Raw genomic sequence first — 113156 nt, forward strand, 5'->3', positions numbered from 1 at the left:
CGTACTGCACGACGAAGGCGCGTACCCGCTCGATCGGTGAGTCGAGGATGCGGGAGTAGGCCGCACTCGCGGCGGTCAGCAGAGCGGCGCGCTGCTCGGTGGACGCGCTGCCGACGGGGATGTGGAAGTGTGCAACCGGCATGTTGGCTCCGTTCGGGAAGTGCCCGCGTCCGTTTCGGACCGGGCTACTGGATGCCGTGGCGAGTTCCGCCGTCGGCGTTGAGGACGCTGCCGTGCAGCACGGCGGCCTGGGGCTCGAGCAACATCTCGACGAGCCAGGCGATCTCGTCCAGTGTGGGCAGGCGACCCAGCGAGGTCTTGGCCGTGTACCTGTCCCAGATCTCCTGCGGCGCGGCCCCGGTCTCACGCGATTCGGTGTCGACGAAGGCGCGGAGCCGAGGGGTGTCGATGGGCCCGGGCGCGATGGTGTGCACGGTGACACCCCGGGGTCCGTAGAGTGCCGAGATCTGTCGCATCAGATTGAACAACGCGGCATTGGCGGTACCCGGTCCCGCGTCGAGGGGCCCCGGTTCGAGTCCGAGTGAACCCGCGACCGCTACGAACCGCGAGCCGTCGGCGAGATGGTCGCGGACTGCTCGCAGCAACCGGACGGTGCCGGCCACCTTGATGTTGGCCGCGGTGGCCAGCAGCGATGGCTCGATCGCGTCCGCGGAGCCGCGCACCGGGAGACCGGCCGCGAACACCGCGAGTCGTACGGGCCCGTCGAGGCAGGATCGGATCGCGTCCACGGACCAGTCCTCGGCGATGTCGGCCGCGCACGGGATGATCAGTTCGTCTGTTGCCGCGAGCTGTTCGAGTTCCTCGGCACGGCGCCCCACCGCGAGAACCCGCATCCCGCGTGCCACCAGGCGTCGTGTGAACACGGTCCCCATCGCGCCGGTCGCGCCGACGACCACACATGTCTCGGTTGTGGACACGGGTCCTACTTCCGGATGCGCAGGGTCACCGCACGGGGTTCGGTGAAGAACTCGCGTGAGTACTGGCCACCCTCACGGCCCAGGCCGCTGATGCCCTCACCGCCGAAGGGCAGCCGGAGATCGCGTTCGAAGAAGGTGTTGATCCAGACCGTGCCGGCCTTCCAGCGCGCGGCCATCCGATGAGCCCGATCGAGGTTCTGCGTGAACAGGATTCCGGCGAGACCGTAGGGGGAGTCATTGGTGATGCGCAGCGCCTCCTCTTCGGTGTCGAAGCCCAGAACCGTCTCGACGGGACCGAAGATCTCCTCACGTGCCGTGCGGGAGTCATTGGTCAGGCCGGTGATGACGGTCGGCGGATAGTAGAAGCCGCCCGCCCGATCGGGGTCGGTGAGTCGTTCGCCGCCGGTGATGATCTTGCCGCCTTCATCCTGCGCGAGTTCGACGTAGCTGTGCACCTTGTCGAGGTGACGCTGCTCGATGAGCGGCCCCATGAACGTCGTCGGGTCCTTCGGGTCCCCGACCACGAGCTTCCGCGCCTCCTCGACGAAGCGCTCGACGAACTGCTCGCGGATCGAGTTCTGCACCAGCAGTCGCGAACCCGACAGGCAGACCTGCCCGTTGCCGCCGAAGATGGCCCGAAGGGACATCGGCACGGCCACATCGAGATCGGCGTCGGCGAACACGATGTTGGCCGACTTGCCACCCATCTCGGCCGAGACAGGCGTGTGGTTCGCGGCGGCCGCCTGCAGGATCTTCACGCCCGTGGCACTCGATCCGGTGAAGGTGATGCGGTCGACGCGCGGATCGGAGGTCAGCGGTCCGGCGACGGCCTCACCACCGAAGCCGTGGACGACGTTGAGCACCCCGGGCGGCAGACCCGCCTCGAGCGCGATCTGCGCGAAACGGTTGGCGGTCAACGGTGTCTGCGGTGCCGGTTTGAGTACCACGGTGTTGCCGAAGGCAAGTGCGGGCGCGATCTTCCATGTCGCCAGCATCAGCGGCGCGTTCCACGGACTGATCGCGGACACGACCCCGGCGGGCGGGTAGAGGACGTAGGAGAGCAGATCGCCGTCCGGGTAGGCCTCGTTCGCGGCCATCGAGACGTAATCGGCGAAGAAGCGCAGGTTGTGGGCCACCCGCGGGATCTCGGCGTGCAGCGACTGCGTGATCGTCTTGCCGCCGTCACGGGTTTCGAGCTGTGCCAGCTCCTCTCGGTGCTCGTCGACGGCGTCGGCGACCGCATGCAGGATCGCCGCGCGTTCCTTGGGTGACATCTGCGGCCACGGCCCGTCGTCGAAAGCTGCTCGGGCAGAGTCGATCGCAGCGAGACCGTCGTCGGCGGTGCCGCGCGCCACCCGCGCGAGCAACGTGCCGTCATGCGGGTCGCGCGACTCGAACGTCGCACCGTCCGAGGCCGTCCGCCACTCGTTCCCGATGAGGTGGCGAACCTCGGCAGTACCGCTCTGATCGGTGTTTTTCAGATGGCTGGAAAGAGTCATTTCCTCACACCTCCGCCGCGACCGGCGTCTCGTAGGTGCGGCCCGCCAATTCGGAGGCCACATCGATGATCATGTCTTCCTGGCCGCCGATGACGCCGCGACGGCCGAGTTCGAGCAGGATGTCCCGGGCGGGGACGCCGAACTTCTTCGCGGCGCGCTTGGTGGGGTGGAAGAACGTGGAATACACACCCGCGTAGCCGAGCACGAGCGCGGTCTCGTCGACGATCTGCGGCTCGGTCATCAGTGGGGCCACGACGTTCTCGGCGGTGTCGATGAGCGGGAACAGCTCGACGCCGGTGTCCCAGCCCGCGCGTTCGAATGCGGCGGCGAGGACTTCGGTCTGGGCATTGCCGGCACTGGCGCCGAGCCCCCGTAGCGAGCCGTCGATGTAGGTGGCACCGTTCTCGGCGGCGGTGAGCGCGTTGGCGATCCCGACACCGAGGTTGTTGTGGGCGTGGAAACCGATGTCCGCCGAGATTGCCCCACGCAGTGCCGCGACCCGCTCGCCGACTTGCTGCGGGACGAGCGCACCCGCGGAGTCGACCACGTACACCACGTCGGCGCCGTAGGAGTCGAACTTCGCGGCCTGCTCGGCGAGTGCATCGGGTTCGAGTTTGTGGCTCATCATCAGGAAGGTCATCACGGTGAGCCCGTTCTCCTTCGCCCACTCGACGGGCTGCTGCCCGCAGTCCGCCTCGGTGCAGTGGACGGCGACGCGGACGGTCGAGATGCCGGCGTCCACCGCCGCCCGCAGTTCGTTCAGCGTCGCGATACCCGGCACGTAGAGGGCCGCGATGTCGGCGTTGTCGACCGCGTCGACGGCGGCGCGCACGTACTCGGGGTCGGTGGCCGCGGCGAAGCCGTACTGGACCGACGACGCACCGAGACCGATGCCGTGTGCCACTTCGATTGTCGGGACGCCGGCCCGGTCGAGGCCGGCCGCGATGGCGGCGACGTCGCGTGTGGTGAACCGGTGCGAGACACTCGACATCCCGTCACGCAGCGTCGTGTCGACGAGGGTGACCGATCGTGGCCCGCGGGCCGGGGACTGGCTGGTCATCGCAGTGCTCCTGTCTGAAGTGTCGCTGTCGCGGCCCTCTCCTGCGCCATCACCTCGGCGACCTGCACGGCGGCCGCGGTGATGATGTCGAGATTGCCTGCGTACGTGGGTAAGAAGTCGCCGGCGCCGACGACCTCGAGCATCACGGTCACCAGATCGCCATCGGTGTCGACGAGCTTGAGGGTGTAACCGGGGACGTAGCGCTGGACCTCGGCGACCATGTCGACCACGGCGCGTTCGATGGCCACGGGATCAGGGTTGCGCACTTTCGCATACACCGTGTCGCGCATGTTCATCGGCGGTTCGGCCGGGTTGATCACCGAGATCGCCTTGGCCCGGTCCGCTCCCGCGACCTGCGCCAGGGCGCGCCCCGTCTTCTCGCTGAACTCGCTCAGATTCTGCCGCGTTCCCGGACCCGCACTCGCCGACGCGATGGCCGCGACGATCTCTCCGTAGGCGGCGTCGGCGGCCTGGTTGATCGCGTGGAGGATCGGGATGGTGGCTTGCCCGGCGCAGCTCACCATGTTCACGTTGGGCGCGTTCACGTGTTCGCGGAGGTTGACCGCGGGGACGACGTAAGGGCCGACCGAGGCGGGCGTCAGATCGATCGCGGTGATCCCCGCGTCGGCGTAGCGGGGCGCGACGGCGGCGTGGACCTTGGCGGAGGTGGCCTCGAAGACGAGGTCGGGGGGCGAGGACTGCCGTAGCAACCAGTCCACGCCCTCGGCCGACGCCTCGAGTCCTTCCTCGCGCGCCCGGCGCAAACCCTCACTGGCGGAATCGATCCCGACCATGTGGACCGGTTCTACGTACTCGGACCGCAGCAGTTTGTACATCAGGTCCGTCCCGATGTTGCCCGATCCCACAATGGCGGCGGTCAACCGGCTCATCGCATGTCTCCTCTGCTCGTGCGCACGTTCGGTCTCGGTCGCCGTCGGCGTGCTCGACACCGAACCTAAGGAGCGGTTGCCGTCTCCGGGGCCAAGGCACGGGCAGTCCGAACGCGGAGCGCATCGGCGGCACCGTTGTTCGGATATCCCGAATGGCGGTGACGGCAGTCACAACTCGTCGCCATGCTGAAGGTCATCAGCCAGCAGCCACCGAGATCCGGTGGCATCCGATCCACAGGAGAACCGATGACCGAGAACGCCGCACGCTTCGATGTCGCGCACCTCGCCCGTGCCGAACTGTTGACCCCGAAGCCGCAGGAGACCCTCGACTTCTTCACCCGATTCCTGGGCATGTACGTCACCCGGCGCGAGGGCCAGTCCGTCTACCTCCGGGCCTACGAGGACCCCTACCCCTGGAGCCTGAAGATCACCGAGGCCGCCGAGCCCGGGATGGGTCATGCCGGCCTGCGGACCAGCTCGCCGGAGGCGCTCGAACGGCGCGCCGCCTCACTGCAGGGTGCGAACATCGAGACCTCCTGGCACGAAGACGAATTCGGCTACGGCAAGACCCTGGCGTACAAGACCGCCGACGGTCACGACTTCTCGCTGCTCTGGGAAGCCGAGAAGTACGTCGCACCACCCGAACTGCAGAGCAAGATCCTCACCCGGCCGTCGAAGAAGCCGTTACAGGGCATCCCGGTGAAGCGGATCGACCACCTGAACCTGATGGCCTCCGACGTCACTGCCGTCAAGACCGAGTTCGAGCGACATCTCGGGTTCCGCACCACCGAGCGCGTCGTCGACGGGGATGTCGAGATCGGCGCCTGGATGAGCTCGAACATCCTCGGCCACGAGGTCGCCTGCATGCGCGACATGACCGGCGGGCGCGGCAAACTGCATCACCTCGCCTTCTACTACGGCACGGGTCAGCACAACATCGACGCCGTGGAGATGTTCCGCGAGTACGACATCCGCATCGAGGCCGGCCCGGACCGGCACGGGATCACCCAGGGCCAGTTCCTGTACGTGTTCGAACCCGGTGGCAACCGCATCGAGTTGTTCGGCGAGTCCGGATACCTGCATCTCGACCCGTCCGCCGAGACGAAGACCTGGCAGATGTCCGACATCGACACCGGTCTGGCCGTCGGCGGTGCGAAGCTGCCGTGGGAGACCTACTTCACCTACGGCACGCCCAATCCGCTCCCGCTCGACGAGCACATCACGGCCTTCGCCGACTTCGGACCGGGCGGGCCCGCGCCAGAGGCCGAGGCGGTCGTCGAACTCGTGCCCGACGAGATCGAGCAGTCCCGGGCCGTGGCGAATGCGCCGGTCTGAGCCGACTCGCGAATTCCGACGCGATCAGGAGAACCCTTGACTGTCATCGACATCGCCGCGGTGTCGTCGTCCGGCGGCACGCCCGACCAGCCGCCGCGGATCGCCGACACCCTCTACCACGACCTGGTGTCGCCCGACGAGGTCGCCGAGGTCCGCCGCCGGGTTCGCGAGGTCGTGCTCCGCGACGTCGCCCCGGTGGCCGATCGGATCGCGCGCGGCGACGAACGGCTCGACGGCTTCCCGCGCGACGTGTTCGACCGGTTGGCCTCGGCAGGGGTCTACCGCATCCCCTTCGCGACCGATGTCGGCGGCGACGGACTGGCCCACCCGGCGACCGCCACGGCCACCGCTGTGGAGGAGCTGGCGTACTTCTCGAACAGCGTCGCCGCGATCTTCGACGTCCACTGCATCCTCGCGGGCAACGCGGTCAATCAGGGCACGCCCGAGCAGCGCCGCCGGTGGCTGGCTCCGGTCGTCGCCGGCGAGATCGTGGGCGCGTTCGCCACCAGCGAGCCGGCCGCGTCGAGTGATCTGTCTCCCGAGGCGGTTCGGACCGTGGCGCACCGCCGCGGCGACGGGTGGGTGCTGAACGGACGCAAGCGATGGATCACCAATTCCATCGTCGCCGCGTTCGTGGTGGTCCTCGCCCGCACCGGTGATCGGCTCTCGACGTTCATCGTCCCGACCGACACTCCGGGCGTCCGGGTGGGCACGCCCGACCGCAAGCTCGGTAACAAGGGGCAGATCACCGCCGACGTTCACCTCGACGACGTGGAGCTGGGACCGGAGACCCTGCTCGGGACCGAGGGCGGTGGGCTGAAGGTCGCCCTGCAGACGCTGACCTACGGGCGCATCGGGATCGCGGCCGCGGGTGTCGGGATGGCGCAGGCCGCCTTCGACCGCACCGCGGCACACCTACGCACCCGGGTTGCGTTCGGCGCACCTCTCGCGGCCCGACAGCACTGGCAGTTCCTCATGGCCGACCGCGCGACCGAGATCGCGGTCTCACGTGACCTGTACATCAAGGCCGCGATGCGGCTCGACGCCGGAACGCGCTTCCCCGAACCGGAGGCGGCGATGGCCAAGCTGCGCGGCACCGAGGTCGCGGTCCAGATGGCCCGCGACGCGGTCCAGGCGTTCGGCGGCTTCGGATTCACGCAGGAGCTCGGCGACGACGACTCGTCGGGTCCGGTCGAGGCCCTGTACCGGGACAGCAAGATCGGGGAGATCTACGAGGGCGCCAGCGAGGTACAGCGGTGGGTGCTCGCGCGGCAGATCTTCGGTCGCGACGTCGTGGGCTGAGCAGCGCGCTGACGACCCTCCGGGCCGTCGTCCACCCCGGTGGGCGGCGGCCCTTGGAGTCGCGGGACCAAATCGGGGCATGGTGGTGTTGTGCACGGTGACGCCTTCCGAGCGCCGTCGCTCGACGGAGCCGGGGGAGCGTCAGCAGGAGGAAACGTGAGCAACACCTACCGCAAGACCCCCGAGGCGTTGAGCCGCCTCACCGACATCCAATACCGCGTCACCCAGGGTGACGGCACCGAGCGTGCCTTCGACAACGAGTACTGGGACAACCACGAACCCGGCCTCTACGTCGACGTCGTGTCCGGGCAGCCGCTGTTCTCGTCGACCGACAAGTACGACAGCGGCACCGGCTGGCCGAGCTTCACCCGGCCCGTCGAGCCCGACGCGGTGGCCACCAAGTCCGACCGGACGCTGTGGATGCGACGCACCGAGGTGCGGTCGTCCGGCGCCGACAGTCACCTCGGGCACCTCTTCGACGACGGTCCGCGCGACGCGGGCGGGCAGCGCTACTGCATGAACTCGGCGTCGCTGCGGTTCATCCCGGCAGGCGAGCTCGAGGCCGAAGGGTACGGCGAGTACGCACACCTGTTCAGCGGCACCGATGCCGCCGATTCCGACACCCAGGAGGAGAACGCATGACGACCGACACCGGCCAGATCACCGTCCGCCCCGGCACCGAGACCGCGGTCCTCGCGGGCGGCTGCTTCTGGGGCATGGAAGACCTGATCCGCAAGCAACCCGGCGTCCTGGACACCCGGGTCGGCTACACGGGCGGACAGAACGACCACGCCACCTACCGCAACCACCCCGGGCACGCGGAGGCGGTGGAAATCATCTTCGACCCGAGCCAGACGTCGTATCGCGACATTCTGGCCTTCTTCTTCCAGATCCACGACCCGTCCACGCGTGACCGGCAGGGGAACGACGTCGGCCCGAGCTACCGCTCGGCGATCTTCCCGGTGACACCTGAGCAGGAGCTCATCGCCCGGGACACCATCGCCGATGTCGATGCGTCCGGACTGTGGCCCGGCAAGGCGGTCACGACGATCGAGGAGCTGGGTCCGTTCTGGCAGGCCGAGCCCGAGCATCAGGACTACCTGCTCAACTTCCCGAACGGCTACACCTGCCACTTCCCGCGACCGGGATGGGTGCTGCCGAAGCGGGACGCGGCGTCCACGCGGTGACGCGCGAGGCCGGCTGACAGTGCCGACGCCCGTCGACGGTCATGCGACAACGACCGTCGACGGGTTCGTCGGCGTATGCTGGGGCGATGTAGCACTCTGCTACACACGCGCGGGAGGTGTGCGATGAGCACCGGTACGGACAAGGTGACCCGGCTGTCTGCTGCATTGGTGACCGATGCGGCCCGGGAGGGCGCGCGAGAGCAGCGGTCGGCGCGGCAGCAACTCGAACACTGGGCGCGTCTGGGGCGCAGCGTCTCGCAGCGCACCACCGCGTCGCGTCAGCGGGTCGAGGCCGCGCTGGCGGGCGATCTGCCGGGAGAAGTGCTGACCGCAGAGGAAGCCGTCGTCTACGACGCCGAGATCGACGCTCATCTCGAAGCGCGGCTCGCGACCGACGACCACGTGGATCGTCGTGCCGCGGCAGGGTTGTCCTCGGTGGTCGTCGATGACGCCGGACGGCTCGTCGAATACCGCCCCGACGGGACGAGCGTCATCCTCGAGCAGTGACTCCGCGGCTCGATCTGGTCGTCGGATGCAACGGCGCGGGTAAGTCGACGCTGGTCGAGCGCCATCTGCAACCCCTGCTGCATGTGCCCTTCGTCAACGCCGACCTGATCGCCCGGCAGCGGTGGCCCGACTCCGCGGAAGCCCATTCCTACGACGCCGCCCGGTTGGCGGCGGCGACCCGCGACACTCTCATCGAGCGCGGCACCTCATTCATCGCCGAGACGGTCTTCTCGCACCCCTCGAAACTGGAGCTCATCGAACGTGCGCACACCGCCGGATACCGAGTCGCGCTGCACGTCGTGATGATCCCCGAGGCTCTCGCGGTCCATCGCGTCCGATTGCGCGTGGACAGTGGCGGGCACGCGGTCCCCGAGGTCAAGATCCGCGAGCGGTTCCGACGCCTGTGGCCGCTCGTCCGGACGGCCATCGCGCGGAGTGACCTGGCAACCGTGTACGCCAACGAGCGACCGACCACGCGCATCGTCGCGCGGTACGTCGACGGTCTGGTCGCCGGCGTACCCGACTGGCCGGACTGGACGCCGGGTGCGCTGACGGATACGAAGGCACGATGACATCCCTCGATCGAGCCGGCCGGCTTCTCGTCGTCGGCGCTGTCAACGTCGATCTCGTGGTGGCGACCGACCGTCTGCCGGGGCCCGGTGAGACGGTCGTCGGTCCGACCGTGACACGTCACGGCGGCGGCAAGGGAGCGAACGCCGCCGTCGCCGCGGCGCGTGCGGGTGCCGAGGTGCGTTACTGCGGCGCTGTGGGTTCCGACGACATGGGCGCGAGTGCACTCGCCGAACTGCGGGACTCCGGTGTCGACGTGACGGACGTGGACGTGCTCGACGGCGTCGCCACCGGGATGGCGCTGATCGTCGTCGATCCGCACGGGGAGAACCAGATCGCCGTCGGGGCAGGCGCGAATGCCGTCCTCGGCACCGACGAGGTCCGTGCCGCCGTTGACCGTGCGGCGGGCTGGGCCGGCTGTGTCCTCGTCAGCACCGAGATCCCGGCCGACGCCGTCGCCGCGGCGGTCACGACGGCCGCCGCCCGGGATATCCGCTGCGTCGTCAACCCCGCCCCGGTGTTGCCGTCGACCGTCGACCTGATGGCGTCGGCGCCGGTACTGACGCCCAACTCCTCTGAACTGCGGGACCTGTACGGACTCGTCTCCGAGGGTGTGGCCGCGCCGGAGATATCGGCGGCCGAACAGGCGACGGCGGTCGCATCCCGAACGGGCGCACCGGTTCTCGTGACCCTCGGTGCCGATGGCGTCCTGATCGCCGACCCCGCGTCCGAGGTGATCTCGCTCCCCGCCGGACGGGTCGCGCGGGTCGTCGACACGACCGGTGCGGGTGACACCTTCAACGGCGTGTTCGTGGCCGCGCTCGCCGCCGGCTCGACGGTCGTCGAGGCGGCGAGACGTGGTGTCGCGGCGGCGTCGCTGTCCGTCGCGGCGGTCGGTGCCCGGGCGGGGATGCCGAGCGACGACGAGATCCGCCGCGCGATGTGAGCGGAACCGGCCGGGAGGGAACCGCTAGCGGGTAGCCGGTTTCGGCCGTTTCATGAACCGGTGATGGTCGTCGCTGGGCAGGAAGTAGTCGCCCTGCCCGCCCGCGCGCAGCAGCGGTCGAGCGCCGGCCGTGTCGTACGTCTGGTCGTCGCGCAACAGATGGGTGGCGATGTGGATCTTGACCACCTCGCCCAGCACCATCCAGGTGTCGACGAGGTCGCCTGCGGCCGTGCGTAATTAGAACGACTGGGTGGTTCGGCACTCGAAACTCACCGGACTCTCGCCGACCCGTGGCGGGGCCACGAGATCAGAGGCGAGGCGCGTCAGGCCGGCGACGTCGAACTCGTCCTCGCCGGCGGGCACCGCAGCCGAGGTGGCGTTCATCTGCTCGCCGAGGCCGTCGGTCGCGAGATTCCAGACGAACTCGCCGGACCCGATCGAGTTGGCGACGGTGTCCTTGTAACCGACGCTGGCGAAACCGACGATTGGCGGCGTGTAGTTGAAGAGGTTGAAGAAGCTGTAGGGCGCGAGGTTGCCGACGCCGTCGTCGGACACCGTCGAGATCCAGCCGATCGGCCGCGGCGCGACGATGGCATTCACCGGGTCGTGGGAGAGTCGGTGGCCCTGCGACGGCTCGTAGGAGTGGTAGGTCGTCACCATCGCCACGGTACGTCAGCCCGCCAACCGTTCCATCGCCTGCGTAAGGTGAGGTGCGACCGACCACCGCGCACATCGACGATCGGGACCGCCGTGACCCTCTCCTCCGCCTCTGACCTGCGGACCTTCGCCAACATCCGGGACCTGGGCGGTATGCGGGTCGCCGGCGGCGGCGTCACCGCCGCCAACGTGCTGATCCGCAGCGATGCCCCGTATCCCGACGACGAGGACCCCGTCGGCCTGCCCTGGCCGCCGGCGACCGTCGTCGATCTGCGCGACCCCACCGAGCTGGGCCGGATGGCCGTCACCTGGCCGCCGAACGTTCGCGTCGTGCACCGTCCGGTGTCCTCGGGTGCCCGCGTCGACCGCCTCGCCGACACCGCGCTCGTCGAGATCTACACCGCGATGATGCGCACGGGCGGGCATCGGCTCACCGGCGCGCTGAACGAGTTCGACTCCGAGGGCGCGACGCTAGTGCATTGTGCTGCCGGCAAGGACCGGACCGGGGTGATCATCGCGATCGCCCTGCTGTTGGCGGGCGTCGACGAGGAAGCGGTCGTCACCGATTACCACCGCACCGAGGACGGCATCGCCGGGGTGTTCGCGCGTCTGCGGTCTCGCAAGCGGATTCCGGCGGGCACCACGCTGGACGCCCCGATCCTGCGCACCCCGCGCGAGGCCATCGAGCTCGTCGTCGAGGACGTGACCGGTGCGCGCGGTGGTGCGTGGGGATGGTTCGAGGAGCACGGCGGCGACGTCGACCACTTCCGGGGCTGGGTCTCGGGGTTCGTGCGTCCCGAGGCCGAGGAGGCCGGGCGTGACTGACGAGAACACTTCGGAGTCAGCGCAATTCAGCCCGGATGTCGTGGCAGCCGTGCTCGCGCACATGATCGACGATCGTGCCGACGACTCGCTGCTGATCTGCCGTGCGCTGGGCGGGCGGCCCGATGCGGTCGCGGCGCGGATGACCGGATTCGACCACGAGGCAGCGACGTTCGACGCCACGGTTCCCGAGGGGGTCGTCGGGGTGCGGCTCGCCTGGGATCGCCCGGTCCGCGATCGTGGCGACGTCCGCACCGCGGTCGTCGCGATGTTCCGTGCGGCGCAAGAACGTTCGGGTACCTCTGCATCCTGAGGGTCACGTGCTCCCGCGAACCATCAGTTCGACCGGGAGGCGGCGGGATTCGACGTCCCGCCCGGCGGCGAGGTCGAGGAGGCCGCGCACCGCGGTCTCGCCGATCTCCCGAGCGGGGGAGCGGACCGTCGTGAGCGGCACGGGGAGCTGGGCGGCCACCGGGATGTCGTTGTAGCCGATCAGGGCGAGGTCGTCGGGGATGCGGAGTCCGAGGTCGCGGGCGACACCGAGGACTCCGATGGCGATGGTGTCCGACACCGCGAAGATCGCCCGGGGACGGTCCGGACGATCGAGCAGTGCACGCCCGGCCGCCGTCCCGCCGTGAACCTCGAAGTCGGAAGCGACGATGCGGTCGTCGGACAGCGTGATCCCGGCATGAGCCAGCTCGGCGCGGAACCCGCGGAGCCGGTCGGTGGCCGTCGTGGCGTGGCCGGGCCCGCCGATGACGGCGAGGTCGGTGTGACCGCGCTCCAGGAGATGCCGGGCGGCGATGCGTCCGCCGCGCACGTCGTCGCCGCCGACGAAGGGGAGTCCGGCCTCGGCGTGCCGGGTGAGGGTGAGCATCGGGAGGTCGCCGACCCGCAGGGACTCCACGAAGTCCCGGCCCGGCAGGTGTAATCCGCTCAGCAGCAGACCGTCGACCTGCCGGCCGACGAGGAGTTCGATGGCCCGTCGCTGAGCGGCCCCCTCGTCGGGCGGGGACGACAGCAGGACCGAGTACCCGGCCCGGGTGGCCGCCTGTTCGATGCCCTGGTAGGTCGTGGCCACGACGCCGTCGGTGAGGCGGGTCATCACGACCCCGATCGTGGTGGTTCGGCGGGTCCGCAGGCTGGCCGCCCACACATTGCGCTGGTAACCGAGCTGGTCGGCGACCTCCCGCACCCGCAGGGCCGACGCCGACCACCCGTCGGCGGGCTCGGACTGTCGCAGCACCCGGGAGGCGGTGGACACGTGTACGCCGGCACGCCGGGCGATCTCCTTCAGCGTGGGGGCGCGCTGACCACTGACCACGCTGATCCTCTCTCTTCCCGATTGACCCGATGGGCATCGAACACCTACCTTAGGCGATGCAAACGTTCGTGCAAACGTTCTCGTCGACGGCCCCCGCCCGCCGCGAGTCCCATTCTCGACGGAGGTCCGCCATGTCCCGCACCAGCACGTTGCCCCAGCTCTTCGCCCTGGACTCGTTGCTGGACGCCGACGAGATCGCGATCCGTGACAGCGTGCGGGACTTCGCGGCCTCGAAGTTGCGTCCGCACATCGCCGACTGGTTCGAGGAGGCCCGCCTGCCGGCCCGCGACATCGCCCGCGAGCTGGGCGGGCTCGGAGCGCTCGGCATGCACCTCGAGGGCTACGGCTGCCCCGGGATGAGCGCGATGTCCTACGGATTGACGTGCCTGGAACTCGAGGCCGTCGACTCCGGTATCCGCAGCCTGGTCTCGGTGCAGGGCTCGCTGGCGATGTTCTCCATTCACCACTGGGGTTCGGAGGAGCAGAAGAACGAATGGCTGCCGCGGATGGCGGCGGGCGAGGCGATCGGCTGTTTCGGTCTGACCGAGCCCGACTTCGGGTCCAACCCGTCCGGTATGCGCACCCACGCGAAGCGGGACGGCGACGACTGGGTGCTCAACGGGACGAAGATGTGGATCACCAACGGTTCGATCGCCGACGTCGCGGTGGTGTGGGCGCAGACCGACCTCGCCGACAGTCCCGGCGGCATCCGCGGGTTCGTCGTCCCGACCGACACACCGGGGTTCTCGGCGCCGGAGATCACCAAGAAGATGTCGCTGCGCGCCTCGGTCACCTCCGAGCTCGTGTTCGACGACGTGCGCCTTCCCGCCTCGGCGATGCTGCCGAAGGCGGAGGGGCTGCGCGGACCGCTGACCGCTCTCGGCGAGGCCCGCTTCGGGATCATCTTTGGAGCGATGGGTGCCGCCCGCGACTGCCTCGAGGCGGCCATCGAGTACGCGCAGTCCCGCCAGGTGTTCGACAAGCCGCTGGCCGGCTACCAGATCACCCAGACCAAGATCGCCGACATGGCGCTCGAGGTGGGCAAGGGTCACCTGCTGGCCTACCACCTCGGCCGTCTGAAGGACCGCGGCGAACTCACGCCCGAGCAGGTCAGCACCGGCAAGCTGAACAGCACGCGCGAGGCGATCGCGATCGCCCGCGAATGCCGAACCATCCTGGGCGCGAACGGCATCACTCTGGAGTATCCGGTGATCCGGCACGCCAACAACCTGGAGTCGGTGCTCACCTACGAGGGGACCTCGGAGGTCCACCAGCTCACGATCGGGCGCGCACTCACCGGGTCGGCGGCGTTTCGCTGAGGCAGTCAGGCGCCTGGCGGTAACCACCGGCGCCCACGGAACGTGGCGCAGTGGGTTACGTTGGACGAGCACGCCGAACAATGCGCGTCCGTGGTCGTTCGCTCACGTCGGGCGTCGAAAGGGGTTCGACCATGACCGATCCGGCTGACGATGACGTTCACCGCAAGATCGCGGATCTGGCGCGTGAACTCCACGGCGACGACTCCGACGAGCAGGTTGCGAAGACGATCGTCGAGAACGCGCTGGTCGACATCCCCGGAGTCGCGTACGCCGGCCTCACCGTCGCAATCGACCGAAAATCGATCGCGTCGTTCGGGTCCACGCACGACGTTGCCGACGTACACGACCGTATTCAAGCGGAACTCGGTGAGGGACCGTGCATCTCGGCAGCGCTCGCCGATCGCATCGTCCGAGTCGACGACCTCGAGAAAGAGCAGCGCTGGCCCGAATACCGCCGCCGCGCGCTCGTCGAGACGCCGATTCGTTCCGTCCTGTCGTTCCAGCTCTTCGCCGACACCACGGCGATCGGGGCGTTGAACCTCTACGCCGACGAGCCGTTCGCCTTCGACCTTCACGCCGAGGACATCGGGGTGGTCTTCGCGACGCATGCCGCCCTCGCGTGGAACAAGGTGAAGAAGGACAAGCAGTTCCACAGCGCCCTGGCCAACCGGGACGTCATCGGTCAGGCCAAGGGCATGCTGATGGAACGGTTCGACATCGACGCGGTGGCCGCCTTCGACCTGCTGAAGCGCCTGTCGCAGGACTCGAACACCAAGCTGGTCGACATCGCGCGGCAGATCACCGTCACACGGTGACCTGACGCGACCCTTCGAGGCTCGTCGCTTGCGCTCCTCGCACCTTAGGGGGCAGGAGACCCGCTCCCTGCATCTCACGGGGCAAGGTTGGTCACTCGGTGACGGTGAACTCCATCGTGCTCGGCCCGACCTGATCCTGGGTCAGAGCGCGTCCCGCGTCCTCGATGGACTCGAAAGTCTTGACATACGGCGCCATTCCGCAGAGTTCGAGGGGGCGGGTCACCGCGCGGCCACCCACGACCACCACTGGGACGAATCGGCGACCGGCGTCGTCGATGAACGAACGCAGTAGCACCAACCCGACGGTCCCGAAGAAGTTCAGGCCCGAGAAGTCGAGGACGATGCCGTCGACGGGGCCGCTGATCACGCGGTCGAGAGCGGCGGCGAAGTCGGCCGCCGAGTCGCGGTCGACGCTGCCGGAGAAGCCTTGCACGCAATACGATTTCGGGGAGACCAACTGGTGGGAATGGGCCTTCGGCGCGGACTCCGCAGTGGGATCGAACGCCGAACGGAAGATGGTCGAAGAGGTGAGAGCCATGATGTTCTCAATTCAGTCAAGTGCGTCTGGCCACGACCGTCACTTCTGGATCGGAAGCCTTGGTGCTGCGCCGAATCGGCGTCAGTACCCCAAGTTCACGATCACCCGGTCAGAGGGATTGAGCGTGATGGTGGAAAGCGAGAAGGCCCTGGGCGCCCAACGCTCTAGAACGCAGCTTCTACCTGAACCGCATCTCTTACCCTACGTTGCAGAAGAGTGACCTACAAGGTTGTGCCCAGTTCGGCAGCTTCTATGCGGTCTGTTCCTGCCACGCAACGCCCTGACCAGCCGACGACCGGTGTGGCTGGACGTCGTCGGGCGACCGTGGTTGGCTGGAGGCGGATATGCGTCGAACCCGTGCGCACATCAGTCCTGTTCTGGATGCGGCACGAGGTCTGCGCATCGATCTCGAGCTGTCTTCGAAGTCTGGTGGTGAGAATGGCGTCGGGTGACCGGGGCGATCACGACGATTACAGTGATGTCCTTCCGGCTCTTCGGACCATGCACGAGGAGAAGGACGACGATCGTCGTGCCCGGCTGCGGGAGGACGTCATCGCGAGGTGCCTGCCCCTGGCAGACCATGTTGCCAGGCGCTTCTCGGAACGCGGCGAACCCATCGACGATCTGCGTCAGGTGGCGAGGATCGGCCTCATGCACGCCGTCGACCGTTTCGATGTCGAACGCGGCAACAACTTCCTGGCCTTCGCGGTCCCGACCGTCATGGGCGAGGTCAAGCGTTACTTCCGCGACAGCACCTGGTCCATCCGCGTGCCACGCCGGGCCCAGGAGGCGTCGCTCAACATCGCCAAAGCCAGCGAGGAACTGCTGCAGTCCCTCGGACGGTCGCCGCGCCCGAGTGAGATCGCCCAGCACCTCGGGCTGCCCGTCAGCGAGGTGATCGAGGGCATGGTCGCCCGGTCGGCCTACACGGCGAGCTCGATCGATGCCGAAGCCGGGTCTTCGACCGACGGCTGGACGCTGGCCGACACCCTCGGCGACGAGGACGCGCGACTGGAACTCGTCGAAGAATTCGTCACGCTGCAGCCGGCACTGGAGCGGCTGACCGAACGCGAGCGCACCATCCTCACGTTGCGGTTCTTCAAATCCATGTCGCAGAGCGAGATCGCGCGTCAGGTGGGTATCTCGCAGATGCACGTGTCGCGCTTGCTGACACGGATCCTCGAGACCCTGCGTTCTGAGGTCGTCGTCGACGAGGACGACGACGGGCACGAGAGCACCGGCGGTGGATCGCAGGCCGACGGCGAGCGTGCCGCGACGAAGGGCCGCGGCACGCCACGCGGGTTCACGGCTTGAGGATCACCTTGACCATCCCGTCGTCCTTCTTCTGGAACGTCTCGTAGGCCTGCGGGGCCTCGCTGAGCGGTAGCTCGTGAGTCGCGAAGGTGTCGACGCCCAACGGGTCGTCGTCGGTCAGCAGCGGCATGATGTCGTCGACCCAGCGCTTCACGTTCGCCTGACCCATGTGCAGCCGGATCTGCTTGTCGAACATGGTCAGCATCGGCAGCGGGTCGGCCGCGCCGCCGTACACCCCGGAGAGTGAGATCGTGCCGCCGCGTTTGACGATGTCGATCGCCGAGTAGAGCGCGCCCAGCCGATCGGTACCCACCTCCGACATCGCCTTGCGGGCGACGGCGTCCGGTAGCAGGCCGACGACGCTCTGCAGCGCCTTGTTGATCGGCGACCCATGGGCCTCCATGCCGACAGCGTCGATGACCGAATCGGTACCCAGTCCTCCGGTCAGGTCGCGGATGGCGTCGCCGACGTTGTCGACGGCGTCGAAGTTCACGGTCTCCATGCCGCGGGCCTCGGCCCGGGCGAGTCGCTCGGGCACGCGGTCGACGCCGATGACCCGCGCCCCCTGGTGCGCGGCGATGCGGGCAGCCATGTCGCCGATGGGGCCGAGGCCCAGCACCGTGACGGTTCCGCCCTGGGGGATCTCGGCGTAGGCGACGGCCTGCCAAGCCGTCGGCAACACATCGGAGAGATAGACGTACCGCGAGTCGGGCTTCTCCAGCGGCACCTTGATGTGGGTGAACTGGGCCTGCGGCACGCGCAGGTACTCGGCCTGCCCGCCGGGGACGGAGCCGTAGAGCTGGGAGTAGCCGAACAGTGCGGCGCCCGTCCCCTGTTCGGTGACGCGGGTCGTCGCACACTGGGTCATGAGTCCGTCGTGGCAGAAAAGGCATGTGCCGCAGGCGATCTGGAAGGGGATGACCACCCGGTCGCCGACCCGCAGGTCCCCGGTGTCGCTGCCCACCTCCTCGACGATCCCCATCGGCTCGTGCCCGAGGATGTCACCGGCCTGCATGAACGGGCCGAGAACCTCGTAGAGGTGGAGGTCCGACCCGCAGATGTTGGTCGAGGTGACCTTGATGATGGCGTCGGTGGGCTCGATGATCTTGGGTTCGGGCACGGTCTCGACCGACACGTTCCGCTTGCCCTGCCAGGTGACTGCACGCATTCTCTAGGCCTTTCCGTTGTCGGCTCGACGCTCTTCGCGAATCTCCTCGAGGCGGTCGTCTCGTCCTCGTTCACTCTTTCCGGCGTGTTCCACCGGGAAGTCGTGGAACCGCTCCTCATAGCGTTCGGCTTCCTCGGCGGTGGTCTCGGGCTGGATCGGGTCCTGATGGGCCCGATCGCCGTCGCGGGCTGCGCGACGTCGCAGCAGGACACGGCTGCCGATCAGCAGTCCGACCGCGAGCAGACCCATGACGACGGCGCCGACCGCCAGCCACACCGTCCCATCGCGGTCGCTCGCACCGGCGGCGATGGCGATGCCGGCGAGCACCAGCATTAGTCCGAGGCAGACGAAGCCGAGTAGGCCGACGGCCTTCAGACCTCGCGACTTTCGTGCCGGGCGCCGGGCGATGGCCTCACGCGACGCGACTTCTCGTTCGGGTGTCAGATCTGGCATGGTGCACTCCCTGCGCTGTCTGGTCGGGGCTCGGTGGCCGGCGTGCTCGACACCGGCCTCGGTGCGGAGGGTTTACCGCGAGCGGCCGACGATGAAACGTCGCCTCGCCGCGACCGCGGTCGTTCATGGGACGGATGGAGACGCGAATCTCATCGAGTCATGATCTGGGTAAACGCTCTGCTAACGTGTCGACACGTGTTCGGGGGGACGTTCAGCGCGGCAAGGTCCTCCGGCCGCGGTTTGGAACACGGAATCACGGGGCACTCATGACCAGACCAGCCGAGATCGGCACCACCAATCAACGGGCGAAGAAGACTCATTTGATGACCGATTCCGACGCGACGTCCCAGCTATCGATCGACGGCGGTACGCCGACGGTTCTGCGGGTTCCGGCCGCCACCGATCGTCTCGCGCTGGTGCGCGCTCTGGTCGAGACCGCGCTGTACATCGACGACTGGGCGCTCGACGACGTCATCGACGCCAAGGTGGCGGTGGACGAGATCTGCTCACAGATCATCTCCGCCGCCGCGGAGGAGTCGTCCATCGAACTGACCCTGCACATGTCGTCGCAGGGCGTGATCGGTGAGATCCGAGGCGAGCTCGTCCCGGACGTGACCCTGAAGCAGTCGACTTTCGGATGGCGGATCGTGCAGACCGTCACCGACACCCACACGATCTCCTACGACGAACCGCTCCCGGGTGCCGCCTCCCGCGGCGTCGTCATCGGGTTCTCGAAGTTCCGTCGCTGACACGGAGCCACTCGTCGCCTGCGGCGTCGTAGGAGACCAGGCCGCGGTCGGCGAACGCGCGCAGCCACCCCTCCATGGGCCAGGTGCCCCATCGCCGGTGGAACACCCGTGCGTTGCGGAGGATGTCCGCGAGGTGTTCGACCGGCGGGTTCGAAACCGGATGGTGCTGGTGGTAGGCGTGTGCGCCGCCAACCCAGGCGATCCGAAACCCGTTGTCGCGTGCTGACATCGCGAAGTCCGTGTCCTCGCCGCCGTAACCGCGGTAGCCGGGGTGGAAGCCGCCCAGGGCGAGCCAATCGGTCGCCCGGACGGCGAACGACAGCGACCAGAACAACATCAGCTCCGACGACAGCTGTGTCTGCCCGGGTCCCGGTGACGGACGCGCCGGGTGCGGATCGGTGAACCGGGCGAGCTCGCGCGCATCGAAGGTCGGCTGGTCGCAGGGGAGGTAGGTGACCGGGCCGCAGTAGAGGACTTTCAGGTCCGGTGTCGCCGTGCATGAGCGGAGGTAGCGCTCGAGCATGTCCGGGCCGGGGATGCAGTCGACGTCGAGGAATACCAAGAGCGAGGCCCCCGCGGTCATGGCGGCCGTGGCGCCGGCGTTCCGGGCATCGGCGAGTTGCAGGGTGTCCGGGTCGTCGTTGGCGAACCGGATGACATCCACCGGGTGACCGTCGGTGACGGATGTGATGTCGGGGTCGTCCATGGCCACCACGAAGTGCAGGTCGGGCCGCCGGGTCGAATGGGCGAACGCCTCTAGTTGTCGTCGAAGGTGGCGGTGCCGCCCCGACACGGTCGTGATGACGGCGACCACCTCGGGGACGCCGGTCATCGGTGCGCGACCGCCTCGATCGCCCGCGCCGCACGTTCGGCGGCGCCGGCGGTGTGCCACCGCGACCACTCCGGCGACGAACTCCCGGCGGTGTCGAGGATCGAGCGCCAGCGTTCGGTGGACGGCCATGACGACGTGACGAGAGCGAGTTCGGAGCGTGCGAGGGTGGTGCCGGTTGCCCGTTGTTCGGCGAAGGGTCGGTCCTCGGGGATGACCACCGCCGGGCGCCCGGCCGCGGCGGCGTCGGCCACGCTTCCCTGACCCGCGCCGATGACGGTCACCCGCGCACTGCACAGGAAGGGCCACGGGTCGTCGACCCAGGTGCCGAAGGCGGGTCCGAGCCCGACGACGGTGTGCTCCGGGAGCTCCTCGCCGAGTGTGGTCGCCGGATGCGGGGCACCCGGTACCCCGCCCGCGCCGGTGACGACGAGGATGTCGGCGGCGAAGGTGGGGTGGGACACGGGGAGTCGTCCGTCGAACCGCGAGATACCGCCGGTGAAGACTGTTTTCGGCAGATGCTCCCGGAGCCAGTCCGGTTGATACAGCTCGGCGGGCCAGGGCGCGATGATCGCATCGGCCGCCCGGTAGGCGAGCTGATGCGGCAGATCGTCGCGAACGCCGGGCTGCGCCGTCACGATCACCGGCACGCCCATCAGCCGGAGGAAGAGGGTGACCTCCACCGATACGTCGACGACGACGGCGGCCGGTCGGCGCGTCTCGACGAACTCGGCCAGCTGCGCCATGCGTGTGCGTAGTCCGCCGTCGTGCCGTGGGGCCCAGTGCAGCAGGCCGCCGGCGTCGACGTCCCGCGGCTGCGGGTCGGAGTCGTCGCGCTCGAGGGTGATCACCTCGCTGAACACCGGGGCGGTCAGCGACGCGCTGGTCAGCGCGACGACGTCGGTGCCGATGTGGCCGGCGACGGCGGTGGCCCGGGAACAGTGTCCGCGGCCCTGATGGTGCACGTAGTAACCGATCACACCCCGACCTCCCGGGGGAGCGAGGAGTCGGCCAACGGCCGCCCGGCGACCAGATCGGCGTAGATGTCGAGGTACCGATCGATCATCGCGATGTCCGTGCAGTGGTCCTCCGCGCGCCGACGCACAAGGCCCCGGTCGAGGGTGAGCGCATCGTCCACCGCGAGGGCCAGCGCGTCGATGTCGCCCGGCGGCACGAGGACGCCGGCGTGCTCGCCGACTATCTCGGGAATGCCGCCACGGGCGAAGCACGCCACCGGGGTGCCGCAGGCGAGGGATTCGGCCACCACGAGGCCGTATGGCTCGTCCCACACCGGGGTCACCAGTGTCACGCCGGAGGAGCCGACCAATCGCGCCAGGTCGTGCTGGTGGAGGTGTCCCTCGTAGTGGACGAGACCGCCCAGCGACGGGGCGATCTGTTGCTCGAAATACCTTGTGTCGCTGATGGGTCCGGCCAACCGGAGCCGACGGCCGGCGCGCTGGGCAGCCTCGATCGCGAGGTGGGCGCCCTTCTCCGGTACGAACCGGCCGAACCACACCAGGTCGTCTCCGCCGGGGCCGGCGGGCCAGCGGTCCAACTGAACCCCGTTGTGCACCACCGGGATCTCGCCGAGCACATGCGACCAGGACTGTGCCGTGTGCCGACTGACGGCGACACAACGCGTACCGGGCGCAAGGGTCAGGGCCGACTCGAGCCACGGCGTCGGCGGGGTGTGGAGCGTGGTGACCATCGGGGTCTCGACGGCCGGACCCATGGCGACCGGGAGGTAGTGCAGGCTGTGATTGTGGATCACGTCGTAGTCGCCGGGGTTGTTCGTGAACGACAGCATGAGCGACAGGTACGCGTGATGATCCTGCAGTGCTTCGAGTTGGGGCATCGACACATCCGAGCGTGCGGCCGCGGAGGGCTCGAACAATTCGCCGCGCAGGCGATCCGAGTCGACCGGGAGATCGCTGCCCGCGCCCGCGAACAGTGTGACCTCGTGACCGGCGAGGGTGAGGGCGCGAGTGAGATGCCAGACGTGGGCCTCGAGTCCGCCCGCGAACGGCTGGGCGATCGGGTAGCGGCTCGATGCGACGATGGCGATCCTCAACGTGTCACGCATCCAGAGCCCTGGTGTAGAGGGCGGCGTGCTGTTCGGCGAGCGACTCGCGCTGCGCGCGCCGGTCGGGCCATGAGGCAGCCGCGGGACGAGCCGAATAGGCCTGTGCGAGGGCAGAAACGAGTGAGTCCGGATCGAAGGTGTCCTCGGTGAACCCGAAGGACAGGCAGTCCTGCTGCTCGCGGTAGAAGCCGCAGCTCGGCGCGATCACGGTGGTACCGAGATCGTGGCAGGCCTCGAGCCACCCGGAGTGGGTTCCGAATCGGTACGGCAGTACCGACACGGACACGCTCCGCAGATAGTCCCACAACTGATCATCGGTGAAGTACTCATGCACGAGCACGCGGGCATAGGGGTGCCGGGAGAGTGCCAGCGCAGTGGTGCCGAAGTCCGGGTTGTACGCGTGCTTTCCGGGGACGAACACCTCGTCGTGCAGGTTGATCTGAACCGTCATGTCCGGGTAGTCCGCGGCCGCCTCGAGCAGGGTCATGATCACCGGCAGCGGATCCATGTTGGCGCGAATGCTTTTGGCGTGCACCCCCACCACGAAGTCGTCGGCGTGCGGCGCGCGCGGACCGAATCGGCCGGGCGGCACGACATGCGGGTGAGGCAGCACGGTCGCCTCGCGCTGCCAGCGGCGCGCGATCTCCCGGGAGACGCCGGGGGTCAGGGTGATGACCTCATCCGCCGCCGGTACGAGGATGTCCAGGACCTCCTCGTGACGTCCCGGTTCGGGGTGATGCGGATTGCGCAGATCGTGGAGCGTGTACACGAGTGGTTTGCCGTGGGTGCGCAGCTCGTCGATCACCTTCGACATCACCGCCGGCTCGACGGCGTCGAACCCGAAGTGGAGGTGGAAGACGTCGAACTCGTTGTGGTTGCGGGCGATCCACGCGGGGTCGAGCATCAGCGGGGGCCACCAGCCGCCCGGCACCTTGGCGCCGTCGGCCGGAACCGGGTCGGGCAGGCGGACGACCGAGACCGGGCCGGAGTCGAGCCCGCTGACCGTCCCGTTCAGCGGCGACAGGTGGCGGACGTATACATGGGAGTGCGGCACCGACGCGACGCGCACGCGGGTCGCACCGCCCCTCCGTGAACCGAGGCCTGCCGACATCGTCGACAGACCTCGTGTCGTGTTCGACCCCGTTGTCTCGAGGGTTGCTGTTCCGCCTGGCTGCGCACTGCTCACTGCCACATCCGTTCACTAGGGTCGCGACGGCTGTGTACTCAACCGGGCCTGCACGATCGCGGCTTCGGCGAGCCGCAGATGACTGCCGGTTTCCGGCACCTATCTCGCGCCGGTGCGGATACCCCGGAATGTCGGCGGTGAAACCGCCCGTGAAAGCGATGAACGGTGGTGCGTCGGTGCTACTTCGAGGACGAGGCGTTCTCGTTGTCGGAGCGGTGTGCGTTGAGCAGCAGATGGTCGAACGACTGCCGGACCGGGTCCGGTAGCACCACGTATCGGTGGACGCCGGTGACGATCGACCGCGCGAGCTCGTTCACCTTGACGTTGGCCGTCTGCGAACGCCAGCGCATGACCTCGAACGCGCGATCGGCGCTCACGCCGTAGGCCAGCGAGATCATGCCCTTGGCCTGCTCGATGACGCCCTGGTGCTCGCGGAATCGCGCGACGTGCTCGTCGACGCGGTCCTTGACGGCCTTCTCCTCGATTGCCGTCAGATCGAGATAGAACCCCTCGGCGCCGATCACGGCGCCGGATTCGTCGGTGAGTTGCTGCGACACCACCGCGACGTGGCGGACCTCACCTTTGGTGTCGACGATGCGATGACGGCTCGAGAACGGGATCCGGCGGTCGAGCATCGTCGCGAGCAGCTCTTCGAACGACTGCCGGTCGTCCGGGTGCTTGTGCCCCGCGATCAGCTCGGTCGTCGGAGTGACCTCACCGGGCCGGTAACCATGCATCTCGGCGACCTCGTCGGACCACTCCCATTCCTGGGTGTCGAACAAGAACCGGAAGCTGCCGACGTGACTGATACGGGACTCGCCGGCGGTGTGATCGTTGGCGTCTGTCACCCTCACCCCTACAAACCACAAATCAACAGGAATGCCAGCGGTCTCGGGCGAAAGATGAGCTTACCTGGCTGACGCATTTGGCGGGAATCGACCCGGTGCGTGTCCCGGGGCAGGACTCGCGGAGATCGTTTCGGTGCCGTGTCTCGCGGGTATCCGCCGTACTCGCAGGGCCGACGGCGAGACCCGGCCCGACCGACACCGATTTCGGCTACGGCCAGGAGGACGAGAATGAGTACCGACAACGTGGGCGACAGTGCGACAGCGGCATCCGAGGGCATCAACCCCGATCTGACGTCGACAGCCGGTTTCGAGGATCTCGACGAGGACCGGCTCGGTCAGGACCCGCTCGAGGAGGGGATGGACCCGCCCGAGGACTGGTCGGCCAGTGATCGGACCGGCACGACCGCCCGGGAACAGCGGGAAGGCGAGTCCCTCGACGAGAAACTCGACCAGGAGATCCCCGACCCGAACCCCTGACGACGTCCGCTCCTCAGTCTGCGCCGATGTTTCCGCACGCTTCTCAGCGGGCACCATCTCGATCATGAGCGACCAGAACCCCGAGCACGAACCGAAGACGATCTCCTACCCCGGTGAGACCGATGAGATGGGCGAACGCCCCCGGGACGAGATGCGCGACTATCGCGGCCGCGATCTGCTGGCCGGCAAGACCGCCCTCATCACGGGCGGCGACTCGGGTATCGGTCGCGCGGTCGCGGTCGCCTTCGCCAAGGAGGGCGCCGATGTCGCCATCGCCTACCTGGAGGAGGACAACGACGCCCGCCACACGGTCGAGCTCATCGAGGCCGAAGGACGGCAGGCCCGCGCGTACCGCGGCGACCTCGCCGACCCGGCACACTGCGCCGACATCGTGAAGCGGACCGTCGACGAGCTCGGCGCATTGGACATCCTGGTGAACAACGTCGCCTATCAGGAGATCGTGGACGACTTCCTGGAGCTGACGCCGGAGCAGTGGCGGCGCACCTTCGACGTCAACATCGACAGCTTCTTCCACACCACGCGAGCGGCGGTGCCGCATCTGACCGGCGGCGGCGCCATCATCAACACGTCGTCGATCAACGGTCTGCGTGGCAACGACAGCCTCATCGACTATTCGGCGACCAAGGGCGCGGTGCTGGCCCTGACCTACTCGCTGGCGCAGGCGCTGATGGAACGGAAGATCCGCGTGAACTGCGTGGCGCCGGGCCCGGTCTGGACGCCGCTGATCCCGGCGACGATGCCGGCCGAGGCGGTCAAGGACTTCGGCACCCAGGCGCCGATGGGACGGGCGGCCCAGCCGGACGAGATTGCACCTTCGTACGTGTTCTTCGCGGCCGAGCAGCTCTCGTCCTACTACACCGGCGAGGTGCTGGCCCCGATCGGCGGCGAGACGCTGCCGGGGTAGGCCGCCGGTCAGGGCACCGGCAGCGGCGCCAGGCTGTTCCCGCGCGGCAGCGAACCGCAATTGCTCTGTGTCGGGGCGCCCGCGAAACGCTCGGTGAGGTACTGCAGCGCCAACGGTTCGAACGGGAGGAACGCCTCCTGATGGGTCAGGCCGTTGAGCTGCCGGTAGGTGATGTCCACGCCGCGTGAGCAGTACTCGTTCGCGAGGCCGATCACGTCACCGGTGATCATCAGGGTGTCCCCGGTCGCGTTGTAGTGACCCACCGCGAGAAGCATCTTCGTCGCCGGGGTGCCCGACCGTCCCATGATGTTGTCGTTGATCGCCCGCACCACCTGCGGGACGTCGAGCAGGCCGGTGTACGGCGGCTTGACCATGTCGGCGCTGGTGAGTCCCGGATACTTCGACGCGAACTCCGAGATGCACTCGTCGCTGACGTCCTGGGCGACCTGCCGGCCGCGGGCCGAGAGGAACGTCGAGGTGTCGAGCCGGTAGGTCCGCTGGTAGGCGACCACGAGCGCCGGGATGACACCCGCCCACTTCGCACTGCCGTTGATGTAGGGCAGGTTGTGCGCGAGATCCACCGGCAGCCCGCCCGCGGCGGCGCCGACGATGTTCAGTTCGGGCGCGTAGCGCGGCGCGACCTCGGCGCCGAACTGCGTGGGGATGGACCCGCCGGAATATCCGACGAGGCCGACCGGGGTCGACCGCGGCAGCCGCAGGAACGACTGTGCGGCGCGGACGCCGTCGAGTGCGGCGTAGCCCGACTGCCGGCCGATGGTCCACTGCAGCTTCTCGCCCTCGTAGTCGGGGACCACGACGGTGTACCCAGCGGCGAGATAGCCTGCGATGACGCCTTGTTCGGCGGTTGCGGTGCCGTTGGTGTAGCCGCCGCTGAGCGTGTACGACGGATCGCACTGAGACCCGAGCGCGTCGTAGGCCATGTGGTACGAGACCAGGCGCGTCGGCCCCGGGGTCAGGGGTCGGAGGACCGTCGCGACCGTCACCACGCTCTCGCCGAACTGGTCGGTGGTGCGATAGAGCACCTGGGAGCCGGTGATCGGGGTGGACATCGTGGGCGTCTGGAACCGCATGGGGCGGCTGCGGAGCACCGCTCCGGGTGCCACGCCCGACAGTGAGGCGTTGTAACGGTAGAACGGGTCGGCCGACGGCAGTGGCGAGCCCGGCCCGGGTGCGGCCTGGGCGGGGGGCGTGCCCGCGAACACGCCGAGCAGCACGCCGACGACCACACCGATGACACCCACGCGCAGCAAACTCGTGCGCACCCCGAACGACATGGCTCATCTAAGCACCGAACGGGCCGTCCCGTCCGGGAAAGGCATGCTGCCGGTCGGGTCGCTCAAACATGGGATGTTAGGTTGTTTGGCATGTCCGGACCCATCAACCCGCCCCAGCGAACGAGCGAACTCGTAGTGCAGCGCATGCAGGAGTTGATCGCAGCCGGTACCTGGCCCCTGGGCGAGCGGATTCCTACTGAGCCCGAGCTCGTGGCGCAGTTCGGCGTCGGGCGCAACACGATCCGGGAGGCCGCGCGCGCCCTGGAACACGCCGGCATGCTCGAGCCCCGACGGGGCGACGGCACGTATGTGCGCGGCCGGAGCCCACTCGCCGGTGCGATCGCGCGGACCTCCGCGCCGTCGGAGCTCCGCGATCTGCTCGAAGTGCGACGTGCACTGGAGAGCGAGGCCTCGGCCGGTGCGGCCGCCCGGGGCGACGCCGCCGACGTCGAACGTCTCCGCCTGTTGCTGGCGTGCACCGAGGACGCTATGGCCGACGGTGATCTGGATCGATACACCGAGGCGGACATCGCATTCCACGCCGAGCTCGTCGTCGCGTCCCGCAACGCGCTGCTCATCGCGATGTACGACGGAATCGCCGAGGCGATCGCCCGGACTCATCCGTCGGTCTTGCGACGTCCGCTGGCCGAGCAGTCGCACCCGCGCGGTCATCGGGACGTCGTCGACGCGATCGAGCGCGGCGACGCCGACGCGGCGCGCGCGGCGGTGTATGCCTACGTCGACTTCACCGAGGTGTCGGGATGAGTGCGCAGGCGCTGTCCACGCGCGAGAAGTCCGGCGTCGGGGTCATCGTCACCGCGGTCGGAGTGATGCTGGTCGCCGCGAACCTGCGACCGGCCGTGGTGTCCGTCGGACCGCTCATCGGCGTGATCTCCGACGACGCCGGCTTCAGCAGCGCCGTCGCCGGTCTGCTGACCGCGCTGCCGGTGCTGTTCTTCGGGATCTCGGCGCCGGTGGCTCCCCGTCTGGCCAACCGGTTCGGCATCGAACGGGTCATCTTCGGGGCCCTGCTCGTCTTGATCGTCGGCATCCTCGTCCGGCTCATCCCGTCGCCGGCCGCCCTGTTCGGGGGTTCGGCGGTCATCGGCGCCGCCATCGGCACCTGCAACGTCGTACTCCCGGCGCTGATCAAACGCGACTTCGCGCACCGCTCCGGGCTCATGACCGGCCTCTATTCGATGACTCTCTCCGGCGGGGCGGCGGTCGCGTCCGGGGTGAGCGTGCCCATCAACGACGCACTCGGCGGGGACTGGCGGCTGGCGTTGGCCGCGTGGTCGCTGCTCGCGGTGGTCGCCGTGGTCGTCTGGATTCCGCAGCTGCCCCTGGTTCACCGGGTGACCTCGGCGGCGCCGACATCGTCGTTGCTGACGAACCCGATCGCGTGGGCGATCACGGTCTTCATGGGAACGCAGTCGCTGATCTTCTACACGTTCGTGGCCTGGCTGCCGCAGTACCTCGTCGACGACGGCATGTCGCCGTTGCGGGCGGGTGCGGTCCTGGCGTCGGCGCAGGTGGTCGCCCTGATCATGTCGCTGGTCGCGCCGATCGTCGCCGGCCGCTTCGCCGGTCAGCGGGTGGTGACCCTGTCGGTGATCGCGGTCTGCGCCGTCGGCTTCGTGGGTCTGCTGAGTACTGATGTCTGGCCGGGATTCTGGGCGGCCTGTGTGATGGTCGGGCCCGGTTCGTCGATCAGTCTGGCCCTTCTCTTCATGGTGCTGCGCAGCTCGGGATCCGAACAGACGGGCCAGGTGTCCGGGATGGCGCAGTGCGTCGGCTACCTGGCGGCGGCGGCCGGCCCGATCATCATCGGCGCCATCCATGACGTCACCGGCTCGTGGACCCTGGCCATGGCGGTGCTCGGTCTCGTGCTGGTGCCCCAGGCCCTCTCCGTCCTCGGCGCCGCCAAGGACGTCAAGATGACCGGTTGACGAGGTCTGCGCCGGGACCCGGACGATTCGTCGCACAGTCGGTATCGGTCAGCCCTGACCGCTAATCTGTCGCCATGCATTGTGTGGTCGTGGGTGGGGGACTGGCCGGACTGGCGTCGGCGGTCTGGCTGTCGGAGGCGGGGCAACGCGTCACCCTGCTCGAACGTCGGGGTTCGCTCGGTGGGCGCACCATCTCGATGCCGCTGCACGCCGTCGACGACGTGCCCGACAACGGGCAGCACGTCTTCGCCAGCGGGTACGAGCACCTCATGCGCTATCTGGACAGCGTCGGTACGCGGGAGCACGTGGCCTTCCCGGGTCACATGACGGTCCGGATGCCCGGTGGGTCGACGCGCCGATCGGCGTTCACCGGCCTGCCCGGACTGCGGGCCGCACTCGGCGACCTTCCCGGGGTGACCGGCCTCGACCGGTTGCGCACGGCGCGTGCGCAGATCAGGTTGATACGGCAGGCATTTCGGCAACCCGACTGGCTCGACGACGTGACCGCCGACGAATGGTTCCGTCGCATCGGACTGCCGCAGTCGGCACGGGATGCGTTGTGGGACGGCATCGTCATCGGCCTCACCGGCGACAAGCCCGACATCTCCTCGGCCAAGGTCCCGGCCGATCTGCTCGTCACGGGAGCCCGCCGGGCGCGGGAGACGCGCACGCCGATCTCGATCGGGTATCCCACCGTCGATCTCGACACGTTGTTCATCGACGGCGCCGAGAAGCGCTTCGCCGACGCCGGTGTGGAGGTCCGACACCGTGCGGTGGTCTCGTCGATCGACGTCACCGACGGGACGGTGAGCGGGGTGACGCTGGCCGACGGCGAGAAGATCACGGCCGACGCCGTCATCTGCGCGGTACCGGTGTGGAGCGTGAAGGGTCTGCTCGACCAGGTGCCCGGGCACGAGCGGATCTATCGCGCCGTCGAGAACCTGACCCCCGTGCCCATCGTCAGTGTGAACCTCTATCTCGACCGCTCGATCGGGATGACCGACTGGGGCGAGATCCTCTACGGCGGTGAGGGAGTGCTCGAACAGGTCTGGGACCGCCAGCGCATGCACGGGCGCGAACCACGCGACAACTACTTCTACTCGACGACGGTGTCGGCGTCCTACGATCTGATCTCGAAGACGAACGCCGAGATCACCGAGATCCAGATGGACATGCTGCGCCGCTACTTCCCGCAGGCGGCGAACGCGCAGGTGGTCCACAGCCACGTGGTCCGGATGCCGAAATCGACCTTCGCGCAACGACCCGGGACCGCCGGCCTCCGCCCAGACCAGCGCACCGAGGTCGACGGCCTCGCCCTCGCCGGTGACTGGACCCGCACCGACTGGACCACGACGATGGAGGGCGCGTGTCAGAGCGCGGCGCGGGCCGTCGACATCATCCTGGAGTTCGCCCGGCTCGGTTGAGTCGAGGACTTTCTCCGCGGCGCATACCAGCATGGTTGCGGGGGTTTGTCGTCCCTGGCAGGGTGCACATATACGGCCGTTTCCCGAAGGGCGTGCAGAACTCCGCGCCGCGGACGCCGTACCTCGCGACGCGTCGTCGTGCGACGGTCGCGCACAACACAATCACCTTGCCTGCCGCCGGGGCAGAACTGCTCCGCGAGCGGCCCGCCGGATGAGGGAAAGGATCGTTGCGATCGTGGTAACTCACACAGCAGCCAGAACTCCAGAAGCCGCCGATGTCTCGCCCGGCGCGCAGTCGACGAGCACACCCGTCGACGTCTACCGCACCCGGCTCGCGCAGCGCAGCCAGATCGAACCGCGCCCACACAACACCGTGTGGGGGAGCATGGGAAACCCGGGCCCGCTGTCCGCGCCCGAACTCCGGCACTATGCCGATCGCGGATACCACACGGAGACAAACATTCTCTCGGACGCCGACATCGCCGACTGCCTACGCGAGGTGGAGTCCATCACCGAGCGGCTCGGCGACGACGATCGGGTGATCCGCGAATCATCGAGCGGGCAGGTGCGATCGCTGTTCGCGGTGCATCAGCTCAGTGACGTCATCGCCGAGATATGTTCGCGTGAAACGATTGCCGGGGTGGCCCGGCAGATCCTCGACGACGACGTCACGATCCACCAGAGCCGCATCAACCTGAAACCCGGGTTCGCGGGCGGTCCGTTCTACTGGCACTCGGACTTCGAGACGTGGCACGCCGAGGACGGCATGCCCGCCCCACGTGCGCTGAGCGTCTCGCTGGCCTTGACGCCGAACCACACCACCAACGGTCCGCTGATGATCATCCCGGGATCACACCGCCGGTTCGTCAGCTGCGTGGGCGAGACACCTGATGACTACCACCGGGAATCGCTGACGTCGTATCGGCCGCCATTCGGGACACCGGAGGAGGAGGATGTCGCGAGCCTCGCCGACGAACTGGGCATCGACACGATCACCGGCCCCGCCGGGTCCGCACTGTATTTCGACTCGAACTGCATGCACGCGTCCGGCGGGAACATCACGCCCTTCCCGCGCAGCAATCTGTTCGTCGTCTTCAACGCGAAATCGAACGCCCTCCAGGCGCCGTTCGGCGGGACCGAGCCACGCCCGGATCATCTGGCGCACAGGTGAGTTCGTCGTCCCCTGCTCCCTGAGGTGCGAGCGGCACGGCCCTGCTCCTTAACCCGAGAGAACGACCTGCCCCCTGCTCCCTGAGGAGCGCCCGGAGCTTGCGGAGGGCGCGTCACGAAGGGTCCCGTAACGTGTCTCGCCAGACCCTTCGTGACGCTCGCAAGCTCGCTCCTCAGCTCAGGGAGCGGAGGGGTCACAGGTGAACGACCTTCAGAACCCCGTCGACGAGCCCAGGTCCGGGGCCGGCCCGGCGAAGTAGTGCTCACCGTCGAAAATGGCCGGCAGGCCGGCGGCCAGGTAGGTGCCGATGCCGGGCTGCTCCAGCTCGGTGAAGAGCGGATTGCGCTGCAGAACACCTGATTCGACGACCTCGTCAAAAGTCCGGTAACGCTCCCAGAGCACGGAGGTCTGCGCCAGCGCGGCCTCGACCTCGACAGACGTGTGTCGCGCGAACCACGCCGCGAACAGCGGTGTGAGGACACCGCGGTGAATGTACCGGTCGTCCTCCCTGACGAAGTCCGCTCCCAGCGCCCGTTCGACGGCCGCGACCGCCTCGCCGGTCCCGGTCATCTCGACCAGCCCGCGGAAATGCCGCGGGGTCAGGGCGACGAGCATGAAGCGAGAGTCATCCGCGGTGACGAAATCGGTTCCGTAGGTGCCGTATACGTCGTTCCCGGTGGCCGGTCGGGTGTCGCCACTCAGCTGCGGTTCGGTGAGATAGCCGAGCGTCCCGGCGATGGCGAGAGCGGTGTCCTCCAGGGGCAGGGTGATCTGCGCCCCCATCCCGTTCTGGTCGCGGCGCCGGACGGCGGCCGTGATCGCCAGTGCGGCATAGAGGCCGCACGCGACATCCCACGCCGGCAGTACGTGATTGACGACGCCGGCGTAGTCGGTGGGGCCGGTGATCGACGGGAATCCGAGTGCCGCGTTGACTGTGTAGTCGACTCCGGGAGTGCCGTCGGTCCGGCCGAGCAGTTCCAGGGTGATGACGTCGGAGCGCCGCGCCGACAGCGTCTCGTGACTCATCCACGACCGTCCGCCCGCGTTGGTGACCAGGATTCCGCCGCCCGGCCCGCTGTCGATGACAAGATCCTGGATCATTCGCTGTCCCTGGGGGTCACGGAAGTCGACGGTGACGGACTTCTTGCCGCGGTTGAGCCCGGTCCAGTAGATCGAGTTGCCGTCATCGGTGACCGGCCAGCGGTTGATGTCGGCGGCCCCGCCGATTGGGTCGACCCGGATCACCTCGGCGCCGAGCTGCGACAGGGTCAGGCCGCACAGGGGTGAGGCGACGAAGCTCGACACCTCCACGACGCGGAGGCCTTCGAGCGGACGGGGATGCGAGCTCATGCGCGGAAACTCCTGGAGTGGAATGGGGGATTCGGCAGACGATCAGGCCATCAGGACGCGGAAACGCCAGTCGAGGACCTCGCGATCGGAGTCGTCGCCGTGTGCGACGACGGTGGAGCGCAGGCGCAGGACGCCGCCGGCGGCGAGCGGCGTCGCCTCCTCGACGAGGATCGTCGAACTGAGGGTGTCGCCCTCGTGCACCGGTCCGGTGTGGTCGCACGAATCCCAGCCGGTCACCGTCACCAGGTTCGGCAGCGCCCGGTTCGCCTGCGCGAGGGCCAGTCCGATGGTGTGCCCGCCGTAGACCAGCCGACCGCCGGCGGCCGCACCGGCCACCCGCTCGTCGTGGTGGGTGGCTGCGATGTTCAGCGAGAGCCGGGCGAGTTCGGGTGCGCTGGACACCACGTCGGCGCTGGAGGAGAAGGCGCGTCCGGCAAACTCGGATGAGAAATGTTGTCCGCGTGCGGATTCGCGATAGGTGTCGAGGTCCCATTCGGGGATGAACGGTTGCGCATCGTCTCCCGGTCCGATGGTGCTCAGGTCGTCAGCGTGCACGGTCCGCCCGGGATCGGCGTCGGGTGACAACGGCAGCATCGCGCACCGGTAGAAGTCGAGGACGGTGACGCCGGTCTGATCGGTGGTGACCATGTGGAGCGCGGCGAGCCCGGTCGGCGCACGTCCTGGCTTCGGTGTGTTCTCGCGCAGCCCGACCACTTCGGTGACGGTCGTCAACGTGTCGCCGATCCGGGGGTGGCTCAGGAACCGCAGGCCGCGGTAGAAGAGGTTCGCCTTCACGTGGTGGGTGGCCAGCGTGGATTGACCGATCGCGACGTCGGTGACCAGGCCGGGATGGGCGAGGACGCCACCCACCACGCGATCCGAGAGATGGGCGTCGAGCGAGAGTCGAAGGCGGTCACCGAGAATCGCTTGGTGCGTCGCGGCGAGACCGGATGTCAACGTGAGCGACGGCGCGTCGTCGAACAACTGTCCATGGGACAGTTCGTCGAAGAACGGGCCGCCCACGGCGACCGGCTCGGACGCGCTCATTCGGACGCAGCCTTGGCGAGGACGCGCCGCGCGGAGACGGCGAGCGCCTCGTCGAGCATTCGGCCGTCGAGCTCGGCCGCACCGGCACCCGCGGCGGCTGCCTGCTCGAGTGCGTCGAGCACCCGTCGTGCGTCCTCCACGGCGGCGGCGTCCGGGGTGAAGATGTCGATGGCGGACTGCAGTTGAGCCGGATGGATCACCCAGGTGCCGTCGAAGCCGAGGTCGCGGACCCAGCGCTTGGCGTCGCGGAAGGTGTCGTCGTCGGCGATCGTCAGATGCGGTCCGTCGATGACGTCCACGCCGGCCGCGCGCGCGGCGAGCAACACCGAGTCCTGGACGACGTGCCACGTCCGCATCGGCAGGTCGGGGCTGCGTCCCAATGATGCGGCGAGATCGGCGTAACCGATGAGGACGGCATCGAGCCGGTTTGTGGCCGCGCAGATGGCGCCGGCGTCACGGATGCCGCGCGGTGATTCGAGCAACGCCTGCAGGCGGACCGACGCTCGGCCGAGCTGCTCGTCGGCCGACCGGAGGTCGGCGGGCGAGTCGGCCTTCGGCAGCACCACCGACGTCAGGTTCGGCATCTGGGCGCAGGCGGCGAGATCGGCGCCGGCCCAAGGCGTGTCGATCGCGTTGATGCGCAACGAGATCGCGCGGTCGGCGCCGAACTCGGCGACCAGGTCGGCGGCCGCTGCGCGTGCGGAGTCCTTGTTCGCCGGGGTCACCGCGTCCTCGAGGTCGAGCACGACCTCATCGGCGATCGAAGCCAGCGCCTTGCGGGCCTTGCGGTCGTCGGAGGCGGGCGCGACCAGGACGGCTCGTCTTCTCTGCACGGTTGCTCCAGGGGTCGAGATCAAATGTGCGGCCATATGTGATGCGGTTCCGGTTGTATCAGACCGCGCCGAGCTTTGGGAAGTGTTGACAGGTCCGACGGGGATCGACAAAATGGCCGTACAAATCCGCCGTAGATCGTAGGGGCACCGTCATGAGCTCACTTTCCGCCGAAGAGGCATTCCTGGTCGACACTGTGCGGTCCTTCGTCGACCGCGAGGTGAAGCCGTCGGTCCAGGAGGTCGAGCATGCCAACGAATATCCCGAGAAGTGGATCGAGCAGATGAAGCAGATCGGCATCTACGGGCTGGCGGTGCCCGAGGAGTTCGGCGGTTCGCCGGTGTCGATGCCGTGCTATGCGCAGGTCACCCAGGAACTCGCGCGCGGCTGGATGAGTCTGGCCGGCGCGATGGGTGGGCACACGGTTGTCGCGAAGTTGTTGACGCTGTTCGGCACCGACGAGCAGAAGCTCGAGTACCTGCCGCGGATGGCGACCGGTGAACTGCGCGCCACCATGGCGCTCACCGAACCGGGCGGCGGGTCGGATCTGCAGGCGATGTCGACCGTGGCGAAGACCGATGGCGACGAGCTGGTCATCAACGGTGCGAAGACCTGGATCAGCAACGCCCGGCGTTCCGGGCTGATCGCGCTGATGTGCAAGACCGATCCCGGCGCGCAGCCGCGCCACAAGGGCATCTCGATCGTGCTCGTCGAACACGGACCCGGGCTGACCGTGTCACGCGACCTGCCCAAGCTCGGCTACAAGGGTGTCGAGAGCTGCGAGCTGTCCTTCGACGGTTACCGCATCCCGCAGACGGCGATCCTGGGCGAGGTGCCCGGCAAGGGATTCGGTCAGATGATGAAGGGCTTGGAGACCGGTCGAATCCAGGTCGCCTGCCGAGCGCTGGGCGTCGCGACCGCGGCACTCGAGGACTCGCTCGCCTACGCGCAGCAGCGGGAATCCTTCGGACAGCCGATCTGGAAGCATCAGTCGATCGGCAACTATCTCGCCGACATGGCGACCAAGCTCACCGCAGCGCGCCAGCTGACCTGGCACGCGGCCGAACAGTACGACCGGGGTGAGCGCTGCGACATGGAGGCGGGGATGGCCAAGCTCTACGCCTCCGAGGTGGCGATGGAAATCGCCCTGAACGCCGTCCGCATCCACGGTGGTTACGGGTACTCCACCGAGTTCGACGTCGAGCGATACTTCCGGGACGCGCCCCTGATGATCGTCGGCGAGGGCACCAACGAGATCCAACGCAATGTCATTGCGGCACAACTCGTGTCGCGCGGCGGGATCTGAGCGGCACGCCGTCGTCCGGCGGGAGAGTGGGTTTCATGCGCGAGTCCGAGCAGTCCGCACCTGCGTACAAGACGTTGGCCGCGGAACTGCGCGAGCACATCGTCGCGGGCAGATACGCCGGCGGTGTGCGGCTGCCGACCGAATCCGAGCTCTCCCAGGAGTACGGGCTCAGCCGGCAGACCGTCCGCCGCGCGTTCCTCGAATTGGTGAGCGAGGGCTCGGTGTACCGCGTGCCCGGCCGGGGAACGTTCGCGACCGAGACCGCGGGTCAGTACCTGCGCCAGCTGGGTTCGATCGAGGACCTCATGAACCTGTCGACGGACACCGAGATGCAGGTGCTCGAATCACCCTCGCGCCGCGTGGATCTCGAGGCAGCGGGTCGCCTGCGACTGGACACCGACGTGGTGTACCGCATCGTCTTCCAGCGATTCCACGACGGTGTCCCTTTCGTCGTGACCACCGTGTGGTGGCCGGAGTCGGTCGCACGCCTGGTGATCGACGCCCCCGAGGTCGAGGCCGGAGCGCGCAGTGACCACACGATGATCGGCCTGCTCGAACCGCATCTGGCGCACCCGATCGAGGAGTGCGCGCAATCGATCACCGCCACCGTCGCCGACGCCGAGACCGCTGCCCGCCTCGGCTGCCCCGTGGGGCACACGGTGCTGCGCGTCGACCGGTTGTACACCGATTCACGCGGCCGCGCAGTCGAACTCGCGGTCAGTTACTTCCTCCCCGAGCACTACACCTATCGGGTGACGCTCCGCCGCAGCGGGCTCTGACCGGGTGCGCATCTCCGACCGCGTTCGGTCTAGGATTCTGCCGTGACACATGTCCTGACGATCTTGGATCTCACCGATGCGGATGTTCCGACTGAGCACTGGCGGCTTTCCGGACCCACCGTCGGCGTGTGCAGAAGCGGCGTCATCGGCTCCGACCGCGCAGACAGGGTGGTGGACCGGGCGACCTTCACCCTCACCGACACACCGTCCGACGATCGACGGCTGGTGTACACCGCCGACATCGAGGGCACCATCGCCGTGCTCACCGACAGGATCTCGGCGCATCCGGTGGCGGCGTCTGTGGGCGACGACGTGTTACGTGCAGTGTCGGATGCCGGCAGTACCGTCAGCGGGTTGATCACCGAGTCGCTGGCCTATTCGGCGCTGCAGGCCGGGACCGAATTCACGGATTGGCTGGCGTCTCAGGGCAGCCGTCGGCGTCACCAGCAGGACGACGCCGTGGTCCTCACGCGCGAGGACTCGCACCTCGACATCGTCTTCAATCGGGGGGACCGGCACAACGCGTTCAGCGACGTGTTGCGGGCGGGCCTGATCGACGGCTTGACCGTGGCGCTCGCGGACACCTCGATCGAGTCCGTGAGGTTGAGCGGCCGGGGCCGGTCGTTCTGCAGCGGCGGTGACCTCGCCGAGTTCGGGTTGTTCGCGGATCCGGCCAATTCGCACCTGGCGCGTACTCGGCACAGTCCCGCGCTTCTCCTCGACGCACTGACCAGCCGGCTGGGCACCGCCTGCCGAGCCGATGTTCATGGTGCCGTGCTCGGCAGCGGGTTGGAGATGGCAGCGTACTGCGGGTTCATCACGGCTCGACCGGACGCGCGGTTTGGACTACCGGAACTCGAGCTCGGCCTGGTTCCCGGTGCCGGGGGAACGCTGAGCGTTCAACGCCGTATCGGCCGATGGCGGACGGCCTACCTGCTCATGACCGGACGTCGTATCGACGCGACGACCGCTCTCCAATGGGGATTGGTCGACCACGTGGACGAACTGCCGGCCCCGTCGCCGGCTTCATGAGGCCGCGTACCGAAGGTGTCCGTCGACGACGGTGGCTGCGACCAGATCTGCCGACAGTTCGGCGAGCACGTCGTCGGGTCCGGCGGACATGAGGCACAGGTCTGCCCGATCCCCCGTACGAAGATCCCGCGTATTCGCCGGCGTGTGCAGGTCGCCGAGGAACATCGCCAGGGCGGCAGCTGCACCGACACGTTCATCTGGGCACAGGAGTTTTCCCGATCTGGTCCGCCGATCTCTGGCAGCACGCATGGCGGCCCACGGGTCGAGGTCCCCGAAGGGCGCATCCGTGCTACCGGCGATCGGCACCCCCGACCGACGAAGGCCGGCCACCCTCCACAACTCGTGATGCTCCGCCGGGGGTACCTCGCGGAGGTACTCATCTCCGCGTTCGGCCACGAAATTCGGCTGCGTCACCACGGTCACCCCGAGATCCGCGAGGTCGTCGATCACATCGTCGGGCACCATCGCCGCGTGTTCGATTCGGTCGCCCGCGCGCACACCCGCGCTCCGGAATGCCGACAGCGTGACGACGAGTTGCACGACAGTCACGCAGTGCAGGGCCACCGCGTAACCGTGCTCATGTCGCTCCGCGACCCAGGACGTCAACTCGTCGAGATCGAGTGTGCTGTCGTCGAGAATCCGTTTGACCGGACCGAACTCCAACCGTGAGTAGTGTCGTCCACCGTGCTGCGACATGACCATCACCCGCTGGGGGAGTCGTTCCTCACGTACGGCGGTGTCGAGTGCGTCGAGGTCGGCGGCACCGAGATCCGGGGTCGCTTCGGTGATCCCGGTGACGCCGAACCTGGCGAGCCGGACTCCCAGTGGTGTGAAATCCGTCGGACCGTCTGCGGTCACGGCAGCAAAGGTGTTGTCCTGGCGAAAGAATCGGCCGGTGGGATGATCCGGCCACCCGAGGGCGATGAGGCCTGGCGTGTTGACGATCCACATCGCACCGCTGCGATGCTGGATTCGGACCGGTGCGCGGGCGAACAGTTCGTCGAGGCGATGACGGTCCAATTCCCCTGCAACGCTGTCGTGATAACCAACAGCGCGGATCCAGCCGTCGTCGCGGGGTCGAGAACGGCCGAGAGCCTCGGCGAGTTGTTGCGGTGTGGCCACCTGTTGTGGGCCGACGGACACCGACTGCAGCGCAGCCACCGCCGCCCGGAGGTGTAGATGGTGATCATGTAATCCGGGAAGCAGAGTGCCGCCCCGGAGATCGAGGACCGGCTCGTCGTCCCCCGGCTCGAGGTGGACCGCGACGTCGGTCAGGCGTCGGTCGGTGATGCGTACCGCGACCGGCTCACCCGAGAGTCGCTGCGCCCCGGTGATCAGCATCTGGGACCTCGACGTTCATCGACGAGACGCAGAACCTCGTTGTCGCCGATCGTCTCGAAACCGGAACCGATTCGGGGAGCGGTGGGCGGCGTCACGGCGACGGTCACCCGCTCGGTGTCCTCGAGTACGGGGCACCCGGCGTACTTGGCGGCGACGCCGGCCATCGACACGTCGATTATCTCCCCGCCACCGCGGGCGAGCGACTGCACCACCGCAGTCGCTGCTTCCAGTCCGGTCAAGGGGTCGGCGATCGCGTCCCCGCAGAACACCGGCCCACGAGTGCCCCGGCCGACGAGTCCGCCGGCAACTGCGGCATCGTCGCCGAACGCGACGCGGTTCACCATCCCGGTAGCGCGACCGTAACCGGTGATCCGCACCCATACCCGCCCGGCGCGCGGCGACCTGGTGGACGCGTCCAGCCCGGCGTGTTCGAGAGCGCGCGGGCGGGAGGCCTCGATGACCACGTCCGCGACATCGAGCAACCCCGCGAGCCCAACCGCCCGGTGGCTCAATTGTGTGGTGTAGAACTGCTTTCCGCTGTTCATCCAGGCGAAGAAGTCGGGGTTTCCGGCTCGCGACCCATCGGGACGTTCGGGGCTCTCCACCTTGATCACGGTCGCACCGAGCTGTTGCAGAAGGTGACCGCACAACGGTCCCGCCCACATCGCGGACAGGTCCACCACCAGCAGCGACGGCGGGCGGGTGGCCTGCTGAGCGGGCCATGCCCTGACGATGTCGACGGGGGACGAACTCACCGATCCCAATGCGGCGGCGGGTATCTCGAGCAACTGCGCACGATCGACGACGTCGTCGACGTGAAGATGCGGCAACGCCTCGGCCAGTGCCTGCCACGGACTGTCGATCGGATCGTCCCGCGCGAAAAGCGCTTGCAGTGAGTCGATGTCGCTCGCCCGCGAGAGCGTCATCGCGATCCATCCATCGCGACACCGCATGAGACGGGAGCTGCCGCCCGCGGACTGTTGTCCGGCGCGGGAGCTGCCCATCAAGGCCGCCCGGCCGGTCAGCAGTTCGCCGACATCAGCGCCGAACACGTCGGCGAGCATGTCGGCCCGCGCCATGATCGGCGCGCGGGAGTAGTCAGGAGCTTCCGGTTCGCCGGTCAGGTAGGCCATACCGCTGCTGGCCCATCGCTGCGCGTGTGTCCCCATGTCGGCGCTTTTTCCCTCCGCTGCCCGCGGTCCGCCGGGACCGGCTGTGGTCAGTTCGACGAGGGGGTCGGCGTCTGTGGGTCAGCCCCTGTCGCCTGCGGTGGCCGGTGGAACACCGCGAGTTGCGCTGCCGCTGCCGCGAGCCCGACGCCCGCCGCGAGAGCGGCAGCTCGTCCCGAGCTGAGTCTCGAGTCCAGGCCTATGGCCCGGTCCACGCTGTAGTGGCCAGGCCCCAAGGCGGCCAACGCAATTGCTGCGACCGACAGATTGGCGACGTACTCCCAGCCCTCGGATGTGATGAAGAAGCCGTTGGGCAGGTGGACCGAACGTGCGGCGACGGCCATGGTCCCGACGACCGCGGCGGCCGCTACCGGGGTGGCCGCGCCGGCGACGATGGCGGCTCCCGCACCGACCTCCACCACCGCAGAGGCCTTCGCCTGGAGCGTGGGTTGCCGGAAACCGATCGACCGGAACCAGCCCGCGGTGCCTTCGATGCTGCGGCCGTGTTTGGTTCCGTGAGCGATCATCGTACCCCCGATGGCACCTCGGAGAAGGAGTTGGACCGGAGTGAGGTCCGAGGCCGGCTTGGTGAACAGACGTGACATGACTTGCTCCATTCGGGTTCTTGTGGCAGCGAGCATAGCTGCTCGCTGCGTCGCGCAATTCGCCCCGCGTGACCCGCCCCGCAATGTGAGATGCGTCAATTCGGGCAGAGGGGGTGACGTACATCGCAGTTTGATCTAACATCACTGTCACCTTTGACCGCACAGCCGTGAGGATTGGCGTCTCTATGCAACATCTGGTGTTCTTGTTACTGGGGTTAGGTAACGGAGCGGTTTTCGGCGCACTGGCGCTGGCGGTCGTCCTCACCTACCGCAGTTCCGGCGTCGTCAACTTCGCGACGGGCGCCATCGCGTTGTACACCGCGTACACATACGCGTTCCTGCGCGAGGGTGAGTTGCTCATCCTGATCCCGGGGCTCCCCAACACGATCGACCTCGGCGGGCCGATCGGGATGTGGCCCGCGATCGCGATCTCGCTCGTGATCGCAGCTGCCCTGGGGCTCGTCCTGTACCTGCTCGTCTTCCGGCCATTGCGGACCTCACCCCTGGTGGCCCGCGCAGTCGCCGCTCTTGGTATCTCCCTCTTGATCGCGGGACTGGTGGCGCAGAAGCTGGGTACCGATCCGGTTTCGGTGGAACCGATCTTCCCGACTGACGTCTGGCAGTCCGGCGAGCTCCAGCTGTCTGCTGATCGGTTCTTCTTCGCGCTGACGATCGTGGTGCTGGCGATCGTGCTGGCTCTGGCCTTCCGCTACACGAAGTTCGGCCTGGCCACTCGTGCGTCGGCCGAGACCGAGCGAGGTGCTTATGTCAGCGGCATCTCGCCCGACCGGATCGCTGCCTACAACTGGATGCTTAGTTCGGCGGTGGCGGGTCTGGCCGGAATCCTGATTGCACCCATCGTCCCGTTGGTGCCGGTTGCTTACACGCTGTTCATCGTCCCGGCTCTGGCCGCCGCGATCCTGGCTCGCTTCGATCTCGTCGTGGTCGCGGTACTGGCTGGTCTGGCCGTGGGTATGCTTCAGTCCGAAGCGCAGTATCTGGCAACCCAATTCGACTGGCTGCCGTCCGTGGGCCTGCCGGATCTTGTGCCGCTGATCCTGATCCTGGCCGTCCTTCTGATCCGTGCGAAGCCGCTGCCGACCCGCGGTGCGATCATCCTGCAGACCCTCGGCAGGGCGCCGAGACCGAACCATGTGGCGTCCACCGCGGTGGTGATGACGATCATCGGGGTCCTGGCGCTCGTGTTGCTCGACGAACGGCTGCGCACGGGGCTGATAGTCAGCTTAGTCATGGCCATCATCGCGTTGTCCTCGGTGGTCGTCACCGGCTACGCGGGTCAGGTCTCCCTCGCCCAGCTGACTATCGCCGGTGTCGCGGGCTTCCTACTCGGGCCGATCGCCAACACGTTCCATCTACCGTTCCCGATCGCCCCTGTCGTGGCCGCGTTGTGTGCGGCTGCGCTCGGCGTACTGATCGGGTTGCCCGCGCTACGGATTCGAGGACTCACCGTGGCCGTGGTGACCCTTGCGATGGCGTTCGCAGTCGAAGCGATCTGGTTCCGTAACGTCGACATCGTCGGAGCCTCGGGGGTCAGGGCGCCCGAACCCAGCCTGTTCGGTTGGGATCTGGGTATCGGACAAGGTCTGGACTACCCGCGGGTCACATTCGGCGTCCTGGTGCTGCTCGTGCTCGTGGGGGTCGCCGTATTCGTCGCCCTGCTCCGGCGGAGTCGGCTCGGCGCCGAGATGCTGGCGGTCCGTGCGAATGAGAGATCCGCTGCGGCTGCCGGTGTCAGTGTCGTCCGCGTGAAGATCCTGGCCTTCGCGATCGGTGCGTTCATCGCCGGCATCGGCGGGTCGCTCCTGGCTTACCAGCAGCAGACCGTGACGTTCAACTCCTATGCCGCGATGGGTGGTGTCGCCCTGTTCGCGACTGTCTATCTGACCGGAATCACCTCGGTGTCCGGCGGTGTGCTGGCCGGCCTCACGGCCGCCAACGGTCTGCTGTTCATCGTCGTCGACGAGCTGTGGTCGGTCAGCGGCTGGTATGTGGTGATCTCCAGTGTGTTGCTGATCTTCACCGTGATCCTGAATCCCGAGGGAATCGTCGGACCGGCCCACACCTTGTTGGCCACGCGCCGCGCAGCGGCTATCCCGGATACGAGCGAGCCGGCAGCGGACGCGGACGCAGGGTCCGATGCCCGGGCAGTGGGGCCGTCGACACGAGCGCGGGTCGTCGATCGGTCGGCGGAGCCTGAACTCGTCCTGGCCGACGTCTCGGTGAAATACGGTGGTGCGGTGGCTCTGTCAGAGGTCTCGCTCGCGATCCCGAAGGGCGCTCTGGTGGGCCTGATCGGTCCGAACGGTGCCGGCAAGACCACGCTGATGGACGCGATCACCGGATTCGCCGAGTACACCGGCGACGTGACACTGGCGGGCGCGTCGTTGAGTGAACTCGCGCCGCACAACCGGATTCGCGCCGGCCTCGGCCGTACCTTCCAGGCCATCGAGCTGTACGACGACCTGAGCGTGACCGAGAACGTCAAGGTCGGTCGCACCGCCGCGGTCCACCGTCCCGACGCCAAGGCCGAACACGGCGACCTCGGTCATCTGTCGGAGGTCTTCGACCTCCTCGGCATCAGCGACATCGCCGAGCGGCCGGCAGGCGAACTGTCGCAGGGACAGCGGCAGCTGGTCTCAATCGCTCGCGCGCTGGCGGGCTCACCCAACCTGCTGCTGCTCGACGAGCCGGCGGGTGGTCTCGACAGTACCGAGAGTCGTTGGCTCGGAGAGCGACTCCGCAAGATACAGGACAGCGGGATCACCATCCTGATGGTCGACCACGACATGGATCTCGTGTTGAACGTCTGCGACGAAGTGCATGTCCTCAACTTCGGCGAACTCATCGCCTCCGGTACTCCGGCGGAGATTCGGGCGAATCGAACCGTTGCCACCGCATACCTAGGAAAAGAGGCTCAGGTCCATGGCTGACGTGAATACGGTCGACACCGTCAACGACTCCGACGCCGCCGTGCCCACGGGAGTCCCGATCCTGGAGTGCCGGGAGGTGACGGCCGGCTACGGCTCGGTCCGGGTGGTGCGCGATGTCGGCTTCTCGCTCCAGGAGGGTTCGGTGCTCGCGATCCTCGGCCCGAACGGGGCGGGGAAATCCACTCTGATGAACACGCTGGCCGGCCTGTTGCCACGCAAGGGAGGGGAGGTCATCGTGGAGGGCAAAGAGCTGCGCAGTGGTCGTCCCGCGGAGGCCAATCGGCATGGCCTGGTGCTGGTTCCGGACGACCGGGCTCTGTTCACCTCGCTGACCGTGCGCGAGAACCTGGCGATCGCCAAACGGTCCGGTGGATTCGGTGTGGACGAGGCCATAGAGCTGTTCCCGGCCCTGGGCAAACGCATCAAGGTCAGCGCGGGGTCTCTGTCGGGTGGCGAGCAGCAGATGCTCGCTGTGGCCCGTGCGCTGACCCAGAATCCGCGGGCGCTGCTGATCGATGAGATGAGCATGGGTCTGGCCCCGGTCATCGTCGAAGAGCTGCTCCCGGTCGTCCGTCGTATCGCCGATGAGACGAATGCTGTCGTGGTGCTGGTGGAGCAGCATGTGCAGCTGGCTCTCGAGGTGGCCGACGAGGCGCTCGTGATCGTGCATGGCGGTGTCCGTCTGCGCGGCCGGGCAAGTGAGATGGCCAAGAATCCGGCACTTCTCGAGCAGGCGTACCTGGGCGAGGCCGTCTGATCTGACCCCGCTCTGCCGGTCACTTCCGCCGTGTGGGGGGTGACTGGCATCGTCGTGTCCGCGGCTGGTGCGGTGAGCGAGTCCGGGCCGGTGAACCGTCCTGGGGCTGGTGGAGGCCGTGATCCCATCGGGAGAATGCCGGTATGGTGCACCGAGGAACTGTGATCCAGAGACGCGTGAGCGGGCTGGCAGGATGTATCACGACCGCCTCACCGAGCACGGTGTGCAGACCGTCGGAGTCACCCGCGAAAACATCGCACGATCACGACCCGGCGCGATGATCGCGCGCCGCGGCACCCCGATCTGGTAGAGCGGGAGCGGCCATCGCCGGCCAGGCCGGATCAGTGGGGGGTGGCTGACCTCACCTGCTGGTGGACCCTGGCAACCACGCGACTCCGGCTTGGCTGGATCGATCGGCACCGGGTAGATCACGGTGGCCTACCGGCGCAGCCCGGACGACGGGAGACGAATGGTGAAATGCGTCGGCCGCCATCCCTTGCGAGGATGACGGCCGACGCCGGGTCGTACTGGTCGGTCAGGGCTCAGGCGCCGGGTGTGTCGTAGAGCGAGGGATCGACGGTCACCTTCTGATAATCGGTGAGTTCGCCGTTCTTGGTCGCCTTGGCGAGGAGGCCGTCGGCGCTGCAGATGTTGGGGGAGATGGGGAGCTGTTCTCCGTTGCACTGGAACATGAGTCCGTTGGTCAGCGGATACTCGGTCGGCGGTGCCGTCTTCATGGCTGCCATGACGGTCTCCGCCGTCGGGTCGGTGACCTTTGCCGCGTTGAGTGCCTTGATCATGCCGAGCATCGGAGCGTAACCGACCGACGAGAGATTCCCGAACTTCGCGCCGTCACCGTACTTGGCGAGAACTGCTGAATAGAGTTGCGAGTCGGGGGCATCCGGGCTCAGATCGAGTGTGGTGGCGACGTTGATGCCCTCGTAGCCGTTGGGGATCGAGCTCCCCCCACCGATCGTCAGGCACCGATCGATCGCGAAGATCGGAGCATTCGGCTTGGTTGTCTTGATCGCCTTGAAGGCGCTGGTGCAGAAGCTGTCGTTACCGATCACGAAGAAGTTGTCGGCGTCACCGCCGGCCGCGCTGATCTGCGGTGTCATGTCTGCGGTGCCCGGCGGGATGCCGACCACACTGAAGTCGAGGCCGGCGTTGCCCCAGATCAGCGATCCGATCTGGCGGGTGGGTCCCTCGGCGCCGGGGACGCCGATGGCGATGCCGACGGTGTTCTTCAGCCCCTCGTCCTTTGCCGCCGTCGCCGAGCTCGCGAAGTAGGCGGTGCCGTTCGTCAGCAAGTACACGCCCGGCGCGCTGAGGCCCTTCTGGGTGGTGCCACTGTGAACCACCAGCGGGATCTTGGCTGGCGACAGGACGTCGATGAGGTGGTCCAGTTCACCTGGAGTGGGACCGACCACGGCGGCGGCACCGGCCTGCACCATCTGGTTGGCGCAGTCGGCGGCGGCGGCGGGTTGAGCCAACGCTTCGCACGACTTGACCTCGATGGGATGACCACCGATTCCGCCGAGGTACTCGTTGGCGTAATCGGCCGCGGCGACGGCGCCACGGATCTCGTCGCTGACGTCGATGGCCTGCGACTTCCCGTCGCTGATGAACCCGATGGTGATCGGTGTACCGGTGGCCTTGTTCGGGGTGCCCAGCACCGACTCATTGGCTGAGGGCTCCGCGGCGGAGTCGCCACCGTCATCCGAGCCGCCACAGGCGACCATGCCCGCGGTGAGGATGACCGACAGGAGGGTCGTGGTGATGAACCGCCGGCCGGTCCTTGATTTCGTCATGCTGTGCTCCTGAGTTCGGGACGAGGGATTCCGCCCGCAGATGGGTTTCTCGACTGAGCGTCGTACCGGACTCCGCGTCGATGGAGGGTGAGTCATAAAAAGTACGGACTGTCAGATGAGACACCTTGATACTGGACTATGGCGCGGGTCACTCCCAGCATTCCCGCCGTATGTTACCTAATCGTTACCGTAGAGTCTGGAATAAAGCGAGCTAGAACCCAGAAAAGCCATTGTCAAGCGAGGATGGTGAGCCCGCTTGAGCATGGTCGGCGTCTGACGGAGTAATGATCACTTCGTCAGAAATATGTGACGATCGTGAGTAGCGATGCGTCGGAGCTACGACAGGCGTGTCGCGAGGTACCTCAGTCCCCGCGGACCACCGCCCTCATCGAATCGACGTCGACGAACTTCACCCGCGGTCGCTTACGCGGCTTGCCCGCGGCCTTCTCCGCCTTGTCGATCAGGGTCCAGCCGGCGAAGTCGACGACTTCGGGTGCTCTCTCGGCCAGGAGTTCCGCGAACGAGTCCGCGTCCTGCGGCGGATCGGCAAGAGCTTCGGCGACGTAATCCTGGAGGAGGAGATCCACGGTGTCGGCTGCACATTTCTTGTTGGTTCCGATGACACCGGACGGACCACGCTTCACCCAGCCGGTGGCGTAGACGCCCTGAACGGGCTCGCCGCCGTGCAGAGTGACGACCCGGCCCTCGACGTTGGAGATGACCCCGCGAGCGTCGTCGAACGGCACTCCGGGGACCGGAACGCCGCGGTAGCCGACCGCGCGCAGCACCAGGGTCGTCTCGATGGCGTCGGTGACGTCGGTGGGAACGGCGACGACTCCGCCGGACTCGGTCAGTTGCAGTTCGTTGCGTGTGATGCTGATCGACTCGACGTGGTCTGTCCCGGAGATCTCGGTGGGGGAGGAGAGGTATCGCAGGACCAGACGTTTCGCCGCGCCTGTGTCGCCGTCCGCGGCAACCCTGCGGGCCAGGGAGATCTTCGCCTTCACCGACGACTCGGTGTCGGCGGCGTCGAGGATGCCCTGCGTGACCGGGTCGATCTCGACGTCATCCGGGTCTATCACGAGGTCGACGCCCGGAAGATGGCGCAGTGCCATCATCTCGGGGTTGGTGTAGCCGGCTTGTGCGACACCGCGGCGGCCGAGGACCACGACCTCGCGGATGTTGCTCGTGCGCAGCACCTCGAGTGCGTGATCGGCTATGTCGGTGCGGTCGAGGTCATCAGGATCGGTGAGCAGAATCCGAGCGACGTCGAGGGCGACGTTGCCGTTGCCCACGATGACGGCGCGCTCGCCGCTCAGGTCATAGGTCCGGTCCGCGTAGTCGGGGTGGCCGTTGTACCAGCCGACGAACTCGGTGGCGGTATGACTGCCCGGGAGGTCCTCGCCGGGGATGCCCAGGCGACGGTCCGACGACGCTCCCACCGCGTAGATGACCGCGTGGTTGTGGGCGAGCAGCTCCTCGTGCGTCAGATCGACGCCGATCTCGACTCCGAGGTGCAGCCTGAAGTTCTTGCGGCGCTCCAGTGTCCGGAAGATGTCGGTGACCGCCTTCGTGCCGGGATGGTCGGGGGCGACCCCTGAGCGCACCAGTCCGTACGGCGTGAGCAGGCGCTCGAACATGTCGACCTGAACGCCCTTCAGCGAGATCAGCTCGGCGGCCGCGTAGAACGCGGCCGGTCCCGAACCGACGATGGCCACGCGCATATCCGAGAAATCCGCTTTGCGCCACAACGGTTTCGGGACGTCGAGTTGTCCGGACTGCAGGGGGTGCTGTTCGAAGTAATCGGCATTGAGCTCGATGAACGGGAGCTCCGGGTCGTCCAGTTCGTCCTCGGCCTTGATCGCGTCGACGGGGCAGGCCTCCACACATGCGCCGCAGTCGATGCATGTCTGCGGGTCGATGTGCAGCATCTCGGTCCGCATGAAGTCCGGTTCGTCAGGCGTTGGGTGGATGCAGTTGACCGGGCAGACATCGACGCACGATGCGTCGTTGCAACAAGCTTGCAGGATCACAAAAGCCACGTGAGTCAACCTCCAATATCTGACAGTTACGTCTAGTTTGATCGTGAGTGTGTGCCTCTGTCAAGGGATGACCGAGCCGCTCTCGACTGGGTTCGGTATTTGATCTAACGTCTGTGTCACTATTGATCGGTGGGCGGCGCGCGGGCGGGCCACCCACCGCGTACGGACGAGGAGTGACATGACCGAACAGAACCGCTTGGTGGTGTGCGCGAGCCACAGCCCCGGCATGGAGCGCGACACCGATCTGGTCTTCGGAACGGAGTTCCGGGCGGGTCTGGCCGAGGCACGCGCCGTGGTAACCGAGTTCGACCCCGACTTCGTGGTGTTGTTCGGTGGCGACCACCGGCGGGCTTTCCGCCACATCGTCCCGACCTTTGCCGTCGCGCTGTCGGCCTCGATACTTCCCGAAGGCGGCCACGCGGAGGGTCGCCTGGACGTTCCGGCTGACATCGCCGCCGAGCTCGGCGCCCATCTGCTCGACTCGGAGTTCGACATCTCGATCTGTCGGGAGGTCGGCCTCGACCACGCGTTCGCGCAACCGCTACGAGATCTGACCGGAGACCTGAATGCGTACCCGGTCATCCCGCTACCCATCAACTGTGCGACCGGGCCGCTGCCGTCGGCTGCGCGGGTCCTGTCGTTCGGCGACGCGGTCGGACGGTTTCTCGACACGATCGACGCGCGCGTGCTCGTCGTCGGGACCGGCGGACTGTCGCACTCGCCGCCGAGCCTGGAACTCGATGCCTTCGACATCAGCGACGAGGAGCGGCGGCGCGTGATCACCGAGGGCGCCGCGGCCGCGCGGAAGAAGATCAAGCCCGAGTGGGACAGGGCCTTCCTGGATGCGCTGGCCGAGTGGGATGGTGCCGAACTCGCCGCACTCACCGACGACGCGCGTGCGCAGGCCGGCGTCGGCGCCAACGAGGTGCGAACCTGGCTCGCAGCGGGCGCCGCCGGCGGCGGGAAGCCGCTGCACACCGTCGCCTACCAGCCGGTCGAAGAATGGATCACCGGCATGGGTCTCGTCGTATCGCGTTGACCTGCGCCCGGCGACCGACACGATGAGGGGGTGGAGCCCCTGGCGCATCGCTACCAGGGGTCTCTCGCGACAGCCTCAGTTCGGCCGTCCGGACAGGTGGTCCGTCCGCCCGGAGGACGCGACCGGTCAGCGGCCCTGCCAGACCGGGGCGCGCCTCTCCGCGAATGCGCGCGGGCCCTCCTTGGCATCCTCGGAGCCGGCGACTGCGGGCAGTGCCGCGTTCGTCATCTCCCAGCCGACTGCTTCCTGAGGACGATCGCCACTCTCGTTCTGCGCCAGGGCGATTCGCTTGGTGGCGGCAACCGCGAGCGGCGCGTTGCCGGCGATCGTCGCAGCGAGCGCCAGCGCGGTGTCGAGAACGTCGGCCGCGGGCACCACCCGGTTGACCAGATGCAGGTCGAGTGCCTGGGCCGCGGTGATCGACTCGCCCGTCAACAGTAGTTCCATGGCGACCGCCGGCGGGAGTTTCGCGGCGAGACGGAACGCGCCGCCTGCTCCGGCGATCAGCCCGCGGGTCACCTCCGGCAACCCGAACACCGCGGTGTCGGCCGCAACGACCAGATCGCTGGCGAGTACCAGTTCGGTGCCGCCGCCGAGCGCCGGTCCGTTGACAGCCGCGATCGTGGGCTTGCTGATCGCCTGTCCGACGTATCCGGCCAGACCCCACTTCTCGCGTCCGGGCGGGATCACAGCTTCCCCGCGCATGATCGCCTTCAAGTCGGCGCCGGCACAGAACGCCTTGTCGCCGGCTCCGGTGAGCACGACTGCGCGAACGTCGGGATCCTTGTCTGCTTCTGCCAGGGCATCCCCCACCAGAATGCACATCTCGGCGTTCACGGCGTTACGCGCCTGCGGGCGGTTCAGCGTGATGAGCAAGACGTGGCCGCGGCGCTCGATCAGCGCGGGGGCTTCGGCAGTCACGGTCATGATCAATTCCTCCAGGATCGGTAGTACGGACAACGGTTGACGATCAGGCCCAGACGTCCGCGGTCTCGGCCGGACGGCGAGGCGGTGGCGTCGGTAGTGCAGGCGACGTCCGTGAGAACGCCGGTGCCGGTGCGGGTTGGGTGACCCCGCCGATCGCGGTGAACACACCGCGACCGACCATGTGCGCATCGGTCTCGGCTTCGGCGAACGTCAGCACCGGGGTGACACACGCGTCGGTCCCGGCGAACATCGCGGCCCACTCGTCCCGTGTCCGCGAACCGAAGCGTTCGGTGAAAATCGTGCGCATCCGCGGGAAACCGGCCGGGTCTCGCTGCTCGCCCACCTCGAGCGGATCGATACCGAGTACGGCGAGGAGCTCCGAGAAGAACTGCGGCTCCAAGGCGGCGACCGCGACGTACTTCCCGTCAGCACACTCGTAGGTGTCGTAGAACGGCGCGGACCCGTCGAAGACGTTGACGCCGCGATCGTCTGACCACCGACCCGCGCCACGCATGGCCCACAAGAGGTGCCCGAGCATGGGGGCGCCGTTCACGATCGCGGCATCGACGACCTGGCCTCGACCCGACGACTGTCGCTCGACCAGGGCCGCGACCAGCCCGATCACCAGAAACATCGAGCCGCCGCCGAAATCGCCGAACAGGTTCAGCGGCGGCACCGGGCGTTCACCCGGCCGGCCCACGGCGTGGAGCAGCCCGGTCATGGCGATGTAATTCAGGTCGTGCCCGGCTTCGGCGGCACGCGGACCAGTCTGTCCCCATCCGGTCATCCGGCCGTAGATCAGTCGCGGATTGAGCTCGGCGACGTCGTCGGGTCCGAGGCCCATCCGCTCCGCCACGCCCGGACGGAACCCCTCGATCAGGATGTCGGCTCGCTGAACGAGCCCCCGGATGTCACGCAGGTCCGCCGCGTCCTTCAGGTCGGCCTCGACGATCGTCCGACCTCGAAGTCCGGCCGCGGCGGGGCGATCCGGGGCCAGCGAGCCACGACGCTGGACGCGGACGACGTCCGCGCCCAGATCGCCGAGCAACATCGCGGCGTGCGGCGCCGGTCCGACACCTGCTAGTTCGAGTACGCGAATCCCGCCGAGCGGTCCGCGCGCCGAAGTTGCGCCGTCAGTCACTCGAGGGGAGTGGCTTGGCGCTCTTGACGTCCAGCAGCTTCCCGTCCAGCGACAGGCTTCCGGTGCCGGGCTTGGTCACCAGGATCTCGACGGTGTCGTCGGCGTCGACGTAGCGTTTGCCGATCTGGGTGCCGCCGTCGAGGCCCGCGGCGGGGCTGAGCCCGGCCACCGGTGACTGCGTCACATCGATCATCGGCTGACCCCCGCAATCGAGTGCTGCCTCGCCTGCCGGCGCCTTGATGATGATGACCTGGGTGCCACAAACCTGGCTTTGTAGACGACTTCCGGTCTTGAACACGGTGTCTCCGTTCTCTTGCTGATCGGATCAGGTGGTGTGCACGCGCTACGCGTGTGCGGTCGCAGGACGATCGACGATGTCCTCGACGACTTTCTTGCGCAGTATCTTTCCGGTCGCGGTTGCCGGGAGGTCGTCGAGGAAGACCACCCTGTCCGGTGTCCGGGAACCACGGAGGCGCTCGCGTACGTAGGTGCGCAGTTCGTCGTGGTCGGGCGAGGAGCCCGCCTCGACGACCACGGCGGCCACGATGGCCTCACCCCAATGAGCATCGGGCACACCGACAACCACCACCGAATGGACCGCGGGATGCTGTACGAGTACGTCTTCGATCTCGGCGGGTGCAATGTTCTCGCCGCCACGGATGATGGTGTCGTCGTTGCGCCCCACGATGAACAGATACCCGGCGGAATCGGTGTATGCGAGGTCCTTTGTGGGAAACCAACCTTCGGCGTCGAGGACCGACCCGGCCCCCATGTACTCACCGGAGACCTGCGGTCCACGTACCCACAGCTCGCCTTGCTCGCCGTCGGCCACCGGGAGGCCGTCGGGGCCACGCAACTGGATCTCGATCCCGGGCACCGGCCGGCCGACGGAGCCCAGGCGTGCCTGGACGTCGCGATCGTCGCTCTCCATGGCCGCGCGATGGTCGTCGGGACCGAGAAGGGCAATGGTCGAACTCGTCTCGGTCAGTCCGTACGCATTGACGAAGCCCGCCTGGGGGAACGCGCGTAGCGCTGCTTCGAGGGTGGGGCGCGGCATCCGTGCCCCACCGTAGGACAACGATGCGAGAGCGGGAAGGTCGGCCGGCGCACCCGCGAGGGCATCGACGATACGGTCCAGCATCGTCGGCACGACCATCGCCGAGGTGGCGCCCTCGCGGCGGGCGAGTTCCACCCACCCGTGTGCGTCGAACTGGGGAAGATAGATCATCCGCCGGCCCGCGTAGACGTTCGTCAGGATCGTGCCCATCCCGGCGATGTGATAAGGCGGAACGCTGATCAGCGCGCCCTCGTTGTCCGCTGCGGAGCCGTATTCCACTGTGCTCATGACGTAGCTCAGCAGATGGCTGTGTCGCAGGATCACACCTTTGGGGGCGGAGGTGGTCCCGCTGGTGAACAGGACGATGGCCGGATCGTCGGGGTCGACGTTCGCGGCCGGCAGGGGGTCGGCGGCAGCGGCCCGCGCGGCCGTCGCGAACTCCTCGGTGGTCGTCACGTTGTGATCCGACGACAGTTCGGACACGTATCTCGGGTCTGCCACGACCAATGGAGAGCGGGTGCGCGCGATCAATTGCTCGAGTTGCGCGGCGGCCAGGCGGTAGTTCACCGGGACGAACGGGACATCGGCATGGGCCGCGGCGAACAGCAGCACCGGGAGTTCGAGTCCGGATTCCCCGAGGAAGACGACGTTCTCGGCGCCTGCCTGCGTGATGACGGTCGCTGCGCCGGTGACCAGTTCACCGAATTCGGCGTAGGTCAGGGAGGCTCCGTCGACGGTGATGGCCGTCTTGTCGGGGTTGCCCGACAAGGCCATGTCCAAGATCAGCGAGATGCTCATTCAAGACTTCCAAATCTCTCGTGTGAATGACGTGGGTCACTCCTGCACGGAACCATAGTAGATCATCTGACACCCTGTCCATGCAATGGCCGAGCCGAGTCCCTGACGCGGATGCGGCGAATATTTGCCCAGTTCAGAATCCATCATCGCAAGATGGGGGTGCCGAAGCCTGCTCGGTCCGGCCGCGATCGAGCGAGTCTTGAATATCGGTGATCTGACATCTAGGGTCAGTTTCGAACGTCGACAGGCCCGACGAGTTCGCAATCGAAAGGTGGCCGAGATGGCGCTTGCCATATCCTCCGAACACATTGACCTGGCCGACGCCGCCGTCGGCCATCTCGCGCGGCACGGTGTGCGTGCGGCTGCGCGGGCCTCTCTGGACGGGGCTGTCGAACTCGAGACCTTCTGGTCGAGCACTGCAGACCTCGGTTGGCTCGGCTTGCACCTACCGGAAGAGTACGGGGGCTCAGGCTACGGCATCGCCGAATTGGCCGTTGTCCTCGAGGCGATGGGGCACGAGTTGGCTCCCGGCCCGTTCCTGTCGACCGTGGTCGCGTCGGCCGTGATCGCTCACGCGGGCGACGAGGATCTCCGCGCCGAACTCCTCCCGGGTCTCGCCGACGGTTCCACGACAGGCGCTGTGGGGCTCGCCAATGGATTGTCCCGCGACGCCGACGGTCTGATCAGCGGCCAGGTGCGCGCGGTGTTGTCGGCACCTGAGGCAGACCTCCTCGTGCTTTCCCTCGGCGACGACCTCGTCGTGCTCGACAAGGCCACAGCCGGCGTCGAGGTCGCGGCGGCCGAGGCCCTCGACACCACTCGCGGTATCGGCACGGTGTCGCTGACCGCAGTCGCGGTCCCGACCAACCGTGTTCTGCGCAGCGCGAGTCGGGCGGGCCGCAGTGTCCTTCGCGTCCTGGCCGCCGCAGAGGCGATCGGCGGCGCGCTCGCGTGCCTCGAGATGGCCACCGATTATGCGAAGGTCCGCGAACAGTTCGGACGGTCCATCGGGTCATTCCAAGCGGTCAAACACCACTGCGCCAACATGCTCATCGCCACCGAGGCGTCGATCGCGGCCACCTGGGACGCGGCGCGTGCGAGTGACATCGACGGCATCTGGTTCGCCTCGGCGGTCGCTGCCGCGTACGCGGGCCCGGCCCAACTGGGCAATGCCCGGATGAACATCCAGCTGCACGGGGGCATCGGGTTCACCTGGGAACACGACGCCCACTTGTACTTACGCAGGGCGACCACCGTGGCCGCGATTCTGACCGACGGCGTCGATCCGCTCGCCGACATCGTCGATGCGTATCGTGCGGGGCAGGCGCAGGGCGCGTCGTTCGACCTGCCACCAGAGGCCGAGGAGTTCCGCGCGGCTGCACGCGCCGAGGCGCAGGCCGTACGATCCCTGCCCGAGGGGCAGCGCCGTGACCACCTGGTCGACAGCGGATACCTCGTGCCGCACTGGCGTAGGCCCTGGGGACGCGAGGCCGGAGCGATCGAACAACTGGTCATCGAGGAAGAGTTCGAGGGTATCGACCTGCCCGATCTCGGGATCACGGGTTGGGTCAATCTCACCATCGCGCAGGTGGGTTCGGATGATCAGCGAGAGCGGTGGATCGAACCGGTACTTCGCGGTCGCGACCAGTGGTGCCAGCTGTTCAGCGAGCCCGGCGCGGGTTCGGATGCTGCTGCTGTCCGGACCGTCGGCAAGAAGGTCGACGGCGGTTGGCGCGTGACCGGCCAAAAGGTCTGGACCAGTGTCGCTCTCGAATGTCAGTGGGGCCTCGCGACCGTCCGCACCGATCCGGACGCCTCGAAACATGCGGGTGTGTCGATGATGGCGATCGACCTCTCGTCCGAGGGAGTCCAGATTCGTCCGCTCCGCGAGATCACCGGTGAGGCGCTGTTCAACGAGGTCTTCTTCGACGACGTGTTCGTTCCCGATTCCGATGTGGTCGGGGAGGTGGGCGAAGGATGGAAGGTCGCCCGGGCCACTTTGGGCAACGAGCGGGTTTCCATCGGCGGCGGCAGCGGTTCCATCGACTTCGGCGTCGCGGAACTGGTCAAGTTGCTGGACGGGACCGGCGCCCGTGACGCGGAGCATCGGGTCGGCGAGATGATCGCCGAAGCCCACACACTGCGTCTCCTCAATCTCCGCCAGGCCGCCCGAGCGGTCATCGGTGCCGGACCAGGACCCGAGGCGAACGTCACCAAGCTGATCAAAGCCGAACACTCGCAACGAATCACCGAGCTGGGCATCGACCTGGCCGGTACCGCCGCGGTCACCGGAAACACTCCCGGCCTCACGTACGCCTACCTGTTCGCGCGTTGCCTGACCATTGCCGGCGGCACGTCTGAGATCATGCGCAACACCATCGCCGAACGTCTGCTGGGCCTGCCGCGCGAACCATCGGTTCGATGACCCCCTCCTTGCCGCTCGTCGGTATCACGGTCATCAGTCTCGAGCAGGCGGTGGCTGCGCCGTATGCCACTCGTCAGCTGGCCGACCTCGGCGCGCGGGTCATCAAGATCGAGCGCCCCGGGGTCGGGGACTTCGCCCGGGGTTACGACGAGACGGTGCACGGGGATTCGAGCTACTTCGTCTGGCTCAACCGGTCCAAGGAATCGTTGACGCTCGACCTCAAGAGCGAGGTCGGGCAGCGGATTCTGCGCGAACTGCTCGCAGATGCGGACGTGTTCATCCAGAATCTCGGTCCGGGGGCAGTGCGCCGGATGGGTTTGGGTGCCGACGACCTCGAAGCCTCGCATCCCGGTCTGATCGTCTGTGAGATCACCGGTTACGGAGAGGGGCCGTGGCAGTCGCGGAAGGCCTACGATCTGCTCGTCCAGGCCGAGGCCGGTCTGATCGCGGTGAGCGGGACCGAGGACGAGGCCGCCAAGGCGGGGATCTCCGTGGCCGACATCGCGGCCGGGACCTTTGCCTATTCGGGTATCCTCGCCTCGCTGTACACGAGGGCGACGACGGGCCGCGCGCCCGCCGTTTCGGTGTCGCTCTTCGAGGCCCTCGCGGAGTGGATGGGTTCCCCGATGTACTACTCCCGGTATGGAGGCACCGCTCCGCGTCGGACCGGAGCCAGGCATGCGACGATCGCGCCGTATGGTCCGTTCACCGCCGGTGATGGCGGTATCGTCCTGCTCGCCGTCCAGAATCAGCCCGAGTGGCAACGACTTTGTGCGGAGGTCCTCGGCCTGCCGGAGTTGGCGGATGATCCCAGGTTCACCAAGAACCCCCTGCGCGTGCTCAACCGGGAGGAACTGGAGGCGATCATCACCGCCGCGATCCAATCCCTCACGGCGGACGAGCTGGAAGACAAGCTCGAGGCCGCGGGTATCGCCAACGCCCGGACGAACACCATGGTGCAAGTGTGGGACCATCCGGTGCTGGCCGAACGCAAGCGGTGGCGCACCGTGCGCACACCCGGCGGACAGATCGGTGCGTTGTTACCGCCGGCTGATCTGAGGGGGGTCGATCCCCGGATGGATCCTGTTCCGGCACTGGGCGAACACAGCGAGAAGATCTTGGGGGAACTGGGCGTGGACGCGGCGACGATCGATCAGTGGCGGCACGCGAACATCGTGTGAGGCAGCGGTGAGCTGTGGCGGTTGCCTCCCGGCGCGCCCTACCCCATCGCAGACAACAACGGATCGAGTCGCTCGCCGGTGAGCGACTCGATCCGTTTGTTGTGTGGTCGTCAGGGTCCTATTTGGGCTGGAACCGCAGCGCTCCGTCGATGCGAATGACCTCGCCGTTGAGGTAGTCGTTCTTCGCGATGTGCTCCACCAGGGCGGCGTACTCTGACGGGCTACCCATCCGAGATGGGTAAGGAACCGTTGAACCCCAGTACTTTTCGGCCTCCTCCCGTTCCATCTTGAAGGCCGGTGTGAAGAAGGTGCCCGGTGCGATGGCCATCACGCGGATGCCCTGCTTGGTGAGGTCGCGCGCGGCAGGCAGCGTCAGACCGACGACGCCGCCCTTGGCCGCGGAGTAGGCGGTCTGTCCGATCTGACCTTCGAACGCGGCGATGCTCGCGGTGTTGACGATGACACCACGGTTGCCGACCTCGTCGGGCTCGTTCTTGGCCATCGAGGCGGCGCCGAGTCGCAGGACGTTGAAGGTCCCGTTGAGGAACAGATTGACGTACCACTGGAACTGTTCGAACGAGGCCGGCTCACCGTCGCGACCGACCACGCGTGACGCGCCAGCGGACCCGCCGTGCGCGTTGACGACTATCCGAAGGGGCGCAAGCTCGTTGGCGACCGCGAGGGCCGCGTTGACACTGCTCTCGTCGAGCACGTCGGTGCTGACGTAGCGCACGTGGTCACCGAGTTCGACTTCGAGGGCCTTGCCTTTCTCATCGTTCAGGTCGGCGATGACCACGGACGTACCCGCGGCGGCCAGGGTGCGAACCGTGGCCTCTCCGAGACCGCCGGCGCCACCGGTGACGAGCGCGGATGCGCGACTGATATCCATCTGAAGCTTCCTCTCCTGCTGCGGCATTCGGTCGAATGCCGATCAGACCACCCGTAATGAGTTCCCTCAAAGATGACATAGTCGTCAGAAGTAGTCAATGACGGACGGGTCCCAGGCTTCAGATGTCGTGTAAAGCAACGCTTCTGGCGAAGCAACTTTCCGACCATGGGTCAGAAGAGCACTGACGAGTCCGGTCTCAGGGGTCAGGCCAGATGGCTGAAGAATCCGCGCCGGATGCACGCGATCAGGAGATCGGCGGTCTCGTCCTCCGACAGCGGAGGTGACTGTTCCCGCGCGGCCTGCGGAATTCTGGCGACCAGTGAGCGGAAGATGATGGCCGCGACCACGGGGTCGAACGGATAGTCACGTCGCGTCGCGACGAGGTCGGCCACCATCGCCGCATCCATGGCCGCCTGCCCGCAGACGCCGAGTTGACCCACGATGTCGTTGTCCGTGGTCTGCTCGTTCCACGCCCCGATCGAACCCGAGTAGCGCCTCATGAAATCGTCCAGGCTGCGGATCCAGGCACGGAGCTCTGTGGTGTCCGGGTCGGTGAGATTGATCTTGCTCAGGCGCTCGGCGTGATCTATCGCCAGATCGGCGGCTTCGATGCTGATGGCGACCAGGAGGTCCTGCTTCTCGCTGAAGTACTTGTAGAACGTCCCGCGGGCGAGTCCGGCCTCTTCTACGATGTCGTCGACGCTCGTACGGTGATATCCCTTGAGCTGGAACTGCTTCGCGCCGGCATCCACCAGAGTGCGCACGGTGTTGATCGCACGCTTGCTCAGATTCGCGGTCCGGTCCTCGACGGACAGGCCGACGGTCGAAGGCAGCGGAGGCACCTCGATGACCACGTCCTCGGGCGGCGTCTCCAGAGGAATGCTGTTGAGGACGGACGACGGGGTCTCGGGGAACAGCAACAACTGCAGGTAGACAGACAGCGAGTCGACCACCGCCTGGGTGTCTCGACCGTAGGTGCGATCAGTGGCGAGGAACAGGTTGATGCGGTGCACGATCGCGATCATCGCCATCGCGGCCACCCGCGGTTCGATTCCCTGCAGGTCCGAACGCTCGAGCCTGTCGGTGACCAGCTTTGTGTAGGCCGACATGAAAGTGTCGATCTGCGGCCGGACGGAGGTGTCGGACATGGCCACACTCGTCCACTGCACGAACATCGTGGAGTATCGGTCGAAGACCCAGCTCCACTCGCCGAGCCACCAGTTGAGGTTGTCGAATCCGACCTTGGTCGGGCCCAGCGGGCCGATACGCCGCGCGACCCGGAACAGAGCCCGCCCGCACACATCCAGGAGTTCGAGGAAAATCTCGTCCTTGCCGGGAAAGTACTGGTAGAGCGTGGCCCTCGAGATGTCGGCCTCTTTGGCGATGGCGTCCACGGAGGTGTTGAAGAAGCCCAGCCGGCCGAACAGATCCAGGGAGACCTCGACGATCTTGGTGCGTGTGTTCGCGCCCCGGCTGCCCACCTCGGGGCTCGACGGGCCATAGCTGGCCCTGCGCGTTATCGGCGTTGCATCTGACATGGGAGTTCAGCCTAACCGCTGATCGCCACAGCGGACGACCGACCGTCCCGAAACGGCACGATCGTCTTCGTCACGCTGCCACATGTGGTACGACGAAATCGGCCGATCCGGCGATGGCGACCGCGCCATTCTGCCGGGTGCACGTCAACTCGACGGCGGCAATGGTCTCGCCGCGGGCGTTCTCGGTGATCGCGGTGACCGCGCCGGTGCAGGTCAGGACATCGTCCGGCCATACCTGTTCACGGAACCGCACACCGTAACGGCGTACGTTCTCGGCCCCGAGCCAGTCGGTCGCAAAGGTCGCGAGCAACGCGGACTGGTGCATTCCCTGCGAGAACACGGACGGGTTCCCGGCGCTGCGTGCCATGGTGTCGTCGTAGTGCATCGGGTTCAGGTCCCCAGAGGCTCCCGAGTACCGGACGAACATCTGACGGGTCAGCGGTCCGAACTGTCGAGGCGTGGCGGTGCTTCCGACGGTGAGGGCGGTCATCGGGTTGCTCCTCGGGCAGCGCGTTCGATGAAAGTTGCGGTGGCCTGGGCGACCAGATCACCGGTTCGGTCCCGGAACTCGGTTCTCACGACGGCGAATCGCATCTGACCTCCCCGCTTGCCGGGCTTCTCGTATCGGTCGACGATGCGCTCCTGCGCGATCAGGACGTCGCCGACCCTGGGGGGAGGGCCGACGAACGTGTACTCCTGCTCGCCGTGTAGCAGTCGTCTGCGGTCGAAACCGACGTTGATCCGTACTCCCGCCGGTGCCCACTGCGCGGCGTTGACGAGAAATGTCGGTGGGATGATCGCGTCGGGTCCCTGATAAGCGGGGTTGTCCGACTGCATCGCGGCGGCGAACTCGCGGATCTTGCCCTGTTCGATCACCATCTCCCAGGGTTGGCCGGTGGTGCCGACCGGCGACGGTTCAGGCGGTTCGCTGTTGGTCATCTGGTTCTCCAGTGCTCAGTTCGGTGAGATATCGGTCCACGAGTCCGACGACGGTGGTGGGATACCTGCGGGCGATCTCCATGTCGAGACCGTCTCTGGCCAGCAGGATGGCGAGACGGTTGTTGATGAGCGACAGCACAAACGCTGCCAGCAGTTTGTAGTAGCCGATGTCGCCGTCGACTCGTCCGCCGAGTTCGACGTATCGACGGAGAGTCGCTTCGCTGTCGAGGATACCGGCGGGGCGGATGAAACCGAGTGCTTCACAGAGGAATTCCTCGAACATCAGCCACCAACCCAGATCGATCTCGGGGGGTCCGGTGGTTGCGGTCTCCCAGTCGAACAATGCGGCGACCGACATGTCGTCGGCGAAACACATGTTCCCGACACGAGCATCACCCCACACCACGCCTTCGCGGTCGGTGGTCGGCGCCCCGGTCATGATGGCATCGAACGCGCGCGCCAGGGTCTCCGCGCCGACGGCGAGATCGGGGCGAGCCCACTCGTACCAACGTCGGAGGTTGTCGAGATAGCGGGCGAGCCCGGTCGACCCGGTCGCGGAAGCTTCGCGCAGGAAGTCCAGCACGTCCGGGTCGTCCACCTGATGGACGGCCACCAACGACTCGATCGCGTTGTCGTAGAGGAGTTCTCGCTCGGGAGTCGAGAGCTCGGTGGTCCAACCACGCTTGTGCCAGCTCGGCACGTCCGAAGGCGTGCGGCCACGGACACGTCGCATCAGATAGAAGGGGGCGCCGAGGATCGAGGAATCGCGTTCGATGCACACGATCTCCGGAACCGCGACGCGCGCCGTCCGGCCCAGCCGTTTCATGATCTCGGCCTGGCGGGGTGCGTCCGGAGTGGTGAACAACTGGTGGTCCGATGCCTGCATCCGCAGTACGAGGTCCGCGCGTCGCCGGTTTCCGGCCGGGTCCGTCCACGTCGCGGTCAGGAATACCGTCTTGCCCGAATAGCCCGCATCCGGCGCCGAGAGATCCGAGATCTCGAAGTCGGTGCCGTCGGGTGCGATGCGCGGGGGAAGCCAGGAGTCGAGAACCTCGCGTGCATCGCCGCCGAGGTCACCCCGGGTCGGTGTGTAGACCATACGAATTCCATTCCTCCGGCCCGGGCGCCGCCGCGAAACTCGGACTGCCACGCCCTTTCATAAAGTGACCAACACTGTCAGAATAGGCCCATGACCGACGAAAAAGCCAACTTTTCGGGGATCGCGTTCGATCCTGCGCTCGGGACCGGGCGACCGCCTCGGCCGGCGGTGGGTGCGTACACGCTTCCAGGGCGCGTACCGGATCCCCGGCCGGTGATCGGCCAGGCGGTCGAGGCCGAGCGCCTGGGCTTGAGCACACTGTGGCTCAGCGAGCGGTGGGGCACGAAGGATTTCGGTGTCATCGCCGGGTCGATCGGCCAGGTCACGGACACGATCGAGATCGCCTCGGGGATCACTCATTTCCAGTCCAGGCATCCGGCGATGCTCGCTTCGATGGCGATGACGGCCCAGGCGATGTCGAATGGACGGATCGTCATCGGGATCGGCCGCTCGGTCGACGCGATGTGGCGTGCGGTCGGGCTACCCCCATCCACGAATGCCTCGATCGTCGACTCGGCCGAACTGTTCCGACGGCTGTGTCGCGGCGAGAAGGTCACATACGACGGACCGGCCGGCAGATATCCCTCGCTACGCCTGGCCGATGTTCCGGACCAGCCGGTTCCGCCGTTGGTGTTCGCCGCGATCGGCCCCCGGGGGCTCGGCATCGCGGGCCGGTACTTCGACGGGGTGCTGTTGCACCCGTTCCTGACACCGGAGGCCGTCGCCCGATCGGTCCGGGTCGTCCGTCAGGCGGAGAAGGATGCGAAACGCGCCTCCGGCAGCGTGCGGATCTACGCCACCGTGGTCGTGGCCTCCGGCCTCGACCCCGCCGAGGAACTGGCCGTGATCGGTGGCCGTGCGGTGACGTACTACCAGATCCCGGGGTTCGGCGAGCAGCTGGCGAAGGTCAACGGATGGTCGGTCGAGGATCTGGACGCGCTCCGTGCGCATCCGCACCTGCGCGGTGTCCGGGGGGCGGCGGATTCGGTTCGGACACGCGAACAGCTCACCGAGGTGGCGTCCTCGCTACCCGAGGAATGGATCCGGTCGGCGTCCGCGGTGGGTTCGGGGACCGAATGCTGGCGGACATTCGATCGGTACCGCGATGCCGGCGCCGACGAACTGGTTCTGCACGGTAGTACGCCCGATCAGCTCGGACCGCTGTTCGGCAGCGCCGAGGGCGCGGTACCGTCGTTGGTCTAGGGTGACATTACTGCCAGAAATACGGACGGGCCGATGGGTGATCACGACATCGTGGCTGCCACGCTCGCAGAGCACAGTGAGAGGTTGTACGTGTACGAATTCGAAGGCATGTACGTATCGGGAAAATGGAGTCCGACATCGGGGCCGCCGATCGAGGTCCGTTCGCCCGCCGACGGCGAATTGCTCGGACGGGTCGGCGAGGCGACCGCGGCCGACGTCGCCGTCGCGGTCGAGGCCGCCCGGACGGCGCTCGAGCATGGCCCGTGGCAGTCCAGCACCGCCGCCATCCGCGCACAGGCGATCACCGCCCTGGCCGATGCGATCGGAGCACGGACGAAAGAGTTGGCCGACGTCGTCTCCGCCGAGGTCGGGTCACCACGGAAGTGGACGACCTTCGGGCAACTGGCCACCGCCCTCGGGGTCTACCGGGCCTGTGCGGCGATCGTCGAGGACTACGAGTTCGAGGAGAGACGCCCGTCGGCGACGGGTGGCGAGGTTCTGGTGCGTCGACTCCCGGTCGGTGTGGTGGGAGCGATCGTGCCCTGGAACGCACCGTTGTTCACCGCCGCGTTGAAGATGGCTCCGGCGCTGGCCGCCGGGTGCACGATCGTCCTCAAGCCGTCACCGGAGGCACCGCTCGCCCTCTCGATGCTGGCGGAGTGCATCGAGGAAGCCGGTATCCCGGCGGGGGTGATCAACATCGTCTCCGGTGGTGTGGCCACGGGAGCGGCGCTCGTCGCCCACCCTGGTGTGGACAAGATCAGCTTCACCGGATCGACCGCTGCCGGAAAACAGATCGGCGCCGCGTGTGCGCAGGACGTCCGTCGAGTGACCCTCGAATTGGGAGGCAAGTCGGCCGCTGTCGTGCTGGACGATGTCGTGGTCGACGCCACCCTCATCAACGGACTGGTCACCGGCGTGATGGCCAACAACGGGCAGATCTGTGCCGCGCAGACGCGGATCCTGCTGCCGCGCAGTTGCTACGACGAGATCCTCGAGCCGTTTGCGGCAGCAGTCTCGGCGATGCGCATCGGTGATCCAGCAGAACGTGACACCGAGGTGGGACCGGTCATCAACGCGGCGTCCCGCGACAGAATCGAGAACGCGGTGGCGGGCGCGGTCGACGCCGGTGCTCGCCTGGTCGCCGGCGGTACCCGCCCTGACGGTTTCGACAGCGGTTCGTATGTCAGCCCGACTGTGCTGGCGGACGTCGACAACGACATGGCGATCGCCCGTGACGAGTTGTTCGGGCCGGTTGCGGTGGTCATCGCCTACGACGACGAGAACGACGCGGTCGCCGTGGCCAACGACTCGGAGTACGGACTCGCGGGTGCGGTCTGGTCGGCGGATCCGGTGCGGGCAAGCCGGGTGGCGGCGCGTATCCGAACCGGTTCGGTGTCGATCAACTCAGCGGCGCCACTGGACTTCGGGAGTCCCTTCGGTGGTTTCAAGAAATCAGGTATCGGACGCGAGGGTGGCCCGGAAGGCATTGCGGCATACCTCGAATCGCAATCGATCATCCTCTGACGTCTCGTCGGAACGTAGTGTGGAAGGACAATAAATGGAGACCAAGGCCGCGGTTCTGTGGGAGCGCAACACAGCTTGGCAGATCGAGACCATCGAACTCGATGCCCCGAAAGAACAAGAGGTGCTCGTCGAGCTGCATGCCTCGGGGATGTGTCACTCCGACGAGCACATCGTGACCGGCGACATGCCGTTCCGGTTGCCCTGTATCGGCGGGCATGAGGGTGCGGGTGTGGTGAAACAGGTCGGCTCCCACGTGTCGTGGCTACAGCCGGGCGACCACGTCGTGTTCGGATTCATCCCGTCCTGTGGACGGTGCCCGTCGTGTTCCAACGGGCATCAGAACCTGTGCGATCTGGGTGCCAAGATCTACAGCGGGAACCAGATCCAGGACGATACGGCGCGCCATCACACCAAGGGGGAGGACCTCGCGCTCGCCTGTGGCGTGGGTTCTTTCGCCCACCACACGGTGGTCAACGAGGCGAGCTGCATCAAGATCGAACCGCACCACCCCCTGGACCGCGCATGCCTACTCGGTTGCGGATTCATCACCGGATGGGGATCGGCGGTCTACACCGCCGACGTCCAGCCCGGCGAGAACGTCGTCGTCGCCGGGGTCGGGGGCATCGGAGCCGCGGCGGTCCAGGGGGCGAAGCTCTCCGGGGCGCGGACGGTCACCGTCATCGATCCGTCGGAGTACAAGCGGGAGATCGCACTTCGGATGGGTGCCACACACGTGGCCGAATCGTGGGAGGACGCCCGGGGTGTGGTCGCGGAGGCGACGTGGCACCGGGGAGCCGACAAGTTCATCTGCGCCATGGGCGTGGGCGAGGGACGTCTGGTGGCAAAGGCCCTGGCGATGACGGCCAAGCGCGGGCGGCTCATCGTCACCAACATCCACCCGATGCTCGAGCGCGAGATCTCGGTGAACCTGATGGACCTCACCCTGCAGGAGAAGCAGATCGTCGGCAGCCTGTACGGTTCGGCCAATCCGCGCGCCGACATCCCGAAGGTTCTGGAATTGTGGAGCGGTGGGTTCGTCGACCTCGACGCGATGGTCACACGCAGCTACCCGCTCGAGGGCGTCAACGACGGCTACGACGACATGCGCGCGGGTAACAACGTGCGTGGCATCCTGCGTTACCCGGCTGCCGACGCGCCAGAGGATCAGTCGTTGGAAAAGGCTGCTGCCGGCGTGTGATCCGCTGTTCCTTCCACGCTCGAACAGCCGGTGTCAGACGAACAGAAGGGGAGGACGCCGTTCGGCGTCCTCCCCTTCGTCGGCTCGGACTAGAGGATCGCGCCGCTCACCTTGTAGTCGATGATCTCCTCCATGGGCAGTCCCAGCTCCTCGAGCACCGCGTCGGTGTGCTCACCGTGGGCCGGCGCACGGGTCAGCTCGCTGGGCGTCTCGTTGAACTGGATCGGGGTGCTCACCAACTTGTAGTCCACGCCGTTCACGTCGGTGAGGTCCGTGATGTAGCCGTTCGCCAGCACCTGCGGATCGGTGACGACCTCACGTGGTGTCTGGACCACCGACCAGGACCCGTCGATCTTGGCCAGTTCGGGCTTCCACTCCTCGAGCGTCCGTTTGCCGAATGCGTTGCTCAGGACCTCGATGACCTCGAGCCGATTCTCACCGCGCTTCGCGTGGTTCTCGAACCGGGGGTCGGTGATCATCTCGGGGATTCCGAGAACGGTGACGAGTTCGGGCCAGTAGCGGTCCGACTCGAGCATGACCAGCGAGATGAACCGACCATCGGCGGTCTTATAGGTGTTGACCAGCGGGTTCGCGGCCGTCGCGGGAGTGTGCTTGGGGTACCGCTCCATGTTGAACGCGTGCGCGCCCGCGATGGTCGCGCCCATCGACCATGCACCCATCGCCAGCAGGGAACTGTCCACGGTGAGGGCTTCGCCGGTGCGTTCGCGATGCAGGAGTGCGGTGGAGACGGCGCCGGCCAGGGTCAGGCCGCCGAGAACGTCGCCGAACGCCGGACCCGGCATGGTGAGGCGGTAGTCCAGTTCGTCCGGGCTGATGTTGTCGGCAGCGCCGCCGCGACTCCAGAACGAGGTCATGTCGTACCCGCCGCGGTTCGCTTCCTCGCCGCGCTGGCCGCTCGAGGAACCGCGAACGTACACGATCTTGTCGTTGACCGCCCGAACGTCCTCGACGTCGAGGCCCAGCTTCTTGCGGGCGTCGGGACGGAAATTGGTCAGGAATACGTCGGCGGTGGCGATCAGCCGCATCAGCAGGGCGCGTCCCTGTTCTGACTTGAGATCGATTGCAACGCTGCGTTTTCCGCGGTTCGGGAGTTCGAACATGTGATTGACCCCGCCGGCCGGGATCAATCCCGACGTCACGAGCCCGCGCTGGGGATCACCCGACTCGGGATGCTCGATCTTCAGTACGTCCGCGCCCCACTCGGCGAGGATCGCGCCCGCCACCGGCACATACGTCCAGGCCGCCACCTCGACAACACGAATTCCGTTCAGCACACCGACCACGTCAATTGTTCCTCTCGGTCCTGACTCGATGGGCCGCGACTGATCGTCGCCGTGCCCCATCGGGCTATATCTGACTAAGTGTACACGAAAATACCCGCGTTTTGTGTCGCGTGTCACTACGAAGTTGGACTCTAGATTGGCAGGTGGATGCGAGATCCACCCCTGCGACCCGATCCTTGAGCCAAGTTGGCAAATCAATATCTGACACAGTGGTGATGAATGCTAACCTGAGACCGGGGTGACCGCCGTCACGCGCGTCGCGCAGCTGCCGGCCGCCCGGACAACAGTGATTTTCGGAAGGACGAGCAGATGTCTAACGAGGCAGGTCGGATTCTGCCGGAGGTGACCCCGGAATCGGAGGCCTTCTGGACCGGAGGATTCGACGGTGAACTCCGCATATACCGATGTCGAGACTGTCGAGGCTGGATTCACCCGCCGGTCGGGGCATGCTGGCGATGCCGGAGTCGCAACGTCGGACCAGAGGCCGCGTCCGGGCGTGCACGAATCGCGTCCTTCACGGTCAATCACCACCCCTGGCTTCCCGCTTTCCCTCCTCCCTACGTCATCGCGGTGGTCGAACTCGACGATCAGCCCGATGTCCGCCTGACCACGTGCATCGTCGGCGTCGATGTGAATGCGGTCGAGATCGGACAGCCGGTCGAGGTCGTGTTCGAGTCACACGACGATGTGTCCCTGCCCTTCTTCAGGCCGTTGGCAGCATGAGTTTCGTGGACGACAAGGCGGTCATCAGCGGGATAGGTCAGTCCGAGATCGGCCGGCGGATCGGGCGTTCGGGTATCGACCTGGCGCTCGAGGCCGCCGAGCGCGCTGTGGCCCACGCGGGCCTGACGTTCGATGACATCGACGGTGTCGCAAGCTATCCGGGCCCGGTACAGGCGGAGGGCGGGTTCGTCGGTGCGACCACGCACGATGTCCGCGATGCCTTCGGGTTGAGGACCAGGTGGCACGTCAGCGGTGTGGAGACGTCGGGCCAGATAGGCACGCTGCTCGACGCGGCTGCGGCAATCTCTTCGGGCCGCGCCACACACGTGCTGTGCTTTCGGTCGGTCTGGGAGGCCACTGCCCAGGCATCTGGTCGCGCCGCCGCGCTGACGGGCAAGGCGATGCGTGCGTCGGGCCATGCGGAGTTCCGGATGCCATTCGGAGCCGCCTCCCCGGCCAGCTGGATCGGCATGTACGCACAGCGTTACATGTATGAGTTCGGCTTGACCAGAGAGCATCTCGGAAAGTTGGTCATCAACGCACGCACCAACGCGGCCCGGAATCCGAACGCCATCTACCGCAAGCCGATGTCGATGGTCGACTACTTGAACGCGCGGATGATCTCGACTCCCATGGGATTGTTCGACTGTGACGTCCCGTGTGACGGAGCGACCGCGATCATCCTGTCGCGGCGAGAAGAGACGGTTGGCCTGAAACAGACACCGATCACCATCGAAGCGGCAGGCTCGGCGCTCTACGAGCGACACTCCTGGGACCAGCGAACCGACCTCACGACGATGGCCTCACACGACGCCGCCGCGTCGATGTGGGAAGGGACCGACCTGACCCCGGCCGATGTCGACTTCGCAACGCTCTACGACGGATTCAGCTACCTGTGTTCGCAGTGGATCGAAGCGCTCGGCTTCGCCGAGCACGGCAAGGTCGGGCAGTTCCTCGACGACGAGGGGTACTACGCGATCGACGGCACGTTGCCGATCAACCCCCACGGTGGGCAGTTGTCGGCGGGCCGTCTGCATGGTTACGGGTTCCTGCACGAGGCCTGTACCCAATTGTGGCGGCAGGCCGGAGATCGCCAGATCAAGAAGGACCTGTCGGTGGCCGCCGTGGGGATCGGCGGGGGTCCGGAGGCGGGTTCCATGCTGCTGAAACTCGGTACCTGATCGGGACGGTTCATCCGACGTCGTTGGTGTCCACCCGCAATCCGGGTGGACACCGACGACGTCAGTTGCTGTGCGCGGGAGACGAACTCAGACACCGTCGACCGACGTAGGAGTACCCGACTGCGAACCCGGGGAAGTCCGGTCATGATGCCTGATCCGCCGGGGCAGAGCGAAGGGGTTGGACGCAATCAGCCGCTGCTCCCTCTCAGTGGGACCCCGCCGGCGGCATCGACGTCCGGATCGCTCCCCGGCACCAACCGCTTGGGGTGACATCAATGTCAGTTCTGAGCTGCGTTCGACCACCTCGACGTTCCAGATTCTTTGCGCGAATGCCGGATTTCTCCGAGAATAACTTGACTCTTGTGACGCCTGTCACTAAAGTGACATAGTGTCAGATATGGGAACGATGCCCAGGTTCACAGTGGCCTGTTCCCCCCCTTGTAGCCCGTCATACGTAGCAGGAGGCGTTGTGCCGCTCCAGGATTACATGCACTTGATCTCGGTCGACGATCACTTGATCGAACCGCCAGACGTCTGGTCGACCAGGTTGCCGAAGAAGTTCCTCGATGAGGGTCCGCGGATCATCGAGATGGACATGAGTCAGCAGCAGGGGGACGAAGGTCTCTCGGCGGCCCTGCTCAATGCCGCACGCGGCGAGGGCGGTCGGGCCGCGAAGAAGAAGATCGCGGAGGTGTGGTCTTACGAGGGCCGCATCTACCCGAACATCGGACTGAACGCGGTGGCCGGCAAGAAGCCGCAGGAGTACGGCATGGACCCGACGCGCTACTCGGACATGTTGCCCGGCTGTTACGACGCCAAGGCCCGCGTGGCCGACATGGACATCGATGGTGTGCAGGCTGCCCTGTGCTTTCCCTCGTTCCCGCGATTCGCCGGCACGGTCTTCCTGGAGGGCGAGGACAAAGAACTCGCCCTGCTGTCGGTGAAGGCATGGAACGATTTCCACCTCGACGAGTGGGCGGCGGCGGCTCCCGACCGGATCATCCCGCTGATCATTCTCCCGCTGTGGGACCCGCAGGCCGCCGCGGAGGAGATCTACCGCTGTGCCGCCAAGGGGGCCAAGGCGATCACTTTCCCGGAAAACACTGTCACGCTGGGTCTTCCGTCGTTCTACACCGACCATTGGGACCCAGTGTTCCGCGCGGCCGAAGAAACCAACATGCCGTTGTGCATGCACTTCGGTTCATCGGGTCGGGCCCCGATCACGTCGCCTGAGGCGCCGATGGCGGTCATGATCGCGCTATTCGGCACGAACTCGATGTATGCGACCGCAGACCTCCTGTTCTCGCCGGTCTTCTACAAATTCCCCAACCTGAAGATCGCTCTGTCCGAGGGCGGGATCGGCTGGATGCCGTACCTGCTCGAGCGAATCGACCTGACCTGGGAGAAGCATCGCTGGTATCAGAACGTGAACAAAGAGGTCCGTCCCTCGGATCTGTTCCGGTCGAACATCTACGGCTGCTTCATCGACGACCACGAAGGTGTTGCCCGTCGCCACCAGGTCGGTATCGACAACATCACCTGGGAATGTGATTACCCCCATTCGGATTCCAACTGGCCCAACAGCCGGCGGTACACCGAGAAGCTCCTCGCCGAGGTTCCCGATGAGGAGGCCCACAAGATCGTCGAACTCAACGCGCGGAAGTTGTACAACTTCCCGCGCACCGAGGCCGCGGCTCGCTGAGGACTCGATCATGGCTCATGGCAAAGACATCGACGCAGCCGACTGGGTCGATCAGGATCTGCTCACCAGGGACGAGTCCCGGGACCGTCTCGAGGAGGAGATCGAGTTCGAACGGAACAAGCTGAACGAGCTCCGATCCGGACCAGGTAACGAGGATTCGGTCGAATTGGCGAGGCGCAGACTGGTTGCCATGGAGAACCTGAGGGACTCGCTGTGACTGCACCGGGCACGCGGTTGCGCGGCAAGGTCGCTCTGGTCTCCGGATCCACCAGGGGCATCGGACGGTCGATCGCTCAGCATTTCGCGGCGGAGGGAGCGAAGGTTGCCGTCACGGGCCGAACTGTGGAGCGCGGCGAGAAAGTCGTGAACTTCATCCGTGACGCCGGCGGCGACGCCGAGTTCTTTCCGCTCGATGTCACCTCCGAGGACAGTGTGCGGAACACGATAGACGCGGTCGTCTCGCGTTTCGGTGGACTCTCGACGCTCGTCAACAACGCGGCACCGACAGACGTGGTCGCCACGACGGTCAAGCCGTTACATGAGTACTCCACCGCGGAGTGGGACTCGATCATGACCGGGACCCTCACCGGCAATGTGTTCTGGGCGTCGAAGTACGCCTGGCCGCACCTGGTCTCGGCCGAAGGAGCATCGATCCTGAATGTCTCATCCGGTCAGGCGATCGCAGGTTTCAAGGGGTTCGGAGCCTATGGCGCAGCGAAGTCTGCGGTGACGAGCCTGACGCGGTCACTCGCCGTCGAAGGTGCGGCGGATGGGATCCGGGCGAACTGCATCCTGGTCGGCCGCGTGGTGTCCGGACGCGGAGATTCAGGTCACCACACCGGTGGCGGACGGCTCACCCGCATCGGCAATCCGATGGATATCGCCTATGCGGCAACCTATCTCGCCTCCGATGAATCGGCCTTCGCAACTGGTTCGATGCTCACCGTCGACGGAGGGTTCTCCATCAACGGTGACGCGGTGTCCGATGCGGAAGCGGCAGCGTTCGCCACCAACTGAGGCTCGACGCCATCACCCCGGCAGCCGACGGATCACGTCGGCAGCCGGGGTGATCCGCGTCAGCATCGCCAGCATGTTCGTCACCATGTAGTCGTGACTCTCGGCACTCGTACCCGCTGTGCAGTCCTCTGCGAGAACGACGTCGTATCCTCGGTTCACGCCCTCGAGCGCCAAGCCGGGAAGCGCGACATCTGTGGATATGCCCGCGAGCACCAGCGTCTGTACACGCTGCAGTCTCAGCATCGCATCGAGATTGGTGCCATAGAACGCCGTCAGACCGGTCGCGCGTGAGCTGACCAGATCTGTCGGTTCGGGACCGAGGTCCGCGGGGATGACGATGTCGGGACTTCCCTCCACCATCATTCGACCGCGGATGGCCAGTTTGCTCAGATAGGAATTCGGCAGCATCCCCATCTGGTCGGACCGGTGGGCGATGGTGCAGTGAACGACGGGCAGCGACCGCGCTCGGAAGGCGCGGGCCAACTCTGCCGTGTTCCGGACCAGGCCGCGGACGGAGGCCTGCTCGGCGAGCCCGGAGAACAACCCCGGAGGCGGGTCGAGCAGCCCCTGCTGGCACTCGCTGATGACCAGGGCGGGGGAGCTGTATGGAGTCATTCTTCCTCCGTGACTCAGGTGACGTTGAAGCCAGTTAAGATCTGGAGTGGTTGATCAAAATCGTGTGAAGATGCAGTTCAAGGTATTTGCCAAAACATGACACGAATGCCAGAATAGCTCCAGCATAACTACCAGAGGCGGTGCCCATGATCGAAACCGACGAGATCGCGTCGACCCCGTTGCATGACCTTTCCTGGTGGCAGCAGTCCCCGGCCGAACGAGACGCGGAGTTCGCGACGCTGCGCCGCGATCGGCCTCGGATGTTCGTGCCGCTGGGCCCAGCCGAGGAGGGCCGACGCCCCAAGGGGTTCTGGGCCCTGACCACATACGAGGACATTCTCGAGGTGAGCAGGAGGCCCGAGGACTTCTCGTCGGGCATCGGTGGGACGCAGATCTTCGATCAGCCGGCCGAACTCCGGGAATACCGCGGTTCCATCATCGACATGGACAACCCCGAGCATGCGCGGCTGCGCAAGATCGTCTCGCGCGGGTTCACCGCGCGGAATCTGTCCGGGTTGCGCGACGAGATCGAGGAGACGGTCAGCGAGATCCTCGACGAGATGTCGCAGACCGGCGAGGCCGACTTCGTCGAGGAGTTCGCGTCGTTGTTGCCCCTGCGCATCATCGACAATCTGCTCGGAATCCCGCGTGAGCACGAGAAATTCATCCTCGAGGCCACCAACACGATCCTCGGCGCATCGGACCCCGAGTACATCGAGGACCAGTCCGCCCGCGGTATCGGCAAGGCGGTCACCGCCGCGAGCGAGGGACTGATCGCGCTTCTCAACGATCTCGCCGAGGACCGGATAGCCGATCCGCAGGATGATCTGATCACCAAACTCGTCGCCGCGGACGACGAGAACCTGACACCCCAGGAGATGGCGAAGTTCTTCATCCTGTTGGTCGGCGCGGGTAACGAGACCACTCGCAACGTGATCTCGCACGGCCTGCACGTGCTGACCCAGCACCCGGATCAGCGGGATCTGTGGTTGTCGGATTACGAGGAGTACGCGTCCACGGCCATCGAGGAGATGCTCCGGTGGGCGACACCGGTCATCCACTTCCGCCGCACGGTTGCCCGGGACGGGGTGATGCTGGGTGACCTCGAATTGTCCGAGGGCGACAAGGTGGTGATGTGGTACACCTCGGCGAACCGTGACGAGACGATGTTCGACGATCCCTATACCTTCGACATCACCCGAGATCCCAACCCACATGTGGCTTTCGGCGGTGCCGGTGCCCACTTCTGCCTGGGCGCACATCTCGCAAGGCTCGAGCTCGACGTCGCCTTCCGGATGCTGTTCGAGCGCTATCCGGACATCAGGTCGGTGGGCGAACCCGTGCGGTTGCGGTCGAACTTCCTCAACGGGATCAAGCACCTTCGTGCCGAGTACACCCCGGTGACGAAGTGACGGAACTCGCCGACGTGCGTGCCGACGAGGACGCGGTACAGAGTGGGCTGACCGACGGTGTCCTGACGATCCATCTGAACCGTCCACAGGCGGCAAACGCGCTTCGGCCCGATGATCGCGACGCGCTCACCGAGCTGTTCCTGGATGCGAACGCCGACCACGAGGTTCGCGTCGTCGTCCTCCGGGCCCGCGGGAGACAGTTCTGTGCCGGAGCGGATGTGGTGAAACTCGCCGATGGGCATGCCAAGAACGTGAAGCGGGCCACTGGGCCGATGAAGACCATCATGGGTGGTGCCCAACGTCTGATCGCATCGGTGCTCGACTGCAGCAGACCCGTGGTGACCGTGGTGCAGGGGGCCGCTGCCGGAATCGGCGCTCACCTCGCCTACGCCTCGGACCTGGTCGTGGCGACCGACAATGCGTACTTCGCCGAGTCCTTCGTCAAGCGCGGCCTGGTCGTGGACGGAGGCGGCGCGTACCTCCTCCCGCGGCGGATCGGAATGCAGAAGGCCAAGGAGATGGCGTTCTTCGGCGACAAGCTCTCCGCTCAGGAGGCATTCGACCTGGGCCTGGTGAACAGGGTGGTGCCGCCGGAGGATCTCGAAGCCGCCGTCGACGACTACGTCGGACGACTGGCCGTGGCGCCGACGAGTGCGGTGGGATTGACGAAGCGGTTGTTCAACGAGTCGCCCGACGTGGACCGAGCGGGATCGTTCGTCACCGAAGCCATGGCTCAGGAAATCCAGTCGTACTCGCTCGACGCCCGCGAGGGCGTGTCGGCCTTCGTGCAGAAGCGCCCACCGGAATTCGTGGGGTGGTGAGATGGCCGACACCGAAAAGCCGGCGGGGGTCCGGCCGGCGAAGCCCCGCGCCGACATCCCCACCGTCGAAGCCGCGACCACACCATATTGGGATGCCGCCGCGCAGGGCACACTACTCGTGGCCAGATGCGGGGACTGCGGAAAGGTCCACCACTACCCGAGGCCATTCTGTCCGTTCTGCTGGGGCGAGAACGTGACCAGTTTCGAAGCCAGCGGTCGAGGGACGCTGTATACGTACTCGACCGTCTACATGAACGACCTGCATCCGTTCAAAGAGCGGCTGCCGTACGTCGCAGCGATCGTCGAACTCGACGAGGGTCCGCGGCTGATGACGAACATGGAAGACTGCGAGCCCGCAGACCTCGAAGTCGGGGTGCGGGTGACCGTCGGCTTCCGTCCCATCACCGACGAGTTCACGGCCACGATCTTCCGTCCGGCCTAGGTCTCTCGACCGGCAGGGCTCGTGCGGTCGAAACATACACAACGCAGAGGAGTATCAGCACCATGAGCGGATTGCTCGACGGCAAGGTGGCTTTGGTCACGGGATCCGGACACGGAATCGGGCGAGGCCACGCGCTGGAACTCGCCAAGCACGGCGCGACCGTCATCGTCAACGACCTGGGTACCTCCCTGGATGGTCAGGGCACCGGCAAGGTTGCCGACGAAGTCGTGCAGATCATCGAAGACCGTGGCGGCAAGGCCATCTCGGATTTCAGCGATGTCGGTGACGAGGAGTCGGTCGATCTGCTCGTCGAACGCGCCTATTCCCAGCTGGGCCGCCTCGACATCGTGGTCAACAACGCCGGTATCGTCCGCGACAAGGCGATCTGGAACATGAGTGTCGACGATTTCGACCTGGTGATGCGGGTGCACGTGCGGGGCAGCTGGCTGACAAGCCGAGCCGTGGCCCGGAAGTGGCGTCAGGAATCCAAGGACACCGGCGCCAAGGTCTACGGGCGGATCATCAACACCACCTCCGGTGCCGGACTCCAGGGCCACTTCGGGCAGACGAATTACAGTGCGGCGAAGGCGGCCATCGTCGGGCTCACGCAGACGCTCAGCCTCGAGCTCGCATCGACCGGCGCGACCGTCAACGCGATCAGCCCGGGTGGGCGCACTCGCATGTCGGCCACCATCGCCGGCGCCGCGGCGCCGATCGAACCCGACGAGCGGTCCGAGGACGAGTTCGACCCCAAGGATCCGTCTCTTGGTTCGCCGGTGGTCGCATGGCTCGCCAGCCCGGAGGCCGGACACGTCAGTGGACAGGTCATCAAGGCACTGGGCGAGAACATCCAGTGGTTGAAGGGTTGGACCCCCGTCAGTGCGGTGTCAAACGGCGGAAAGCGCTGGGACGCCGAGAAACTCGGTACTGTCCTGGGTGTCGACCTGTTCGGCACGCGCGCCTCGGGGTTGCGTCTGGGCGGATAGTCCACGCACCCACCGCGACGACCGCGCCTGCCCTCTCGGACAGGCGCCGTCGAGTGGTCCATGCCGTCGGGTTCCGCCGGCCCGTCCAGGATGAGCTACCTCCGCATCATCCCGCTTGTCACGGTGGGCCCGCGTCCGAGGGGCGGATTCTAGCGATCCCCGCAACACCCTGGCTTTCAGGGAGTTGCGGGGATCGTGGTTTCTGCAGAGTTGAAGGATCGGTTCTTCGAGGCGCTGGATCGCGAAGGCGGGAGTGTCACGGTTGCCGCTCGTTGTGTGGGTGTTAATCGCAGTACTGCGTCTGGCTGGGTGCGTCGAGCCGGGTTACGCGGGCGTGGCAAGCCGGGGACCTCTGGGCATCCCGGGCGCGCTCGTTATGACGAGTTGCGGGCGGCTGGTGTTCGTCGTCGCGACGCCGCCCGGCAGGTGGGCGTCAATATCCGGACTGCGCAGGATTGGGATCAGGGGATACGCAAAGGTGCTCACGCGCGCCTTCATCCCGATGGTCGCCGCATCGACTACAAGACCGGTATGACGACGTACGACTCAGCGGGGCGACGGCCGTCGGTGGCCAAGATCGAAGCCCAGCTGCATCCTCGGTTCCTGAGCTTGTCTGAGCGTAAGCAGATCGCTGACATGCACCGTGCCGGCGACTCGTTGCGCGAGATCGGACGCCGGTTGGGGCGGGCGGCGTCGACGATCAAACGCGAGATTGATGCCTACTCAGTGTCAGGGGTATACCGTCCTTATCGGGCTCAAACGGCCTGGGCGAGTGCGCGTTTACGTCCTAAGGAGTCCAAACTCGCCACCGCTGGGCCGCTTCGGGATTACGTCCGCGACAAACTTGCCCAGCAGTGGTCTCCAGAACAGATCTGTCACGCTTTGATCATCGAGTTCCCCGATGACAAGGCAATGCGAGTGAGTACCGAGACGATCTACCAGGCGATCTACGTTCAGGCCCGCGGCGGGTTGCGCCGTGAAGTCGCCGACGCGTTGCGGACCGGACGTACACGTCGTAAGACTCGCCGGTCCCCAGACCGCCGCGCAGCCCGGTTTGTCGACGAGATGGTGATGATCTCCGATCGGCCGGCTGAGGTCGAGGACCGGGCGGTACCGGGCCACTGGGAGGGTGACCTGATCGTCGGTACCCGTTCGGAATCGGCCATCGTGACGTTGGTCGAATGCACGACTCGCTACGTCCTGCTCGGGCATCTGCCTGGCGGACACACAGCCGAGGAGGTTCGCGACGTGCTGATCCCGCTGATCGGTGCTCTACCCGAGCATCTGCGGGGGTCGTTGACCTGGGACCAGGGCTGTGAAATGGCGGCGCACAAGCAGGTCAGCGTCACCACCGGTGTGTCGGTCTACTTCTGCGACCCCCATTCACCATGGCAGCGCGGCTCTAACGAGAACACCAATGGTTTACTGCGCCAATACTTCCCAAAGGGAACCGACCTGTCGGTACACAGCGCCGAGGACCTCGAACTCGTCGCCCAAAGACCCAACGGCCGACCACGCAAAACGCTCGACTGGAGAACACCAGCCGAGCGCCTGCGTGATTTACTTGTGCCAGTCTAACCAACGGTGTTGCGAGGACCCCTAGAATCCGCCAGGAGCGCTCCGGGCCCTGATGACACCGGGATAGCGGCACCGATCGACCCGTGCTGTGCCTCAGGCGATATCGCAAGTCGGCACCGACGGTCGTCTTCCTGGTGCGTCGGAGTGTGCCGGACATCAGACCGACTGCGGCCGGCGATCTCTCGGCTTCCCGCGCAAGAACCCCGATCTCCCCGCTGGATACTGGAGCACGACTCGATTTCGGGGTTCGCGATCGCCCACGTGCCGCACGCTGCGCAGCCCCGAAGTCGATGTGGCGAACCGGATTCCGGTGGCCGTCGGTGACGACGTCCACGCTGTCGGTCAGAAAGCGGGGGACACCGTCGCTTCCCATGGCGCACGGTCGATTGATTCCGGCTGGTCGGATATGTTCCGTGTCCTCCGTGATGGCGAATGGAGTTCGCCACCACGGAGGACAGTCGTCTCCCAGACGGAGGAGATCAATCGTCGATGACCTTGATCGCGCTCATCGGACAGCGACTGGCGCCGTTGCGCGCCGCGGATTCCATGCCGCCACCGACGGTGAAGTCGGCGTTGGCCGCGTAACCGTCGTCATCCAGTTCGTACAGGTCTGGTTCGTGAAGCGCGCACATCCCGTGCGCCTCACATTCGTCGAGAGCGATGTGGACTCGCATCGTGAACTCCTCAAGGGGTCGTAGCGGGCTGCAGGTGACCCGGAGCTGTCCGGGTCTCGGTCGATCACGTGTTCCGAGCGTTGGCTGGCGGGGTACGTGACGGCGGTGGATTCTCGACGAGAAGATCTCGCAGGCGAGTCCGGTCGGTCTTGGCCATCGCCGTCTGGGGGATCGTGTCGACCAGCACGAGATGGTCGGGCGATTTGTAGTCGGCCAGCAAGGACGTCGTCCACTCGCGAAGTTCGTCCAGTGTGGGTGGTCGATGGGGATCCGCGGGTACGACGAACACAACGCCGATCTCACCGATCACCGGCGCGCCGTGCCCCACGACAGCAGCGTCGAGTACCAGAGGGTGCCGCGCAATCGCCTGCTCGACCTCGACCGGATGCACATTGAAGCCACCGCGGATGTACATGTCACCGGACCGGCCTGCCAGCCGGAGATTGCCCTCGGGCGTGAACGTGCCGAGGTCGCCGGTGAGCAGGTAGCCCTCGGAATCGAAAGCGGCAGCTGTCAACTCCGCATCGCGCCAGTACCCGCGCATCACACAATCACCCTTGATGCGGACCCGTCCGACCTGACCGGGAGGGAGAACCGCCCCCTCGTCGTCGACGACTTGCACAGTCATCCCGTTCTGTGGGCGCCCGACGGTCCGGGTTTGGACCTCGGGCGGATCAGCCGGGTCGGTTCCGCAGACCGTCGGTGACTCGGTCATGGCGTAGCGGACGACCAACGGAACCCCGATCAGTTCCGTCGTGCGCTCGACGAGTTCGGGTGACGCCGGTGCGGTGGCAACGACGCCGACCCGGAGATCGGGGAACGAACCCCGATCGAGACCGGGTAGTTCGAGCAGCTTCGCCCATTGGGTGGGGACTCCGCCGCCGACCGTGACGTGTTCGTCGGCGAGCGTACGAGCCATACCGGCTGCCGTCCACGGCGCCGGTGGAATGATGAGGGCTGTGCCCCAGAGCAGTTGGTCCCACAATTTAGACATGTAGCCGGCATGCGAGAACGGCGTAGAAGTCATGCGGCGGTCATAGGGGGCACTCATGATCCCAGCGGCCTGTGCCGACGCGGCGAGGTTGTCGGCGTCGAACCAGGCTCCTTTCGGCAAACCGGTTGTCCCGCTGGTGAAGATGATGGCGACCGGGTCGCTACGATCGACATCGACGACCGGGGGTTCTCCTGGATCGGAGTACCACGTTCTGAGCAGCCGCAGGTCGACGACGGGCACCCCGCACTCCGGTGGTTGGTTCGACGCATGAACGATGAGCGCCGGCGCGGACACCCTCAGGATGGCTCCGGTCTCTGTCGGGCCGAGCCTTCCGTTGACGCCCGCGGTGACGGCGCCGAGCATCGCGGCGGCGGCGTAACAGGTGGCGTAGTCGACACCGGACGGGAGCATCAGGGTGACGACATCACCCCTGCCGACGCCCAACGCGGCGAAGTGTGCGGCCACCGAACGCGCCCGGGACACCCACTGGGCGAAGGAGACCCGCGACCCCGGCTCGACGTAGGCGTCGCGTTCGCCGTGGAGTTCCGCAGCTGCTTCCAGCAGTTCCCGGGTGTTGGCGAAGGTGTCCTGCAGGGGCGGTGCGATCGCGGGTACGGCTGAACTCCGAGCGCTCACGGTTCTTCCGATCCGAGCAAGACCGTGCCGCTGGAACAGAACCAGCCTCCGGTACCGCTGACGCAGGCGATCTTCGCGTCCGGGACCTGTCGTGCACCACCCTCGCCGCGCAGCTGCCTGGCTGCTTCGACGAGTAGGAAGAGTCCACGCTGACCGGGGTGACACGCGGACAGGCCACCCCCGTCGGTGTTGGTCGGCAACGCACCGCCGAGACGTAGGTTCTGCTCGGCGACGAAGGCGCCACCCTCTCCTTTCCCACAGAACCCGAGATCTTCCAGGCTCAGCAGGAGCATGTAGGTGAATGCGTCGTAGATCTCCGCGACGTCGACATCAGACGGGCGCACACCGGCGCGTTCGAAGGCAAGTGGGCCGGTGACCGCGGCGGGACCCACGGTCATGTCTTCCCACTGGCTGGTGAGCATGTGGGAGGTGGCGTCCGCAGAACCCAGCACCCAGACCGGTGGTGACTTGAGATCGGGCACCCGATCCTCGGCCACCAGGATGATCGCTGCGCCGCCGTCGGAACGGATGCAGCAGTGCAGCTTGGTGAATGGATCGGCGATCATCGGTCCGGACAACACGTCATCGACGGTGATCGGGTCGCGGTACATCGCCTCGGGGTTGTCGGCGGCGTTGAACCGGGCCGACACCGCGACCTCCGCGAGCTGCTCGATCGTCGTACCGTACTGATGCATGTGACGCCGTGCGGCCATCGCGTATTTCGAGATCAGCGTGTGGCCGTATGGCGCGTCCCACTGCAGTGGGCCGCGGGCACCCCAGTTGATGTTGGCTCCCCGCAGCCCCTTCCGGATGTCGGCGCGGGCGGTGGACCCGTAGGTCAGCAACACCACGTCGGCGTGACCCGCGGCGATCGCGTCGGTCGCATGGGAGACCATGACCTCCCAGGACGCACCGCCGACGGAGGTCGAGTCGATCCATCGCGGTCTGATGCCCAGATACTCACCGACGTCGGTCGGGGGCAGCGTGCCCTGACTGGTCGATCCCAGCCCGTCGATGTCGGCGGGGCTCAGACCGGTGTCGGCCAGCGCCCGACGGCTGGCCTGGGCCATGAGCTCATACGCGTTCTTGTTGTCGACCTTGCCGACATCGGAGAGCGCGACACCGGCGATGGCGACCTTTCGATTCACTGTGCGGCCTCGAGGTCGAGCAGCTCGGCGAGTACTCCGGAGGCGCCTGCGAACAGATGCTTGTAGACGATGGCGCGTTTCAGATACAGGTGGGCGTTGTGTTCGAACGTGTAACCCATCCCGCCGTGCACCTGGATACTCCCGCTTCCGTTGCTCATAGCGGCCTGTGCCGCGACCGTCTTCGCTGCCAGGATCTGGAACTCGGTGTCCGACCGGCCCGCCTTGAATGCCGTCGCCGCGAAAAACGTCTGCGCCGTGGCGGACTCGGCCCGGACTGCCATGTCGACGACGGCATGTTTGATGGCCTGGTGCACGCCGATGGGCCGTCCGAACTGTTCGCGGGTCTTCGCATGCTCCACGCAGATCTCGGTGATCGCCTCGGCCAGGCCGGCGAGGTAGGCCGAGGCGAGGATCTGGGCGCGACCCCAGATCCACTCGCTGCCGGCCGGCAGCCAGGCGGTGACATCGCCCGCCGTCACCGTTGCGGTGGCCAACCGCGTTCCCGGGTCGACCGATTCGGCCGGTGTGACGTCACCGAACTCGACCAGTTCGATGAGCGCGGCACCGTCGCGGGTGACGAGGAGGGCATGGCTCGCGCCCGTGCAATCCAGGAGGTCGAAGGACCCCTTGAACCCGTCCGCGCCGATCTCCCCGTCGCCGCGGAGTTCCGCGAGCCCGACCATCGCGGTCCCCGCGGCGATCTGGTCGACGAGCTCGAGGTGTCCGGTCGCCGCGGCGACCCTGGCGCCGAGCGTCGACGCCAGGAAGGGCCCGACTGCGAGATGCTTGGCCAACTCCATGACCACCATCACCTCGTCGTCGATGCCCTGACCGAAACCGCCGAAATCCTCGTCGAGACCGAGAGTGAGCAGACCGAGTTCGGCACCGCCGCGCCATATCTCGGGGTCGACGGGTGACGCGTCGTCGCGATGAACGCGGATCTCTTCGACCGGTGGTCGCGAAGTGATGAAATCCCCTGCGGCGGCGACCAGCTCGAGCTGGTCGCCGGATGGGAGGAGGTTCATGGTGTACTCCTTGCTCAGCGCGGGAGTCCGAGGACCCGGTCGCCGACGATGTTTCGCTGGATCTCGGACGTCCCGCCGCCGATGGATTGCGAGAACGCGTACAGATAGTTGCCCACCCAGCCGTTCTCGTCCCAGCGGGAGGTGCTGCGCAGGGCGTCGGTTCCGATGATGTCCAACGCCAGTTCCGCGACCTGCTTGGCCAGGTCGGCGTAGAACAGCTTCAGCATCGACCCCTTGGGGCCGGGCGTATCCGTCTGCATGCTGCGGCAGATGCCGACGTAGGTCATGGCTCGCAGTGAGGTCACCGCGGCGCGCGCTCGCGCCAGTCGTCGTGCGATCTCGTCGTCGGCGATCGCCGGACGGCGTCCGTCGGGACCGACATGATCGCGGGCGAACTCGATGAGGTCTTCCACGACCTTGGCCAGACGGACCTGATTGGCCGTGAACGCTGTCCCGCGTTCGAACGAGAGCGTGGACATCGCGACGCTCCATCCGTCGTTCATCTCACCGACGACGTTCGAGAGCGGAATTCGTACGTTGTCGTAGAAGACCTCACAGAACTCGGCGCCGCCCTCGATCGTCTCGATGGGGCGGACCTCGATGCCCGGACTGGTCATGTCGCAGATGACCCAGGTGATGCCCTGGTGCTTGGAGCCGGTGTTGTCGGTTCGCACCAGAAGTTCCTGGTAGTCGGCAATCGTCGCGAAGCTTGTCCAGATCTTCTGTCCGTTCACGACGAGGTCATCCCCGTCGATCACCGCCCGGGCGCGGAGGGCGGCGAGATCCGAACCTGCTTCGGGTTCGGAGAAGCCCTGACACCAGATCGATTCACCACACAGAATCCGCCGGAGATGAGAACTCTTCTGCGCGTCGTTGGCGCGGGTGATGAGGGTGGGCCCCGCGTGCGACAGTCCGACGAAGTTGGCATCGATGCCCGGGAATCCCCGCGCGGCGTACTCCTCATACCAGATGAGCTGCTGCAACAGTGTCAGTCCGCCGCCGCCGTACTCCTTCGGCCAAGCGATACCGGCCCAGCCGCCCTCCCACTGGGTCCGCTGCCACGCAGTGTCGTATTCACGAATACCCTCGGCATCCCGGGGCCGGGGCTCGGAGGGTTTGTTCTCGTCGAGCCACGTACGCACCTCGTCTCGGAACTCCAACTGTTCGGTGCTGAAGTCCAAATCCATGTGGGGACCTTTCCTCGTCGTGCGAGACGGGACTCGCAGTGACACTATTGTCAGATCTTGGGAACGCAGAGTCAAGTGTCATGCGGAGTGGGGCGGTGCCGCGTACTGCTTGGCGAGGGCTTCACTGCCGCGGGCGAGGATCGTCACATCCGCGCCGACCAACACGAAAGACGCGCCGGCCGACATGTACCGACGTGCCACCTCCGGGTTGAAGGCGTTGACTCCGGCGGCCTTTCCTGCGGCCTTGATCTGCGATAAGGCTTCCTCGATCGTCGCCACGACCTCGGGGTGCTCGGGCTTGCCCAGGTAGCCGAGCGACGCGGCGAGATCGGCGGGCCCGATGAACACGGCGTCGACACCATCGACGGCGACGATCTCGTCCAGCTGGTCGAGTGCGCCGGCGGTCTCGACCTGCACGGTGAGCGACACTGCGGCGTCTGCGGTGATGAGATAGTCAGAAATGCGATTCCAGCGGGAGGCGCGGGCCAGTGCGCTTCCCACCCCGCGGATGCCCTCGGGCGGATAGCGGGTCGCGGCGACCAGGGCGCGGGCCTCGTCGGCGGTCTCGACCATCGGGACGATCAGATTGGTGGCCCCGATGTCGAGGAGTTGTTTGATCACGCTCGGGTCGCCGGTCGCCGGACGTACCAGCACCTCGACGGGGTAGGCGGCGACCGCCTGCAGTTGTGCAAGCGTGGAGCGGACGTCGTTCGGCACGTGCTCCAGGTCGAGCATCAGCCAGTCGAGTCCCGCGCCGGCGCAGATCTCCGCGCTGTAGGGATTCCCCGACGCGATCCACATCCCGATCCGGGGATGCTCGCCGTGCAACTGCCGGATCCAGGGGTTGCGTTCGCCGGTCATTCGGGAGCCTCCGGGGCGAAGTGGATGGACACCGTTCCGAGCGGTCCGTAGTCGGCCACGAACGTGTCGCCGGGTTCGGCGAAGACCGGCGCGGTGAACGACCCCGCGAGGATCACCTCGCCCGCGCTCAGTGCGACTCCGTGGGGGGCGAGACGATTGGCCAGCCACGCGACACCGTTTGCCGGATGGCCGAGCACCGATGCGGCGACCCCGGAGTCCTCGATCGAGCCGTTCCGTAGGAGAAGAGCCGAAACCCAGCGCAGGTCGACGCCCATGGGCGTCACCACGCGTCCGCCCAGGACGACCCCGGCATCTGCGGCGTTGTCGCTGATGGTGTCGACGATGGTCCGGCGGTGGCCGGACTCCGGGTCCGTCATCTGCACACGCGCGTCGAGGATCTCCAGCGCCGGGGTCACGTACTCCGCTGCCCGGAGAACGTCATAGAGGGTGATCCCGGGCCCGGAGAGGGATTCGCCGAGGATGAACGCCAGTTCGACTTCGATGCGCGGCCGGATGAATCGACGGGCCGGCACGATGCCACCGTCGTCGAAGAACATGTCGTCGAGCAATACGCCGTAGTCAGGTTCGGTGATGGACACCGCGCGCTGCATGACCTTGGACGTGAGGCCGATCTTGCGGCCGCGCGACACCGCGCCGTCGGCGACCTTCAGCCGGATCAGCTCGCGCTGCACCGCGTAGGAGTCCTCGATGGTCATCTCCGGATGCTCGAGGGAGATCTGCCGGATGGGGACCCGTGTCCTCTCCGCCTCGTAGAGGCGGCGTGCCAGGTCGGCGACGTCGGTGTCGCCCAGAGTCGTCGTCATCGGCGAAGGAACTCCACTGCGGTCGGGTTGAACGCGGCCGGGTCCTCGAAGTGCGGCCAGTGCCGGACCGCGGGCATCTCGAACACCTCGGCACGCGGGATCAGATCGGCGACGATGTGAGCAGTGCTCTGGTACTCGCCCTCGTCCTTGCCGGAGGCCACGACGAGCGTGGGCGCGGCGATCGTGGCCCATTTCTCCTCGGGGATGAGATTGCGGTCGCGCGTTTCGGCATCCTGCAGGATCAGCAGGTGATCGATCGTGGTGCGGGTGTCCTCGCGGCGGTAGATCGCCTGCCGCAGTGCGATCAGGTCGGGGAGTCGGTTGGCCTCATCGGCGATGAGGTGTGCGAACACCTTGTGGAGTGATTCCCAGCTGGGATTGTTGACGGCCTCGGTGCGCTCGGCGCGGATGCGTGCCATGTTCGACGCGGTCGCGATCAGGCCGGCGGGCGACATCAGGATGACCTTGTCGACGCGGTCGGGATGTTCGGTTGCGACCGCGGCCGACACCCACGCGCCCAGGGACATGCCGATGAAGTGCGCCGACGCCATGTTGAAGTGCGTCATCACCCCGAGGACCTGTTCGACATAGACCGCGATCTCGTAGTCGTAATCGGGCTTCTCGGAAAAGCCGTTGCCGACCATGTCGATCGCCACGCAGTGGAAATGTTCCGACAGCGGTCCGAGATTGGGCGCGAAGGTCTCCCAGTGGCCGCCGGTGCCGTGCAGCAGGATGGCGTGCGGTTTGTCCGGGGAACCGGCCTCGGCGTATCGGGTCCGTATCCCGCCGATGTCGACGAAACCCTGACGGAACTCCAGTTCGCGGAGGTAGGTCCAGATGCTCCGGTACTCGCCGGTGTCGGCCGCAGGGGTGGAAATCGTTGTCTCGGTCATGCTCGGGCCTCCATTGTGATCGGGTGAGGTTTCCACTATGTCCACATTAGATGGATGTGCCTGTGGTGTCTTGAACTGGGCCGACATGGAACAGAGAGCGGTTTGGTCTTCGATCCATGGGATTGTTTCTGACACCGGTATACGATATGACTATGAGGCGGGATGACCGCAAGGGCAAGTGGGTTCTGTCGAGTTGGCAGCAACTCTTCGAGAATTCAGCGGAGCAAGGTTGGGCGAGACGGGTCGTCGATGACTATGACCACACATGAACGTGCAGAATCCGGTGGCGACGAGCGCCGCGTGCGGCGTCGCGAACTCGCATCCCTGATCAACGAGTTCGCGGCGGTACGCCTGTCGCTGGATTCGACCGGCAACGGAGACCGGTTGCTCGTCGAAGACCTCGAGAGCGACGACCACATCTTCTTGTCGCCCTTGGAGCTCGTGAGCCTGTGTCTGGCGACGCCCGACGATCGCGAGGATTGGCTGCGCGTCGGAAATTACCGGGACGAGCGTCGTGACCGTTCACTGGGGCCACGGCCGGAACGGTCGTCGTGAGCGCGTCGATCGTGGGCCTGGGGATGACCCCGATGTCTTTGCGCCCGGGGGACAGTCCGCTCGAGCTGGCGTGTCAGGCGAGCCGGAATGCGTTGGCAGACGCGGGGATCGAGATCACCGACATCGACGGATTGCTCGTCGGTTCGTCGCAGGGTGTACGCCCGGACCGACTCGGGGTCGGATTCGCGTCCTCGGGTGGTTTCTCCGGCCTCCGCCTGCTCGAGCATGTGGAGATCAAGGGGGCCACCACGATCGCGATGATCCAGCGTGCCCAGTTCGCTGTGGAGAGCGGCAGCGCGCGAGTGGTGATGTGCGTCTTCGCCGACGCGCCGCTCGTCGCCGGAAAGGCCGCCGGCTCGACCTATGCACACAGCGGCGGCCACTCCGGTTCTCGGGGACTGGAGCGCGCCGGCGGCGTCCTCGGGTCCGTTCCGACCTACGCCCTTCTCACACAGCGGTGGTTGCACGTCAACGCGGGTACACCGGAAGATCTCTGTGCGGTGGCGACCACAGCGCGTGCGTGGGCGGTGGACAACCCGGATGCGGTGGTCCGCGCCCCCCTCGATGCCCAGGGTTACTTCGACAGCCCGATGATCTCCGAGCCGCTGCGGCGCCTCGATTGCGCACGCCCGGTCAATGGCGCGGTCGCGGTCATCGTCAGCGCAGACCCGGCGGTCGGACACGCTGTGCGGGTGAACATCCGCGGAACCGGGCGCGACCATCCGATCCGGCATCGGCGGGCCGGGGCCGAGTCTTGGTTCGGCGGGGGCAGGCGCTGTGTCGACGATGCACTGAACGCCGCCGGCATGACGCGCGACGATGTGGACACCGTCCAGCTCTACGATCCGTTCTCGGTCGTCACGTTGATTCTGCTGGAAGAGTACGCGCTCACCCGTGGAGCCCCGGCGGGACAGTTCGTCCGCGAAGGCCACACCGGGCGCGGAGGGAACCTGCCGACGAACACCGGCGGAGGGCAGTTGTCCGGGTTCTATCTCCAGGGGATGACCCCGCTGGCCGAGGCACTCGTTCAGCTCCGCGGCGACGGCGACGCGCGCCAGGTACCCGATGCGACAACAGCACTCGTCGGCGGGATCGGTGGTCGACTGGATCACCACGCCGCGCTGGTCCTGGAACGTGCAGCATGACCGTCGTCGATGACTGGCTGCTCGATGACAGCCTTGCGCCGGCGGTGGCGGGTGACCCGTTGGAACCCCTCTACGCCGGGGCCGCGCGCGGCGTCCTGGTGCTCCCGTTCTGTGCTCGGTGCGCGATCCCACTCGATCTCGAACAACACGTCTGCGACCGTTGCGGATCCGGCCGGATCGACTGGGCCGAAACAGTTCCGACCGGGGTCGTGCACTCGTCGACCACCATGCACCGCCTCGAACCGGGATTGGTTGCAACGACCGGTCCCTATCCGATCGTCGACATCGAACTCACGGGCGGACATCGCCTCATCATGACAACGGTCGACTGGCAGGCCGATTCGCCGCAGATCGGTGACGTGGTCGACATCGGCTTCAGAAACTTGGCCGGAGTAGCGATCCCGGCCGCGCAGCCCAGGAACACCACCGATACGGAGGCCCCAGATGACAACCGCTGAGTCGAAACACGGCACGGCTGACGACTTCGACGTGTCGAAGATCGTCCAGGACGATCGCGTACACGGTTCTGTCTACACGTCACCGGAGATCTTCCAGCGCGAGATGGACACCATCTTCCGGACCGGATGGGTCTATGTTGCCCATGACAGTGAGGTCAGTGAGCCCGGTGACTACCTGACCCGCCGGATCGGCAGCGAGCCGGTCGTCGTCGCGCACGGCAAGGACGGAGAGATCCGGGTGCTGCTCAACCGGTGCTCGCACCGGGCGAACAAGCTGTGCAATGCCGAGAAGGGCAACGCCAACGCCTTTCGGTGCCCCTACCACGGCTGGACCTTCAGCAACACGGGTTCGCTGACCGCGGTTCCGATGAAAGAGGGCTACGGCGAGGCATTCCGCGCGGTCCGGTCCGAGCTCGGGATGGCCGAAGCGCCCAGGGTGGACAGTTACGGCGGGTTCATCTTCGCTTCCCTGGCTGCCGACGGTCCATCGCTCACCGAACATCTCGGGGGTGCCGTCGCCGCCTTCGATCGCCTGCTCAACCTGTCGCCGACCGGGACGATCGACCTGCGCGCCAACTGGATGAAGCATCTGCACCACGCCAACTGGAAGATGGTGGTGGAGAACAACGTCGATGGCTATCACGCATTGTTCACCCACGCATCGGTCTATGACGCTATTCGACCCGCGAAGGTCTCGCACATCCCATCCAAGACCGACGTCGTGGTCCGCGACATCGGTGACGGACATTCCGAGATCGACTACTCGGCGGAGTATCGAAAGCTGGACGAGGAGTTCATCTGGTACGGCCGGATACCCCGGACCAAATTACCGAAGTACGTTGCTGCGCTGGAGAAGAAGTACGGCGAGGAGAAGGCGCACGATTCGTTGGTGGTCGGACCGCCGCACACCCTGATCTGGCCCAACCTGTTCCTCGCCGAGATGAACGTCATGTACGTCGAGCCGATCGGCCCCGACGAGACGATCGCGTACACCACCGCGGCGCTGATCCCGGGACAGGATGAACTCAATCTGCGTACACTCCGCCGGTCCGAGGGCGCCATGGGCCCAGCCGGATTCCTGATCGCCGACGACGGCGAGATCGGAATGCGCAATCAAGCGGGACTGGCGGCCAGGGATCCGGAATGGCTGCGGTTGTCACGTGGCCTGGAAACCGATGTGACCGACGAGACCGGCATCGTCAACAGCGACAAGAGCGCCGAGACACCTCAGCGCGGTTTCTACCGTCAGTGGGCAGATGTCGTGGGACAGGAGATCAACCGATGAGCACACTCGACGAGACCGACGTACTGTCTTCGGCACTGCAGCCGCTGCCGGCGCCGTCCCCGGAGATCGCGAGTTTCCTGTCCCTCGAGGCCAGGCTGGCCGACGAGGCACGCTACTCGGAGTGGGAATTGCTGTGGGACGACGACGCGCTGTACTGGGTGCCGATGCACCCCGACGACGACCCGGCAACCAACCTGGCGTACATCTATGACAACCGTCGCCGGATCAAAAGCCGAGTAGCACAGTTGAACACCGGCAATCGACACTCGCAGACCCCGCCGTCGGTGATGCGGCGTCTGCTGACCAATTCCGAGGTCCTCGACACCACCGACGACACGGTCACGGTGGGATCGAATTTCGCCCTGTTCGAATATCGTCACACCCAGCGTGTGTGGGCTGGGAGGGTCATCCACAAGGTCCGCCGGCACCCCGATGGACTCAAGCTCGCGGGCAAGACTGTCCACTTGATCAGTGCCGGGGGACCAGTCGACACTCTCGCCTTCCTGATCTGACGCCGTCGGATCTCCATTTCCCCATCCCAGTCTCGCGGAGGCTCAGTCCTTCGCGCCGAAGTACCTGTGAGGCAACGTGCTTGTAGGTGACATCTCGAAGAACAACGCGCGCCGATACCCGAACAAGCCCGCGATCGTCGAATCAGGGCGGACCCATACCTGGGCCGAGGTGGACGAGCGGGCCCGCCGGCTGGCCAATCACATGTTGGCCGCCGGGCTCCGCAAGGGCGATCGGGTGATCGTCATCGCGCGCAACTGTATCGAGTGGCCGGAGATCACCTTCGCGTTCGCGAAGGCGGGCCTGGTCACCGTCCCGGTGAACATCCGGCTCGCACCGGACGAACTGGCGCACGTGCGTGACGATTCCGGTGCCACCGCGGCGGTGGTCCACACCGATCAGGTCGACCGCTTCGGTTCCGAGTTGAGCGACCTGGCGGTGGTCCTCGAGATCGGTGGCGACACGGTGGGGAACGAGTACGAGGCGGCGCTGGGGGCGGCCGCCGCCCACGATCCGACACCGAAGTCGTTGCGCCCGGACGACATTCAGTTCATCTTGTACACGAGCGGCACCACCGGCCGGTCGAAGGGCGTCATCAACACGCATCGTGGCATGCTCGCGCAGGCCGTCGACACCACACTGGTGACCGAGGCCAACCGCAGCGACATCTTCCTGGCGACGACACCCTTCTTCACCGCCGGCGGGATGGTGCGCACCCTGACGTGGACGTATCTGGGGCAGACCATGATCATCCACAAGCGATTCGATCCCGAGGCGGTCATCGACGAGATCGAGCGCAGTGGCGTCACGTTCACCACGTTCATCCCCACCATGCTGCAGCGCACTCTGCGAATACTGGAAGAGGGTGCGGCCCGCGACATGTCGAGCCTGCGCCGCATCAGCTACGGCTCGGCACCGGTGCCGCCCGGGCTCGCGAAAAGGGCGATGGATCTGCTCGGATGTGACCTGCAGCAGCGCTACGGCCTGACCGAATGCGGCGGCCAGGCGACGATCCTCACCCCCCAGGACCATCGCGACATGGTGGCGGGCAAGACGAGCATCCTGACGTCGTGCGGCCAGGAGACCCCGATGTGCTCGATCCGGATCGTCGACGCGGACGGCAATGAGCTACCGACCGGTGAGGTCGGCGAGATCGTGATCGTGAGCGAGGCCAATGCCGTCGGCTATTGGAATCGCTCGGATCAGACCAGGCAGACGTTCCGCCGCACCGGGTTGTGGTCGGGCGACCTCGGGTACCTCGACGCCGAGCGTTACCTGCACGTCACCGGCCGCAAGACCGACATGATCATCTCGGGCGGATTCAACGTCTACCCGGCCGAGATCGAACGGGTGATCGGTCACCACCCGGCGGTGGACATGGTCGCCGTGGTGGGAGTCTCCGATCCGGAGTGGGGCGAGACGCCGGTTGCGGTCGTGGTTCCGAAGGGGACGATCGACGAGGATGCCCTCAGGACCGAACTGACCGCGCTGTGCCGCGCCGAACTGGCGGGTTACAAACAGCCGCGACGTTTCGAGTTCTGGTCCGAACTCCCCCTCGGGCCCGCAGGCAAGATCCTCAAGCGCGAGGTCGCCGGTTCCCTGGTGGCGTCGCAGGATACGGTCTCGACGTCGCAGGGGCCGGTGTGACCACTCCGCAGCGCACACCGGTCGTCGGTGTCGCGGGGGCTGCCAACTACTGGGATCTCCTGATCGAACGTGCTCGCCTGAGTCCGAACCGTGAGTTCGCAACTGACGAGCACGGCCGCCGGGTCACCTTCTCAGCCCTCGTGGACCTCGCCGAGTCCACCGCGGCCGCGCTCCACGAGCAGGGTGTCCAGGCAGGCGACGTGGTGTCGTGGCAACTGCCGACCAGCATCGAGGCGATGGCGCTGTCGTTGGCCCTGGCGCGGATCGGCGCGGTGCAGAATCCCATCATCCCGATGTTGCGGGAGAGTGAGGTCGCATTCATCACCGAGCAGGTCGGCGCCTCACTTCTCATCGTGCCCGACAACTTCCGCGGGTTCGATCACGCCGCGATGGCGTCCGCGATCGCCGGTCGAAACGAGCGGCTTCGGATCCTGGTCGTGACAGACGAATGGATCAGCGGGGACGCCACGCAACTGCCGACCCGAACAGACCGTGACGATGACGCGGTGAGCTGGATCTTCTACACGTCCGGAACGACCGCCGCGCCCAAGGGAGTCAAGCACTCGGACTCCGGATTGATCTCCGCGGCAAAGACATTCGTCACGAATGTCCAGGTCACGGCCGATGAGCGTTGTGCGGCGTACATCCCGATCACCCATGTCGGCGGCATCGCCCACGTCCTGAGCAGTCTGTTGGTCGGGCACACTCTCATCACGGCGTCGGCATTCGTCCCCGAGCACAATGCGGATCAGTTGATAGCCGAGCGCGCGACGCTCATCGGTTCGGGCCTGCCCTTCACCACGGAGTATCTGCGCATCGCGCACGAACGCGGTACCGCGCCGCTGTTCCCGAACGCGCGGGCAACTCTGGGAGGCGGCTCGGGCCGGCCGGTCGACCTCAGCCGGGCCGCGGCGGAACATCTGGGGGGCGTCGGCATCATCTCCGGCTACGGGATGACCGAATGCCCGTACCTCACCTGGGGGAGCCCCGACGACACCGCCGACGAACACGCGCGTTTCGAGGGCACGCCGGGCTCGGGCGGCCGGGTACGGATCGTCGGGCCGGACGGATCGGGGTTGCCGACCGGTGAGGTCGGGGAGATACGAGTACTCGGGCCACAACTCTTCAAGGGTTATGTGGATTCGGCGCTGGACGCGTCCGCGCTCGACGAGCAGGGGTACTTCCGCACGGGGGATCTCGGATTCCTGAACGCGGCGGGCCGTCTCGCGGTGACGGGACGGATCAAAGACATCATCATCCGCAAGATGGAGAACATCTCCGCACGCGAGGTCGAGGAGGCCCTGATCGACCATCCTGCGATCGCCGACCTCTCGGTGATCGGTATGCCCGATGAGGAAACGGGCGAGCGTGTGTGTGCCGTCGTGGTCCCGTCCGACTCGAGCGCACCACCCGACCTCGGATCGCTGCACGAGTACCTGGCGACGACCACCCTGAACAAACGCAGATACCCGGAACAGATCGAAGTGATCGCTCAGATCCCACGCAATTCCCTCGGCAAGATCAACAAGTCGCAGCTACGTGAGGAACTCCTCGCGTCCCCGGTGCAGAACGGTGTCCACCATGACGTCTGAGAACAGCTATAGCACCGTGGAATTCGAGATCGACGACCATGTCGCGACGATCACGCTCAATCGTCCGGACCGGCTCAACTGCTTCAACGAGGTGATGACCGGCGAGATCGCCGAGATCTGGGGGCGTGTCCGCGATGACGACGACATCCATGTCGCGGTGCTACAGGCAAACGGCGACCGGGCCTTCTGTACCGGCGTCGACGTCGGCGAAGGCCCGTGGTGGACTCATGTCAACCGGTTCAACCAGGAGGATCCCGGCGTGCTGCTGGGGCCCAAGCACCACCGGGTGTGGAAGCCGGTGGTCTGCGCCCTGCACGGGATGGTTGCCGGTGGAGCGATGTATCTCGTCAATCAGTCCGACATCGTCATCTGCAGCGAGGACACCAACTTCTTCGATCCCCATGCCAATGCCGGGATCGTGTCCGCGCTGGAGCCGATGGGCATGCTGTCCCGCGGTGTTCCGCTGGGCGACGTCTTGCGCTGGGCCCTGGTCGGAAGCGACGAGCGGATCACCGCCCAGACCGCGCTGCGGACCGGACTCGTCAGTGAGATCACCACACGCGACTCCCTCCGCGAACGCGCGCAACAGCTGGCATCCGAAATTGCCGGCCGGCGACCGGAAGCCATCCAGGGAACGGTTCGGGCGATCTGGGAGTCCCTTGACATGACCCCGACCACCGCGCTTCGCACCGGCCTGTCGTACACGCAGATCGGCAACCCGGGATCGGGACGCAGCGACTCACGGAAGAACAGGCGTGAGCCCCGATTCCGCTGACACCCGACAGGTTCGTTTAGGAGTGCAAGTGACCACTGACCAACTCACCGAACAGATCGCGACCGTTCCATTGCTCATCGGAGGCGAGGAGGTCACGGCCGAGTCCGGCAAGACTTACGAGAGCATCGACCCGTTCACCGGCCGGCCCTGGATTCGGGTGCCCGACGCCGGAGCCGTCGACATCGACCGTGCGGTGCAGGCCGCTCGTGATGCGCTGTCGGGCCCGTGGGGCGAGCTGACCGCCACAGCTCGTGGCAAGCTGCTCTGGCGACTCGCCGAGCTCATCACCCGCGACGCCGACGAACTGGCCGAGCTGGAGGTGCGCGACGGCGGTAAGCTCCTGCGCGAGATGTCCGGGCAGATGCGCGGACTCCCCGAGTACTTCTACTACTACGCGGGTATGGCGGACAAGCTCGAAGGCAGCGTCATCCCCACCGACAAGCCGAACTTCCTCGTGTACACCACCCATGAGCCGGTCGGTGTGGTCGGGGCGATCACGCCGTGGAACTCCCCGCTGCTGTTGCTGGCGTGGAAGCTGGCGGCGGGACTGGCCGCGGGGTGCACGTTCGTGATCAAGCCCAGCGACCACACCCCCGCGTCCACGCTGGCGTTCGCGAAGCTGTTCGCGGAAGCCGGTTTCCCGCCCGGCGTCGTCAACGTCGTCACCGGTTGGGGTCCCGAGACCGGGGCCGCGCTGGCTTCCCATCCCGGTGTGGACAAGATAGCGTTCACCGGTTCCACCGGTACCGGGATCCGCGTCGGTCAGGCCGCCGTGGCGAACATGACCCGGTTCACCCTGGAGCTCGGTGGGAAGTCGGCTCAGGTCGTGTTTCCCGACGCGGATCTCGACGCCGCGTCCAACGGGGTGATCTCGGGCATCTTCGCCGCGACCGGACAGACCTGCCTGGCCGGGTCGCGGTTGCTGGTGCACGAGAGCGTCGCCGACGACCTGATCGCAAAGGTCGTCGCACGCGCCTCGACCATCATCCTGGGCGACCCGAAGGATCCCCGGACCGAGATGGGCCCGGTCTCCAACGAGCCGCAGTACCAAAAAGTGCTGTCGCACTTCGCTGCTGCACGCGAAGAGGGCGCCACCATCGCCTACGGCGGGGTGCCGGCCGGGGAACTGGGTGGCTATTTCGTGAAGCCGACGGTCCTGACCGGCGTCACCGCGGACATGCGAGCCGTCTCCGAGGAGATCTTCGGACCGGTCCTGACGGTGTCGACATTCGCCGACGAGGCCGAGGCGATCGCGTCGGCCAACTCCACGGAATTCGGTCTGGCCGGCTCGGTCTGGACCAAAGACGTGCACCGCGCCCATCGGGTGGCGGCCAAACTGCGAGCGGGCACGATCTGGATCAACGCGTATCGCACGGTCGCTCCGCACGTACCGTTCGGCGGAGTCGGCGCGAGCGGTATCGGCCGTGAGAACGGTATCGACGCCGTCGCGGACTTCACCGAGACCAAGGCCGTCTGGGTAGAACTCAGCGGCGCCACTCGCGACCCCTTCACGCTCGGCTGAGGCCGCGCACACCGAACGAAAGATTCAGCCATGTCAACAATCGAAGCCGTCATCGTCGCCGGAGCACGCACGCCCGTCGGCACGTCGTTCAAAGGGACCCTGCGTGACACCACGGCGATGGAACTCGCCGAGGTGGTTGTCGCAGAGGTCCAGAAACGATCAGGCCTGGCCCCCACGCAGATCGACGACATCATCCTCGCCGAATCGAACTACGGCGGAGGTGATGTCGCGCGGCACGCGGCAGTGGTCACCGGAATGACCCGGGTCCCCGGGCAGGCCGTCAACCGGCACTGCGCGGGAAGCCTGACCGCGGTGGGAAACGCCGCAGCACAGGTCATCTCCGGTGCAGAGCGGGCGATCATCGCAGGGGGCACCCAGTCCATCTCCACCAGTCCGATGCAGTCCTTCCGGACCCCCGGCACCGTGGACGAGTTCACCCAGAAATGGATGCCGCCGACCCACCCGGACAGCGCCGAGGCGCCGAACATGGACATGTCGATCACGGTCGGCTGGAACACCGCCGCCGAACTCGACCTGACCCGTGAGGAGATGGATGCGTGGGCGTTGCGGTCGCATGAGCGTGCCATCGCGGCGATCGATTCGGGCGCTTTCGTCGACGAGATCGTTCCGGTGTCGGCACGGCAGCAGGACGGGACGTTCGTCGAGTTCGCCACGGACGAGCATCCCCGTCGTGACACCACCGCAGAGCGGCTGGCCGGTCTCAAACCACTTCACCCCGAGATCGAGGGCTTCTCCATCACCGCGGGGAACTCGAGCGGGATCAACGACGCCGCAGCCGCTGTCCTGGTGGTCGGCTCCGACCTCGCGGCCGACGAGGGCCTGGAGGTGCTGGCCTCGGTGAAGGCCTGGGCGGCAACGGGTATCGATCCGGCCCACACCGGTCTCGCCGTGCTCGACGTCATCCCGAAGGTCTTGGACCGCGCCGGAATCGGCGTGGCGGACGTCGCGCTGTGGGAGATCAACGAGGCATTCGCGGCCGTCCCCGTCGCGGCGTGCAAGAAGCTCGGTATCAGCGCCGACATCGTCAACGTTCTGGGCAGCGGGTGTTCCATCGGTCATCCGGTGGCGGCGTCGGGTGCGCGGATGATTCTCTCGCTCATCAACGAACTGCGCCGTCGCGGAGGCGGTTACGGCGTCGCCGCGATGTGCGCGGGTGGTGGTCAGGCCGGTGCGGTCGTCATCGACGTCCCGGCGCCGGCGAACAGGTAGTCCTTCCCCGAATCGAACAAAGGAAAGTCATGACCGTAGACACCGATGCTGCGAACAAAGTTCTCAGCGGACTCCGGCCGTTCCCAGTCGCCATCACCACCATCGATGGGGGCTTCGCCAACGGCCTGATGTCGCTGTCAGCCGGCGCCGCCAGTATCATCCCGGATGCTCCGCGGGCGACCGTGAGTCTGACCAAGTACAACATGACGCATGACATGCTGCTGAGTTCCGGCGTTTTTGCGATGCATATGCTCAGCGCCGGTGACGACGAAGTCGATGCTTCGATAGAGATCCTGATGACCCTGGGCGGAAGCTCGGGTCGGGACGGCGACAAGATCGGCAAACTCCGGACCAAAGAAGGTGTCACGGGCGCACCGATCCTCCTCGATGCCCACAGCTACGTCGAATGCCGGGTGATCGGCTCGCTCGACGTGCAGGAGAGCACCATCTTCGTCGGCGACGTGGTCGCCTCCGAGGTGTTCAGCGAGGCGCAGCGGATCAAGATCGGTGAGGCGTGGGGCAAGCTTCCTGCAGAATGGATTGAGCAGTACGACGCCAACCACGTGCCTCAACTGCAAAGCGCCAAGGACCACCGTTTCGGTCAGAAGGTCTGAGGCCATCCGTGACTGTGGAAATCGAAACCGAGACCGGGGCCGGAGGTCCGCCGCTCGGATCCTGGGAACTGCCCGACGAGTTGCGGATGCTTCGTGAGACGGTTCGCCGGTTCATGCAGCGCGAGGTTCATCCTCTCGAGGCAACGCTTCCCCATGACACCGCCGGGCTTTCGCGAGATCAGCTGATCCCGCTGCAGGACAAAGCTCGTCGTCTGGGGCTGTGGGCTCTGCAGACTCCAGAGATGTATGGCGGCGCCGGCCTCAGCGTGCTCGGTCAGGTGGTGGTGGCCGAGGAGGCGTCCAAATGCCGTATGGGAGCGTTCTTCCCAGCGCTCGGCGCCTTCGGCGGCAATCCTCCCAATATCATGTTCAAGGCGTCGCCCGAGCAGTTCCAGAGATTCGCACAGCCGATCCTCGACGGCCGGATGACCAAGGCCTACACCGCCATCAGCGAGGCGTCAGGTGGGTCCGACCCGGCCCGCGCGATCACCCTTCGAGCGGTCCGCGACGGTGATGAGTACGTTCTCGACGGCAGCAAGATGTGGACCTCCCATGCCGAGGGGGCGGACTGGGGAGTGGTGTACGCACGGACCGGCGAAGGCCGTGCCGGGATCTCGTGTTTCATCGTGGAGAGGGGCACCCCTGGGCTGACGTTCAACCGGATAGGGGTGATGGCGTCGTTCGCGCCTTACGAACTCCACTTCGACAACGTGCGGGTGCCCGCGGCGAATCGCATCGGTGCCGAGGGTGGTGGGTTCGCACTCGCCAGCGACTTCCTCGTCTACAGCCGAATCCTGTACGCCGCCGGCCCGATCGGAATCGCGCAGGAAGCACTGAACTCGGCGTGTCGGTGGGCCAAGGGCCGAGAGGTCTTCGGTGGCAGGTTGTCCGACAAGCAGGGAGTCGCCTGGATGCTCGTCGACGCCGAGGTGGAACTGCGTGCTGCCCGGTTGCTGATGTATCAGGCGGCGTGGAATGCCGATCTGGGCCGAGACGTCAAGGTCGACGCCTCCATCGCCAAGATGTACGGCACGGAGGCGGCCTACAAGGTCATCGACACCTGCATCCAGGTTCATGGTGCGCTCGGGCTCTCCGATGAGTTGCCACTCGAGCGGTGGTTTCGTGACCTGCGAGTGAAGCGTCTCGGGGAAGGCGCCACCGAGGTCCAGCGCTTGGTGGTCGCACGGGAACTCTTCAGATGAAGGTGTGACATGGCGGAGGGTGTGAGATGGCGTTGAAGTTCAACCTGATGTTCCCCATGCGGGCGGTAAAACACTATCGCGAGTGGATCGGAGACGGCAGCCTCGGAGAGGTGGCCAAGTGCTGCGAGGAGGCCGGATTCGACGGCTTCTCGATGAGCGAGCACCCCTACCCCGACCGTGAGTGGCTGGCTCGAGGTGGTCATCACGCGTTCGACCCGTTCGTGTCGTTGGCGGTGGCCGCCGAGGCGACCAGCCGTATCCGTCTGCTCACCTACGCGATGGTCGTCGGATATCGCAGCCCGTATCTCGGCGCCAAAGCCGTTGCCAGTCTGGACCTTTTATCGGGCGGGCGGGTCACACTGGGACTCGGTGCCGGTTACCTCGAGACCGAGTTCGACGCGCTCCGGGCCGACTTCAGCGGCCGGGGCAAGCTCTTCGACGAGGCCATCGATGCCATGCGGGCGACCTGGCGTGGTGAGGAGCACGAGGGTCCGGCGTACGGCGCGGCGGGACACATCGCCCTGCCACTACCACAAACCGACGGTGGTCCGCCGATCTGGATCGGGGGAAACAGCCGCGCCGCTCGGCGACGGGTGATCGACAAGGCCGACGGCTGGATGCCGATCGCACAGCAGGCGTCGACGGCCGCGATCACGAGGACGCCACCCCTGGAGGACATCGGGGCCCTTCGCACGCAGATCGGCGAACTGAACAGGTTCCGAGCATCAGCAGGAAAACCCGACGTCGATGTCTCGTTCGTGCCTTTCGAGAAAGAAGTGCTGCGCAGGGACGGAGCCGCAGCTTTCGTAGCCGCCGTCGGGCCCGAACTGGCCGCGTACGAAGATGCCGGCGTCACGTGGATCACCATCGAACCGACCAGCCGCAGTTTCACCGATTTCCAGACCGACCTCAGCGTGCTGAGCGAAGGGCTCGTGCAGCGGCACGCGTTCCCGGCGTAAGGAGTCCGAATCATGACCCACGTACAGGCCCACGACATCGACGCATTCGTGGGCATGATCGAAGCCTTTCGAGACCTACAGGCGACTTTGTGTCTGGTGGCCCCACCGCACGAGGCGGCAGCGGAGATGACCGCGGCGATCGAGGATCTGACCGATCGGCTCCGGCACTTCGAGGTGGCCGAAGGGCAGCGCACGGCCAGAGAACTGGGCATGCAGGGCCTCGGGCACCCGATCCTCGTGCCCTATGAGTCGACCGACACCTCCGACGACTCCATGCTCGGTTCGGTGACGTTCGGTTTCGCCCACATGGGCAGCACCGACACGGTCCACGGCGGAGTGATCACCCTCCTGTTCGACGATGTCCTGGGAATGTTCGTGAGTCGCAAGGGACAGCCGGACTCGCGTACCGCGTTCCTCAAAGTCGATTATCGCAGCGCCACCCCCGTCTGCCGTGAACTCCGGGTGACCGCGACCATCGACAGCATCGAGGGGCGCAAGACCTTCGTGCGCGGCGCGCTGCTCGACGGGGACGTAGTGTGCGCCGAGGCACGAGCACTGTTCGTCCGGTTGCCATCCGGTCGGTCGTGACCGGTGCCGGCGAAGTCGAGCGAGGAGATAACTGATGACATTGGAGAATTCCGGTGCCCTGGTCACCGGAGCGGGGTCCGGTCTGGGACGCGCGATCGCACTTCGCCTCGCGAAAGACGGTGCGAACGTGGTGGTCTCGGACATCAGTGACGAAGGTGGTGCCACGACCGTGGACAGCATCCGCGCGGCCGGGGGGAAGGCGACGTTCATCCAGGCGGATGTCTCCGATGCCGACAGCGTCGAGGCGTTGATCTCGCGATCCGTCGAATACCTCGGGGGACTCGATCTCGCGGTGAACAATGCGGGGATAGCGCACACTCCCGGTGATCTGCACGAGTTGTCGATCGCCGAGTGGGATTCGGTGATGGGCGTCGACCTCCGAGGCACGTTCCTGTGCATGCGTGGCGAACTCGCTCACATGGTCGGCGCCGGGCACGGCAAGATCGTCAACATGGCATCGAACGCGGGCGCCAAGAATGCTCCTGGTATGGCTGCCTACACCGCCGCCAAGCACGGCGTCGTCGGACTCACCAAGAACGCCGCGCTGCAGTACGCGCGTCGGAACATCCAGGTGAACGCGGTCGGTCCCGGCACGATCCTGACCGAAGGGATCATCGCCTTCGGCGCCGACCAGCAGGAGAAGTGGGCCGATCTCATTCCGGTGGGTCGCATGGGCAAGCCCGAAGAGGTTGCGGCGGCGGTCGCCTATCTCTTGTCGGACGAGGCGGGGTTCGTCACCGGACACACCCTGCTGATCGACGGCGGACTGATGTGGGATTGACGTGCCCACGAGGAGGCCGCTCGGCGGGCGCGGGATCAGGCGCTCGTGAAGCCGTTGCGTACCAGAGCGAACGCCTCCGCCAGTAGTCGGTCCGGTCGGGCCTCATCAGATTCGGCCCACACGGTCAGCGGTCCAGCCGGCACCGAAGAGGCTCTGGGTCAACAGCTTGGGTGAACAGGTCGTCCTCACCGCGGTCTGAGAGAAACTCGACCGTCGAATCGTGCCCGTCAAGGCCGACGTGCGCAACCGCGCTCAACTGAAGTCGGCGCTCGACGAGGGACTGGCTTCGCTCGGCCATCTCGACATCGTGGTCGCCAACGCCGGAATACTGCCGATGGCCATGGGTGACCCGCACGCGTCAGATTTCGTCGATGCCGTCGACGTCGACCTCGTCGGTGTGATGAACACTGTCGCGGTGTCGATGCCGCACCTGGGCTCGTATGCATCGGTCGTGATCACCGGATCGACGGCGGCGATGTTGCCGAACACGACGGACAATCCGGCGATGGGGCCCGGCTCGGCCGGGTACGGGTGGTCCAAGAAGACCCTGGTCGGTTATTCCGAGCAGCTCGCACTGCACTTGGCCTCGGAGTTCATCCGCGTGAACGTCATCCATCCGACCAACGTCGACACTCATCTGTTGCACAACGATGGTCTGTATTCGGTGTTCCGCCCGGATCTGGAACATCCGACGCGCGAAGAGGTCGAGCCCGCCTTCGCGACGTTCCAGGCAATGCCCATCCCGTATGTGGACACCGTGGACATCTCCAATGCCGTGCTCTTCTTCGCGTCCGACGAATCCCGTTATGTCACAGGCCAGCAACTGCGTGGCGATGCCGGGTCGCTCCTGAAGTTCCCGGGGGCCCCACCAGCATGTAGTCCTTGTCGGGCAACGGGACAGAGAGTCCGACAACCAGGTCGTGTGACCGACGGTACTGCACGACAGCCCACGCGGGCGCTGACCCGAGAGTCGTCAGCGCCCGTCGTGTGCTGTCTGCGAACGGCCGTGCTCGAGGACTGATGCCGTCGACTGGGCGACGGCGGCCACCTCGGCGGTCCAGGCCCGGTTGGTCTCGGCCTCCCGGGTGAGGGCCTCGACGATCCCGTCGTCGGACAGCCCGTCGTAGAGCGACCAGATCTGTTGCAGTGTGGCCGAATCGGCTGCGGTGAAGGCTTCGGCGACGGCCAGTCCGCGGTCGTGCAATGCGGTCGGCTCGACCACCTGGTTCACCAGTCCCCAGGCCAGGGCGGTGGCGGAATCGAGATACTGCCCGGTGGCACTGAGGTGCCGGGCTCGCCGAACTCCGACGGCTTCGGCAAGACGGCCGGTCAACCCACCGCCGGGGACGATCCCGATGCGAGAGTGGGTGTCGGCGAACCGCGCGGTGGTCGACGCGATGAGAAAGTCGCATGCGAGCGCGAGTTCGAATCCACCCGTGACCGCCGGCCCGTCTACGAGGCCGATGACCGGCGTGGCGCACACGGCGACGCGGTCGATGCAGTTCTCGGTCTTCTCGCTCCCGGAGAAACCCCTGGCGGACAGCTCTTTGAGATCCATGCCGGCGCAGAACGAACCGCCCGCGCCGGTGAGCAGGATGACCGCCACGCCGGGGTCGTCGTCCGCGTCGGCAACAGCGGCCATGAGTTCCCGGTTGAGGTCCTGCGACAGGGCGTTACGTGCTTCGGGACGATTCAGTGTGACGGTGCACGTGGAACCGGAATGTTCGACGAGGACCAGGTCGAGGGCAGCCATGTTTCTCCTGACTCTAGGGCAGTAGGATCGTATCGTGTTCGTGTGCAACAAAATCCATGGTTGTGCGAATCTCGGCTGCGGCTGGCACGATGGTGCTTGATCGATGCGGGCGACGACGGATCGCACCAGATGAAGGGGGTGCCATGGCTACCGACAAGGTCTCGCACGACCGGGTGACACTTCCCGGCGGAGGACTCGAGTTGGCCGCCGACCGGTGGGCCGGTGGTGATTCCCGCGGCGTCGTCGTGCTGTTGCACGGCGGCGGGCAGACTCGGCATTCCTGGCGTACGGCCGGCGAACGACTTGCGATTCTGGGATGGACGACCTACGCCGTGGATCTCCGGGGTCACGGCGACAGCGATTGGGCGCCCGACGGCAATTATGGTCTGTCGGGGCACCTCGATGACCTGATGTCCCTGACATCCGAGATTCGTCGCCGCGAACCCGGACAACCGTTGTCGCTCGTGGGAGCGTCTCTGGGGGGCATTGTCTCGCTGATCGCAGCCGGTGAGAACAGGGGACTCGCGCAGGCGCTGGTCCTGGTCGACGTGGCCGCGAAGATCGAGGAGTCCGGTAGTGCGCGGGTCCGTGACTTCATGCGGAGTGCGCCCGACGGCTTCGACAGCCTGGAGCAGGCATCGGAGGCGATCGCCGCGTACAACCCGCGGCGCCGCCGGTCCGGCAGTCTCGAGGGCCTGAAGAAGAACCTGAGGCTACGAGGGGAGCGGTGGCATTGGCACTGGGACCCTCGCAGTCTCGATGTCGAAGACTCTGCCGACAGTCCCGAGCACCCGAACAGCCAAGTTGTCTATGAGCGTTCGCGAGCCGCCGCCCGAGACGTCACCTGCCCGTTCCTGCTCGTCCGGGGACGGATGTCGGACGTCGTCTCCGACGCGGGAGTCGCAGAGATGCGGGTTCTGATCCCGCATCTCGAGGTGGTCGACGTCCGCGAGGCGGGCCACATGGTCGCAGGAGACGACAATGACGTCTTCTCTGCCGGCCTGGCGGACTTCCTCGACCGTTCGGCTGTCGACGTACGCCCTTGATCCAGGCCGACGGCCTCTACGTTGCTCGCCGAGGGTCGCTTCAAACGACGGTGAGTCTCGATTCTGACATGCTGAATTCCTGATGCAAGCGTTTTGGCGCTCTATTACGGCTCATCAGTGCGGAATCGAGGCCACCGTCGATGACGGTCCGGTTCACACCAGATCATTTCTGACAGTGATATACATGATATGACCGTGATCACATGCAAGCGATGGAGAGAGAGGGACCACATGGGTTCGAAGCAAGAGGCGCCGGTTCGCGAGGTCCTGCGCATCCTCGACCTGGGCGACTTCCGGCCGAATCTGGAACGGGTGACCGCGTTGTTCCGCGAGGATGCCTGGTATCAGGTCGGCGTGCCTGCGCGGCAGGCGATCCAGGGGCGTGATGCCATCGCCGGGGAGCTCGCCCGTCAAGCCGACGACTACAAGGACTGCGTGTGCGAGGTCCTTACGGTCGTGTCGGACGACCGCTACGTCATCACCGAGCGGATCGACCATGTCACGATGCTGCACAACAACGTTCGCGTGCACAACCCGCTGTTGGCGATCTTCGAGATCGATGACGATGGACTCATCGTCAACTGGCGGGAGTATTGGGATGCCCTCTCCTTGTCGCACCGGATCGGCGTCGATCCCGAGCGGATGCAACAACTCATGGGGATCACAGACACGACCGTGGAGGCCGGGCGATGATCCTGACTTCTCTGGACATCGACGCCGACATGTTTCTGCAGGGCACCGGCTGGGCGCTCAAGCCCCAGGGCGCCTGCAAAGGTGAAGTGTGTGTGCCCCTGCTCAACTCGAGTGATGGCGACTCGGCCGATGTGGACATCGTTTCCATCGCCGAGCGGCTCGGGATGGGTCTGGTGAAGGACGAACGGGTTGATGTATGGGCACTGGGCCCGGAATCGACGATCACGGGCCGGTCGCTTACGACGGCGGTGGCTCCGGAATTGGAACTGCCGCAACTCAACGGGACCCTCTTTCGACTTGACTCCCTGCTGGGCCAGAAGACCGTCCTGGTGGCGTGGGCATCGTGGTGTGGGTGTCGGGAAGACCTGCGCCTGTGGCGGGAGCTCCGTGACGAACTGCATCCGTCCGGAGTCGAGGTGGTGACGGTTGCCCTCGACACCGGCGGCGCCGAGGCAGCGCGTCCGTGGATCGAGAAGGCCGCTCCGTCACACCCGGCACTGATCGACCGGACCCACATCCTGGGAGCTCGTTTCGGTGTCACCAACGTCCCCAACGCGATGTGGGTCGACGAGCAGGGGGTGATCGTCCGACCGGCTGAGCCGGCCTGGCTCGAGAATCCGCACGAGAGTTCCGAGGTCGCCGCACAATCGCTCGACGAGATGCCTGCGGACCACCGCGCGGTCAGGTCGGAGATCGCCAAGATGAGGATCGATTACGCGCTCTACCCGGCCATGGTCCGTGACTGGGCAGCACACGGTGCCACCAGTCGCTATGTCCTCGATCCCGATCAGGTCATCGAGCGATCACAGCCGCGGTCCGCGAACGAATCGCTGGCCGCTGCCCATTTCGAGCTCGGTGAGTACTTTCACCGGCAGGGCGACCACGGAGCGTCGATCGATCACTGGCGCGCGGCGCACCGTCTGCAACCAACGAACTGGACCTACAAACGACAGGCCTGGAATCTGGAGGAGCCGGATTCGGTGCGGACCGTCGAGGCCTACGGTTCGGGATGGCTCGACGACGTTCGCGCACTGGGTGCCGAGTCGTATTTCCCGCCCCTGCGTCCCTGATCTGGGCGATGACCGCAACCCGGATCTGGATCAGCCCCGAGCCGGAAGCGGTTGCTCCTCCGGCACATTCGACGATCCGCGACGCGAGGGGATGGTCAGTGTGATCGCCATGCCGACGAAGGCGGCGGCCGCGGCAACGAGGAAGCACCAGGTGAACGTCGACTGGTCGGGCACCTCGGTGCCGCCGAGCGAGATCGTGGCACTGGCCAGGATCAGTGCCATCACGGCGGAGGCGACGGTGGTGCCCAGCGAACGCATGAGTCCGTTGAGTCCCACGGCGGCACCGGCTTCGGTGGCCGGCACCGATCCCATGATCAGGGTCGGCATCGCCGCGTAGCCGACCCCCACACCGATGGCACACACGATCGAGGCCAGCATCAGCTTCCAGGCCGCGTCCATGAGGAAGAAGGCGAGCAGGTAGCCGCATCCCAGGATGGCGGCGCCGATCGCCAGGGTGATCTTGGCGCCGATCCGGTTGATGAGGATGCCCGAGATGGGCGCGAAGATCATCATCATCAGTCCGCCAGGCGCCATCCACAGGCCCGCGGCCAGAAGCGACTGTCCCAGACCATAACCGGTGGCCTCCGGGAGGCGCAGCAGCATCGGCAGCACGATGGACTGGGCCATCATGCCGAAGCCGATCGCCGCGGCGGCGATGTTGGTCAGCAGGACGGCGGGCCGTGCGGTGGTGCGCAGGTCGACGAGCGGCTCACGCTGGCGCAGTTCGAAGAATCCCCATCCGATCAACACCAGGATTCCGCCGATACCGAGTCCGAGTGTGGCGCCGGACGTCCAACCCCAGTCGTTCGCCTTCGAGACGGCGATGAGGAAGGCGGACAGTCCCACGGCCAACCCGATCGCTCCGGAGACGTCGATGCGTCCGCCCGCGGCGTCGTTCACGCGCGGGACCAGGACGAGGACCGCGACCGTGACGAGGACGCCGAGACCGGCTGCCACGTAGAACAGGGCGTGCCAATCCCAGGTCTGCACGATCCAGGCCGCCAGCGGTAGGCCGATCGCACCGCCGACGCCGAGCGTGGCACTCATCGCGGCGACGGCCATCGAGGTGATCCGGGGCGGGGTGATCTCGCGGATGAGGCTCATGCCGACGGGGATGAATCCCATGGCCAGACCCTGCACGCCGCGTCCGATGATCAGCGGGATGAGCGAGTCGCCCAGCGCGCAGATCAGCGAACCGAGGGTGAGCAGTACCGCACTCACCAGGAGGACCCGCTGCTTGCCGAACATGTCGCCGAGGCGTCCGGCGATCGGCATGGCCACGGCGGCGGCGAGCAGGGTCGCGGTGATGATCCACGATGCGTTGCCGATCGATGTCCCGAGCAGACGGGGCAGGTCGGGCTGGATCGGGATGATCAGCGTCTGCATCAGCGAGGCGACCAGGCCGCCGAAACACAACACCACGACGCTGCCGATCGCGCCGGCGGGTGCCTTCTCGACCGCGTCGGACGCGTCGTCGGTCAGCTCGGGCGCGGAACCTCGTACTTGGCTCATGGGGGAGACCTCCTTCGAGGTATGCAGCATACATATGTAATGTACACAAGCAAATCGGACAGTAGGTTGTCCATGTCGACAGATGGAGGAGAGATGTCGGAGGACCATGCGCCCTGGCAGTCGCCGGTGCATCGTGACCTGGCGCAGGAGTTGCTGCGGATGTCGCGACGTCGCAGCCTGGTGCATCCCGCCGTCGGCCTGGAACGCTCGGCCTTCGCGATCCTCTGGATTCTCTCCGACGGTCGGCCGCGGACGTTGCGGGAGCTGACCGCCGACCTCCAGCTCGAGCAGTCGACGGTCAACCGGCAGGTCAACGCAGCCATCAAACACGGCTACGTCGAGCGGTTCGAGGTCGAGGACTCGCTGTCGAAGATGATCCGCCCGACCGAGGCCGGGCGAGAGGCGTTCCGGCGCGACGGCCTGCTGCGTGCCGAACGGCTCGAGCAGGTCTTCGCCGATCTGGCCCCGGGCTCGCCGCAGGCCCTGCTCCACGAGCTGCGTGCCTTCAACGACGCCTACGAGCGGACCCAGCACCGGCACGGTGCGGCCGATGAATCCGACCGCGGGAAAAGGGGATTGGCGTGACCTCGGCCGGCACATACGTGGTGACGGGCTCGGCGTCGGGGATGGGTGCGTCGGTGGCCGCCGCCTTGCGCGCGGACGGTCACACCGTGATCGGGGTCGATCAGCGCGATGCCGACGTCGTCGCCGATCTGTCGACACCCGAGGGCCGACGCCGCGCGGCCGACGAGGTCCTCGCCCGATCCGGCGGGCAACTCGACGGGGCCGTGCTGGCCGCGGGCATGGGCCCCGCGGCCGGGACGGGAGCGGATGATCGTCGAGGTCAACGTGTTCGGGGTGACCGAACTGCTGACCGCCTGGCGTCCGGCGCTGGCCGCTGGGGCGAAGGCGAAAGTGGTTGTCTTCGGTTCGAATTCGACGACGGTCACGCCGCTGGTCCCCAAATCCGCCATCCGACGCCTGCTGGATGGCGACCCCGAGGGGGCCGTCCAGGTGATCCGACGCCGGCGCGGCGTCACGGGCCCGGTGGCGTACGCGTCGTCGAAGATCGCGGTCACGCAGTGGTGCCGCCTGCACGGGACGGCGACCGAATGGGCCGGTGAGGGCATCCGGGTCAACGTCCTCGCTCCCGGGCCGGTCATGACGCCGCTGTTGCAGTCGCAACTCGACGGTCCGCAGGCCGGGCACGTGAAGTCGTTTCCGGTTCCGGTGCGCGAGTACGGAACTCCTGACCAGCTCGCCGCCTGGGTCATGCTGATGCTGTCACCGGCGGCGGACTTCATGGCCGGCGCGGTCGTCACCGTCGACGGCGGCACCGAAGCCTTGATGCGCGCACGGGACTGGCCGTCGCCGCTGCCCCCGCGGGCGATACCCCGGTTCCTATGGACGATGTATCGTGCCCCCGACAAGGGCATGGTCGCCGAGTACTAGAGGCCGGCCCGCTCGAGCGCCTCGTCGAACTCTTCCGACGCCTGCTTCTCGCTCTTGCCGTCGTCGAGCGCCTGGCGATAGACGGCGAACAGTTCCGCGCCCCGCTCCACATAGGCCTGCGTCCATCGCTCGGCGTCGACACGCCAGTAGCCGATGACGTCGTACGACCGGCGGTCCCAGCGAAGATTGCCGCGCAGGTGCTTGCGGATCGCACGCGACTCCGCCGCCTCGCCGGCGAACCAACAGTATGCGCCCGAGGTCGGCAGGGTGAGTCCGCAGACCGTGTCCGCGAGACGGCTCGGCGTGCGGGAGTTGCCGCCGACCAGCGTGATCAGCTCGACGTCGCGCTCGGGCAGATAGGCCAGTTCGGTCGGGGCGGGCACCTCGACCACGGCGGTGACACCGTCGGTCGACGGCAGTTCGTCGAGGATTCGGGCCAGGGCGGGGAGTCCGGCCAGATCGGCGGCGAGGATCAGGCGTTCGACGCCGGCGGGTGGTGCGTACCAGCACCGCGCGTGCGTCATCACCACGTCGTGCCCCGCTTCGGCGCGCTGGGCCCACAGCGTTGCAGGGCCGGCGGCATGGATGACGAAGTCGACGACCATGGTGCCGGCGGAGTGGTCGACCGAGCGGATCGAGTAGTTGCGGCCGTCGGGCGCCGGGTCGGTGTCGTAATAGGCCCACGTGCCGTCGCGACATTCCATATCCGGTGTGACACGCTCGGGGTCGTGTGGGAAGTAGATGCCCACGGCTTCGTCGGCGCCGCCGGGCAAGCCGAGTCCTGGCAGATCGTTCACGTCGAAGACGATGCGACGCAGATTGGGCGTCAGGTCGGCGACGTCGGCAACGCGTGCTCTGGAATAGCCCATGAGGTAACCCTAACCTGAGTCGGGCTGGACCTCAGTTACTAGGATATGCAACCATCGGAGAACTGTCGGTGTGGAGAGGAGTTCGCCCGTGTCGGAACCATCGGTCTTGACGGAGGAGAACGGGTCGGCGCGGTCGCTGATCCTGAACCGTCCGAAGTCCATCAACGCGATCGATCACGAGATGGTCGGCTCAATGGCCGAGCACCTCGCGGCCTGGGCCGCCGATGACGCGGTCGAGGCCGTCGTTCTCTCCGGCGCCGGTGAGCGGGGCCTCTGCGCCGGTGGCGACATCGTCGCCATCCATCGCGACGCGTCCGCGTTGAGCGGTAATCCCGAGTCGACCGATCGTGACGCCGAGCAGTCGCCGTCGGCGAGGTTCTGGTTCGACGAATACCGTCTGAACGCGCTGATCTCGGGCTATCCCAAGCCGTATGTCGCGATCATGGACGGCATCGTGATGGGCGGCGGTGTCGGGGTCTCCGCGCACGGCGACATCCGCATCGTCACCGACCGTACGAAACTCGCGATGCCCGAGGTGGGTATCGGCTTCGTGCCCGATGTCGGTGGTACGCATCTGCTTTCGCGCGTTCCGGATGGGCTCGGAACCTACGCCGGCCTCACCGCCGGTCACCTGCGCGGCGCCGACGCCATCGCGATGGGCCTGGCCGATCACTTCGTCCCGTCGGAGTCGCTGCCGGCGTTCCTCGCCGTGATCGGCGAGTCGGGAATCGAGGCGGCACTGTCCGCGCACGCCGTCGACGCGCCGGCTTCCGAACTCGCCGAACATCGCGGATGGATCGCGGAAGCGTTTGCGGCCGATTCGGTCTCGGAGATCGTCGAACGATGCCGCGCGGTGGGCTCGCCCTTCGCGGACAAGACCGCCGACGCGATCGAGGCGAAGAGCCCGACTGCACTGGTCGTCACCCTGCGTTCGCTGCGCGAGGCAGCCGGCGACGCGACCCTGGAGGACACCCTGGTGCGCGAGTATCGCGTGTCGGTGCGTTGCCTGCTGCATCCCGACATGGCCGAGGGCATCCGCGCCCAGGTCATCGACAAGGACCGCGATCCGAAGTGGGCCACGTTCTCCGGGGACGCCGTCGACGCCTTCTTCGCGCCACTGCCCGACGACCTCACGTTCCCGACCGTCTGACCGAGACCTTCCCCGGGTGGGAGTCAGCCCGTAACATCCCGCCCGTCACCGAACCGAAAGAGGACTGACCGTGACCGAACACCAGACCATCATCGTCGAGACCAGCGGCCGGGTGGGCATCATCACCCTCAACCGCCCCAAGGCACTGAACGCCCTCAACACCGAGCTGATGAACGAAGTGGTCGGTGCCGTCCGGGAGTTCGACGTCGACCAGGGGATCGGCGCCATCGTGATCACCGGCTCGGAAAAGGCGTTCGCCGCGGGTGCCGACATCAAGGAGATGTCGTCGAAGTCCTACGCGGACGTGGTCAACGAGCAGTTCTTCGGTGCCTGGGATGAGCTGTCGCGGGCTCGCACGCCGATCATCGCCGCCGTCACCGGCTACGCCCTCGGCGGCGGCTGCGAGCTCGCGATGCTGTGCGACACCATCATCGCCGGCGACAACGCCGTCTTCGGTCAGCCCGAGATCAACCTCGGCGTCATCCCCGGGATCGGCGGCTCGCAGCGTCTCACCCGCGCCGTGGGCAAGGCCAAGGCGATGGACATGGTGCTGACCGGCCGCCAGATGAAGGTCGACGAGGCCGAACGCCTCGGCCTCGTCTCGCGCGTCGTTCCCAAGGAGGACTGCCGCGCCGCCGCCATCGAGGTCGCCGAGGTCATCGCCTCGAAGTCGCTGATCGCGTCCGCCGCCGCCAAGGACGCGGTCAATCGCGCGTTCGAGTCGAGCCTCGTCGAGGGTGTCCGCGCCGAGCGCGCGCTGTTCTACTCCACGTTCGCGACCGACGACCAGACCGAGGGCATGGCCGCCTTCGTCGAGAAGCGGGACCCGAACTTCACCCACCGCTGATCCGAGACATTCGCAAACCCACCTCTTTTCGGTGTTTCCACCCCCTGTGTGGTGGGTGGATATACCGAAAAGGGGTGGGTTTGCGGCGTTCAGGAGAGTGTGCGCAACACCGCCAGGACCCGGTCGACGAGCGGGGACTGGGGCCCGTCGGGGAACGCGACGGCCAGTTCGACCTCGTCGTCGGTGTCGAGCGGGCGGTAGACGACGCCGGGTATACCGAGCGCTGAGGTGGGTTCAGGGACCAGGGCGACCCCCACCCCCGCGGCGACGAGTGTCACCAGCGTCGACGTCTCCTCGACCTCGTGCCGGATGCGCGGGACGAATCCCGCGCGTCCGGCGGCCGCCGACAGGACCCCGTGCATGACCGACTTCCCGCTGCCCGCGTGCACGATGAAGTCGTCGCCGCCCAACAGCGCGAGGTCGACGGGCGTATCCGATGCGCCGTGGGCGAGCGGATGATCGTGGGGCAGTGCCACGATGAGGCGGTCGCTGCGGATCGACTCGACCCGCAGTCCGGTGGTGTTGATGGGCATGCGCAGTAAGGCAAGGTCGATGTCCCCGGACTCGAGCGCGGCGATCTGGGCCGGTGCCAGCATCTCGCCGCGAACGTGGACGTCCACATCGGGCAGTTCGTCGCTCAGTGCGCGCACGAGCGCGGGCAACAGCGAGTAGGTGGCCGAACCCACGCACCCGATCGCGAGGTTGCCCTGCCGCCCGTCGGCGATCCGTTGCGCCTGTCGTGCAGCGGCGTCGACCGAGTCCAGGATCGCGACGGCTCGCTGCAGGTAATCCGCACCTGCCGGGGTCAGCTCGACACGACGCGTCGACCGGGCCAGCAGTGCGACACCGAGCTCGTCCTCCAGCTGGCGGATCTGCTGAGACAGCGGTGGCTGGGCCATGTGGAGCCGCTCGGCGGCCCGGCCGAAGTGCAGCTCCTCGGCGACGGCGCGGAAGTAGCGCAGGTGTCGCAGTTCCATGGAGTCAGTCTAGAGCGTTGATATCTGCTCCATATCAAATGCCGGGATATGGATACTTCTGCATATCGCTGTTGCTTCCTAGGGTGGACTCATGGCATCTCTCACCACGGACGCGGGTACCGACATCGTTGTCTGTTCGCCACTGCGTACCCCGGTCGGGCGCATGGGTGGGGCGCTGTCGACCGTGCCCGTCACCCGACTGGCCACCGACCTCCTTCGCGAACTCGTCCGGCGCACCGGACTCGAGGAGGGTGATGTCGACGACGTGATCCTCGGGCAGGGCTATGCCAACGGTGAGTCGCCGGCGCTCGGTCGCATCGCGGCTCTGGACGCCGGTCTCGGAGTCGGCGTACCCGGAATGCAGATCGACCGTCGCTGCGGTTCCGGGTTACAGGCGATCCTGACCGGGGCGTCGATGGTCGCGACCGGCGGTGCGCGCCTCGTCGTCGCCGGTGGCGCCGAGTCGATGTCGACCGTCGAGCACTACGCGCTGGGTCTTCGGTCGGGGATCAAGCAGGGTGGCGTGGAACTCCGCGATCGCCTCGACCGCGGGCGTCTGACCGCGGGCGGCGAGTCACACCCGGTACCGGGCGGGATGATCGAGACCGCCGAGAATCTCCGTGCGCGGTACGGCATCTCGCGGACCGAGCAGGACGAGTTCGCGGCCCGATCCCACGAACGGGCGATCGCGGCGCACGACAGCGGCCGCTTCACCGACGAGTTGGTGCCCGTCACCATCCCGGGCCGACGTGGCCGTCCCGACACCGTCGTCGACCGCGATGAGCACCCGCGAGCGGACGCTACTGCGGAATCGCTTGCAGCGCTGCGTCCCATCAGGCTCAAGATCGACGGCGAGTCGACGGTCACGGCCGGAAACGCCTCGGGCCAGAACGACGGTGCGGCCATGGCTGTGGTCACCACACGCGCCGAGGCGGAGCGCCGCGGACTGGAACCCCTTCTCGCCCTGCGTTCGTGGGCCGTCACCGGTTGCGAGCCCGAGGTCATGGGCATCGGCCCGGTCGGGGCCACCGCCGCCGCCCTCGACCGCGCCGACCTCACGCTCGACGAGATCGACCTCATCGAACTCAACGAAGCCTTCGCTGCCCAGGTGCTCGCCTGCCTGGCGGAGTGGAAGGTCGACCCGACCGATGAACGACTGAACCCCAACGGGTCCGGGATCTCGCTGGGTCATCCCATCGGAGCCACCGGCGCCCGCATCCTCGCCACCGCGGCCTACGAAGCGCGCCGGCGTGACGCCCGATTCGTCCTGGAGACGATGTGCATCGGCGGCGGACAGGGACTCGCCGCTATCTTCGAGGCGACCCGATGAGCGCGCAGG

The 113156-nt window shown here is 66.6% G+C and carries 108 protein-coding genes and 5 pseudogenes (1 of these 113 running past the window's edge); 66 read left to right on the forward strand and 47 right to left on the reverse strand.

All coding sequences use genetic code 11. The annotated features are described in order from the left end of the window. The 5 genes and pseudogenes from M4D77_RS00940 to M4D77_RS00960 all read right to left on the reverse strand — a co-directional run. Positions 1 to 142, reverse strand: a pseudogene (locus tag M4D77_RS00940) (tautomerase family protein); the annotation flags it as partial. Between the two features lie 43 nt (positions 143 to 185). Next, positions 186 to 938 (reverse strand): SDR family NAD(P)-dependent oxidoreductase, encoded by a 753-nt coding sequence (locus M4D77_RS00945; protein ID WP_068970814.1) that lies wholly within the window; start codon positions 936 to 938, stop codon positions 186 to 188. A 5-nt stretch (positions 939 to 943) separates the two neighbouring features. Next, a complete protein-coding gene (locus M4D77_RS00950) occupies positions 944 to 2437 on the reverse strand; it encodes an aldehyde dehydrogenase (RefSeq protein WP_259935335.1) in 1494 nt (497 codons plus the stop codon). 4 nt (positions 2438 to 2441) lie between these two features. Continuing rightward, positions 2442 to 3497, reverse strand: coding sequence for a 4-hydroxy-2-oxovalerate aldolase (dmpG, locus tag M4D77_RS00955; protein ID WP_259935336.1), 1056 nt, complete (start codon positions 3495 to 3497; stop codon positions 2442 to 2444). Then, positions 3494 to 4387, reverse strand: coding sequence for an acetaldehyde dehydrogenase (acetylating) (locus tag M4D77_RS00960; RefSeq protein WP_078113761.1), 894 nt, complete (start codon positions 4385 to 4387; stop codon positions 3494 to 3496). Before M4D77_RS00960 ends, dmpG begins: the two co-directional genes overlap by 4 nt. 246 nt (positions 4388 to 4633) lie before the next feature. On the opposite strand from M4D77_RS00960, the gene M4D77_RS00965 reads away from it, so the two are divergent. The 7 genes from M4D77_RS00965 to M4D77_RS00995 all read left to right on the forward strand — a co-directional run bounded on the left by M4D77_RS00965 (position 4634) and on the right by M4D77_RS00995 (position 10234). After that, the gene (locus M4D77_RS00965; protein WP_137809478.1) at positions 4634 to 5722 is read left to right on the forward strand and encodes a VOC family protein; all 1089 of its coding nucleotides are present in this window, start codon (positions 4634 to 4636) and stop codon (positions 5720 to 5722) included. A 36-nt stretch (positions 5723 to 5758) separates the two neighbouring features. Continuing rightward, a complete protein-coding gene (locus tag M4D77_RS00970) occupies positions 5759 to 7024 on the forward strand; it encodes an acyl-CoA dehydrogenase family protein (protein WP_259935337.1) in 1266 nt (421 codons plus the stop codon). A gap of 156 nt (positions 7025 to 7180) precedes the next feature. Beyond that, the gene (msrB, locus tag M4D77_RS00975; RefSeq protein ID WP_259935338.1) at positions 7181 to 7666 is read left to right on the forward strand and encodes a peptide-methionine (R)-S-oxide reductase MsrB; all 486 of its coding nucleotides are present in this window, start codon (positions 7181 to 7183) and stop codon (positions 7664 to 7666) included. Then, positions 7663 to 8211 carry a peptide-methionine (S)-S-oxide reductase MsrA gene (gene msrA, locus M4D77_RS00980; protein ID WP_259935339.1) on the forward strand — a complete coding sequence of 183 codons (549 nt, stop codon included), beginning with the start codon at positions 7663 to 7665 and terminating at the stop codon, positions 8209 to 8211. The genes msrB and msrA overlap by 4 nt, the downstream gene beginning before the upstream one ends. Before the next feature lie 123 nt (positions 8212 to 8334). Continuing rightward, on the forward strand, positions 8335 to 8718 hold the full coding sequence (locus M4D77_RS00985) for a TA system antitoxin ParD family protein (RefSeq protein ID WP_137809475.1): 384 nt from the start codon (positions 8335 to 8337) through the stop codon (positions 8716 to 8718). Beyond that, the gene (locus M4D77_RS00990; protein ID WP_247450284.1) at positions 8715 to 9290 is read left to right on the forward strand and encodes a zeta toxin family protein; all 576 of its coding nucleotides are present in this window, start codon (positions 8715 to 8717) and stop codon (positions 9288 to 9290) included. The genes M4D77_RS00985 and M4D77_RS00990 overlap by 4 nt, the downstream gene beginning before the upstream one ends. Then, positions 9287 to 10234 carry a PfkB family carbohydrate kinase gene (locus M4D77_RS00995; RefSeq protein ID WP_259935340.1) on the forward strand — a complete coding sequence of 316 codons (948 nt, stop codon included), beginning with the start codon at positions 9287 to 9289 and terminating at the stop codon, positions 10232 to 10234. Before M4D77_RS00990 ends, M4D77_RS00995 begins: the two co-directional genes overlap by 4 nt. Before the next feature lie 24 nt (positions 10235 to 10258). Here M4D77_RS00995 and M4D77_RS01000 read toward each other — a convergent pair. Beyond that, positions 10259 to 10891 (reverse strand): annotated as a pseudogene (locus tag M4D77_RS01000) (flavin reductase family protein). A 93-nt stretch (positions 10892 to 10984) separates the two neighbouring features. On the opposite strand from M4D77_RS01000, the gene M4D77_RS01005 reads away from it, so the two are divergent. Continuing rightward, a complete protein-coding gene (locus tag M4D77_RS01005; protein ID WP_259935341.1) occupies positions 10985 to 11716 on the forward strand; it encodes a tyrosine-protein phosphatase in 732 nt (243 codons plus the stop codon). Then, entirely contained in the window at positions 11709 to 12026 is a 318-nt protein-coding gene (locus M4D77_RS01010) for a DUF2470 domain-containing protein (RefSeq protein ID WP_259935342.1), read from the forward strand. Before M4D77_RS01005 ends, M4D77_RS01010 begins: the two co-directional genes overlap by 8 nt. 3 nt (positions 12027 to 12029) lie before the next feature. On the opposite strand, the gene M4D77_RS01015 is transcribed toward M4D77_RS01010, so the two are convergent. Beyond that, a complete protein-coding gene (locus M4D77_RS01015) occupies positions 12030 to 13037 on the reverse strand; it encodes a LacI family DNA-binding transcriptional regulator (RefSeq protein ID WP_259935343.1) in 1008 nt (335 codons plus the stop codon). A gap of 131 nt (positions 13038 to 13168) precedes the next feature. Between M4D77_RS01015 and M4D77_RS01020 the strand changes: the two genes are divergently transcribed. Next, positions 13169 to 14356, forward strand: a complete 1188-nt coding sequence (locus M4D77_RS01020) for an acyl-CoA dehydrogenase family protein (protein ID WP_259935344.1) — start codon at positions 13169 to 13171, stop codon at positions 14354 to 14356. A 131-nt stretch (positions 14357 to 14487) separates the two neighbouring features. Next, the gene (locus tag M4D77_RS01025; RefSeq protein WP_259935345.1) at positions 14488 to 15171 is read left to right on the forward strand and encodes a GAF and ANTAR domain-containing protein; all 684 of its coding nucleotides are present in this window, start codon (positions 14488 to 14490) and stop codon (positions 15169 to 15171) included. Between the two features lie 91 nt (positions 15172 to 15262). Here M4D77_RS01025 and M4D77_RS01030 read toward each other — a convergent pair whose 3' ends face one another. Further along, a complete protein-coding gene (locus tag M4D77_RS01030; protein ID WP_065632496.1) occupies positions 15263 to 15709 on the reverse strand; it encodes an STAS domain-containing protein in 447 nt (148 codons plus the stop codon). Between the two features lie 438 nt (positions 15710 to 16147). Between M4D77_RS01030 and M4D77_RS01035 the strand changes: the two genes are divergently transcribed. Further along, complete coding sequence (locus M4D77_RS01035) at positions 16148 to 17023, forward strand: RNA polymerase sigma factor SigF (protein ID WP_259935346.1); 876 nt, start codon at positions 16148 to 16150, stop codon at positions 17021 to 17023. Here the strand turns inward: M4D77_RS01035 and M4D77_RS01040 are convergent. After that, positions 17013 to 18191, reverse strand: coding sequence for a zinc-dependent alcohol dehydrogenase (locus M4D77_RS01040; protein ID WP_259935347.1), 1179 nt, complete (start codon positions 18189 to 18191; stop codon positions 17013 to 17015). The two genes, M4D77_RS01035 and M4D77_RS01040, sit on opposite strands and share 11 nt — an antisense overlap. A 3-nt stretch (positions 18192 to 18194) precedes the next feature. Next, the gene (locus tag M4D77_RS01045) at positions 18195 to 18644 is read right to left on the reverse strand and encodes a hypothetical protein (protein ID WP_259935348.1); all 450 of its coding nucleotides are present in this window, start codon (positions 18642 to 18644) and stop codon (positions 18195 to 18197) included. A gap of 323 nt (positions 18645 to 18967) precedes the next feature. On the opposite strand from M4D77_RS01045, the gene M4D77_RS01050 reads away from it, so the two are divergent. Beyond that, positions 18968 to 19393, forward strand: coding sequence for a hypothetical protein (locus M4D77_RS01050; RefSeq protein ID WP_058249946.1), 426 nt, complete (start codon positions 18968 to 18970; stop codon positions 19391 to 19393). Here M4D77_RS01050 and M4D77_RS01055 read toward each other — a convergent pair. From M4D77_RS01055 to M4D77_RS01075, 5 genes are all read right to left on the reverse strand, one after another. Further along, positions 19365 to 20225, reverse strand: coding sequence for a glycosyltransferase family 2 protein (locus tag M4D77_RS01055; RefSeq protein WP_259935349.1), 861 nt, complete (start codon positions 20223 to 20225; stop codon positions 19365 to 19367). The two genes, M4D77_RS01050 and M4D77_RS01055, sit on opposite strands and share 29 nt — an antisense overlap. Next, on the reverse strand, positions 20222 to 21202 hold the full coding sequence (locus M4D77_RS01060; RefSeq protein WP_137809464.1) for a hypothetical protein: 981 nt from the start codon (positions 21200 to 21202) through the stop codon (positions 20222 to 20224). Before M4D77_RS01060 ends, M4D77_RS01055 begins: the two co-directional genes overlap by 4 nt. Then, positions 21199 to 22305, reverse strand: a complete 1107-nt coding sequence (locus M4D77_RS01065; RefSeq protein ID WP_137809463.1) for a glycosyltransferase family 4 protein — start codon at positions 22303 to 22305, stop codon at positions 21199 to 21201. Before M4D77_RS01065 ends, M4D77_RS01060 begins: the two co-directional genes overlap by 4 nt. Continuing rightward, on the reverse strand, positions 22298 to 23416 hold the full coding sequence (locus M4D77_RS01070) for a glycosyltransferase (RefSeq protein ID WP_259935350.1): 1119 nt from the start codon (positions 23414 to 23416) through the stop codon (positions 22298 to 22300). Before M4D77_RS01070 ends, M4D77_RS01065 begins: the two co-directional genes overlap by 8 nt. A gap of 254 nt (positions 23417 to 23670) precedes the next feature. Continuing rightward, positions 23671 to 24339, reverse strand: coding sequence for a PAS and ANTAR domain-containing protein (locus M4D77_RS01075; protein WP_058249731.1), 669 nt, complete (start codon positions 24337 to 24339; stop codon positions 23671 to 23673). Between the two features lie 228 nt (positions 24340 to 24567). Here M4D77_RS01075 and M4D77_RS01080 point away from each other — a divergent pair, with 228 nt between their 5' ends. Both M4D77_RS01080 and M4D77_RS01085 read left to right on the forward strand, forming a co-directional pair. Further along, positions 24568 to 24816, forward strand: coding sequence for a hypothetical protein (locus M4D77_RS01080; protein ID WP_058249732.1), 249 nt, complete (start codon positions 24568 to 24570; stop codon positions 24814 to 24816). Between the two features lie 64 nt (positions 24817 to 24880). Beyond that, complete coding sequence (locus M4D77_RS01085; RefSeq protein WP_259935351.1) at positions 24881 to 25741, forward strand: SDR family oxidoreductase; 861 nt, start codon at positions 24881 to 24883, stop codon at positions 25739 to 25741. Between the two features lie 8 nt (positions 25742 to 25749). On the opposite strand, the gene M4D77_RS01090 is transcribed toward M4D77_RS01085, so the two are convergent. Beyond that, positions 25750 to 27036 carry a lipase family protein gene (locus tag M4D77_RS01090; RefSeq protein WP_259935352.1) on the reverse strand — a complete coding sequence of 429 codons (1287 nt, stop codon included), beginning with the start codon at positions 27034 to 27036 and terminating at the stop codon, positions 25750 to 25752. A gap of 90 nt (positions 27037 to 27126) precedes the next feature. Between M4D77_RS01090 and M4D77_RS01095 the strand changes: the two genes are divergently transcribed. From M4D77_RS01095 to thpD, 4 genes are all read left to right on the forward strand, one after another. Further along, a complete protein-coding gene (locus M4D77_RS01095; protein WP_259935353.1) occupies positions 27127 to 27801 on the forward strand; it encodes a FadR/GntR family transcriptional regulator in 675 nt (224 codons plus the stop codon). Continuing rightward, positions 27798 to 28985: an MFS transporter gene (locus M4D77_RS01100; RefSeq protein WP_065632507.1), complete on the forward strand. Its 1188-nt coding sequence runs from the start codon at positions 27798 to 27800 to the stop codon at positions 28983 to 28985. Before M4D77_RS01095 ends, M4D77_RS01100 begins: the two co-directional genes overlap by 4 nt. 74 nt (positions 28986 to 29059) lie before the next feature. After that, positions 29060 to 30409, forward strand: a complete 1350-nt coding sequence (hpnE, locus tag M4D77_RS01105) for a hydroxysqualene dehydroxylase HpnE (protein ID WP_259935354.1) — start codon at positions 29060 to 29062, stop codon at positions 30407 to 30409. A gap of 235 nt (positions 30410 to 30644) precedes the next feature. After that, positions 30645 to 31580: an ectoine hydroxylase gene (gene thpD / locus M4D77_RS01110; protein WP_065632509.1), complete on the forward strand. Its 936-nt coding sequence runs from the start codon at positions 30645 to 30647 to the stop codon at positions 31578 to 31580. A gap of 210 nt (positions 31581 to 31790) precedes the next feature. Here the strand turns inward: thpD and M4D77_RS01115 are convergent, their stop codons facing one another. From M4D77_RS01115 to M4D77_RS01125, 3 genes are read right to left on the reverse strand one after another with little or no spacing between them, the layout of a single operon-like run. Continuing rightward, positions 31791 to 32930, reverse strand: coding sequence for a CoA transferase (locus tag M4D77_RS01115; protein WP_065632510.1), 1140 nt, complete (start codon positions 32928 to 32930; stop codon positions 31791 to 31793). 42 nt (positions 32931 to 32972) lie between these two features. After that, positions 32973 to 33977 (reverse strand): MaoC family dehydratase, encoded by a 1005-nt coding sequence (locus M4D77_RS01120; protein ID WP_065632511.1) that lies wholly within the window; start codon positions 33975 to 33977, stop codon positions 32973 to 32975. After that, positions 33974 to 34846: a CoA ester lyase gene (locus tag M4D77_RS01125; RefSeq protein ID WP_065632512.1), complete on the reverse strand. Its 873-nt coding sequence runs from the start codon at positions 34844 to 34846 to the stop codon at positions 33974 to 33976. Before M4D77_RS01125 ends, M4D77_RS01120 begins: the two co-directional genes overlap by 4 nt. 116 nt (positions 34847 to 34962) lie before the next feature. On the opposite strand from M4D77_RS01125, the gene M4D77_RS01130 reads away from it, so the two are divergent. Genes M4D77_RS01130 through M4D77_RS01140 form a run of 3 tightly spaced genes read left to right on the forward strand, consistent with a single transcriptional unit; the run spans position 34963 to position 37925 of the window. Continuing rightward, positions 34963 to 36114, forward strand: a complete 1152-nt coding sequence (locus tag M4D77_RS01130) for an acyl-CoA dehydrogenase family protein (RefSeq protein ID WP_065632513.1) — start codon at positions 34963 to 34965, stop codon at positions 36112 to 36114. Between the two features lie 35 nt (positions 36115 to 36149). Next, positions 36150 to 36893, forward strand: coding sequence for a GntR family transcriptional regulator (locus M4D77_RS01135; protein WP_065632600.1), 744 nt, complete (start codon positions 36150 to 36152; stop codon positions 36891 to 36893). Positions 36894 to 36935: 42 nt separating this feature from the next. After that, positions 36936 to 37925 (forward strand): enoyl-CoA hydratase/isomerase family protein, encoded by a 990-nt coding sequence (locus M4D77_RS01140; protein ID WP_396266471.1) that lies wholly within the window; start codon positions 36936 to 36938, stop codon positions 37923 to 37925. Here the strand turns inward: M4D77_RS01140 and M4D77_RS01145 are convergent. The 3 genes from M4D77_RS01145 to M4D77_RS01155 are packed head-to-tail and all read right to left on the reverse strand — an operon-like array spanning position 37920 to position 41040. Continuing rightward, complete coding sequence (locus tag M4D77_RS01145; protein WP_065632514.1) at positions 37920 to 39266, reverse strand: amidohydrolase family protein; 1347 nt, start codon at positions 39264 to 39266, stop codon at positions 37920 to 37922. The genes M4D77_RS01140 and M4D77_RS01145 overlap by 6 nt on opposite strands. Next, positions 39260 to 40435 carry a CoA transferase gene (locus M4D77_RS01150; protein ID WP_065632515.1) on the reverse strand — a complete coding sequence of 392 codons (1176 nt, stop codon included), beginning with the start codon at positions 40433 to 40435 and terminating at the stop codon, positions 39260 to 39262. The genes M4D77_RS01145 and M4D77_RS01150 overlap by 7 nt, the downstream gene beginning before the upstream one ends. A gap of 50 nt (positions 40436 to 40485) precedes the next feature. After that, positions 40486 to 41040 carry a DoxX family protein gene (locus tag M4D77_RS01155; protein ID WP_065632516.1) on the reverse strand — a complete coding sequence of 185 codons (555 nt, stop codon included), beginning with the start codon at positions 41038 to 41040 and terminating at the stop codon, positions 40486 to 40488. Positions 41041 to 41237: 197 nt separating this feature from the next. On the opposite strand from M4D77_RS01155, the gene M4D77_RS01160 reads away from it, so the two are divergent. The 3 genes and pseudogenes from M4D77_RS01160 to M4D77_RS01170 all read left to right on the forward strand — a co-directional run. Beyond that, positions 41238 to 43991 carry a branched-chain amino acid ABC transporter permease/ATP-binding protein gene (locus M4D77_RS01160; RefSeq protein WP_254661322.1) on the forward strand — a complete coding sequence of 918 codons (2754 nt, stop codon included), beginning with the start codon at positions 41238 to 41240 and terminating at the stop codon, positions 43989 to 43991. Next, on the forward strand, positions 43984 to 44748 hold the full coding sequence (locus tag M4D77_RS01165; RefSeq protein ID WP_065632518.1) for an ABC transporter ATP-binding protein: 765 nt from the start codon (positions 43984 to 43986) through the stop codon (positions 44746 to 44748). Before M4D77_RS01160 ends, M4D77_RS01165 begins: the two co-directional genes overlap by 8 nt. A 249-nt stretch (positions 44749 to 44997) precedes the next feature. Continuing rightward, positions 44998 to 45132, forward strand: a pseudogene (locus M4D77_RS01170) (IS3 family transposase); the annotation flags it as partial. A 158-nt stretch (positions 45133 to 45290) separates the two neighbouring features. Here M4D77_RS01170 and M4D77_RS01175 read toward each other — a convergent pair. Then, positions 45291 to 46559, reverse strand: a complete 1269-nt coding sequence (locus tag M4D77_RS01175) for an ABC transporter substrate-binding protein (RefSeq protein WP_065632519.1) — start codon at positions 46557 to 46559, stop codon at positions 45291 to 45293. 362 nt (positions 46560 to 46921) lie between these two features. Continuing rightward, complete coding sequence (locus tag M4D77_RS01180; RefSeq protein WP_065632520.1) at positions 46922 to 48601, reverse strand: FAD-dependent oxidoreductase; 1680 nt, start codon at positions 48599 to 48601, stop codon at positions 46922 to 46924. A gap of 178 nt (positions 48602 to 48779) precedes the next feature. On the opposite strand from M4D77_RS01180, the gene M4D77_RS01185 reads away from it, so the two are divergent. Continuing rightward, positions 48780 to 49640 carry a 3-carboxyethylcatechol 2,3-dioxygenase gene (locus M4D77_RS01185; protein ID WP_175401198.1) on the forward strand — a complete coding sequence of 287 codons (861 nt, stop codon included), beginning with the start codon at positions 48780 to 48782 and terminating at the stop codon, positions 49638 to 49640. A 126-nt stretch (positions 49641 to 49766) separates the two neighbouring features. On the opposite strand, the gene M4D77_RS01190 is transcribed toward M4D77_RS01185, so the two are convergent. From M4D77_RS01190 to M4D77_RS01205, 4 genes are read right to left on the reverse strand one after another with little or no spacing between them, the layout of a single operon-like run. Beyond that, positions 49767 to 50567 carry an enoyl-CoA hydratase-related protein gene (locus M4D77_RS01190; RefSeq protein WP_065632521.1) on the reverse strand — a complete coding sequence of 267 codons (801 nt, stop codon included), beginning with the start codon at positions 50565 to 50567 and terminating at the stop codon, positions 49767 to 49769. Between the two features lie 43 nt (positions 50568 to 50610). Further along, entirely contained in the window at positions 50611 to 51708 is a 1098-nt protein-coding gene (locus M4D77_RS01195) for a CaiB/BaiF CoA-transferase family protein (RefSeq protein ID WP_065632522.1), read from the reverse strand. Then, a complete protein-coding gene (locus tag M4D77_RS01200) occupies positions 51701 to 52006 on the reverse strand; it encodes a hypothetical protein (RefSeq protein ID WP_065632523.1) in 306 nt (101 codons plus the stop codon). The genes M4D77_RS01195 and M4D77_RS01200 overlap by 8 nt, the downstream gene beginning before the upstream one ends. Before the next feature lie 45 nt (positions 52007 to 52051). Continuing rightward, positions 52052 to 53563: a class I adenylate-forming enzyme family protein gene (locus tag M4D77_RS01205; protein ID WP_065632524.1), complete on the reverse strand. Its 1512-nt coding sequence runs from the start codon at positions 53561 to 53563 to the stop codon at positions 52052 to 52054. 280 nt (positions 53564 to 53843) lie between these two features. Between M4D77_RS01205 and M4D77_RS01210 the strand changes: the two genes are divergently transcribed. After that, positions 53844 to 55988, forward strand: coding sequence for an acyl-CoA dehydrogenase (locus M4D77_RS01210; RefSeq protein ID WP_083207507.1), 2145 nt, complete (start codon positions 53844 to 53846; stop codon positions 55986 to 55988). Beyond that, the gene (locus M4D77_RS01215; protein WP_065632526.1) at positions 55985 to 57169 is read left to right on the forward strand and encodes a CaiB/BaiF CoA-transferase family protein; all 1185 of its coding nucleotides are present in this window, start codon (positions 55985 to 55987) and stop codon (positions 57167 to 57169) included. The genes M4D77_RS01210 and M4D77_RS01215 overlap by 4 nt, the downstream gene beginning before the upstream one ends. 118 nt (positions 57170 to 57287) lie before the next feature. Here M4D77_RS01215 and M4D77_RS01220 read toward each other — a convergent pair whose 3' ends face one another. The 5 genes from M4D77_RS01220 to M4D77_RS01240 form a co-directional block, all read right to left on the reverse strand. Further along, the gene (locus tag M4D77_RS01220; protein WP_065632527.1) at positions 57288 to 58058 is read right to left on the reverse strand and encodes an SDR family NAD(P)-dependent oxidoreductase; all 771 of its coding nucleotides are present in this window, start codon (positions 58056 to 58058) and stop codon (positions 57288 to 57290) included. A 203-nt stretch (positions 58059 to 58261) separates the two neighbouring features. After that, positions 58262 to 59596 (reverse strand): TetR/AcrR family transcriptional regulator, encoded by a 1335-nt coding sequence (locus tag M4D77_RS01225; protein WP_247450262.1) that lies wholly within the window; start codon positions 59594 to 59596, stop codon positions 58262 to 58264. 70 nt (positions 59597 to 59666) lie between these two features. Continuing rightward, positions 59667 to 60086: a MaoC/PaaZ C-terminal domain-containing protein gene (locus M4D77_RS01230; protein ID WP_065632529.1), complete on the reverse strand. Its 420-nt coding sequence runs from the start codon at positions 60084 to 60086 to the stop codon at positions 59667 to 59669. Further along, positions 60083 to 60535, reverse strand: coding sequence for a MaoC family dehydratase N-terminal domain-containing protein (locus M4D77_RS01235; protein ID WP_083207502.1), 453 nt, complete (start codon positions 60533 to 60535; stop codon positions 60083 to 60085). The genes M4D77_RS01230 and M4D77_RS01235 overlap by 4 nt, the downstream gene beginning before the upstream one ends. Continuing rightward, positions 60513 to 61634 carry a phosphotransferase family protein gene (locus M4D77_RS01240; RefSeq protein ID WP_065632530.1) on the reverse strand — a complete coding sequence of 374 codons (1122 nt, stop codon included), beginning with the start codon at positions 61632 to 61634 and terminating at the stop codon, positions 60513 to 60515. The genes M4D77_RS01235 and M4D77_RS01240 overlap by 23 nt, the downstream gene beginning before the upstream one ends. A 90-nt stretch (positions 61635 to 61724) precedes the next feature. On the opposite strand from M4D77_RS01240, the gene M4D77_RS01245 reads away from it, so the two are divergent. The 3 genes from M4D77_RS01245 to M4D77_RS01255 all read left to right on the forward strand — a co-directional run bounded on the left by M4D77_RS01245 (position 61725) and on the right by M4D77_RS01255 (position 65562). Further along, positions 61725 to 62837 carry a TIGR03857 family LLM class F420-dependent oxidoreductase gene (locus tag M4D77_RS01245; protein ID WP_083207503.1) on the forward strand — a complete coding sequence of 371 codons (1113 nt, stop codon included), beginning with the start codon at positions 61725 to 61727 and terminating at the stop codon, positions 62835 to 62837. Positions 62838 to 62945: 108 nt separating this feature from the next. Beyond that, positions 62946 to 64364 (forward strand): aldehyde dehydrogenase, encoded by a 1419-nt coding sequence (locus M4D77_RS01250; RefSeq protein WP_396266476.1) that lies wholly within the window; start codon positions 62946 to 62948, stop codon positions 64362 to 64364. A gap of 34 nt (positions 64365 to 64398) precedes the next feature. Next, positions 64399 to 65562 (forward strand): NDMA-dependent alcohol dehydrogenase, encoded by a 1164-nt coding sequence (locus M4D77_RS01255; RefSeq protein ID WP_065632531.1) that lies wholly within the window; start codon positions 64399 to 64401, stop codon positions 65560 to 65562. Positions 65563 to 65651: 89 nt separating this feature from the next. Here the strand turns inward: M4D77_RS01255 and M4D77_RS01260 are convergent, their stop codons facing one another. Further along, the gene (locus tag M4D77_RS01260; protein WP_175401199.1) at positions 65652 to 66866 is read right to left on the reverse strand and encodes a CaiB/BaiF CoA-transferase family protein; all 1215 of its coding nucleotides are present in this window, start codon (positions 66864 to 66866) and stop codon (positions 65652 to 65654) included. A gap of 309 nt (positions 66867 to 67175) precedes the next feature. On the opposite strand from M4D77_RS01260, the gene M4D77_RS01265 reads away from it, so the two are divergent. The 5 genes from M4D77_RS01265 to M4D77_RS01285 all read left to right on the forward strand — a co-directional run bounded on the left by M4D77_RS01265 (position 67176) and on the right by M4D77_RS01285 (position 71489). After that, the gene (locus tag M4D77_RS01265) at positions 67176 to 67589 is read left to right on the forward strand and encodes a Zn-ribbon domain-containing OB-fold protein (RefSeq protein ID WP_065632532.1); all 414 of its coding nucleotides are present in this window, start codon (positions 67176 to 67178) and stop codon (positions 67587 to 67589) included. Continuing rightward, the gene (locus tag M4D77_RS01270) at positions 67586 to 68770 is read left to right on the forward strand and encodes a thiolase family protein (RefSeq protein WP_065632533.1); all 1185 of its coding nucleotides are present in this window, start codon (positions 67586 to 67588) and stop codon (positions 68768 to 68770) included. The genes M4D77_RS01265 and M4D77_RS01270 overlap by 4 nt, the downstream gene beginning before the upstream one ends. 469 nt (positions 68771 to 69239) lie before the next feature. Continuing rightward, entirely contained in the window at positions 69240 to 70472 is a 1233-nt protein-coding gene (locus M4D77_RS01275) for an amidohydrolase family protein (RefSeq protein ID WP_247450260.1), read from the forward strand. Positions 70473 to 70482: 10 nt separating this feature from the next. Continuing rightward, positions 70483 to 70689 carry a hypothetical protein gene (locus M4D77_RS01280; RefSeq protein ID WP_065632534.1) on the forward strand — a complete coding sequence of 69 codons (207 nt, stop codon included), beginning with the start codon at positions 70483 to 70485 and terminating at the stop codon, positions 70687 to 70689. Next, positions 70686 to 71489 carry an SDR family NAD(P)-dependent oxidoreductase gene (locus M4D77_RS01285; RefSeq protein ID WP_065632535.1) on the forward strand — a complete coding sequence of 268 codons (804 nt, stop codon included), beginning with the start codon at positions 70686 to 70688 and terminating at the stop codon, positions 71487 to 71489. Before M4D77_RS01280 ends, M4D77_RS01285 begins: the two co-directional genes overlap by 4 nt. Before the next feature lie 12 nt (positions 71490 to 71501). On the opposite strand, the gene M4D77_RS01290 is transcribed toward M4D77_RS01285, so the two are convergent. Beyond that, on the reverse strand, positions 71502 to 72104 hold the full coding sequence (locus M4D77_RS01290; RefSeq protein ID WP_065632536.1) for a cysteine hydrolase family protein: 603 nt from the start codon (positions 72102 to 72104) through the stop codon (positions 71502 to 71504). A gap of 146 nt (positions 72105 to 72250) precedes the next feature. Here M4D77_RS01290 and M4D77_RS01295 point away from each other — a divergent pair, with 146 nt between their 5' ends. The 5 genes from M4D77_RS01295 (at position 72251) to M4D77_RS01315 (ending at position 77343) form a co-directional block, all read left to right on the forward strand. Further along, positions 72251 to 73516, forward strand: coding sequence for a cytochrome P450 (locus tag M4D77_RS01295; RefSeq protein WP_065632608.1), 1266 nt, complete (start codon positions 72251 to 72253; stop codon positions 73514 to 73516). Next, on the forward strand, positions 73513 to 74337 hold the full coding sequence (locus M4D77_RS01300; RefSeq protein ID WP_247450258.1) for an enoyl-CoA hydratase/isomerase family protein: 825 nt from the start codon (positions 73513 to 73515) through the stop codon (positions 74335 to 74337). The genes M4D77_RS01295 and M4D77_RS01300 overlap by 4 nt, the downstream gene beginning before the upstream one ends. Before the next feature lies 1 nt (position 74338). Beyond that, positions 74339 to 74779 carry a Zn-ribbon domain-containing OB-fold protein gene (locus M4D77_RS01305; protein WP_065632537.1) on the forward strand — a complete coding sequence of 147 codons (441 nt, stop codon included), beginning with the start codon at positions 74339 to 74341 and terminating at the stop codon, positions 74777 to 74779. A 62-nt stretch (positions 74780 to 74841) separates the two neighbouring features. After that, positions 74842 to 75765: an SDR family NAD(P)-dependent oxidoreductase gene (locus M4D77_RS01310; protein ID WP_065632538.1), complete on the forward strand. Its 924-nt coding sequence runs from the start codon at positions 74842 to 74844 to the stop codon at positions 75763 to 75765. Between the two features lie 531 nt (positions 75766 to 76296). Further along, entirely contained in the window at positions 76297 to 77343 is a 1047-nt protein-coding gene (locus M4D77_RS01315; RefSeq protein WP_247452148.1) for an IS30 family transposase, read from the forward strand. 479 nt (positions 77344 to 77822) lie between these two features. Here M4D77_RS01315 and M4D77_RS01320 read toward each other — a convergent pair whose 3' ends face one another. The 8 genes from M4D77_RS01320 to M4D77_RS01355 form a co-directional block, all read right to left on the reverse strand. Continuing rightward, positions 77823 to 78017 carry a ferredoxin gene (locus tag M4D77_RS01320; protein WP_065632540.1) on the reverse strand — a complete coding sequence of 65 codons (195 nt, stop codon included), beginning with the start codon at positions 78015 to 78017 and terminating at the stop codon, positions 77823 to 77825. Between the two features lie 64 nt (positions 78018 to 78081). After that, positions 78082 to 79647, reverse strand: coding sequence for a class I adenylate-forming enzyme family protein (locus M4D77_RS01325; protein WP_247450257.1), 1566 nt, complete (start codon positions 79645 to 79647; stop codon positions 78082 to 78084). Next, positions 79644 to 80795, reverse strand: a complete 1152-nt coding sequence (locus tag M4D77_RS01330; protein WP_065632541.1) for an acetyl-CoA acetyltransferase — start codon at positions 80793 to 80795, stop codon at positions 79644 to 79646. Before M4D77_RS01330 ends, M4D77_RS01325 begins: the two co-directional genes overlap by 4 nt. Further along, positions 80792 to 81820, reverse strand: a complete 1029-nt coding sequence (locus M4D77_RS01335) for an acyl-CoA dehydrogenase family protein (protein WP_065632542.1) — start codon at positions 81818 to 81820, stop codon at positions 80792 to 80794. The genes M4D77_RS01330 and M4D77_RS01335 overlap by 4 nt, the downstream gene beginning before the upstream one ends. A 14-nt stretch (positions 81821 to 81834) precedes the next feature. Further along, on the reverse strand, positions 81835 to 83007 hold the full coding sequence (locus M4D77_RS01340; protein WP_065632543.1) for an acyl-CoA dehydrogenase family protein: 1173 nt from the start codon (positions 83005 to 83007) through the stop codon (positions 81835 to 81837). Positions 83008 to 83085: 78 nt separating this feature from the next. Further along, positions 83086 to 83868: an aldolase/citrate lyase family protein gene (locus tag M4D77_RS01345; RefSeq protein ID WP_065632544.1), complete on the reverse strand. Its 783-nt coding sequence runs from the start codon at positions 83866 to 83868 to the stop codon at positions 83086 to 83088. Continuing rightward, positions 83865 to 84692 (reverse strand): 2-oxo-hept-4-ene-1,7-dioate hydratase, encoded by an 828-nt coding sequence (gene hpaH, locus M4D77_RS01350; RefSeq protein WP_259935355.1) that lies wholly within the window; start codon positions 84690 to 84692, stop codon positions 83865 to 83867. Before hpaH ends, M4D77_RS01345 begins: the two co-directional genes overlap by 4 nt. Next, positions 84689 to 85585 (reverse strand): alpha/beta fold hydrolase, encoded by an 897-nt coding sequence (locus tag M4D77_RS01355; protein WP_065632546.1) that lies wholly within the window; start codon positions 85583 to 85585, stop codon positions 84689 to 84691. The genes hpaH and M4D77_RS01355 overlap by 4 nt, the downstream gene beginning before the upstream one ends. Positions 85586 to 85834: 249 nt before the next feature. On the opposite strand from M4D77_RS01355, the gene M4D77_RS01360 reads away from it, so the two are divergent. The 16 genes and pseudogenes from M4D77_RS01360 to M4D77_RS01435 form a co-directional block, all read left to right on the forward strand. Next, a complete protein-coding gene (locus M4D77_RS01360; RefSeq protein WP_396266473.1) occupies positions 85835 to 86140 on the forward strand; it encodes a hypothetical protein in 306 nt (101 codons plus the stop codon). 23 nt (positions 86141 to 86163) lie between these two features. Next, the gene (locus M4D77_RS01365) at positions 86164 to 87285 is read left to right on the forward strand and encodes a thiolase family protein (protein WP_065632611.1); all 1122 of its coding nucleotides are present in this window, start codon (positions 86164 to 86166) and stop codon (positions 87283 to 87285) included. After that, complete coding sequence (locus tag M4D77_RS01370; protein ID WP_065632548.1) at positions 87282 to 87743, forward strand: Zn-ribbon domain-containing OB-fold protein; 462 nt, start codon at positions 87282 to 87284, stop codon at positions 87741 to 87743. The genes M4D77_RS01365 and M4D77_RS01370 overlap by 4 nt, the downstream gene beginning before the upstream one ends. After that, the gene (locus M4D77_RS01375; RefSeq protein WP_065632549.1) at positions 87730 to 89028 is read left to right on the forward strand and encodes a Rieske 2Fe-2S domain-containing protein; all 1299 of its coding nucleotides are present in this window, start codon (positions 87730 to 87732) and stop codon (positions 89026 to 89028) included. The genes M4D77_RS01370 and M4D77_RS01375 overlap by 14 nt, the downstream gene beginning before the upstream one ends. Continuing rightward, on the forward strand, positions 89025 to 89540 hold the full coding sequence (locus tag M4D77_RS01380) for an aromatic-ring-hydroxylating dioxygenase subunit beta (protein ID WP_065632550.1): 516 nt from the start codon (positions 89025 to 89027) through the stop codon (positions 89538 to 89540). Before M4D77_RS01375 ends, M4D77_RS01380 begins: the two co-directional genes overlap by 4 nt. Positions 89541 to 89616: 76 nt before the next feature. After that, positions 89617 to 91185 carry a class I adenylate-forming enzyme family protein gene (locus tag M4D77_RS01385; RefSeq protein ID WP_065632551.1) on the forward strand — a complete coding sequence of 523 codons (1569 nt, stop codon included), beginning with the start codon at positions 89617 to 89619 and terminating at the stop codon, positions 91183 to 91185. Continuing rightward, positions 91182 to 92777, forward strand: coding sequence for a class I adenylate-forming enzyme family protein (locus M4D77_RS01390; RefSeq protein WP_065632552.1), 1596 nt, complete (start codon positions 91182 to 91184; stop codon positions 92775 to 92777). The genes M4D77_RS01385 and M4D77_RS01390 overlap by 4 nt, the downstream gene beginning before the upstream one ends. After that, positions 92767 to 93552 (forward strand): enoyl-CoA hydratase/isomerase family protein, encoded by a 786-nt coding sequence (locus tag M4D77_RS01395; protein ID WP_065632553.1) that lies wholly within the window; start codon positions 92767 to 92769, stop codon positions 93550 to 93552. Before M4D77_RS01390 ends, M4D77_RS01395 begins: the two co-directional genes overlap by 11 nt. A 55-nt stretch (positions 93553 to 93607) precedes the next feature. After that, positions 93608 to 95074: an aldehyde dehydrogenase gene (locus tag M4D77_RS01400; protein WP_175401201.1), complete on the forward strand. Its 1467-nt coding sequence runs from the start codon at positions 93608 to 93610 to the stop codon at positions 95072 to 95074. Positions 95075 to 95104: 30 nt separating this feature from the next. Further along, on the forward strand, positions 95105 to 96304 hold the full coding sequence (locus M4D77_RS01405; RefSeq protein WP_065632555.1) for a thiolase family protein: 1200 nt from the start codon (positions 95105 to 95107) through the stop codon (positions 96302 to 96304). A gap of 29 nt (positions 96305 to 96333) precedes the next feature. Continuing rightward, positions 96334 to 96918: a flavin reductase family protein gene (locus M4D77_RS01410; protein WP_065632556.1), complete on the forward strand. Its 585-nt coding sequence runs from the start codon at positions 96334 to 96336 to the stop codon at positions 96916 to 96918. 86 nt (positions 96919 to 97004) lie between these two features. Beyond that, positions 97005 to 98120, forward strand: a complete 1116-nt coding sequence (locus M4D77_RS01415; RefSeq protein WP_065632612.1) for an acyl-CoA dehydrogenase family protein — start codon at positions 97005 to 97007, stop codon at positions 98118 to 98120. 26 nt (positions 98121 to 98146) lie between these two features. Next, entirely contained in the window at positions 98147 to 99079 is a 933-nt protein-coding gene (locus M4D77_RS01420; protein WP_065632557.1) for an LLM class F420-dependent oxidoreductase, read from the forward strand. Between the two features lie 12 nt (positions 99080 to 99091). Next, positions 99092 to 99667, forward strand: coding sequence for a PaaI family thioesterase (locus tag M4D77_RS01425; RefSeq protein ID WP_065632558.1), 576 nt, complete (start codon positions 99092 to 99094; stop codon positions 99665 to 99667). A 34-nt stretch (positions 99668 to 99701) separates the two neighbouring features. Continuing rightward, positions 99702 to 100448, forward strand: a complete 747-nt coding sequence (locus tag M4D77_RS01430; RefSeq protein WP_065632559.1) for an SDR family NAD(P)-dependent oxidoreductase — start codon at positions 99702 to 99704, stop codon at positions 100446 to 100448. A 199-nt stretch (positions 100449 to 100647) separates the two neighbouring features. Beyond that, positions 100648 to 101316: pseudogene (locus M4D77_RS01435) on the forward strand (SDR family oxidoreductase); the annotation flags it as partial. 105 nt (positions 101317 to 101421) lie between these two features. Here M4D77_RS01435 and M4D77_RS01440 read toward each other — a convergent pair. Continuing rightward, entirely contained in the window at positions 101422 to 102201 is a 780-nt protein-coding gene (locus M4D77_RS01440; protein ID WP_065632560.1) for an enoyl-CoA hydratase, read from the reverse strand. A 143-nt stretch (positions 102202 to 102344) separates the two neighbouring features. Between M4D77_RS01440 and M4D77_RS01445 the strand changes: the two genes are divergently transcribed. The 3 genes from M4D77_RS01445 to M4D77_RS01455 all read left to right on the forward strand — a co-directional run bounded on the left by M4D77_RS01445 (position 102345) and on the right by M4D77_RS01455 (position 105010). Next, complete coding sequence (locus tag M4D77_RS01445) at positions 102345 to 103247, forward strand: alpha/beta fold hydrolase (RefSeq protein WP_065632561.1); 903 nt, start codon at positions 102345 to 102347, stop codon at positions 103245 to 103247. A 231-nt stretch (positions 103248 to 103478) separates the two neighbouring features. Beyond that, complete coding sequence (locus tag M4D77_RS01450; protein ID WP_065632562.1) at positions 103479 to 103940, forward strand: nuclear transport factor 2 family protein; 462 nt, start codon at positions 103479 to 103481, stop codon at positions 103938 to 103940. Continuing rightward, the gene (locus M4D77_RS01455) at positions 103937 to 105010 is read left to right on the forward strand and encodes a ResA-like WAxxUGC motif-containing protein (protein WP_247450254.1); all 1074 of its coding nucleotides are present in this window, start codon (positions 103937 to 103939) and stop codon (positions 105008 to 105010) included. The genes M4D77_RS01450 and M4D77_RS01455 overlap by 4 nt, the downstream gene beginning before the upstream one ends. Before the next feature lie 30 nt (positions 105011 to 105040). Here the strand turns inward: M4D77_RS01455 and M4D77_RS01460 are convergent, their stop codons facing one another. Continuing rightward, positions 105041 to 106522 carry an MFS transporter gene (locus tag M4D77_RS01460; protein ID WP_078112740.1) on the reverse strand — a complete coding sequence of 494 codons (1482 nt, stop codon included), beginning with the start codon at positions 106520 to 106522 and terminating at the stop codon, positions 105041 to 105043. 93 nt (positions 106523 to 106615) lie between these two features. Here M4D77_RS01460 and M4D77_RS01465 point away from each other — a divergent pair, with 93 nt between their 5' ends. Both M4D77_RS01465 and M4D77_RS01470 read left to right on the forward strand, forming a co-directional pair. After that, positions 106616 to 107107, forward strand: coding sequence for a MarR family winged helix-turn-helix transcriptional regulator (locus M4D77_RS01465; RefSeq protein ID WP_065632565.1), 492 nt, complete (start codon positions 106616 to 106618; stop codon positions 107105 to 107107). 41 nt (positions 107108 to 107148) lie between these two features. Next, positions 107149 to 107974 (forward strand): annotated as a pseudogene (locus tag M4D77_RS01470) (SDR family oxidoreductase). Here the strand turns inward: M4D77_RS01470 and M4D77_RS01475 are convergent. Then, entirely contained in the window at positions 107971 to 108843 is an 873-nt protein-coding gene (locus tag M4D77_RS01475; RefSeq protein ID WP_058249747.1) for a siderophore-interacting protein, read from the reverse strand. The pseudogene M4D77_RS01470 and the gene M4D77_RS01475 overlap by 4 nt on opposite strands. Positions 108844 to 108931: 88 nt before the next feature. On the opposite strand from M4D77_RS01475, the gene M4D77_RS01480 reads away from it, so the two are divergent. Further along, positions 108932 to 109993 (forward strand): enoyl-CoA hydratase/isomerase family protein, encoded by a 1062-nt coding sequence (locus M4D77_RS01480; protein WP_065632566.1) that lies wholly within the window; start codon positions 108932 to 108934, stop codon positions 109991 to 109993. Between the two features lie 70 nt (positions 109994 to 110063). Beyond that, positions 110064 to 110840: an enoyl-CoA hydratase gene (locus tag M4D77_RS01485; RefSeq protein ID WP_058249749.1), complete on the forward strand. Its 777-nt coding sequence runs from the start codon at positions 110064 to 110066 to the stop codon at positions 110838 to 110840. Positions 110841 to 110929: 89 nt separating this feature from the next. Here M4D77_RS01485 and M4D77_RS01490 read toward each other — a convergent pair whose 3' ends face one another. Continuing rightward, positions 110930 to 111817 carry a LysR substrate-binding domain-containing protein gene (locus M4D77_RS01490; RefSeq protein ID WP_065632567.1) on the reverse strand — a complete coding sequence of 296 codons (888 nt, stop codon included), beginning with the start codon at positions 111815 to 111817 and terminating at the stop codon, positions 110930 to 110932. 91 nt (positions 111818 to 111908) lie between these two features. Here M4D77_RS01490 and M4D77_RS01495 point away from each other — a divergent pair, with 91 nt between their 5' ends. After that, positions 111909 to 113147: an acetyl-CoA C-acetyltransferase gene (locus M4D77_RS01495; protein WP_065632568.1), complete on the forward strand. Its 1239-nt coding sequence runs from the start codon at positions 111909 to 111911 to the stop codon at positions 113145 to 113147. Next, positions 113144 to 113156 carry the beginning of a 3-oxoadipate enol-lactonase gene (gene pcaD / locus M4D77_RS01500; RefSeq protein ID WP_137809449.1) on the forward strand. Its footprint extends 755 nt past the window's final position, so the window shows 13 of its 768 coding nt (coding positions 1–13); it begins with the start codon at positions 113144 to 113146; its stop codon lies off the right edge, out of view. The genes M4D77_RS01495 and pcaD overlap by 4 nt, the downstream gene beginning before the upstream one ends.

It is taken from the genome of Gordonia sp. p3-SID1431 (assembly GCF_025143765.1).
Taxonomy (GTDB): domain Bacteria; phylum Actinomycetota; class Actinomycetes; order Mycobacteriales; family Mycobacteriaceae; genus Gordonia; species Gordonia hongkongensis.

What these genes read in the sequence shown, in the direction of transcription:
- M4D77_RS01315 (WP_247452148.1), top strand. Translation starts at nt 76,297, where the DNA reads ATGACGACGTACGACTCAGCGGGGCGACGGCCGTCGGTGGCCAAGATC.
- M4D77_RS01235 (WP_083207502.1), bottom strand. Translation starts at nt 60,535, where the DNA reads ATGACCAACAGCGAACCGCCTGAACCGTCGCCGGTCGGCACCACCGGC.
- M4D77_RS01245 (WP_083207503.1), top strand. Translation starts at nt 61,725, where the DNA reads ATGACCGACGAAAAAGCCAACTTTTCGGGGATCGCGTTCGATCCTGCG.
- M4D77_RS01355 (WP_065632546.1), bottom strand. Translation starts at nt 85,585, where the DNA reads ATGACCGAGACAACGATTTCCACCCCTGCGGCCGACACCGGCGAGTAC.
- M4D77_RS01250 (WP_396266476.1), top strand. Translation starts at nt 62,946, where the DNA reads ATGTACGTATCGGGAAAATGGAGTCCGACATCGGGGCCGCCGATCGAG.
- M4D77_RS01320 (WP_065632540.1), bottom strand. Translation starts at nt 78,017, where the DNA reads ATGCGAGTCCACATCGCTCTCGACGAATGTGAGGCGCACGGGATGTGC.
- M4D77_RS01045 (WP_259935348.1), bottom strand. Translation starts at nt 18,644, where the DNA reads ATGCCAGATCTGACACCCGAACGAGAAGTCGCGTCGCGTGAGGCCATC.
- M4D77_RS01065 (WP_137809463.1), bottom strand. Translation starts at nt 22,305, where the DNA reads ATGCGTGACACGTTGAGGATCGCCATCGTCGCATCGAGCCGCTACCCG.
- M4D77_RS01455 (WP_247450254.1), top strand. Translation starts at nt 103,937, where the DNA reads ATGATCCTGACTTCTCTGGACATCGACGCCGACATGTTTCTGCAGGGC.
- M4D77_RS01280 (WP_065632534.1), top strand. Translation starts at nt 70,483, where the DNA reads ATGGCTCATGGCAAAGACATCGACGCAGCCGACTGGGTCGATCAGGAT.
- M4D77_RS01445 (WP_065632561.1), top strand. Translation starts at nt 102,345, where the DNA reads ATGGCTACCGACAAGGTCTCGCACGACCGGGTGACACTTCCCGGCGGA.
- M4D77_RS01155 (WP_065632516.1), bottom strand. Translation starts at nt 41,040, where the DNA reads ATGTCACGTCTGTTCACCAAGCCGGCCTCGGACCTCACTCCGGTCCAA.
- M4D77_RS01450 (WP_065632562.1), top strand. Translation starts at nt 103,479, where the DNA reads ATGGGTTCGAAGCAAGAGGCGCCGGTTCGCGAGGTCCTGCGCATCCTC.
- M4D77_RS01305 (WP_065632537.1), top strand. Translation starts at nt 74,339, where the DNA reads ATGGCCGACACCGAAAAGCCGGCGGGGGTCCGGCCGGCGAAGCCCCGC.
- M4D77_RS01335 (WP_065632542.1), bottom strand. Translation starts at nt 81,820, where the DNA reads ATGAACCTCCTCCCATCCGGCGACCAGCTCGAGCTGGTCGCCGCCGCA.
- M4D77_RS01145 (WP_065632514.1), bottom strand. Translation starts at nt 39,266, where the DNA reads ATGCTGATCACCGGGGCGCAGCGACTCTCGGGTGAGCCGGTCGCGGTA.
- M4D77_RS01165 (WP_065632518.1), top strand. Translation starts at nt 43,984, where the DNA reads ATGGCTGACGTGAATACGGTCGACACCGTCAACGACTCCGACGCCGCC.
- msrA (WP_259935339.1), top strand. Translation starts at nt 7,663, where the DNA reads ATGACGACCGACACCGGCCAGATCACCGTCCGCCCCGGCACCGAGACC.
- M4D77_RS01120 (WP_065632511.1), bottom strand. Translation starts at nt 33,977, where the DNA reads ATGAGCGCGTCCGAGCCGGTCGCCGTGGGCGGCCCGTTCTTCGACGAA.
- M4D77_RS01495 (WP_065632568.1), top strand. Translation starts at nt 111,909, where the DNA reads ATGGCATCTCTCACCACGGACGCGGGTACCGACATCGTTGTCTGTTCG.
- M4D77_RS01205 (WP_065632524.1), bottom strand. Translation starts at nt 53,563, where the DNA reads ATGAGCATCTCGCTGATCTTGGACATGGCCTTGTCGGGCAACCCCGAC.
- M4D77_RS01095 (WP_259935353.1), top strand. Translation starts at nt 27,127, where the DNA reads ATGTCCGGACCCATCAACCCGCCCCAGCGAACGAGCGAACTCGTAGTG.
- M4D77_RS01440 (WP_065632560.1), bottom strand. Translation starts at nt 102,201, where the DNA reads ATGGCTGCCCTCGACCTGGTCCTCGTCGAACATTCCGGTTCCACGTGC.
- M4D77_RS01360 (WP_396266473.1), top strand. Translation starts at nt 85,835, where the DNA reads ATGACTATGACCACACATGAACGTGCAGAATCCGGTGGCGACGAGCGC.
- M4D77_RS01365 (WP_065632611.1), top strand. Translation starts at nt 86,164, where the DNA reads ATGACCCCGATGTCTTTGCGCCCGGGGGACAGTCCGCTCGAGCTGGCG.
- M4D77_RS01220 (WP_065632527.1), bottom strand. Translation starts at nt 58,058, where the DNA reads ATGGATATCAGTCGCGCATCCGCGCTCGTCACCGGTGGCGCCGGCGGT.
- M4D77_RS00950 (WP_259935335.1), bottom strand. Translation starts at nt 2,437, where the DNA reads ATGACTCTTTCCAGCCATCTGAAAAACACCGATCAGAGCGGTACTGCC.
- M4D77_RS01265 (WP_065632532.1), top strand. Translation starts at nt 67,176, where the DNA reads ATGTCTAACGAGGCAGGTCGGATTCTGCCGGAGGTGACCCCGGAATCG.
- M4D77_RS01395 (WP_065632553.1), top strand. Translation starts at nt 92,767, where the DNA reads ATGACGTCTGAGAACAGCTATAGCACCGTGGAATTCGAGATCGACGAC.
- M4D77_RS01370 (WP_065632548.1), top strand. Translation starts at nt 87,282, where the DNA reads ATGACCGTCGTCGATGACTGGCTGCTCGATGACAGCCTTGCGCCGGCG.
- M4D77_RS01050 (WP_058249946.1), top strand. Translation starts at nt 18,968, where the DNA reads ATGACCGATTCCGACGCGACGTCCCAGCTATCGATCGACGGCGGTACG.
- M4D77_RS01425 (WP_065632558.1), top strand. Translation starts at nt 99,092, where the DNA reads ATGACCCACGTACAGGCCCACGACATCGACGCATTCGTGGGCATGATC.
- M4D77_RS01040 (WP_259935347.1), bottom strand. Translation starts at nt 18,191, where the DNA reads ATGCGTGCAGTCACCTGGCAGGGCAAGCGGAACGTGTCGGTCGAGACC.
- M4D77_RS00995 (WP_259935340.1), top strand. Translation starts at nt 9,287, where the DNA reads ATGACATCCCTCGATCGAGCCGGCCGGCTTCTCGTCGTCGGCGCTGTC.
- M4D77_RS01405 (WP_065632555.1), top strand. Translation starts at nt 95,105, where the DNA reads ATGTCAACAATCGAAGCCGTCATCGTCGCCGGAGCACGCACGCCCGTC.
- M4D77_RS01100 (WP_065632507.1), top strand. Translation starts at nt 27,798, where the DNA reads ATGAGTGCGCAGGCGCTGTCCACGCGCGAGAAGTCCGGCGTCGGGGTC.
- M4D77_RS01270 (WP_065632533.1), top strand. Translation starts at nt 67,586, where the DNA reads ATGAGTTTCGTGGACGACAAGGCGGTCATCAGCGGGATAGGTCAGTCC.
- M4D77_RS01375 (WP_065632549.1), top strand. Translation starts at nt 87,730, where the DNA reads ATGACAACCGCTGAGTCGAAACACGGCACGGCTGACGACTTCGACGTG.
- M4D77_RS01185 (WP_175401198.1), top strand. Translation starts at nt 48,780, where the DNA reads ATGACCGAACAGAACCGCTTGGTGGTGTGCGCGAGCCACAGCCCCGGC.
- M4D77_RS01035 (WP_259935346.1), top strand. Translation starts at nt 16,148, where the DNA reads ATGGCGTCGGGTGACCGGGGCGATCACGACGATTACAGTGATGTCCTT.
- hpnE (WP_259935354.1), top strand. Translation starts at nt 29,060, where the DNA reads ATGCATTGTGTGGTCGTGGGTGGGGGACTGGCCGGACTGGCGTCGGCG.
- M4D77_RS01115 (WP_065632510.1), bottom strand. Translation starts at nt 32,930, where the DNA reads ATGAGCTCGCATCCCCGTCCGCTCGAAGGCCTCCGCGTCGTGGAGGTG.
- M4D77_RS01210 (WP_083207507.1), top strand. Translation starts at nt 53,844, where the DNA reads ATGGCGCTTGCCATATCCTCCGAACACATTGACCTGGCCGACGCCGCC.
- M4D77_RS00960 (WP_078113761.1), bottom strand. Translation starts at nt 4,387, where the DNA reads ATGAGCCGGTTGACCGCCGCCATTGTGGGATCGGGCAACATCGGGACG.
- M4D77_RS01225 (WP_247450262.1), bottom strand. Translation starts at nt 59,596, where the DNA reads ATGTCAGATGCAACGCCGATAACGCGCAGGGCCAGCTATGGCCCGTCG.
- M4D77_RS01420 (WP_065632557.1), top strand. Translation starts at nt 98,147, where the DNA reads ATGGCGTTGAAGTTCAACCTGATGTTCCCCATGCGGGCGGTAAAACAC.
- M4D77_RS01295 (WP_065632608.1), top strand. Translation starts at nt 72,251, where the DNA reads ATGATCGAAACCGACGAGATCGCGTCGACCCCGTTGCATGACCTTTCC.
- M4D77_RS01240 (WP_065632530.1), bottom strand. Translation starts at nt 61,634, where the DNA reads ATGGTCTACACACCGACCCGGGGTGACCTCGGCGGCGATGCACGCGAG.
- M4D77_RS01430 (WP_065632559.1), top strand. Translation starts at nt 99,702, where the DNA reads ATGACATTGGAGAATTCCGGTGCCCTGGTCACCGGAGCGGGGTCCGGT.
- M4D77_RS01130 (WP_065632513.1), top strand. Translation starts at nt 34,963, where the DNA reads ATGAGCTCACTTTCCGCCGAAGAGGCATTCCTGGTCGACACTGTGCGG.
- M4D77_RS01085 (WP_259935351.1), top strand. Translation starts at nt 24,881, where the DNA reads ATGAGCGACCAGAACCCCGAGCACGAACCGAAGACGATCTCCTACCCC.
- M4D77_RS01150 (WP_065632515.1), bottom strand. Translation starts at nt 40,435, where the DNA reads ATGGGGACACACGCGCAGCGATGGGCCAGCAGCGGTATGGCCTACCTG.
- M4D77_RS01125 (WP_065632512.1), bottom strand. Translation starts at nt 34,846, where the DNA reads ATGGCCGCACATTTGATCTCGACCCCTGGAGCAACCGTGCAGAGAAGA.
- M4D77_RS00985 (WP_137809475.1), top strand. Translation starts at nt 8,335, where the DNA reads ATGAGCACCGGTACGGACAAGGTGACCCGGCTGTCTGCTGCATTGGTG.
- M4D77_RS01475 (WP_058249747.1), bottom strand. Translation starts at nt 108,843, where the DNA reads ATGGGCTATTCCAGAGCACGCGTTGCCGACGTCGCCGACCTGACGCCC.
- dmpG (WP_259935336.1), bottom strand. Translation starts at nt 3,497, where the DNA reads ATGACCAGCCAGTCCCCGGCCCGCGGGCCACGATCGGTCACCCTCGTC.
- hpaH (WP_259935355.1), bottom strand. Translation starts at nt 84,692, where the DNA reads ATGACGACGACTCTGGGCGACACCGACGTCGCCGACCTGGCACGCCGC.
- M4D77_RS01415 (WP_065632612.1), top strand. Translation starts at nt 97,005, where the DNA reads ATGCTTCGTGAGACGGTTCGCCGGTTCATGCAGCGCGAGGTTCATCCT.
- M4D77_RS01380 (WP_065632550.1), top strand. Translation starts at nt 89,025, where the DNA reads ATGAGCACACTCGACGAGACCGACGTACTGTCTTCGGCACTGCAGCCG.
- M4D77_RS01070 (WP_259935350.1), bottom strand. Translation starts at nt 23,416, where the DNA reads ATGTCGGCAGGCCTCGGTTCACGGAGGGGCGGTGCGACCCGCGTGCGC.
- M4D77_RS01290 (WP_065632536.1), bottom strand. Translation starts at nt 72,104, where the DNA reads ATGACTCCATACAGCTCCCCCGCCCTGGTCATCAGCGAGTGCCAGCAG.
- M4D77_RS01410 (WP_065632556.1), top strand. Translation starts at nt 96,334, where the DNA reads ATGACCGTAGACACCGATGCTGCGAACAAAGTTCTCAGCGGACTCCGG.
- M4D77_RS01345 (WP_065632544.1), bottom strand. Translation starts at nt 83,868, where the DNA reads ATGACCGGCGAACGCAACCCCTGGATCCGGCAGTTGCACGGCGAGCAT.
- M4D77_RS01340 (WP_065632543.1), bottom strand. Translation starts at nt 83,007, where the DNA reads ATGGATTTGGACTTCAGCACCGAACAGTTGGAGTTCCGAGACGAGGTG.
- M4D77_RS01490 (WP_065632567.1), bottom strand. Translation starts at nt 111,817, where the DNA reads ATGGAACTGCGACACCTGCGCTACTTCCGCGCCGTCGCCGAGGAGCTG.
- M4D77_RS01135 (WP_065632600.1), top strand. Translation starts at nt 36,150, where the DNA reads ATGCGCGAGTCCGAGCAGTCCGCACCTGCGTACAAGACGTTGGCCGCG.
- M4D77_RS01255 (WP_065632531.1), top strand. Translation starts at nt 64,399, where the DNA reads ATGGAGACCAAGGCCGCGGTTCTGTGGGAGCGCAACACAGCTTGGCAG.
- M4D77_RS01190 (WP_065632521.1), bottom strand. Translation starts at nt 50,567, where the DNA reads ATGACCGTGACTGCCGAAGCCCCCGCGCTGATCGAGCGCCGCGGCCAC.
- M4D77_RS01025 (WP_259935345.1), top strand. Translation starts at nt 14,488, where the DNA reads ATGACCGATCCGGCTGACGATGACGTTCACCGCAAGATCGCGGATCTG.
- M4D77_RS01090 (WP_259935352.1), bottom strand. Translation starts at nt 27,036, where the DNA reads ATGTCGTTCGGGGTGCGCACGAGTTTGCTGCGCGTGGGTGTCATCGGT.
- M4D77_RS01465 (WP_065632565.1), top strand. Translation starts at nt 106,616, where the DNA reads ATGTCGGAGGACCATGCGCCCTGGCAGTCGCCGGTGCATCGTGACCTG.
- M4D77_RS01175 (WP_065632519.1), bottom strand. Translation starts at nt 46,559, where the DNA reads ATGACGAAATCAAGGACCGGCCGGCGGTTCATCACCACGACCCTCCTG.
- M4D77_RS01020 (WP_259935344.1), top strand. Translation starts at nt 13,169, where the DNA reads ATGTCCCGCACCAGCACGTTGCCCCAGCTCTTCGCCCTGGACTCGTTG.
- M4D77_RS01215 (WP_065632526.1), top strand. Translation starts at nt 55,985, where the DNA reads ATGACCCCCTCCTTGCCGCTCGTCGGTATCACGGTCATCAGTCTCGAG.
- M4D77_RS01230 (WP_065632529.1), bottom strand. Translation starts at nt 60,086, where the DNA reads ATGACCGCCCTCACCGTCGGAAGCACCGCCACGCCTCGACAGTTCGGA.
- M4D77_RS00965 (WP_137809478.1), top strand. Translation starts at nt 4,634, where the DNA reads ATGACCGAGAACGCCGCACGCTTCGATGTCGCGCACCTCGCCCGTGCC.
- M4D77_RS01030 (WP_065632496.1), bottom strand. Translation starts at nt 15,709, where the DNA reads ATGGCTCTCACCTCTTCGACCATCTTCCGTTCGGCGTTCGATCCCACT.
- M4D77_RS01310 (WP_065632538.1), top strand. Translation starts at nt 74,842, where the DNA reads ATGAGCGGATTGCTCGACGGCAAGGTGGCTTTGGTCACGGGATCCGGA.
- M4D77_RS01460 (WP_078112740.1), bottom strand. Translation starts at nt 106,522, where the DNA reads ATGAGCCAAGTACGAGGTTCCGCGCCCGAGCTGACCGACGACGCGTCC.
- M4D77_RS01080 (WP_058249732.1), top strand. Translation starts at nt 24,568, where the DNA reads ATGAGTACCGACAACGTGGGCGACAGTGCGACAGCGGCATCCGAGGGC.
- M4D77_RS01055 (WP_259935349.1), bottom strand. Translation starts at nt 20,225, where the DNA reads ATGACCGGCGTCCCCGAGGTGGTCGCCGTCATCACGACCGTGTCGGGG.